Source organism: Flavobacterium sp. Sr18 (assembly GCF_011064265.1).
GTDB classification, from domain to species: domain Bacteria; phylum Bacteroidota; class Bacteroidia; order Flavobacteriales; family Flavobacteriaceae; genus Flavobacterium; species Flavobacterium petrolei.
This window is the reverse complement of the sequence record NZ_CP049329.1, coordinates 3,633,299-3,748,641: the sequence shown is the minus strand read 5'-3', so window position 1 is coordinate 3,748,641 and position 115,343 is coordinate 3,633,299. Positions and strand designations below refer to the sequence as shown.

At 34.2% G+C, this 115,343-nt stretch carries 76 protein-coding genes and 3 pseudogenes (1 of these 79 cut by a window edge); 47 read left to right on the top strand and 32 right to left on the bottom strand.

Annotated features, from left to right (window positions below):
• Nucleotides 1-174 precede the first annotated feature (174 nt).
• From G7A72_RS16300 to G7A72_RS16280, 4 genes and pseudogenes are all read left to right on the top strand, one after another.
• A complete protein-coding gene (locus tag G7A72_RS16300; protein WP_241258547.1) occupies nt 175-1,104 on the top strand; it encodes an alpha/beta hydrolase in 930 nt (309 codons plus the stop codon).
• Nucleotides 1,105-1,435: 331 nt separating this feature from the next.
• A pseudogene (gene xseA, locus G7A72_RS16295) lies at nt 1,436-2,827 on the top strand (exodeoxyribonuclease VII large subunit).
• 1 nt (nt 2,828) lies between these two features.
• Nucleotides 2,829-3,026: an exodeoxyribonuclease VII small subunit gene (xseB, locus tag G7A72_RS16285; protein WP_113637178.1), complete on the top strand. Its 198-nt coding sequence runs from the start codon at nt 2,829-2,831 to the stop codon at nt 3,024-3,026.
• A gap of 17 nt (nt 3,027-3,043) precedes the next feature.
• Entirely contained in the window at nt 3,044-3,661 is a 618-nt protein-coding gene (locus tag G7A72_RS16280) for an SOS response-associated peptidase (RefSeq protein WP_165153492.1), read from the top strand.
• Here G7A72_RS16280 and G7A72_RS16275 read toward each other — a convergent pair.
• Both G7A72_RS16275 and istB read right to left on the bottom strand, forming a co-directional pair.
• Complete coding sequence (locus tag G7A72_RS16275; protein WP_165153490.1) at nt 3,656-4,045, bottom strand: hypothetical protein; 390 nt, start codon at nt 4,043-4,045, stop codon at nt 3,656-3,658. The two genes, G7A72_RS16280 and G7A72_RS16275, sit on opposite strands and share 6 nt — an antisense overlap.
• A gap of 161 nt (nt 4,046-4,206) precedes the next feature.
• Nucleotides 4,207-4,881: an IS21-like element helper ATPase IstB gene (gene istB / locus G7A72_RS16270; protein ID WP_241258546.1), complete on the bottom strand. Its 675-nt coding sequence runs from the start codon at nt 4,879-4,881 to the stop codon at nt 4,207-4,209.
• Nucleotides 4,882-5,638: 757 nt separating this feature from the next.
• Here istB and G7A72_RS16265 point away from each other — a divergent pair.
• The 8 genes from G7A72_RS16265 (at nt 5,639) to G7A72_RS16230 (ending at nt 17,164) form a co-directional block, all read left to right on the top strand.
• A complete protein-coding gene (locus G7A72_RS16265) occupies nt 5,639-6,472 on the top strand; it encodes a helix-turn-helix domain-containing protein (RefSeq protein WP_165153488.1) in 834 nt (277 codons plus the stop codon).
• 91 nt (nt 6,473-6,563) lie between these two features.
• Entirely contained in the window at nt 6,564-7,874 is a 1,311-nt protein-coding gene (locus tag G7A72_RS16260; RefSeq protein ID WP_165153486.1) for a TolC family protein, read from the top strand.
• Nucleotides 7,875-7,891: 17 nt separating this feature from the next.
• Nucleotides 7,892-9,046 carry an HlyD family secretion protein gene (locus G7A72_RS16255; protein WP_206531512.1) on the top strand — a complete coding sequence of 385 codons (1,155 nt, stop codon included), beginning with the start codon at nt 7,892-7,894 and terminating at the stop codon, nt 9,044-9,046.
• Entirely contained in the window at nt 9,046-10,650 is a 1,605-nt protein-coding gene (locus tag G7A72_RS16250) for an MFS transporter (protein WP_206531511.1), read from the top strand. Before G7A72_RS16255 ends, G7A72_RS16250 begins: the two co-directional genes overlap by 1 nt.
• 1,014 nt (nt 10,651-11,664) lie before the next feature.
• Complete coding sequence (locus G7A72_RS16245) at nt 11,665-12,561, top strand: 3-hydroxyacyl-CoA dehydrogenase (RefSeq protein ID WP_165153484.1); 897 nt, start codon at nt 11,665-11,667, stop codon at nt 12,559-12,561.
• Nucleotides 12,562-14,004: 1,443 nt separating this feature from the next.
• On the top strand, nt 14,005-15,039 hold the full coding sequence (locus G7A72_RS16240; RefSeq protein ID WP_165153482.1) for a DUF932 domain-containing protein: 1,035 nt from the start codon (nt 14,005-14,007) through the stop codon (nt 15,037-15,039).
• 1,007 nt (nt 15,040-16,046) lie between these two features.
• Nucleotides 16,047-16,325, top strand: a complete 279-nt coding sequence (locus G7A72_RS16235; protein ID WP_165151468.1) for a transposase — start codon at nt 16,047-16,049, stop codon at nt 16,323-16,325.
• A 23-nt stretch (nt 16,326-16,348) separates the two neighbouring features.
• Nucleotides 16,349-17,164 carry an IS3 family transposase gene (locus G7A72_RS16230; protein ID WP_241258508.1) on the top strand — a complete coding sequence of 272 codons (816 nt, stop codon included), beginning with the start codon at nt 16,349-16,351 and terminating at the stop codon, nt 17,162-17,164.
• 676 nt (nt 17,165-17,840) lie between these two features.
• On the opposite strand, the gene G7A72_RS16225 is transcribed toward G7A72_RS16230, so the two are convergent.
• The 6 genes from G7A72_RS16225 to G7A72_RS16200 all read right to left on the bottom strand — a co-directional run bounded on the left by G7A72_RS16225 (nt 17,841) and on the right by G7A72_RS16200 (nt 27,912).
• On the bottom strand, nt 17,841-19,910 hold the full coding sequence (locus tag G7A72_RS16225; protein ID WP_165153480.1) for a glycoside hydrolase domain-containing protein: 2,070 nt from the start codon (nt 19,908-19,910) through the stop codon (nt 17,841-17,843).
• Nucleotides 19,911-19,919: 9 nt separating this feature from the next.
• On the bottom strand, nt 19,920-21,182 hold the full coding sequence (locus tag G7A72_RS16220) for an ElyC/SanA/YdcF family protein (RefSeq protein ID WP_165153478.1): 1,263 nt from the start codon (nt 21,180-21,182) through the stop codon (nt 19,920-19,922).
• A gap of 54 nt (nt 21,183-21,236) precedes the next feature.
• Nucleotides 21,237-22,904: a RagB/SusD family nutrient uptake outer membrane protein gene (locus tag G7A72_RS16215; protein WP_165153476.1), complete on the bottom strand. Its 1,668-nt coding sequence runs from the start codon at nt 22,902-22,904 to the stop codon at nt 21,237-21,239.
• 8 nt (nt 22,905-22,912) lie between these two features.
• A complete protein-coding gene (locus G7A72_RS16210) occupies nt 22,913-26,314 on the bottom strand; it encodes a TonB-dependent receptor (RefSeq protein ID WP_165153474.1) in 3,402 nt (1,133 codons plus the stop codon).
• A gap of 76 nt (nt 26,315-26,390) precedes the next feature.
• The gene (locus tag G7A72_RS16205; protein ID WP_165153472.1) at nt 26,391-26,999 is read right to left on the bottom strand and encodes a sigma-70 family RNA polymerase sigma factor; all 609 of its coding nucleotides are present in this window, start codon (nt 26,997-26,999) and stop codon (nt 26,391-26,393) included.
• On the bottom strand, nt 26,989-27,912 hold the full coding sequence (locus G7A72_RS16200) for a FecR family protein (protein WP_165153470.1): 924 nt from the start codon (nt 27,910-27,912) through the stop codon (nt 26,989-26,991). Before G7A72_RS16200 ends, G7A72_RS16205 begins: the two co-directional genes overlap by 11 nt.
• A gap of 1,167 nt (nt 27,913-29,079) precedes the next feature.
• Here G7A72_RS16200 and G7A72_RS16195 point away from each other — a divergent pair.
• From G7A72_RS16195 to G7A72_RS16175, 5 genes are all read left to right on the top strand, one after another.
• The gene (locus tag G7A72_RS16195; RefSeq protein WP_165153468.1) at nt 29,080-29,664 is read left to right on the top strand and encodes an RNA polymerase sigma factor; all 585 of its coding nucleotides are present in this window, start codon (nt 29,080-29,082) and stop codon (nt 29,662-29,664) included.
• A 92-nt stretch (nt 29,665-29,756) separates the two neighbouring features.
• Nucleotides 29,757-30,701: a FecR family protein gene (locus G7A72_RS16190; RefSeq protein WP_165153466.1), complete on the top strand. Its 945-nt coding sequence runs from the start codon at nt 29,757-29,759 to the stop codon at nt 30,699-30,701.
• Nucleotides 30,702-30,795: 94 nt separating this feature from the next.
• On the top strand, nt 30,796-34,245 hold the full coding sequence (locus tag G7A72_RS16185) for a SusC/RagA family TonB-linked outer membrane protein (RefSeq protein WP_165153464.1): 3,450 nt from the start codon (nt 30,796-30,798) through the stop codon (nt 34,243-34,245).
• 14 nt (nt 34,246-34,259) lie between these two features.
• On the top strand, nt 34,260-35,690 hold the full coding sequence (locus G7A72_RS16180) for a SusD/RagB family nutrient-binding outer membrane lipoprotein (RefSeq protein ID WP_165153462.1): 1,431 nt from the start codon (nt 34,260-34,262) through the stop codon (nt 35,688-35,690).
• Between the two features lie 21 nt (nt 35,691-35,711).
• Nucleotides 35,712-37,286, top strand: coding sequence for a calcineurin-like phosphoesterase family protein (locus G7A72_RS16175; RefSeq protein ID WP_165153460.1), 1,575 nt, complete (start codon nt 35,712-35,714; stop codon nt 37,284-37,286).
• A 173-nt stretch (nt 37,287-37,459) separates the two neighbouring features.
• On the opposite strand, the gene G7A72_RS16170 is transcribed toward G7A72_RS16175, so the two are convergent.
• The 3 genes and pseudogenes from G7A72_RS16170 to G7A72_RS16165 form a co-directional block, all read right to left on the bottom strand.
• Nucleotides 37,460-38,512, bottom strand: a complete 1,053-nt coding sequence (locus G7A72_RS16170; protein WP_256371172.1) for a cell wall metabolism sensor histidine kinase WalK — start codon at nt 38,510-38,512, stop codon at nt 37,460-37,462.
• Between the two features lie 54 nt (nt 38,513-38,566).
• Nucleotides 38,567-38,809 (bottom strand): HAMP domain-containing protein, encoded by a 243-nt coding sequence (locus G7A72_RS16660; RefSeq protein WP_241258544.1) that lies wholly within the window; start codon nt 38,807-38,809, stop codon nt 38,567-38,569.
• Nucleotides 38,810-38,964: 155 nt separating this feature from the next.
• A pseudogene (locus G7A72_RS16165) lies at nt 38,965-40,306 on the bottom strand (sigma-54-dependent transcriptional regulator).
• A 190-nt stretch (nt 40,307-40,496) separates the two neighbouring features.
• On the opposite strand from G7A72_RS16165, the gene G7A72_RS16160 reads away from it, so the two are divergent.
• From G7A72_RS16160 to G7A72_RS16135, 6 genes are all read left to right on the top strand, one after another.
• Nucleotides 40,497-41,267, top strand: coding sequence for a sensor histidine kinase (locus G7A72_RS16160; protein WP_165153458.1), 771 nt, complete (start codon nt 40,497-40,499; stop codon nt 41,265-41,267).
• Nucleotides 41,230-41,949 (top strand): LytTR family DNA-binding domain-containing protein, encoded by a 720-nt coding sequence (locus G7A72_RS16155; protein WP_165153456.1) that lies wholly within the window; start codon nt 41,230-41,232, stop codon nt 41,947-41,949. The genes G7A72_RS16160 and G7A72_RS16155 overlap by 38 nt, the downstream gene beginning before the upstream one ends.
• Nucleotides 41,950-42,071: 122 nt before the next feature.
• Nucleotides 42,072-44,342 carry a cation:proton antiporter gene (locus G7A72_RS16150; RefSeq protein ID WP_165153454.1) on the top strand — a complete coding sequence of 757 codons (2,271 nt, stop codon included), beginning with the start codon at nt 42,072-42,074 and terminating at the stop codon, nt 44,340-44,342.
• Between the two features lie 1,328 nt (nt 44,343-45,670).
• Entirely contained in the window at nt 45,671-46,189 is a 519-nt protein-coding gene (locus G7A72_RS16145) for a DUF4402 domain-containing protein (RefSeq protein WP_165153452.1), read from the top strand.
• A gap of 93 nt (nt 46,190-46,282) precedes the next feature.
• Nucleotides 46,283-47,137 (top strand): molecular chaperone, encoded by an 855-nt coding sequence (locus G7A72_RS16140; protein WP_165153440.1) that lies wholly within the window; start codon nt 46,283-46,285, stop codon nt 47,135-47,137.
• A 267-nt stretch (nt 47,138-47,404) separates the two neighbouring features.
• Nucleotides 47,405-49,873 carry a hypothetical protein gene (locus G7A72_RS16135; RefSeq protein ID WP_165153438.1) on the top strand — a complete coding sequence of 823 codons (2,469 nt, stop codon included), beginning with the start codon at nt 47,405-47,407 and terminating at the stop codon, nt 49,871-49,873.
• Between the two features lie 794 nt (nt 49,874-50,667).
• Here G7A72_RS16135 and G7A72_RS16130 read toward each other — a convergent pair.
• Both G7A72_RS16130 and G7A72_RS16125 read right to left on the bottom strand, forming a co-directional pair.
• Nucleotides 50,668-51,081, bottom strand: a complete 414-nt coding sequence (locus tag G7A72_RS16130; RefSeq protein ID WP_165153436.1) for a response regulator — start codon at nt 51,079-51,081, stop codon at nt 50,668-50,670.
• A complete protein-coding gene (locus G7A72_RS16125; RefSeq protein ID WP_165153434.1) occupies nt 51,075-54,134 on the bottom strand; it encodes a PAS domain S-box protein in 3,060 nt (1,019 codons plus the stop codon). The genes G7A72_RS16130 and G7A72_RS16125 overlap by 7 nt, the downstream gene beginning before the upstream one ends.
• A gap of 915 nt (nt 54,135-55,049) precedes the next feature.
• Here G7A72_RS16125 and G7A72_RS16120 point away from each other — a divergent pair.
• Nucleotides 55,050-55,340, top strand: coding sequence for a hypothetical protein (locus tag G7A72_RS16120; RefSeq protein WP_165153432.1), 291 nt, complete (start codon nt 55,050-55,052; stop codon nt 55,338-55,340).
• Nucleotides 55,341-55,653: 313 nt separating this feature from the next.
• On the opposite strand, the gene G7A72_RS16115 is transcribed toward G7A72_RS16120, so the two are convergent.
• The 7 genes from G7A72_RS16115 to G7A72_RS16090 all read right to left on the bottom strand — a co-directional run bounded on the left by G7A72_RS16115 (nt 55,654) and on the right by G7A72_RS16090 (nt 66,084).
• Complete coding sequence (locus G7A72_RS16115; RefSeq protein WP_165153430.1) at nt 55,654-55,887, bottom strand: DUF1343 domain-containing protein; 234 nt, start codon at nt 55,885-55,887, stop codon at nt 55,654-55,656.
• A 44-nt stretch (nt 55,888-55,931) separates the two neighbouring features.
• Nucleotides 55,932-57,236, bottom strand: coding sequence for a serine hydrolase (locus G7A72_RS16110; protein ID WP_165153428.1), 1,305 nt, complete (start codon nt 57,234-57,236; stop codon nt 55,932-55,934).
• Nucleotides 57,237-57,240: 4 nt separating this feature from the next.
• A complete protein-coding gene (locus G7A72_RS16105) occupies nt 57,241-59,604 on the bottom strand; it encodes a beta-N-acetylhexosaminidase (protein ID WP_305793609.1) in 2,364 nt (787 codons plus the stop codon).
• 3 nt (nt 59,605-59,607) lie between these two features.
• Entirely contained in the window at nt 59,608-59,745 is a 138-nt protein-coding gene (locus G7A72_RS16655) for a hypothetical protein (protein ID WP_241258543.1), read from the bottom strand.
• Nucleotides 59,746-60,188: 443 nt separating this feature from the next.
• On the bottom strand, nt 60,189-63,104 hold the full coding sequence (locus tag G7A72_RS16100) for an FAD-binding and (Fe-S)-binding domain-containing protein (RefSeq protein ID WP_165153426.1): 2,916 nt from the start codon (nt 63,102-63,104) through the stop codon (nt 60,189-60,191).
• A 171-nt stretch (nt 63,105-63,275) separates the two neighbouring features.
• Nucleotides 63,276-65,201, bottom strand: coding sequence for a glucosamine-6-phosphate deaminase (gene nagB / locus G7A72_RS16095; RefSeq protein WP_165153424.1), 1,926 nt, complete (start codon nt 65,199-65,201; stop codon nt 63,276-63,278).
• Nucleotides 65,202-65,334: 133 nt separating this feature from the next.
• Nucleotides 65,335-66,084 (bottom strand): DeoR/GlpR family DNA-binding transcription regulator, encoded by a 750-nt coding sequence (locus G7A72_RS16090; protein WP_165153422.1) that lies wholly within the window; start codon nt 66,082-66,084, stop codon nt 65,335-65,337.
• A 244-nt stretch (nt 66,085-66,328) separates the two neighbouring features.
• On the opposite strand from G7A72_RS16090, the gene G7A72_RS16085 reads away from it, so the two are divergent.
• The 12 genes from G7A72_RS16085 to G7A72_RS16030 all read left to right on the top strand — a co-directional run bounded on the left by G7A72_RS16085 (nt 66,329) and on the right by G7A72_RS16030 (nt 88,453).
• A complete protein-coding gene (locus tag G7A72_RS16085) occupies nt 66,329-69,397 on the top strand; it encodes a SusC/RagA family TonB-linked outer membrane protein (protein WP_165153420.1) in 3,069 nt (1,022 codons plus the stop codon).
• Between the two features lie 12 nt (nt 69,398-69,409).
• Nucleotides 69,410-71,008, top strand: coding sequence for a SusD/RagB family nutrient-binding outer membrane lipoprotein (locus G7A72_RS16080; protein WP_113666588.1), 1,599 nt, complete (start codon nt 69,410-69,412; stop codon nt 71,006-71,008).
• A gap of 26 nt (nt 71,009-71,034) precedes the next feature.
• Nucleotides 71,035-71,970, top strand: coding sequence for a DUF4397 domain-containing protein (locus G7A72_RS16075; protein ID WP_165153418.1), 936 nt, complete (start codon nt 71,035-71,037; stop codon nt 71,968-71,970).
• 202 nt (nt 71,971-72,172) lie between these two features.
• Nucleotides 72,173-73,369 (top strand): exo-beta-N-acetylmuramidase NamZ domain-containing protein, encoded by a 1,197-nt coding sequence (locus tag G7A72_RS16070; protein ID WP_165153416.1) that lies wholly within the window; start codon nt 72,173-72,175, stop codon nt 73,367-73,369.
• Nucleotides 73,370-73,481: 112 nt separating this feature from the next.
• Nucleotides 73,482-74,309, top strand: a complete 828-nt coding sequence (gene murQ / locus G7A72_RS16065; RefSeq protein ID WP_113666590.1) for an N-acetylmuramic acid 6-phosphate etherase — start codon at nt 73,482-73,484, stop codon at nt 74,307-74,309.
• A 64-nt stretch (nt 74,310-74,373) separates the two neighbouring features.
• Nucleotides 74,374-75,882 (top strand): sodium:solute symporter, encoded by a 1,509-nt coding sequence (locus G7A72_RS16060; protein WP_165153415.1) that lies wholly within the window; start codon nt 74,374-74,376, stop codon nt 75,880-75,882.
• 54 nt (nt 75,883-75,936) lie between these two features.
• On the top strand, nt 75,937-78,936 hold the full coding sequence (locus G7A72_RS16055; RefSeq protein ID WP_165153414.1) for a glycoside hydrolase family 3 N-terminal domain-containing protein: 3,000 nt from the start codon (nt 75,937-75,939) through the stop codon (nt 78,934-78,936).
• 80 nt (nt 78,937-79,016) lie between these two features.
• Nucleotides 79,017-80,288 carry an acyltransferase family protein gene (locus G7A72_RS16050; protein WP_165153413.1) on the top strand — a complete coding sequence of 424 codons (1,272 nt, stop codon included), beginning with the start codon at nt 79,017-79,019 and terminating at the stop codon, nt 80,286-80,288.
• 705 nt (nt 80,289-80,993) lie between these two features.
• On the top strand, nt 80,994-84,344 hold the full coding sequence (locus G7A72_RS16045; RefSeq protein ID WP_165153412.1) for a SusC/RagA family TonB-linked outer membrane protein: 3,351 nt from the start codon (nt 80,994-80,996) through the stop codon (nt 84,342-84,344).
• Nucleotides 84,345-84,348: 4 nt separating this feature from the next.
• Nucleotides 84,349-85,827 (top strand): RagB/SusD family nutrient uptake outer membrane protein, encoded by a 1,479-nt coding sequence (locus G7A72_RS16040; protein ID WP_241258542.1) that lies wholly within the window; start codon nt 84,349-84,351, stop codon nt 85,825-85,827.
• A complete protein-coding gene (locus tag G7A72_RS16035; RefSeq protein ID WP_165153408.1) occupies nt 85,814-87,283 on the top strand; it encodes a hypothetical protein in 1,470 nt (489 codons plus the stop codon). Before G7A72_RS16040 ends, G7A72_RS16035 begins: the two co-directional genes overlap by 14 nt.
• Before the next feature lie 21 nt (nt 87,284-87,304).
• The gene (locus G7A72_RS16030) at nt 87,305-88,453 is read left to right on the top strand and encodes a cytochrome-c peroxidase (protein WP_165153406.1); all 1,149 of its coding nucleotides are present in this window, start codon (nt 87,305-87,307) and stop codon (nt 88,451-88,453) included.
• Nucleotides 88,454-89,159: 706 nt separating this feature from the next.
• Here the strand turns inward: G7A72_RS16030 and G7A72_RS16025 are convergent.
• The 4 genes from G7A72_RS16025 to G7A72_RS16010 all read right to left on the bottom strand — a co-directional run bounded on the left by G7A72_RS16025 (nt 89,160) and on the right by G7A72_RS16010 (nt 93,994).
• Nucleotides 89,160-91,892: an HAD-IC family P-type ATPase gene (locus tag G7A72_RS16025; protein ID WP_165153404.1), complete on the bottom strand. Its 2,733-nt coding sequence runs from the start codon at nt 91,890-91,892 to the stop codon at nt 89,160-89,162.
• Between the two features lie 74 nt (nt 91,893-91,966).
• A complete protein-coding gene (locus G7A72_RS16020; protein WP_113666601.1) occupies nt 91,967-92,401 on the bottom strand; it encodes a phosphate-starvation-inducible PsiE family protein in 435 nt (144 codons plus the stop codon).
• A gap of 475 nt (nt 92,402-92,876) precedes the next feature.
• A complete protein-coding gene (locus G7A72_RS16015; protein WP_241258508.1) occupies nt 92,877-93,692 on the bottom strand; it encodes an IS3 family transposase in 816 nt (271 codons plus the stop codon).
• Between the two features lie 23 nt (nt 93,693-93,715).
• Nucleotides 93,716-93,994, bottom strand: coding sequence for a transposase (locus G7A72_RS16010; RefSeq protein ID WP_165151468.1), 279 nt, complete (start codon nt 93,992-93,994; stop codon nt 93,716-93,718).
• 103 nt (nt 93,995-94,097) lie between these two features.
• Between G7A72_RS16010 and G7A72_RS16005 the strand changes: the two genes are divergently transcribed.
• Nucleotides 94,098-94,544 (top strand): hypothetical protein, encoded by a 447-nt coding sequence (locus G7A72_RS16005; RefSeq protein ID WP_165153402.1) that lies wholly within the window; start codon nt 94,098-94,100, stop codon nt 94,542-94,544.
• On the opposite strand, the gene G7A72_RS16000 is transcribed toward G7A72_RS16005, so the two are convergent.
• From G7A72_RS16000 to G7A72_RS15990, 3 genes are all read right to left on the bottom strand, one after another.
• The gene (locus G7A72_RS16000) at nt 94,541-95,299 is read right to left on the bottom strand and encodes a response regulator transcription factor (RefSeq protein ID WP_113666603.1); all 759 of its coding nucleotides are present in this window, start codon (nt 95,297-95,299) and stop codon (nt 94,541-94,543) included. The genes G7A72_RS16005 and G7A72_RS16000 overlap by 4 nt on opposite strands.
• A 328-nt stretch (nt 95,300-95,627) precedes the next feature.
• The gene (locus tag G7A72_RS15995) at nt 95,628-96,443 is read right to left on the bottom strand and encodes an IS3 family transposase (protein ID WP_241258541.1); all 816 of its coding nucleotides are present in this window, start codon (nt 96,441-96,443) and stop codon (nt 95,628-95,630) included.
• A 23-nt stretch (nt 96,444-96,466) separates the two neighbouring features.
• On the bottom strand, nt 96,467-96,745 hold the full coding sequence (locus G7A72_RS15990; protein ID WP_165151468.1) for a transposase: 279 nt from the start codon (nt 96,743-96,745) through the stop codon (nt 96,467-96,469).
• A gap of 267 nt (nt 96,746-97,012) precedes the next feature.
• Here G7A72_RS15990 and G7A72_RS15985 point away from each other — a divergent pair, with 267 nt between their 5' ends.
• From G7A72_RS15985 to G7A72_RS15940, 9 genes and pseudogenes are all read left to right on the top strand, one after another.
• Nucleotides 97,013-97,432, top strand: a complete 420-nt coding sequence (locus G7A72_RS15985; RefSeq protein WP_165153400.1) for a hypothetical protein — start codon at nt 97,013-97,015, stop codon at nt 97,430-97,432.
• Nucleotides 97,433-97,626: 194 nt separating this feature from the next.
• Nucleotides 97,627-98,880 (top strand): ETX/MTX2 family pore-forming toxin, encoded by a 1,254-nt coding sequence (locus G7A72_RS15980; RefSeq protein ID WP_165153398.1) that lies wholly within the window; start codon nt 97,627-97,629, stop codon nt 98,878-98,880.
• A gap of 52 nt (nt 98,881-98,932) precedes the next feature.
• Nucleotides 98,933-99,265, top strand: coding sequence for a hypothetical protein (locus G7A72_RS15975; RefSeq protein WP_165153396.1), 333 nt, complete (start codon nt 98,933-98,935; stop codon nt 99,263-99,265).
• Nucleotides 99,266-99,429: 164 nt separating this feature from the next.
• The gene (locus tag G7A72_RS15970; protein WP_165153394.1) at nt 99,430-100,362 is read left to right on the top strand and encodes a hypothetical protein; all 933 of its coding nucleotides are present in this window, start codon (nt 99,430-99,432) and stop codon (nt 100,360-100,362) included.
• Between the two features lie 174 nt (nt 100,363-100,536).
• A pseudogene (locus G7A72_RS16800) lies at nt 100,537-100,934 on the top strand (hypothetical protein).
• Nucleotides 100,935-101,119: 185 nt separating this feature from the next.
• Entirely contained in the window at nt 101,120-101,725 is a 606-nt protein-coding gene (locus tag G7A72_RS15955) for a hypothetical protein (RefSeq protein WP_165153392.1), read from the top strand.
• Nucleotides 101,726-102,540: 815 nt separating this feature from the next.
• Nucleotides 102,541-103,299, top strand: coding sequence for a metallophosphoesterase (locus tag G7A72_RS15950; RefSeq protein WP_165153390.1), 759 nt, complete (start codon nt 102,541-102,543; stop codon nt 103,297-103,299).
• 100 nt (nt 103,300-103,399) lie between these two features.
• The gene (locus G7A72_RS15945) at nt 103,400-104,392 is read left to right on the top strand and encodes a MarR family transcriptional regulator (protein WP_165153388.1); all 993 of its coding nucleotides are present in this window, start codon (nt 103,400-103,402) and stop codon (nt 104,390-104,392) included.
• Complete coding sequence (locus G7A72_RS15940; RefSeq protein ID WP_165153386.1) at nt 104,386-105,156, top strand: hypothetical protein; 771 nt, start codon at nt 104,386-104,388, stop codon at nt 105,154-105,156. Before G7A72_RS15945 ends, G7A72_RS15940 begins: the two co-directional genes overlap by 7 nt.
• 604 nt (nt 105,157-105,760) lie before the next feature.
• Here G7A72_RS15940 and G7A72_RS15935 read toward each other — a convergent pair.
• The 4 genes from G7A72_RS15935 to G7A72_RS15920 form a co-directional block, all read right to left on the bottom strand.
• Nucleotides 105,761-107,140: a Gfo/Idh/MocA family protein gene (locus G7A72_RS15935; protein WP_165153384.1), complete on the bottom strand. Its 1,380-nt coding sequence runs from the start codon at nt 107,138-107,140 to the stop codon at nt 105,761-105,763.
• A 99-nt stretch (nt 107,141-107,239) separates the two neighbouring features.
• Complete coding sequence (locus tag G7A72_RS15930; RefSeq protein ID WP_241258540.1) at nt 107,240-108,580, bottom strand: DUF3472 domain-containing protein; 1,341 nt, start codon at nt 108,578-108,580, stop codon at nt 107,240-107,242.
• Nucleotides 108,581-108,681: 101 nt separating this feature from the next.
• A complete protein-coding gene (locus G7A72_RS15925; protein WP_165153382.1) occupies nt 108,682-110,379 on the bottom strand; it encodes a RagB/SusD family nutrient uptake outer membrane protein in 1,698 nt (565 codons plus the stop codon).
• Nucleotides 110,380-110,390: 11 nt separating this feature from the next.
• Nucleotides 110,391-113,453 (bottom strand): TonB-dependent receptor, encoded by a 3,063-nt coding sequence (locus G7A72_RS15920; protein ID WP_165153380.1) that lies wholly within the window; start codon nt 113,451-113,453, stop codon nt 110,391-110,393.
• A 689-nt stretch (nt 113,454-114,142) separates the two neighbouring features.
• Here G7A72_RS15920 and G7A72_RS15915 point away from each other — a divergent pair.
• Complete coding sequence (locus G7A72_RS15915) at nt 114,143-114,793, top strand: sugar-binding protein (protein WP_241258539.1); 651 nt, start codon at nt 114,143-114,145, stop codon at nt 114,791-114,793.
• A gap of 7 nt (nt 114,794-114,800) precedes the next feature.
• Here G7A72_RS15915 and G7A72_RS15910 read toward each other — a convergent pair whose 3' ends face one another.
• On the bottom strand, nt 114,801-115,343 hold the 3' portion of the coding sequence (locus G7A72_RS15910) for a LacI family DNA-binding transcriptional regulator (protein ID WP_165153378.1). The gene runs 498 nt beyond the window's last position; the window shows 543 of its 1,041 coding nt (coding positions 499-1,041); the start codon falls outside the window, past its right edge; it ends in the stop codon at nt 114,801-114,803.

Below are 115,343 nucleotides of genomic sequence, written 5' to 3'. Positions count from 1 at the left end.
AATGAGATTATCTCCATCCAATCACGCTAGTGTAATAAAGTCATATATTTGAGATATACTAAAGTTAAACAACCCTTCAATAAGCTAACCATTTTGGCTGCTTAGAAAAAGGTTTGTTTAGCTTTTAAACTAATTTCCAGCAAGAGTAGAACAACATCTAAAGAACAAGATAAAATGACAAAAATTTTAATTATGCTTTTAGCTTTTGCTTTTTCTACAATTAGTAGCCATGCACAAACTAAGACCAAAATAGAGAAAGTTTTCCTCGACAAAACAGACACAACAAAAAATTGTTATACAATAATTTATCCTTCAAAACTTCCTTGGACAGGATATTTATTTTTAATTCCAGGTTTCGGAGAAACGGCAGAAAAAGTTTTACAACAAACCGACTTACCAAATAAATTAGCTGAAAATGGAATATTGACTATTATTCCAACTTTCCAAGATGGAGTTTTATCATTTGGTGTAGACAGTTTAAGCCAAAAAAATTTTAAGAGAATTTTAAAAGATATAACTTCTAAACACAAATTAACTGACCTAAAATTTTATGTCGGCGGTTTTTCAATTGGTGGCAGTTGTGCTATAAAATATGCTGAAAATCCAATAATAAAACCAACAGCCGTTTTTGCTATTGATCCACCACTTGACTTTGAAAGATTTTATAATTCAGCAAAACGAGATATTAGACTTTCAAAAGAAAACGAAGCTAATCCAGAGAACATTTATATGATAGAAAGACTTGAAAAAGAAACTGGGGGAAATCCCATAAATAATCTTGCCGCATATTACAATCTTTCCCCTTACTCATTTTCAGACACTACTCAAAACGCTATTAAAATGTTGACAAATATACCTTTGAGAATTTATACAGAACCTGATTTTGATTGGTGGTTAAAAGAACGAAATGCTGATTTTACAAACATGAACGCATCGGAATGTTCCGCAATGATTAATGAACTAAACAGACTTGGAAATGAAAAAGCTAAATTGATAACAACACAAAATAAAGGTTTCAGAAAACCTGATAATAAAAGACATCCGCATTCTTGGAGTATTGTGGACAATGATGAATTAATAGTATGGCTACTAAATCAGAAATAACGTCAGATGTAAAGGCGGTTTTGCGCAACTACTGTTTTTGCGTTTGCAGGAACGCACTTTTTAATAACTTCATTCATTTCCGCCGATAGTACTCAATTCCAATTTCCGCAACTGTCGCAATGCCACAAAACTTTCGCTCCGTATAACATTCTGTATTCATTATAATTAATATATAGTGCCGATTTTCCTCTTATTCCTAATCTCTATATTCTATTTTACGTCTTTCAAACCAAACTAATAATCACCATCCAATAAAAAAAATGATAAAACTGCTTTATCTTTGAAGCAAAATATAAAGATAACCTCTTATATACATAAATCTAAAAACAGTATGCCTGAGAAAATCAATGACAAAACTATTTTTTCGCTGCTGGAGGTAACGAACAGTATTAAAAAAACGTTAGAAGATAGGTATAAAAGCGCATTTTGGATTAAAGCTGAAATGAACAAACTGAATCATTACAGTCAATCCGGTCATTGCTTTCCCGAAATAATAGAAAAAGTAAACGGTAAAATAATTGCGCAAATAAAAGCAACGTTATGGCGTGATGATTACCAAAACATAAATCGCAATTTTCTACGAATACTAAAAGAACCACTCAAAGATGGAATCAAAATTCTATTCCTTGCTAAAATATCTTTTGATCCGGCTTTTGGACTTTCACTTCAAATAATTGATATTGATCCCCAATACACGTTAGGAGATTTAGAAAATGAAAAGCGGGAAACAATCAAAAAGCTACAACTGGAGGGTATTTATGATAAAAACAAAAAGTTAGAACTCTCTTTTTTACCCCAACGAATTGCAATAATTTCGGTAGAAACCAGCAAAGGCTTTGGTGATTTTATAGATGTAATTGATAAAAATTCGTGGAATTATAAATTCTTTTATCTTTTGTTTCCATCCATACTGCAAGGAGACAAAGCAGTACCCGGCATTATTTCACAATTAGAAAAAATTAGAAAAGTAATCCATCATTTCGATGCAGTCGCCATTATCAGAGGTGGCGGTGGTGATGTGGGCTTATCCTGTTACAACAATTACGAATTGGCTAAAGCAATTACCCTATTTCCACTCCCTGTAATCACCGGCATTGGCCATGTCACAAATGAAACGGTATGCGAAATGATTGCACATACCAATGCCATAACACCAACAAAACTAGCGGAATTCCTATTACAAAAATTCCATAATTTTTCGGTTCCTATTCAAAAAGCCAAAGAAAAAATAGCAGACAAATCCAGACGATTACTTAGCGAGGAAAATACAAAACTAGAATCCGAACTTAAATTATTTCGCTCTATAACGGTTTCTATTCTCAACAATGATGAAAATCGAATTAAAAATGCCAGTTATGCCATTCAGCAGCAATCACAATTTATAGTAAAAAACAACTACGGAAAGTTAAATGTACTACAAGCCAAAACACGCATTGCAACTAAATTCAATCTGAATCAATTAAAAGTAGCGGTAATTCAATTGCAGGAAAAATTAGAATTGCACCCCATACTGTAACTTAAAAATTCCGAACTTGCATTGGAAAATATTGAAAAAAATATTCAAATTATGGATCCTATAAATGTTTTAAAAAGAGGTTTTAGCATCACATATTTAAATGGAAAAGCTGTCAAAGATGTTTCCCAATTGGAAGAAGGCGCAGCAATAAATACAATGCTATTTAGCGGTACAATAGACAGTACAATCACAAAAATCAAAGAATAAAATGGAAGAACAATTGAACTATACAAATGCTTTTGAGGAGCTACAACAAATTGTGACAGAAATAGAGCATGGAGAAATCTCTGTTGATGAACTATCTGCAAAAGTAAAAAGAGCAACAGCATTAATTAAATTTTGCAAATTAAAATTAACCACAACTGAAGAGGATGTGAATGCAATTTTAAAAGAACTCGAAAATTAATTATCATAGAAAATAGTATGTGTTTTCACACCAAACAAACCAAACTAGCGTTAGAAGTACAAAGCAGGTTCAATGCAACTATTGACAATCCAATGGAATTCAAGCCAAGTGCTACTATCGATGGTTTTGCATATCCTAAAACTCCTGTAATTATTTATGAAAAACCAAACGTCATCACCCATTACAATTGGGGTTTAATTCCACCATGGACTATGGACGAGGAAATTAAAAAATACACGCTAAACGCAAAAATAGAAACAGTTCACCAAAAACCGTCCTTCAAAAATTCAGTGGATAAAAGATGCTTGGTGATTGCTAATGGCTATTACGAATGGCAATGGTTGGATCCAAAGGGGAAAGCAAAACAAAAATACGAATTGTGTTTACCTAACGAAGAATTGTTTGCTTTTGCGGGTTTATATTCCCATTGGATAGATAAAGAAACCGGAGAAATCAAAAATACCTACACGATACTCACCACAGAAGCCAATCCACTTTTAGCTGAAATACACAATCATAAAAAAAGAATGCCGGTAGTTTTAAAAAGAGAAGAAGAATCCAAATGGTTAAATCATGAGCCAATAGAACACTTTGCTTTTCCTTATTCAGTAGATTTAGTGGCTATTAAATTATAGTCCGCCAAAATCAAATACGATTGTTTTTTCATTTTTAAAGTCTCCTTGCTCTTCTAATAGGACACTATAAACAGGTATGGTATTTTGAATAAGGGTCAAAAAAGCTTGTTTAACGGCTAGAGGTTCAGCATCCTGAAGAAAACCCAAAATAATCTGAGGTACATCAAATCGGAATAAAACGCCATCAAACAACAAATCATCAATTCCATCTGAACCATTATCCGGAACAAGACCAAAATGATTGATTATAGTCGAATCCTGTTGCAACAAGGCAATAGCTTCCGGTAGAAAATGGGGAAATAATTCATCATCTGTTAAGCCACTAGGAATAGCAAAAACAGAAGTTTCTATTATCAGGGAGAGCATTAAAGAGTCATTGTCCATTGTTATATTTTTTATAAAATTACAAAAAAATATTTTACAGGTAATTGGTTTTTAATAAAGTATAGGTGCAAATTCCAGTGATATTGACCTCCTAATTCCAATTTAAAGCGATCAACCCATTTTTTATTAAAAAATACTTTTTTTCATCTGTTAATTAGTATTCAAATATACTTAAATAGTAGCTTTTGTTTATGCCTTTTTTTTCTCATAGATTCACCATGTAATTCGAGTCGGTGGGATTGATGAATCAGTCTATCCAAAATGGCATCAGCTATGGTTTCTTCTCCGATTATGTCGTACCAACCTTGCACTGGGATTTGTGAGGTTACAATAATAGAACCATTGTTATGACGGTCTTCAATGATCTCTAAAAGGGTAATTCGGTTACTGCTATCTAAAGCTTGGAGTCCAAAATCGTCTAATATAATAACATCTTGCCGTTCTATTTTGGCCAATTCTCGCAGGTAAGAGCCATCTGCTTTAGCCATTTTTAATTTAGTAAACAGCTTAGAAGTATTAAAATAACTTACTTTAAAACCTTGGATACAGGCTTGATAACCTAATGCGGTGCCTAAATAACTTTTGCCTACACCAGTGCTTCCTGTGATTAAAATGTTTTCATTTTTTTCTATAAATTCGCATTCTGCCAGACGCAGTATGGTGTTTCGATCCAGATTACGGGTTTGGTCAAAATTGATATTTTCAATATTTGACTTGTAATGGAATCGGGCGTTGGTGATACTGCGGGCAATACGCCGATTGTGCCTTTCATCCCATTCGGCATCAATAAGCATTGATACAAACTGATCGAGCGTGTAATGGTCTGTTTTTTCCACTTTCAATGGCTGTTTTAAAGGCATTGTGCATGCCGTAAAGCTTCATTTGTTTCATTTTTGTTACTGTGCTTTCATTCATATTTACTGTGTTTTAATTATAATACTGTTTTCCTCTGATGTTTCCGTGAATTGGAAGTTCCTGCTCAGGTTCTTGTTCATATTCGATATGATCTAAGTTGTTTTCTAAAATATTTTGAATGGTCTTAAAATTGTAAATTTTAAAATAAAATACTCGTTTACAAGCATTTATTAATTACTCTTTCCCTACCTTTTTTTCGAAGTTTAATAATGCCAAACATCTTTTATAAGCCTGCTCAGGGTGATTTCTACTTTCAAATATTTGCAAAATATATGCTGCTACTGACTTGTCAATACTACTAGCCCAATCAATGAATCGGGTAGCACTCCACTGGGCTACAAATTGATGATAACTTTAAAACTTAATCCTAGCACTTCAAAGAAAGAAATATACTTCTTTACCGCATTTCAATAAAGGGATAAACACTTGTTTATGATTAACTTACTTTTTTTATTTACAGCAGAATTTAATTGCTTTTCTAATTTTACTCATGTCTGTTATTTTGTTTGTAATAATCCTTGTTTTTTTTAACGAATGTATGGTGCTAATAACATGAAAAAGTTAGTAGTTTTAATGGTCAATTGTACCCCAAAATCAGGTGGTAAATTTGAACTGGAAAGTGGTGGTCAGTTTGACCGGTTTTTCAAGTAAATAATTAACTTTGCTAAAAATGTAACTTTGGAAAAGCCTATCCAGATTTTTGATGCTCACAATATTTTTGATTTTATCGAAATCAATCACCCGTATCATACAGAGAATCCCGCATTTTTAATTCTGAAGAAAGGGAAACTAATTTTTACCGAAAACCTAAACAGAATAGAGCTTGAAGAAAATTATGTTGCGCTAGTCGATTCACGTGAAGTTTATGAAATTCTTGAAATTAGTGACGATCTGGAAATATTTCTGGTTGCTTTTAACCGCGAATACACAGAAAAACTTCCACTGAAGATCAACCGACTTAATGCCTACGTTTACTTCCAGAATGAATTGGTGCGTAATTTTAAGCTACCAACATCGCAGTTTGAAAAAATTTGGAAAAATGTAGACCTTCTGAAAAATATTTTGGAGAGTGAAGACTTTACCACACATCATGACGAGATCGTCCGGCATGTTTTTTCGTCTTTAGTCTATCAGTTCGGAGATACCGTTTCTAAAAATTCAGATTTTTCAAAGCAAAAAATTTCCAGAAAACAAGAACTCGTCCTTCATTTCCTAAAAAACGTAGGGGAACATTTTCTGAAAGAAAAGGAGGTTACCTTTTATGCCGAACAACAATTCATTACTTCCAGACATCTTTCAGCTGTATTGAAAGAAGTAACAGGTAACACGGCAGGACAGCTTATTGCTGCTTTTGTCCTGAAGGAAGCCAAAGCGCAGCTATCTTCCTCTGATAAATCGATCTATCAGATTTCGATGGATCTTAAGTTTAGTGATCAATATTCCTTTGGTCATTTTTTCAAGAAGCATTCCGGTGAAAGCCCACAAGTTTATCGCAAGCGCTTCAAAAGCTAATTCTTACTTTTGAACATTTTATTCATCGTTTCGGTCATTTCCTATGGGATAGGATATTTTATATCTTTGTATAATCAAAACAACGGAAAATATGAAACTGAAAAACAGAATGACTCTTTTATTGCTGAGTCTGTTTATTTTCACTGCCAATGCTCAAATTTCGGAACGTAAAATGTCACTGGATGAAGTGCTGCAAATAGCTTTAGAAAATCACCCACAGCTCAAACTTTCAAAAGAAAATATTCAGATCACAAGACAGCAAACAAGAATTGTCGAACTGCAGAAACTGCCCACAATCAATGCCTCGGCCAATGCATTTTATCTTGGAGATGCGTTAATACTTGATAAGAACTTCTCGAAAGTAGCTACTTTAAGTATGCCTCATTTCGGAAATACTTATGGCGTTCAGGCTTCGGAACTGATTTTTAAAGGTGGAATTGTAAAAAAATCCATAGAAATATCGGAACTTAGAGAGCAGCTTTCGGAACTGGATTTAGAGAAGGATCAACAAAATATAAAGTTTCTGGTCACTTCGAATTATCTGGATATCTACAAAATGATCAACCAAAAAAATGTATTCCTTAACAATCAGAAACTGGCTACAGAACGTCTTGAAAACGTAAAGAAATTTTACAAACAAGGTATGGTGACCAGAAATGAAATCATCCGTGGGGAACTTTTACTGAAGAATCTTCAGCAGGGAATCTTGGTTCTGGATAACAACCGTGCGAGCATAAATTATCAGTTAACAACCGCGATGGGAATCTCAACAGATATCCTTATTGAGCCAACTGATTCTTTCACTGATATCCCGGAAGCAAAGGGTCTGCAGTTTTATCTGGAATTGGCTCATCAAAATCACCCTATTTTGAAATCAGCTCAAACGGGAATCAAGATGGCTGGTAAAAATATTGAAATAATTAAGACGGACAGAATGCCAACGATTGCAGCGTTTGGCGGATACAATATGGCTAGACCGATTACGGCTGTAATACCAGCTCAGGATTTTTACACCAATTCCTGGCAGACGGGAATTTCTGTAAGCTACAGCATTGATAATCTTTATAAGACCAAAGAGAAAGTACGCTTAGGTAAGTTTCAGCTCAATCAGGCCAACATCGTGCTTGACTTGCAGCTACAGCAACTTGATGTACAGACTAACGCTGCTTACCTGAAATGGCAGGAAGCGGTGAAACAAGCTCAACTTTATAAGGAAAGTGAAGCACTTGCCAATGAAAACTATAAAATCGTCGAAGCTAAGTATCTTAATCAGCTCGCTTTGCAGGCTGACATGACCGATGCGATAAACGCTAAATTGGAAGCGGAGTTGTTATTTGCTAACAGTGAGATCAACGTGCACTATCAGTATTATAATTTAATGAAAACAACAGGAACCTTATAAAAACTAAATCAATAGATATGTCAGAACAAACTCCAAATACCGCAAATACAATTCCGACTGAAACCGAAGCAAATGCTTCAGGGCAAATGGTTGAAGCAAAAGAGGCGGTGGCTCCTAAAAAACCTAAGAAAAAAAACAATAACGTTAAAACAACTGTCATCAACTTAATCGTTTTTGCGATTGCGGTTATCGGATTTTATTGGCTTGTCACCGAGTACTTTCATTTGAATGACGATAATTTTACTAATTCCGCACAGGTAGAAGAATTTATAAATCCGTTGAACACAAGAGTTCCGGGTTATATCAAAGAGATTAAATACAAAGAACATGCGGCGGTAAAAAAAGGGGACACTTTGGTGATTCTGGATGAACGTGAACTTCTAACCCAATTGGCACAGGCAGAAGCGGCGTATCAAAATGCGGTGGCCTCTAGAAATGTTACCTCTTCGGCAGTCAATACGGTTTCGAATAACGTAAATGTGGCCAATGCTAACATAGCGGGTGCGAAAGCGAGACTTTGGAATGCTGAACAGAATATGAACCGCTATAAAAATCTTCTAGCTTCTGAAGCCGTAACCAGACAACAATACGACCAGGTAAAAACGGAGTATGATGCGACCAAAGCCATGTATCAAACCTTGATCAGCCAAAAAAACACAGCGAGTCTCGCTACCGGTGAAACCAGAAGCCGACTAGGTATAAACGATGCTGAAATTAAGAGAACAGCAGCCATGTTGGATATGGCTAAAATTAATGTTTCATACACAGTGATTACAGCTCCCTATGACGGAATCATGGGCAGGAGGCTTATTAATGAAGGTCAACTGCTGCAAGCCGGTCAGCAATTAGGTACCATTGTATTGAATGGTCAAAAGTGGATTACTGCTAACTTTCTGGAAAGCCAGATGCATCGTGTTAAAGTTGGTGAAAAGTTGAATGTGACTGTGGACGCTTTAGGCGGAAAAAAATTAGTAGGTCAGGTGACTGCCATCTCTGCCGCCACAGGATCAAAATATTCGAATGTTCCCGTTGATAATTCCACAGGAAACTTTGTGAAAGTGCAACAGAGAATCCCAGTAAGGATTGAATTCACCTCAGAAAACAAAGAAGAAGATTTGAACCAGCTCCGTGCCGGTATGAATGTAAATGTGACTTTAAACAAACCGCAATAATGGCTGATTATAATCAAGGGCTTTACAAAAGCTGGGTGCCCAAGCCCGTACAGCTTTTGCTCATTGTGGTATTTACTTTTTTTATTTTATCCATGAATCCTATAAACGCAGGGAACATTGGGTTGATGGTAGGCGATTTAGGAACCATGCAGGAATACTTGGTTATGGCCAATTTTGCCACATTTATCGGAATGGGAGCGTCTATACCTCTAATTTTGAGGGCGAAGTTGAGATTCCGTTCTAAAGAGATTATGGTATTTTCACTTGCTGTAACTGCGTTGCTTTCATTTGTTATTGGCACCACTAATTCCCCGGAACTCATTATAGCCAGTTCATTCCTGATGGGATTTCTCAAGATGTTGATGTTGATGGAATTCATCCTGCCACTGATGTTTATTTTAACTCCTGACGGGAAAAGAGGAAAATTTTATTCTGTCTTTTACCCTTTTTCGATTGTTACGGGAAATATTTCGGGTTATTATTTCGCAAAACTAGCCTACGAGACGACATGGCAATATCCGCATTTACTTACGGCGGGGCTCTGTTTGTTGTTAATCATGATTTCATTGCTATTCCAGCATAATCAACGTTTCGCGCGCAAAATGCCCTTGTTCCAGATTGACTGGTTGAGTGTCGTTTTTTTTGCTGGCACCTTTCTTTTTATGTCTTACTTTCTGTCTTTTGGAAAAACGCTAAATTGGTTTGATGCTCGAAATATCCGCATTTCCTTTTGGGGTTCTTTGATTAGTTTTGTGCTACTTACTTTGCGACAGTTGCAGTTAAAGAGGAGTTACATTTCCTTTGGTATTTTTACTAAAAGTAATGTAAAGAGCGGCTTAATTATGTTGCTTTTTATGGGGGTTTTCCTGGGTTCAAGTTCTTTGCAGAATACCTTTACGGTCGGAATTTTGGGATACGATATAGTGACCAATGCATCGTTGAACCTGATGATGATTCCGGGTGTGATTTTGGCGGGAGTGATTGCCTATTTTTGGTTTAAAAATGAGTGGCCGATAAAGATGTTCATTTTCTCGGGTTTCGCGGCTTTCTTCCTTAATTCAGTAATGATGTATTTCATGATGGTTAATGAGTTTAATTACGAAGGTTGGCTTATGCCCATGTTTTTTAAAGGTTATGGATTAAGTGCAATATATATTGCGGTTTGGTTTTATATTCTCGATAAACTTGAATTGGAGCCAATGCTTCAGGCGATTGGACTTGTTTTGGTATTCCGGAGTTTTGTGGCCACTGCTGTATTTTCGTCCTTTTTCTCCTGGCTGCAGTATCAGTTTCAGTGGGAGAGTGTGAATAATCTTGCAGTGTATCTCGATGGTAATTTGATGCCGTCGCAAGTTGCATTATCTGGCTACAAGAACATTCAGCTCAATGCAATTTTAGCCGCTAACAAAAAAATATACGGCCTTATCTGTATCGCTGCCATCGGGATGATGATTTATGTACTACAGCATCATTTCGGGAAGCTCAGGTTTTCAAGGTTTCGATGGACAAAAGCCAGGTTTAACGGTGCTTTAAGAGAGAGAAAAACAAAATTACTGCGTGAAACATTGGAAAAAATAGAAGATGCGGCAGGAGCACCGTTATAATGGTGAGGCAAACTCCACTTCATGTATTGCTGAATCTGTTCTATGATTGTTCTCCCACGTTCCACTTTCCATATACCTTTCCCGAATGGGTTGAATCATTGCCAAGATGGTTCAGGTCGATTTGCTTTTGTATTCCAGAATCGAACCTCATAAAGGAAATAAAAAGTATATTATGTAGATGTAAATTTAGAAACAGGCTTACCAAATTTGGTTAACAAACCATTTATTGATAACATTCAAGGTCGAGCTTGGACAAAATTGGGACAAAGATAATCGTGGTTCTTATTTTGTGATGTTTGCAGTCGAAGTATTGTAATCGCACGCTTCTCACTTCCATGCTGCGCAGGCTGCAGCCTTAGAGCAAACCGATGGGAATTTTGTGCTTGAGAAATGTGGCTTTTTGGGGCAGGTTGAGTATTTTAAGGTCATTCAAAAATAAACATTCAACAAGATTTCTTCTGTGCTATTTTTAGTAGCAATCTGCAATAAATTATTGTCAATGATCTGCAAGAGGAATTGAAAATTAAAAATAAAGACAAAAAATAAGATCAAAAGATAAATATTAATTTGTCTTATGGTTTCTGAAAAATAGAATTCTAGAATTGCTTTTTAAAGAAGCTCGTTTGGAACAGTTTTTTAGTGATTTAGAATCTTTGTTTCTAAAAAACACTATTCCTATTCGACCAAATCGAAAATAGATAAGGTCTTTAGTGTTTGAAAATCAAAAAAATAAAATATGAAAAACCCTTACCTTAATGACATTGAGCTCGCACAAGTCTTTAGATTTACAAAGTAGTATTTTAGAAATTTTAAAGAAGACACTGTTCTGTAAGAAAAGAGCTAAAAATAAAAACACCTTTCATTACAATTGAAAAACCTATCAATAATACCTGAAATATTTAAAAATAAATCCAAATTCATTTGAAAATTATATCCTAAATTTGAGTAAAAATTAAATCAATTCACATCAACAACGTTGTGAAACTCGACAAGTAACTTTAAAACTAAAATATTATGAGCTTTAAAAATATAACTGTAGCCGGAAGCGGTGTTTTGGGTTATCAAATTGCCTTTCAAACTGCTTTTCATGGGTACAATGTTACCATCTATGATGTTAATGACGAAGTTTTGGCCAAAGCCAAAACAAAATTCACCGTTTTAAGTGAAGCCTACAAAAGCGATTTGCAGGCAACAAAAGAACAATTAGAGGTAGCTTATGCTAATTTAAGTTATTCCTCAGATTTAGCAGAAGCCTTAAAAGATGCTGATCTATTGATCGAAGCCGTTCCTGAAAACCCAAAAATCAAAATTGACTTTTATGAAAAATTAGCGGCAGTTTCTCCGGTTAAAACTATATTTGCAACTAATTCTTCTACAATGTTACCCAGTCAATTTGCAGCGTTTACCAAACGTCCTGAAAAATTTTTAGCATTGCACTTTGCAAATGAAATATGGAAGCACAACACAGCAGAAATAATGGGACATCCCGGAACTGCGACCGAAGTATTTGATGCTGTTGTAGCCTTTACAAAAACTATAGGAATGGTGGCCTTACCATTACATAAAGAGCAACCTGGATACATTGTGAATTCCCTACTGGTGCCATTATTAACTGCTGCAACCAACTTATTGGTAAACGGAGTTTCTGATGTAGAAACAATTGATAAAACATGGATGGTTGCAACAGGAGCGCCTGTTGGTCCTTTTGGAATTTTAGATGTTGTAGGCATCACAACTGCCTACAATATCAACAAAATGGCCGCGGATGCTACACAAGATCCAATTAAAATTAAAACTGTAGAATATTTAAAAGAAAACTTTATTGACAAAGGTAAACTAGGAGTGGACACAGGCGAAGGATTTTATAAATACCCTAATCCAGCATATAAGAAAGATGGTTTTTTGAAATAAAAAATCATCTTTCTTTTTATTTTTTTAATAATATATTGCAATTCTTTTCCCCACTGTGATTTTCTCTTATTCTAACCCGTTGGTGTGATTATTAAAAATACCCCACTGGCGCTCATTTGCAAAGTGAAATCAACCCCATCGCAAAGTGTTCCTCGAGAATGCTGCACAATAGTCTCTTACTTTGCGCCCACAAAAATGAGTCTTTATAATGATAAAAACAGAAAGCCACTCAAAGGAGTGGTTTTTGTTTATTGCAACCTTGAAGCAAAGGCAGTAAACTATGTAGAGTGCAAGAAAAATCATTCAAAAAATAAAAAATCTATTTTCAAATTTTTACTTACATTTAAATAAAAATTCATGAAAGAAGGGTATGTAATTCGTGATCAGACGCTTCCACATTTTATTACAGCGACAGTAGTAGATTGAGTTGATGTTTTCACAAGAAAAGCATAAAGGGATAACATTATAGAGCTAGTACGTTTATATTTAACAAACCAATTTTATTTAATATTCCCGTTTAACATCACGCGCAAACAAGCGGTCTCTCTTCGGTCGTTCTCTTTGTTCCGCTCGGCAGCTCCAGTCAGTCAACCTTACCTTTTCGTAAATACACTTTTGATTAATAAGCAATTCATTACTTCAGTTCGTTAGTTAGGTTTCCCTCCATCCCGCAGACACTTCACAGCACTAAAAAAAACAGCACTCCCGCTAAAAAAAGCGGGAAAGCTACTTTTTTTCACACTATTAATTCCCTCATCTTTATATACTTAATTTCTCCTGTCGATAGGGCTATTACATCCACAATTCCGCTTCATTCCGTTACACTCCGCAAGCTACGTTTCTCTGTATTCCAGCAGTATCATTTCTGTTACTCTATATTTCTTTTGAACATGCCGAAATGCCTTTAAAATGGATCTTTCAATTCCTACAGCGCTATCTAAAGAGGATTGCTTAACTTTTTTAATCTCTTATTAAACGGAGCTTGTTTACTTGCATGACTGTAGTGGTACCTGTCAGCAGTGCCGATTCTCCGTTTCAATTGAATTTGTCTAACTGTTTTTGATCCAATACCAAAGTAACTTTCAGCCTGCCCTAACAGGAGAATATTATGCCAAGAATACACTAGCCTTTCTATTAAACATAGATCCTCTCTTCTTACTGCATGTACTGCTAAATTTTTAGTCTGTAAGGTTTGCTGTTGCATGCTGTTTTCATTCCAAACGTACTAAAAGGCAGCTAAGATAGTGTCTCATGGTTGTTGCGAGCACATAATGGCTGCGTTGCACTGGCCACCCTTCGGGACTTATTGCTCTCCACATCCATAAGCCCCTTATTTCTTGCTTTCTTTTTTCCCGTTTTTTCTTTTGAAAACATTTATTGGAATGTGACGGATACAGAGGAAGGAATTCAAAAATTAATAGTACGAATCTAAATTAAAACATCATGGCACACAATCTTAATTTCAACGAGCAGACAGCAAAAGACAGCTTTTTCAGTGTTAAAGAAAAAGCATGGCACAATTTAGGGCAAATTATTCAAGACTATCCCACAAGTGCCGAGGCGATACTCCACGCGGGCTTAGACTATGAAGTGGAAAAAAGAAAACTTTTCACTCCAAGTCTACTAAACGGTACAATCGAAGTACCAAATTATTTCAGTACCGTACGCACCGATACTGATGCCATTTTAGGCGTAGTCGGTAAAGACTATCAAATTGTACAAAACAGGGATGCCTTTTCATTCTTTGATGCTATCGTAGATGGTGACGGTATGCTATACGAAACCGCAGGGGCGTTGGGCAAAGGGGAACGCATTTTTATAACTGCTAAACTGCCTAACTACATCCGCGTTGGTAAAGACGACCTTATCGAAAAGTATCTATTTCTAACGACTTCGCACGATGGAAGCGGAAGCATTACAGCTGCTTTTACCCCTATACGTATTGTATGTGCCAACACCCTGAACGCTGCCCTGCGCAACCAAAGCAATACCGTACGTATTCGCCATACTGCCAACGCCAAACAACGCTTGGAGCAGGCGCACAAAGTAATGGGAATTACCGATGTTTTATCAGAACAAATGGAAGCCATTTTCAACAATTGGTCTAAAGTGCGTATCGCAGACAATGACGTAAAAAAACTCATTCAGTCTGCTCTTGCTCCCAGCAAGGAGGTGCTTAAAAACCTGCAAGATGGCAGAGTGGACGAACTTTCGTCCTGTTTTGTCAATATGGTAGACAGTGCGTTTGAGTACGCCATGAGCGACCCTACTCAATTAATGAATACTACAAAAGGAACCGTTTTCGGGGCGTATAATGCCATTACTGGCTACTTTCAAAATGTTCGGTCCTATAAGGATCAACAAGCCAAACTGGCTTCTCTCTTAATGGGTGGTACAGGACAAATTCGAGTACAATCGGCATTTAATCTTTGTACCGATTTTGCAACTAATGGCGCCGATGCACTACTTCTTAATTAAACGATCAGGATAGGCAGTTTATACTGCCTGTCCTCATTTTTATCAAAGTGCTTTTAATTATTATCTCATATTGCATGCTATTTTTCTACCGCTGCATTGCTAATAACCACCAACCAAGACAATATCATCCTAGAAGAGACCGCTGGATGGCTCCCACTTCCGTATAACCCTGCACAAATGGTAGTACAGTAAGTAGTGTTTTTATGGTTCTTCCAAAACCTTCAAAAGACTTCATTCATCGAGGTGCTAAATGATAACGCCTTTGGAAGAACAGATTTTATATAGTAGGCAGATACTAGCCACTATAGAAGCATAACTATTAACGGATGTATTGCTTAAAATAGCAACCGCCGATATAGCACCGCCGCCCCGAAATCGCACCTTACTGCGTCGGACTCTTTTCGGGGCGCTTTGGATTGAATCAATTTCTATTATAGCGTAGAAAATTGTAAAATAATCCGCAGACTGCCACAATATACCGTCTTCTAATTATCAGTATTTTTTACGAACTATTTACCTTTTATATTTACAATAATTAATAGTGCGTCTGAAGCTTTAAAGTGAAGACCATCCAAAAGTTAGACCGTCCAAAAGATTGCTATCGAATTTTCTATATAGATCTGAGAACTGCTATAATGTTATTCGTATTTATTTTTTATTTGACAAACTAAAAGCGCTCATAATAATAATAATAATAATAGTAAATAACACCTCGCAAATAGTTCCTGATAAACCTCAAGAATAAAAAGTTTGAAATCAAGTAACTACACACCGATAATTGAATAAATTTTCCAAAATTAAGTTCCAAAATTCGTATACCTATTGTAGAATCAAAAATTTAAACATAGTCTCAAAAAAACTAGACTAGTTAATTCAACTGCTTAGCTCACAAAATTACTCTTGCTTCTTTTAATGAAGGTGTGGCTTCTGTTATGCTGACCCCCAAAATTCGGACAATATATCCCGACTAATTTAGATAGGAATAAAAACCTTAAATTAGCACTAATATGTCAAGAACAAGAAGAACCTTCGGAAAAGACTTCAAAGCCAAAGTTGTTTTGGAAGCCTTAAAAGAGAAAGATACCATCGAGGTATTAGCAAAAAAATACGAGTTGCTGCCCAACCAAATTTCAATGTGGAAGTCCGAAGCGATACGGAATCTTTCTGCGGTTTTTTCTGCAGAAAAAACGCTCGTTGCCAAAGATGAAATTCCAACAGAGAAACTCTATGCTCGAATAGGTCAGCTGACTTTGGAGAATGACTTTTTAAAAAAAAGTCTGGGTTAGTATCGATCAGTGAGCGAGTGAAAATGGTCGATACCCAAAATAAATTGAGCATTGTCAAACAATGTCGCTTATTAGAAATTCATCGTGGCGGTCTTTATTATAAAGCAAAACAGGAAAGTTTAGAGAACTTAAAAATAATGCAATTATTAGACCAACAGTATTTTAATACTCCATTTTATGGCTGCAGGAAACTGACGTTTTGGCTCAAGGATTTAGGTTTTAAAGTGAATCGCAAACGGGTAAAACGATTGATGCAAATCATCAATTGGCAAACCATTTATAGAGAACCTACAACAACAGTGAGTACTAAAGAACATAAGAAATACCCTTATTTACTCAAAGGTTTGAAGATTACCCATAAAAATCAGGTTTGGGCAACAGATATCACCTATATTCCTATGGCAAAAGGATTTATGTACTTGACTGCGATTATTGATTTGCATACAAGATTTGTTTTGAACTGGAGTGTAAGCAATACAATGAGTGCCGATTGGTGTGCCGATATTTTGCAAGAAACTATACAAAAGTATGGTGTGCCTGAAATTTTCAATACAGATCAAGGAAGTCAATACACCAGTGAGGTTCACACCAATGTACTATTAAACAATGAAATAAAAATTTCTATGGACGGTAAAGGAAGAGCTATTGACAACATTTTTATAGAAAGATTATGGAGGACAGTCAAATACGAGAATGTATATTTACAAGCATATACTGATGGAATCAGCCTTTATAGAGGACTCAAAGATTATTTTGAATTTTATAATACACGGCGAATTCATCAGTCACTAGATTATGGAACGCCTTATAATAATTATTACAAAAAAGAAGTGGCATAAAATCAGAATAACTTTTTTTGGCTTCTTAAAACAGCCAAAAGTTATCTCCGATTTTAACCAAGATAATAGAATATAAAACTAAAAACCTATCTTAAATCGTTGAGATTTCTGTCTGAAAAATGGGTACAGCATACTGTAAAACCATAAAAAAATTTGTGGTACAATAATCATACTAAAAAATAGTATTGACTATTTACTTAAACCTCTTAATATAAATAAATTTTCGCCTCTGAATCAAAGATCTTATTTAATACCTATATGCCTTGCACGAACTCGAGTTATAAGGATTTAAAGTTATAAAAGTCAAAAAAAATCTATTAATAGAGTATGAAAACCCAAAACGAGAGATTGTATATCTACCCTAAAGATGTAAAATGTATAACCGGGAAGAGTTATCGTCAAAGCATTAGACTACTCCAAAAAATAAGAAAGGACCTAGATAAGCTGCAAAATGAGTTTGTGTAAATCGAGGAGTTTTGTCAATACACTAGCCTAAAAATTGAACAGGTTGATCCGTTGATAATTGGATGAAATTTGTTTTATGCCAGTGAAAATAATTAGTCTTAATAGCTATTGCAACTAATCAGTTAAAGCGAGAAGCCTGTCTTTAAACTAAGCTTCTCGCCTTAGGGCTAGAGAATCTTTAAAGAAACTGACAACAATTTATTAATCCATTTTATTGCTCAGTTTCTGAAATCCACTGATTCTCTATTCCCCACTTTTCATTTGGTAATGCTCCCGTTTCAATGATTAGGGTTCCACCATTGCTGATTTCTTCCTGCGTCAACCAATTTCTATTTAAAGACTGACCGTTTAATTGAACCGATTGAACATAGAAATGCTCTTTATTGTAATTGCTCACTCGAATTTGAAATGATTTTCCGTTCTCCCAATTTAATTTTACAGACTCAAAGATTGGAGCTGTCAAATAGTAAATCGGACTTCCAATGTTTGCCGGAGACAGCCCTATACTTCGCATTACAAACCAAGAGGACATGGTTCCAGCATCATCATCCATGGTGCGGACATAAGCTTGAGGCTCATTCTTATAGACCCTTCCAATATAGGAATCAATGCCTTTGCTGTTGTCATTAAAATAAGCTTGAACCACGGTATCCAACATAATATTACGAAATAATTTTTGTGATTTCCAAGGTTGGGAACTCGCATTATACAATCCCGGAACTTGCAAATCTGGCTGATTCGCATGGTTGTAATTGTCCTCGGCAAAAAATTGATCCAATTGCTTTAAAAAAGAAACTTCACCGCCTGTTAATTTTTTCAGTCCTAATACATCAAAAGGTACAAACCAGCGATACTGCCAAACCGTGCCTTGATACATCCCGCGAGCAGGCATTTTATCAATATCTTTCTGCGATAAATCGGCAAAATCTTTTTTCCAATAGCGCTTATAGTCTTTTGCTTTATTCAAATATTTGGTACTCAATACAGAGTCTTTGGTAATTTTCAGGATTTCCGAAAGTGCCCAACTGTCATACGAAGACTCCAAAGCCTTATCAGGTGAGGTGTATTCTAATCGGTCCACTTCTGCTATTAAGGAATCTTTGATGGCATTAAAATCTACAGGATATCCTTTTTTATAGCCGTCCAATAATACGACAATCGCATGTTCGGTTCTTACTGTGGGTGCCGATTCGTATTTTGTGGCCCAATTATTTTTCCCATAAGGATACAAATTAGCGATCGATTTTATAATCGGTCCAAAACGCTCTGGATAAGCAAGAGAAAGCATGGGTAATTGCTCGCGATAATTATCCCAAATGGCCCAGCCGCTGTATATAGGACTAGTAGTTTTTTCAATGGAACCATCAATGGCTTTGTAAGTTCCGTCAGTTTCCGAAACTAAAAACGGAGCTTGTAATCCTCGATATAAGAGCGAATAGAATAAATCTTCCCGATCTTTTTCACCATTAACTTCAATTCTGTTTAAATGATGATTCCATGCTGCAGTGGTTTGCACAGACAAGTCGTTTATGGATATCGTTTCTATTTTTGCTTTGGCGAAAGCCGTACTCACGGATGAAAAACCAACACGAACTTCTATTTCAGTTGCATCGTCAAGGGCTGCAATACGATACTGATGATCTGCAGTTTTTGTTATTGTAGCCAAATTAGAGAATTCCAACTCGTAATAGATACGGTAAATTCCCTTATCACAAGTAGTTTGGGTATCAATCCAACCGCTGATGCTTTTGGTTCCAATTTCATGCGCTTCGGCAACAAATCGATTGACGAAAGCGTGGGATAAATCAATATGAAGCCCTGCTCCTTTCCTTGGAAATTTGTACTGATGTATTCCAAAATTATGTTTGACACTCATTTGAGCCTGAATTCCATTTTCGAAAGCTACTTTATAAACACCCGGGCTAGCTGACTCTTGTTTTTTGAGCAATAGCGTTTCGGCATCGCCGTCCAAAATAGGTTTGATTAAAAGATTTCCTCCACTTCCTAAACAGCCCACTCCTTCTATACGGCTGTGGGTAAACCCCAAAAAATTCTTTGCCAGATACTCGTAACCCGAATGAATATGAGGATAGGTTTGTGGCCCAATACTCATCATATTGAAGGGTGAAGATGCAGATGGAGACATCTGGCCATGATCGCCAGAAGTACCCAAAAAGACATTTACTTTTTCTACTGCCGACCTTTCATCAGCAACATTATTTTTTAAAGGCTGGCAGGCTGCAGCTAAGATTGCAAGTCCTAAAATAAATATTTTTTTCATGGTATAGATTTATGGATCTAAGGGATCAATTGGATTTTGATGTAAGGATTCTACATTGGGAAGGAATTCTAATGCTGTCGAATTTAGTCTTTTTAAAATAATTGCGGGCAAATAACCCAATTCTTCCACACAACGCGTATTAAAATTTGGATTTCCTACATAATCGCTATGTCTCACATTCGTAACAACGATACTTTTTTTATCAAGTGGCATTTGATATGCAATCATCAATCTGGTTGCATTGCGCAAATTGGTTGTGGTGTGCCGGGCAAAAGGATCAATAAGAATATTTTCTTCGGGAATATTGTAGATGTTCATTAATTCTTTTTTCATTTCAATAGCCTCACAATAGGCCGCTCTAAAAGGATGAGCATGACCTCCGGAAACAATAATTAACGGAGCCTTCTTGGATCCATATTCCAATACTCCCAATTGCAAGTTTAATTTTCCAATGGCGGACAATCGGTCTTGATAATTTTCCGGTCCGTTACCCAAAATTAGAACAGAAGCATATTCAAAAGCATTAAAATTGATTTTTTTTATGTGAGCGATTGTTTTCTTATTCTCCTTTTCCTCCAAAGGTTCGTAACGAGTCACCTCATCACGATGGTTCATGTACAAAAGCGATAAACTGAAATCCAGGCTTTCCTGAAAAAACAACGCATTCGTTCTAGGCTTTTTATTGTGAAGAAAATCCGACCACATAAAAACCGAACCTTTATAAAATTGAGACTGAACATCGTAAGAAACAGAATCTATTGTTGCATATTGGGCCCTTTCGCCAAGACCATAAACCTTCATAATGCGATTCATTCCTTGAGCACAAAGTTGCCATGCTTTTACGAGCAATTCTGTATCGGTACTGTTTTTAAAATTCTCGTATTTGCCAGAAGGGCGCAAATTATTTTTTACAAAATTTTGCAGTTCCTTTTTGTCTTTCATCAAAATCCGAAGTTCCTCTTCAACACTAACGAGTTCATTTTTATTAAATTGATACCCATTAACCAAACAGGAAAGACTGTCTTTGCAAGACTTTAGTTTGGAACTAATCTCTTGTTGCTGATTTTTAAAAATGGTTTTGAAAACAACATTGTTCTCCATTAATTGACTGACAGCTTTTTCATTTTGAATAGCCGTCAACAAGTAAAAATTCTTGTCTTGAATCAGCGAACCTGATTTGGAAGAAGAATAATCCAGTTCAAACCCTTTCCCTTCTTGGCTATAGCTAGAAACAAATACAAGCGCAATTAGTACGTAAATTATTCTTTTCATCTTTTTTTAATAAAAAATTGGGCAACCATTTCGATTGCCCAATTTAGTTTAATTTTAAAAGCCACTGTTTTGGGTTACTGTACCCGCCGGCAAAGCATCAATATACCGTTGTGGTATTGGAAAATATTCGTTTTTGCCTTTGGTAAATACGGCATTTGTCAAATGTGTTCTTCTTGTTTTTTCTATGGTAAGATAAGTATTGATGACAGTATCTGCTTCACCCCATCGAACTAAATTAAAGAAACGGTGACCTTCCATAGCCAATTCTAAACGCGTTTCTAAATGCACCGCTGCTCTTGCAGCAGTTTTATCAGTCCAAATAGTACTATACGGTTTAACATTGTAATTCGCGGCATTTGCGCTACCATCTAACGTTTTTACATAAGCAGAGTTAGCGGCACGATTCCGAATTTGATTTACTAAAATTCGAGCTTCATCGATTTTTCCTATCTCTACAGCAGCCTCTGCTCTCCATAAAACAACCTCAGCATATCGAATAATGTAATAATTTAGAGCATTTACATACGGCCAAACGGTAACATGGAAAGCAGATTTAGCCGAAACAATTCGCTTTTTAGGAGCAAAGGCACCATAAGTTGCCAAATCTCGCGCCCAGCTGTCTTGGTACAAAACGCCCAAATCCTTGTAAGGTATTCCGGGGCGTCCTATCGTGATATCAATACGTGGATCTACGTTATCAGTGGATACGATATTGACGTTATTTTCTAACGGCAAACCGTTTACATCCGTTTTAAAGGCATTTACAAGATTCTGCGTAGGACGGTGAAAACCATATTGGGAATAAAATGGACCTCCTGGTGCTGACAAACGATCCCCTATACTTCCATTGTAAGAACTAGGTTGGCCATCTTTTACTGAGTGTTGTATTGCAAAAATAACTTCTTTATTATTATCATTTTCCGGTAAAAATATTTGCTGAAAATCAGCCAATAAGCCATAATTACTGTTCATTATTTCAGTCGTAGCATCATAAGCCAATTGCCACTTATTTTGAAAAACATAACATTTAGCCAAATATGATTTAGCTGCAATCTTGGTTGGTCGTCCTAATTCTGATTGTGTAGCTGGCAGATCGGCATAAGCCAATTGAAAATCAGCTTCGATTTTTGTCCATAATTCTTCTGAGCTTAAAGTCGTATTTGATTTAGCATAATCAGCCACTGTAGTTGCCGTTTCATCAATATACGGAATACGATTGTATATTTTTTTCAACTCAAAATAAAAATGACCTCTCAAAAATCGTAATTCTGCCATTCGTTTGGATTTTAAACTGGCTTCAAAATCTGCAGAAGCATTTAACAATCGCATGGCTTCATTTGCTCGTTTTACCCCTTCATACAATGCCACCCACTTGCGTTCTATATCCAGAGTGGTTGAATTTTCATTGTAAATCTCCATTTGGTGAATGTTGTTCTGATCTCCAGTTCCGCCTCCACCTTTGTAACTATCGTCCGAGGTGACATCTCCAAAACTCCAATTTGAACTTGGAGAATTAAGGGCATTCGTTGCTCCATCAATTTGTCCGTTTAAAACACTATAAGCGGATATAATGGCGCGTTCTACATTAGCTGGCTTTGTCATCTCAGATGGAGCCACCTCGCCATAGGTAACTTCCTCTAGAAATGTATCAGAACAGGAACTTATTTGAAGTCCTAAAGCTAAAAAAGCTACTATTTTTATTGTATTTTTTATTTGCATCATTTTTAAGTTTAAAAGTTTAAATTACAACCAAAAGTAAATGTTCTTGAAGTGGGATAAATTCCTCTATCGATACCTATGTCAAGATTTCGGTTGCTTGAAGTGTAACTCTGTAATCCTATTTGGGGTGTTAAACCACTATATTTAGTAATAGTGAATACATTACTCGCTTGTCCATACAAACGCAATTTCATTCCAGCAAGAATATCTGTATTAAAAGTATACCCCAACTGTAAATTATTTAATTTAAAATAAGAACCATCTTCAACATAATAGGATGAAGGTCGAATATTATTATTTCTATCATCTAAGGATAATCTTGGAATAGAAGAATTAGGATTATCAACCGTCCAAGCGCCTAATAATGCACTGTCTTTATTGTAAGCCGCTTGATTGAAGAAATTAGTTTTGTATTTTGTCAGATTGTAAATATCGTTCCCAAAACTTCCATTAAAAAACATTCCCATATCAAACTGTTTGTATTTCAAATTGATATTAAAACCTAACATGATATCTGGATGCGGAGAACCTATAAAGGTTCTGTCACTACTATTAATTACTCCGTCACCGTTAATGTCTTTAAATTTGAGATCTCCAGCTTGCGCACTGGGCTGCATTCCATAATCCGTAACTTCTTGTTGACTGCGAAACAGACCTTCGGAAACAAATCCATAAAAAGATCCAATAGGCTGTCCAACGGCACTTCTGGATATTTCCTGACCAAAATTCACTGTATGCAAGGACGAACTAGGAATTCCTAAATAAGCCACACTATTCAAAGCAGTCAATTCATTTTTGTATCCTGTCAAATTCAAAGCAAGATCATAGGAGAAATCACTGATTTTATCAGCATAATTTAAATCCAATTCAAAACCACGGTTTTTCATTTGGCCATCATTAATCCACTGTCCGTCATTTGTACCTCCATAGGTTAATGGAATAACATTATAGACCAGAATATCATTGGTCTCTTTGTTGTAATATTCTGCCGTAACATTTAATTTATTATTGAAAAAACCAAGATCCAAGCCAATTGTTTGTTGAGTAGTAGTCTCCCAAGATAAATTTGCATTTGAAACTCGCGTTTGTGTTAATCCTGTTGCAATCACATTTTGACCTCCAATGGCATAATCTGAATAATTATTGTTGTTGGAATAACTATCAACCGTAGAATACGAAGGTAATTGTTGGTTCCCTGTTTGTCCCCAACTAGCACGAAGTAAAAAGGAAGTAAACGTATTTCCAAAATCAAAAAATTCTTCCTTATCTACTCTCCATCCCGCAGAAACTGCTGGAAAAGTGCCCCAGTTATTATTGGCTAATCTTGAAGTTCCATCTCTTCTAACCGTAGCACTTAGAATATATTTCTGATTGAAATTGTAATTTACTCTACCAAAATAGGAGTTTAAAGCCCATTCATTTGCAGTCCCCGTGTTTAATTGATTTTCAGTTCCGTAACTTAAATATCTGAAATTGGGATCTTCATAAAGGAAATTTTGGCGAGAAGCACCAAAGCCTTCGTAGTAATATTTAATGGCTTCTTGTCCTAAAAGTAGATCCAGATTGTGTTGACCTAATTGCTTTTGATAATTTAAAGTATTAGAGATCGTAAGTTGATAATTAAAATTGTTACTAGTCGTTAACGCATTTTTTACGTTTTGCGAAAGAATCTCATTATAAACAGGTGAGAAATCTCTGAAATTAAAACTTTGAAAGTCCAATCCTAAAGAAGTTTTAAAAGTAAAATCACTAATTTTTGCACTGGCAAATACATTTCCTAAAGCCTGAATGCGTTTTTGTATATTGTCTTTGGCACGCGTTAAACTTCCTAATGGATTCGAAATATCATTGATTGGGTTTCCCGCAAAATTTCCGTTTATATCATACACCGGAACAATCGAAGGAAATTGTAGGGCATTGTAAACAATACTTCCCAGAGAGCTATTAGTTCCAGTAGCAACTTGCTCCGAATAAGAAGCCGTAAAGTTTTCGCCAATAGTCAGAAAATCTTTTATCTTGTAGCTAGAATTAAATCGTGCCGAATAACGCTCAAATCCAGTGTGTTTTATAATTCCTTCCTGATTAAAATAGCCAAGTGTAAAAGCATGTTGACTATTTTCATCTCCTTTTGACAAGGACAAATTATAAGAATGAACCGCCGCAGGTCGCATAATTTCATCAATCCATTTTACATCACCGCTAGGAATTGTATTGGCAGCATTAAGAAACGCTGGAATTGTAGGGGAATCAGGATTATTGCCATAAATACCACTCGATGGAACTTTACCATCATTCTTAGTGGCTTGCCAAAGTAAATCTCCATATTGCTGTGCATTCAACATTGTAGGCAAATTAAAAGCTGATTGAACACCGGAATACCCATCAAATTGCACTTCAGTTTTACCACTTTTGCCTCCTTTTTTAGTAGTTATAACAACAACTCCATTTGCGGCTCGTGAACCATAAATTGAAGACGAAGCTGCATCCTTTAACACTTGAAGAGTTTCTATGTCAGATGGATTGATCCCATTTAAACCATTCGACGCAGGAACTCCATCAATAATCACTAAGGGATCATTGTTGTTAATTGTACTAAAACCACGTACACGAATTGAAGATCCTCCTCCCGGGCTGTTATCACTCATGATTTGAACCCCCGGCAAACGACCTTCCAGCATTTCGGTCACATTTGCTTTAGGTTGTGATACAATCTCTTTCATTTTTACCGACGATACAGAACCGGTAACATTTCGTCTTTGCTCAGTTCCATAACCCACAACTACAACTTCGTCTAATTGAGAAGCGGATTCAGAAAGCATTACTTTAATTTCAGTCTGGTTTTCAATGTTTATTATTTTAGTCTCAAATCCGATATAACTCACTGATAAAACCATTGTATTTTCAGGAACATTAATCGTAAATTTTCCTTCAAAATCAGTTGTTGCAGCTATCGTGGTACCTGCTACAAAAACGGAAGCCCCAGGAATAGGCAAATTAGATTCATCTAAAACTACACCAGTGATTTTTCGATTTTGTTGATCCTTTTTAACACTGCTATTTGTAGTTACCCCAATCAGTTCTTTTACTAGAACTCCATTTTTAGTAATCTTAAAATCAAGACTCACTTTAGTTTTCAAAACGGCTAGTACTTGATTTAAGTCTTGGTTATTTATTATAATAGAAATTTTCTTTTGAAGAAAATTTTGATCCGACCTATAGATAAATTTGCTGTTTATTTGTCGTTCTATAAGCGTAAAGGTTTGCTTAATGGAAACGTCTTTTAGGTTTAAATTGATTTTCTCTTTTTTAGCAACATTTACTTCAACAGCAGTCATTATTGAGGGATTCGAATACGATATCCCATTACCTAACAGGAGTAAGAGGGACGCCGTTAACATGATTTTTTGTTTCATTTTATCTGTGTTTATTTATTGATTGTTTTAACAAACTAAAGCTGATATTAAAAAAGTTATTTTTTTCTACAACTATTTAAATAGAGTTAAGAACTCCTTCTTTTTTATAGGATTCCAGAGCTTTACTAATATATTTGAGTGCGAGTGCTATGTGGTTTTCCACTGTTTTGGGAGTGACGTTTAAAATTTCTGCAATTTCTTTGTATTTTAATCCGTCAATTCTGCTGAGTTCAAAAGCTTGACGTGATTTTTTAGGAATAATATCTAATATTTCATGGATCAAATTAGTTTTCATTTCTTTTTGTTCATTTTCAATAATTTCTTGTTCTCGACTCGGCGAAAACATAGAATTTATAGGTTTAGTTTCATCAATTTGTTGGTAAAACTGTTCTGATTTACGTGCTGTTTTTAAACTGTTTTTCACGATTACATAGATATAAGATTTAGGGTTTTTAATTTTATCAAGAATATTTCTATTGGTCCACAACTGAATGAAAATATCAGCCACTTTTTCTTCAACAAGACAAGAATTCGATTCATAACTCATTCCAAAACGACACAAAGGCATATAATACCTATTAAAGAAAAGTTCCATTGCCTCGTATTGACCATTTCGAATTTGCTGAAATAAATAATCGTCTGAAAAGCAATCACTACTGCCCATTTTTGTTTGGTTAATTTTCATGATACTTGGTTATTTCGATGTTATTTCGAATGGTTTTTCTTATACTTACATCTGAAATAAACTCTAAAGAAGTTATAAATTCATCAATTGTCTGGCTTTTAAAAGCACCTTTTATATGCTGATTAGCAATGGTAGAATCTTTAATAATAAAATTCACTCCATAGAATTGATTAATCTTTGGAAGTACATCTTGAAATTTCTCATCATCTAAAAGGAGAATATTATCTTTCCATGCAGATACCTTATTCACATCAAAATTTCGCTTGATTACTAAATTGGTTTTAGAATTCCATACTAACTCTTCATTTGGCACCAGATTTATTTCATCCTTACTCTCTTTAAGCAATACATTTACTTTTCCTTTCGCTAAAGAAACAGTTTGATTGATAGTAGTGCTATTAACATTAAATTCTGTTCCTAATACCTTTACATCAAAATCATTAGTCTGAACAATAAAAGGAGAATTGATATTTTTCGTAACTTTAAAAAAAGCTTCTCCTTTCAACCAAATACTTCTTTGTTCTCCAAAATCACTTGAATATTTAACTTCGCTGCCCGCATTTAAAATAACAGTACTACTATCCGGTAAAATGAAAGTAAGCCGCTGTCCTTTTGGTGCAATTCTATGATTGGTGTATTCAGATTGAGTGTTTCCGATAAAATAGAAACCTAAACAAAAAACAACTAGGAATGCTGTCGAAAGAACTGCCTTTCTTTTTATGGAAAATTTTACAGATTTAACTCTCTCTGATTTGCTGGATCTAGCAAGAATTTCTTCAAAACAAATAGTTTGCTTTGGTAATTTATTCTTGGGATAACTAATCCAAATTGTTTGAAAATTTTCAAAAACAACAAGTAAATTATCGTCTAAAGACAATTCGATTTCAAATACAGATCGCTCTGCTTTTGTCATTTCATTGGCAAGATACCGCACACATTTTTTTTCCTTCTGACTTACATTCAACATAAAAATTCTCTTTACTAATAGGAGTCAAAATAAGAGAAATACCCCTAGTTTTCAATACCATCAAATCGACACGATATTGTTATAGAATTGTTAATAGACATTTTTTTGGAAATTGAATAAGCTAAGTTAAAGTGGATCTTGGGTTAAGAATAAACTTAATTGGATAGTTAGTTTGAATCAACAAATGATAACATTCTTAAAAGCTTCAAATCTTCTAAAAAGTAGTTCGAAAATTGTCCCACCAGGGTCACAAAAAAAAGAAAAAGCCTGAAAAGTACTAATTTTACAAGCTTTTTTTGGTTTGACAAAATCGTCGATAGTTTTAATTGATTAAGAACCTCTTGTGTTTACTGAGTTTACGGTTCAAATCCTTTAAAGTATTAAATAAATTATATGTTAAATTCTAAAAAGATAGTGAGTCTAATCATATTGGTGACAAACAGAAAAATATTTAGCTTACGTCACGATTTTTCTTAACTTTCTGTTCTAATTTTCTTAGGATATTCACATTGGCGGTACTGCGGATTTTTAACCTTAATTATAAGTAATAAAAGTAGTTTTTATCAAAAAATGGAGATGGTCATTTTAAATTGGAATTGGATAGGAATTTTCACAGTGATAGCGAAATTAAACCCAATTGCTGTGCGAAATTTGTTAACAAGAATAATTAGAGTAGGAATATTGATTTTTTTTTCATCTTCATCTCCTTTTATTTTTCTTTATGAATTAGATATTTCTTTCTTACTATTGAAGTTTTGTAAACCTTCTTTCCAACTTTTTCTAATCTCTTCTTCACAAAATCCTACCTCAAATTACGATAATATTTTTTTCGTTTCCAGCTCGTATTGAAAACTTTCTTTTATCGAAAAATTTTGATTTATCCGAGGTTGATTTATGGAGCGAGTAAAGCGATCCTTAAAAGTCGGGATTCCTATTCGATGGTCTCCCGACCTCACAAACTGAAGTGCTACAGAAATTCGATAAATCGGAAGCCACTAAACATTTTTAAACCACCAGATTGGCACAAATCATCGACATTCGTTAACCATAGCTTAAACTCAATTCGAATTTCAACAATCTAAAATAGATTTCATTTGTAGCAACTACAAAAGAATGAAAACAACACTAGTGCTATTATCAGACACGGAACTGCAAAAAAGACTGCAGCGCCAGGATCAGCTTGCCTTTGAAGTCTTATTTGACCGTTATTGGAAAAGATTGTATTCCTTTGCTTTTAAAATCTATAAAGAAGAAGCCATTTGCGAAGACATTGTTCAGGAAATCTTTATCAGTCTCTGGGAAAAATCTGCCACAACTTCTATCGATAATTTAGAAGGCTACTTACTTCGAGCCGTCAAATACAAAATTGCTAATCACATTCGGGATTTAAAATTTGATTCCGGACATCTTGAAATACTCCAAAACATTCCGCATCCTTCTAGAACCGACAAACATTTAGTATATCAAGAATTTGAAGCCGGAATTTTTAATGAAATCAAAAAATTACTTCCCAGAAGTCAGGAAGTATTAATTCTTAGCCGATTGGAGCATTACACCAATATTGAAATAGCCCAAAAATTAGGCTTATCAGTCCGCACAGTAGAAAAACATATAAGTGATGCATTGAAACTACTTAAAATGAAGATCGACCCCTATCAATTCTCAGTTTTTATTACGGGAATGTTGCTGCAATGTTAATCCGCCTCCACTTCTGTTAACAAATCTTTAAGACTAAATTTTCTACTACGTAAAAAGAATAGAAGCGGGTACTTATAGTAAAAAGACCCATTTTGCAAAAAGAAGACTTCATCGCATTAGCCCAAAAATATGCCCACAATAAATGCTCTCCATCTGAAAAAGAAGCTGTAGAAACCTTCTTCTTAAAACAAATGGAGAAAGAGCAAAACAGTGTAATCCTTTCTTTAACCGAGGAAAAAAGGAATGCTATACTGCGTAAGATTAATACTGAAATTAATACACCAAAAGGCAAACTTCGGTCTCTGTATTTTAAAACAGCTACAATCGCAGCAATTGCCATTCTGTTACTTGGAATTCCTTTTTTGATAACCCAATCAACAAGTAAAAGCCTCCTAACACAATCCGCTGCCAAAGGAGAAATAAAAACACTCTTTTTACCTGATGGGAGTCAGCTAATACTAAATGCCAATAGCAGCATCACCTACTCGACCGACTTCAAAGACAACCGAAAGCTTGTCCTCAAAGGAGAAGCATATTTTAAGGTGGTACGAAATCCAAAAAGTCCTTTTACAATAGAAACTTCCCAATTCAAAACTAAAGTTTTAGGTACTTCTTTTACCATTAGAGCGTATGAGAATTATACCAACACCATCAGTGTTCTTTCGGGAAAAGTGGAAGTAAATTCAAAAGAAAATCCGAGTCAAAAGATTTACCTAATCAAAAATCAACAATTACGTTTTCAAAAATCACAAGTCCCTCAGCTTTCAAACAATTCCCGGCAAGACTTCTTGGCTTGGACCAAAAACATTGTGATACTCGAAAATACAAGCCTTGGCGAAACTGCTGAAATTTTGAGAAATAAATTTGACGTTACCATCCTTTTTGACAATCCGGAATTAGAACAACTCCGCATCTCAGGAAAATTTAAAGAGGAGAACATTACTACTATCCTCAAAAGTATCGCTGAAGTGAAGCAACTAGAAATCGATTTTGAAACCCCAAATAAAATTTTTATACGAGAAAACCGAAAGAAGTAATTGTTGGAATTCGCTATTGAAATCAATAATTGAGTTGCATTCGCATGGAGATCCTATAAAAACAAAATAATTAAATACTTAAAAAATCATTACAATGAATTTGAAAATCCAATTTCTTTTTTGCATGAAATTAAAAAAATACCTGTATCTGTTAAGTTTCCTCTTCCTGTTTTCTCAGACGCATGCAATGCCTTTTACTATGGTAAATAACGAGGATGAAAATCTCTCTATCGACATAAAAGAAGCTCAAGTTATAGAAGTATTTGATATCTTGGAAAAAAAGACCCGCTATACCTTTGTCTTTGACGAAACAATCTCTTCTTCAAAACAACGTTTAACTTTAGTAGTAAATAAGAAAAGTATACATACTATTTTAAATAAAATCACTGCCCAGACAGGCTTTCAATTTCACCGCATCAACAATACCATTTCGGTTACCAAATCTCTTTCAATCCAGCAGCTCGTCCGTGGAAAAGTGAATGATGCCAAAGGGATGCCATTACCGGGTGCAACCGTTTTAGAAAAAGGAACTACAAACAACACCACAACTGATTTTGATGGAAATTTTAGTCTAAAAACATCAAATACTAACTCAGTCTTGGTAATTTCCTACATCGGATTTGATGACAAAGAAGTACCTGCAAATAATTCAACCTCATTAGTAATCCGATTGATAGAGAGCACCAATACGCTTAACGAGGTAGTGATAACCGCATTAGGAATTAAAAGGCAGGAAAAACAACTGGGTTTTTCGCAGCAAACTATTAGTGCCGATAACCTAGCACAAACCGCTCCGAACAATTGGTCCTCTGGTTTAAAAGGAAAAGTGGCCGGTTTGAATATTGTTTCATCAGGATCGGGTCCTTTAAATTCTCAACAAATTACCTTGAGAGGAAATAATTCGCTGAATCCCAATGGTAATAATGCCTTAATTGTTGTAGATGGCGTTCCCATCAACAGTAAGATAACCAGTTCAGGATCAGATAGTGCCTATATGGGTAGCGATTCTCCTGTTGATTTTGGAAACGGTATTTCAGATCTTAATATGGATGATATCGAAAATGTAACAGTCTTAAAAGGGCCTGGAGCGACTGCACTTTATGGAAGTCGTGCGGCAAATGGGGCGCTAATCATTACGACTAAATCCGGTAAAAAGAATAAAGGCCTTGGAATTAGCTACAACACAGGAATCACTTTTGACGTCATCCAACGTTGGCCAGATTACCAATATGAATACGGTCAGGGTACCGGAAAATCATTTGACAAAAGTGGAAATCCGTATTATTCCTATTTAAGTTCTGCCGATGGAAACAATACAGGTTCTACCAGTAGCGCCTGGGGACCAAAATTCGACGGACAATCTTATTTTCAATACGATCCACAAACCCAGGGGCAGGGAGCCGAAAGAACCCCTTGGATTCCTTATAAGAATAATATTAAAGATTTCTGGCGTACCGGAACTACTATAAACAATAGTATTACGCTTCAGGGAGGGGACAAAAATGGATCCATGAGAATGTCTATTGGTCATTCAAAAAATGAATGGATTATGCCCAATACTGGATTTGAAAGAATAACGGCTTCTGTAAATGCTGATTATAAAATCTCCGATAAGATTAAAATTGCTTCGGTAATCAATTACAACAACAGAGACAGTGAGAATTTACCAAGTACCGGTTATAATAATGGCTCAATCGGCTACTTTACAATTTTCCAAAATCCAAATGTAGATCTCGATTGGTACAAACCCATTTGGAAACAAGGCCAGAATCAAATCCAACAGCTGCAACCCTTCAGTAGTTTTATTGATAATCCCTTCCTGATTGCCAATCAAGCTACAAACTCTTTAGCGAGTAACCAAATCGTAGGTAATTTGAATGCTACAATCCAGTTAGCACCTAATTTAGATCTTTTACTGAGAACCGCTTTAAACACCTATCATCAGGATCGGGAACAAAAAAGACCCTATAGCATCAATCGCTATGCAAAAGGATTCTTTAAAACTCAGGATGTTTTTATGCAAGAAGTAAATTCTGATTTTTTATTGACTTACAAAAATAAACTGTCTACAGATTTCTCCTTTTCTGCTTCAGCTGGAGGAAATGCCATGAGCTATAAATACCAAAGAATGGATGCTGCTGTTGAAGGCTTGGTCGTTCCTAATGTTTACAAATTGGCCAACGGTGTCAGCAATCCTATCATCAGCGTAAATGACAGTTATAAAAAAGTCAACAGTTTATATGGACTGTTTTCCTTCTCATTTAAAGATCAGATTTTCTTGGATCTAACAGGCAGAAACGACTGGTCCAGTACGTTACCGGAGCAAAATAATTCTTTCTTTTACCCATCTGTAAATACCAGTTTTATTCTTTCTGATATTTTCAACTTCCCTAAATCTTTAGAGTATTTCAAATACCGATTGTCCCTTGCTCAAGTAGGTAATGATACTGATCCGTACAGAACCAGTAAATACTACGATCAATCTGCCTTTGCAAGTTCCGCAGTAGCGCCGTCAACGTTGTACAATGCCAATTTTAAACCGGAAATCACCACTAGTTTTGAAACTGGTTTTGAAGGACGGTTATTCAAAAATAGAATCAATTTTGATACAACGGTGTATCAGACAACGACTAAAAACCAAATCATTTCTGTTCCCTTGGACATCACAACGGGATTCAGTTCCGGGATCATGAATTCAGGCGAAGTTCGAAATCGAGGTATCGAACTCACCCTAACTGGAAAAATCGTCAATATGGATCAATTTAAGTGGTCTACAACCCTAACCTGGTCTAAAAACTGGAATCGCGTTATGGAACTTGCCGATGGTATTCAGGGCCAACAGACCACTGGATCAGGAGGTACAGCAACCTTAATTGCCAAAGAAGGTGGTACAACAACCGCTATTTACGGCTATGGTTTCGTACGATCTCCTGACGGACAGATTGTATATGACAATGCGGGCTTGCCAGCTTATCCGGATGAAATACAATACATAGGCGATGCAACACCCGATTGGAAAGCAGGATTGTACAACAGCTTTAAATTTGGAAATATCGGTTTAAATGTTATGCTGGATGGTCAACTTGGCGGTATAATTTATTCTCAAACGCATCATAAACTATCTGAAATGGGAAAACTAATGTCCACCATGAAAGGACGTGAAGAAGGAGTGATTGTAGGAGAAGGAGTTATTTTAAATGCAGACCGTACGTATTCTCAAAATACTACTGAAGCACTGACTCCAGACTGGTACGCCCGGTATTACCGCAGAGCCAATATTGAATCTAATTCTTTTGAAGCTTCGTACGTAAAATTAAGAGAAGTAAGTCTGCAATACACCATCTCATCTGCTTGGCTTAAAAATACAGGCATCACAAGCTTAAATCTCTCTGTTTTCGGTAGAGACTTAGCGGTTCTTTCTGACTTTCCTATTTTCGATCCGGAAACGGCAGCCTTAAATGGAGATACTATTTTACCGGGTATCGAAATGGGGCAAATGCCCACACCGGCTACCTATGGTTTTAACTTAAAAGTGAATTTCTAAACTAATATTTAAAGATGAATAAGATAAAAATTTTTACGGGAACTTTAGCCTTAATACTGCTAAGCGTAGCTTGCACAGGTGATTTTAGTGAACTCAATGAAGATCCAAATCGGATTGCCCAAATAAGTCCGGGAACTTTAATAAACCCCATCATTTATGGCCTGGCTACACACAATGCCAATAGAAGTGCCAGTGTCACTTTCGATTTAATGCAGGTATCGCTACCCTTTCCTAGCGTTTCCGGAGGGCTTCACCGCTACGATTTAAGCCAGGAAATAGGCTATTCGTCTTGGGCAAATTATTACAAATGGCTCAATAATATTAAGGAAATGAAGACCGCTGCCATACAAGCAGAAGATCGTAATTATGAAGCTATTGCACTGACGTTAAATGCTTGGGTGTATGCGAACCTTACGGATATTTTTGGACCAGTTCCCATGACCGAAGCCGTAAACGGTGAGGAAGGCAATCTCTATCCTGCATTTGATTCTCAAGAATTGATTTACACAACCATTTTAGCTGATTTAGAGCGGGCCAATACCCTGTATAATACCACTACTCCAATGATTTATGCCAGTGACATACTCTTCCAGAACAATGTCACGAAATGGAGAAAGTTTACTAATTCCCTTCAAATGCGTTTGTTATTGAGAATCTCCAACCGTACGGAAACCAATGCTTTTCAAAAATTGGCTACGATGATTCAAAATCCAGTCCAATACCCTGTTTTTGAAAATACTTCCGAATCTGCCATCTTAAAAGTCACTGGAGTAACCCCTAACGTTTCCCCTTGGGGAAGACCGCAGGATTTTAACTTAAACGTAAAAATAGCCTCCTTTTTTATTGATAATCTTAACACCATGGCCGATCCCCGAAGACCTGTTATTGCAGGTGTTGCAAGAGACTTGAACAATGTTTCCATAGGCTACAAAGGAATTCCCAGCGCCTATTCAGGTGCTGAATCTCAGTTTACCTACAATGCTTCTACTTTTAATCCAGCGCAGATTACCAATCCGATGAATATTTTCCTAATGACCTATGCCGAAGTAGCCTTTATAAAAGCCGAAATGGCACAAAGAGGATTTACTGCGGATGCCGAATTGCATTATAAAAAAGGAGTTCAGGCAGCCATGGAGCAATTAGGAGCCCAAATACCCACTGCTTATTTCCAAAATTCATTGGCAGCTTATGATGGTACTTTAGAAAAAATAATGCTTCAAAAGTATTATGCGCTCTATTTTATCGATTACCAACAGTGGTTTGAATACCGTAGAACAGGATTTCCTATTCTTCCAAAAACGACTGCCTTGGAGAATAACGGACTTATGCCTTCCCGTTTTTCCTATCCGACGAGCATTCAAATCAACAACCAGCAAAATTACCTTAAAGCAGTTCAAATGTTAGGTACGGATGATATCAACACTAAAGTTTGGTGGGACAAATAAAATCTTAATTAAAAATAAATGATGAAAAAATCAATATTATCAACTTGTGCCTTGCTATTTTCAATAGGAATTATGGCACAAACAAACGTTCAGGGTTTTGTTTTTGAAGACCACAATCAGAACGGCAAAAAAGATCGAAATGAAAAAGGAATTGCCAATGTTTCCGTAACTAACGGACTCGAAGTGGTCCTCACCGATAAAAAAGGAAAATACAACTTGCCTATTAGCGATGATGCAATCATAGCCGTAATAAAACCCGCCAACTATGCAGTAGGCGTGGATGAAAATAATCTGCCTCAATTTTTTTATAATCACAAACCCAAGGGTTCTCCTCAGTTAAAATTCAAGGGAGTAGATCCTAGCGGAAAACTGCCTAAATCAGTCGATTTTGGTTTAGTTCCCCAAGAAGAAAAGGAACAGTTTACAGCCCTTATTTTTGGAGATCCACAACCCTACACCCAGGCTGAAGTCGACTTTTTTGCCAAAGGGATTGTAGCGGAGGTGGAAGGCATTAAAAATGTCCCTTTCGGATTAAGTCTGGGCGATTTGGTGGGTAATGACCTTGCTCTTTTTAATCCATACATAAAAGCGGTAAAAAAAGCTGGAATTACGTGGTATAATTTACTGGGAAATCATGATCTTAATTTTGATGCCACCACGGATGAAAAGGCCGATGAAACCTATGAAGCCCATTTTGGTCCTGCCAATTATGCCTTCAATTATGGGAAAGTCCATTTTATCGTAATGGATAATGTACTTTATCCTGACCCCCGAAATCAAAAAGGATATTGGGGTGGTTTTACAGCAAATCAATTGAATTTCATCGCTAATGATTTAAAACTGGTTCCAAAAGAGCATTTAATAGTATTGGCTTTTCATATTCCGATAAGTGAACCTGCCGATGAAGATACTTTCAGAGATGCAGATCGGGATCAGTTATTTGAACTTTTAAAAGATTTTCCAAACACCCTTTCTCTTTCGGCCCATACCCACATTCAACGCCAAGATTACTTTGGAAAAACCGAAGGTTGGTTGCAGGAAAAACCGCATCATCATTACAATGTTGGAACCACTTCCGGAGATTGGTATTCCGGAAAACTGAATTCCGAAGGAGTTCCGGTTTCGACCATGCGCGATGGAACTCCAAAAGGGTATGCATTTATTAATTTTAACGGAAATCAATACAGTCTGGATTATAAAGTTGCGGGTAAATCCAAAACCTACCAAATGGACATTTTCGCCCCCAAAGTAGTTGAAAAAGGACGTCCTACCCGATCTGGAATTTATGTGAATTTCTTTATGGGAAGTAAAAATGACAAACTCGAATACCGAGTAGATCAAGGCGACTGGAAAGCAATGGACTATGTTGAAGAAATAGATCCATCTTATGCGACGGAGGTTTATGAATGGGATCTAACCGAAGAATTAATTCCCGGAAGACGCTCGTCTAATCCTATCGAAAGCAAGCACCTTTGGAGAGGAAAAATTCCAACGAATCTTGAAATAGGTGCACATAAAATCGAGATTAAAGCAACTGATCAATTTGGAAAAACCTACACCGAAACAACTTCTTACCGCTTAGAGAATCAGAAATAAGTTTGTTTTTTTTTTAAGGCTCGCTAAAGATTTTAATCCAGGCGAGCCTTTTTTTATACCCAATTAAGAGTAGTTTCACACCTACTAATCCAAGCCAAAAAGAAAATGTACTGCTTTTAATCCGAAGACCATTATTACTAACTTTTATAGTTTATCTAAATTTAAATACTTAATCATACAGTACCCAATTTAAAATAAAAAGTACTGCCCAGACCCAATTCACTTTCAACTCCAATAGTTCCGTTTTGTGCTTCTATAAATTCTTTGCTTATAGCTAAACCAAGTCCTGTTCCCGATTTTTGGCTACTAGGAACTTGAAAATATTTATCAAAAATTTTAGTTTTATAACGGGAATCAATTCCTTTTCCAGTATCACTTACTTGAAAAACTACCTGATTGTTTTCATTTTTAAGTTTTACAATTATCGTACTGTTTTCTGTTGAATACGCAATTGCATTGGTTAAAAAATTAATCAAAACCCAAGCAGTTTTCTCGCTATCCGCTTTTATATCCGGTAAATTTTGTTCCCTTTCAATAACTAGTTCTATTTGCTTTTGCTCTGCTTGCACTTTTACGGCTTCGGTAGCGTAGTTAATAATTTCATAGGGATTACTCTTCTCCATATTCAGTTTAATATTTCCTGTTTCTAACTGCGACAATTCCAATAGTTCGCCAGTAATTTTTAATAACCGCTGACTACCGTCTTTTATACTTTCGATTATTTGCTTTTGGTCTTCATTAATGTTTCCTGTTTCTACTTTTTCAAGTAATTGTAAACTTAATTTTATGGATGAAATTGAGGTTTTCAATTCGTGTGAAACAGTAGCAATAAAATTGGTTTTAGCAAAATCCAGTTCTTTGAAAACAGTAATATTTCTCAAAATAATAACATCGCCAACGTCAATAGTTTGATCTTCTCCTGTTGGTTTTATCGTAATATTTACTATTTCTTTTTCGAAATAACTTTCTTTTCCATCAGCAAAAATTTTCATGGGAAGCGATTTCTGTTTTTCGTTAGACAAATCATTTATTATTAGCGATTTCATCAAATCATTTGTCAGAGCAAGAGTTGTTGCCAATTTTCCAATTACTTCTTCCGTTTTTAATCCAATGATTTTCAATGCTTCATCATTGGCAAATAAAACCAATCCTTGATTATTCAACCCAATGATTGGATCCTGCATATTATTGATTAAGGTTTCTAGTCTTTTCTTTTCAAATGACAGTTTATAGAGATTACTATTATTGTATTCCTGCAGTTATTCTGCCATGGTATTGAATTATTTGGCCAAATCCCCAAATTCATTGTGATTCATAAAATTCACACGTTGCGAATAGTTTTTGTTGGCTATTTGTTTGATACTGTCCCTGAGTTCTTTTATTGGATTAGCGATATTGTTGGGCAAATTCACTAATAAATTGAACGCAATCAAAAAGCAAAGTGTTCCTGTTACTGCTATCCAAAAATTAGCGGTCTCTGCCGTGTGTTTTGCAATATCACTTTTTTCTTTTATCGCATTCATATTCAATTTTTACTCCTGCTTCATCATCCGGAGAATTATCATCCAAAATACTTATAGTCATAGCTTTATGAATTAAGGCTTTGTGGTGTTCATGCCAAAAAATAGCATAAAAAAAGCCAGTCAAAATGATAAGCTTTTCTCAAAATAATATGATTTTAATGAATGTTGTATTCGTCTAATTTCCGATAAAGTGCTGCAATTCCTATTTCTAATAAGCGTGCCGTTTCTGCTTTATTCCCATTAGTATAATTTAATACTTTTTGAATGTGCAATTTCTAGACACTACCCATGGAAAAAGCGGATACTATTTTATCGACTTTGTCGGTTTGGTGTTGCATTTCGTAAGGTAGCAAGTCTTGTATTAAAGGTTCCCCATTAACCAAAATAACGGAACGTTCAATCACATTTTTAAGTTCCCGAACATTTCTAGGCTAGTGATAGGTTTCTAGTTTACGAAGAAATTCAATATCGATACTCAACGTTTTTTTATTTGTTTTAGCCGAAAATTACGATGCAAAACTATGAGCCAATGGCGCAATATCTTTTATCCTTTCTCGCAAAGGTGGAATTTTAATTTCGAAAATATTCAACCTAAAATACAGATCCAAACGGAATCAGTGTTCTTCGCTTTCGGTTTTTAAATCGCGATTGGTTGCTGCAATTAATCTAAAAATGGACTTTTTTGGAGTGGTATCACCTATCTGAATATAATCGCTAGTTTCTAAAACCCGTAATAATTTAGCCTGCAATTCTATAGGTATTTCACCAATTTCGTCCAAAAATAAGGTTCCTCCATTGGCTTCTTCAATAAATCCTTTTTTAACTTTTAAGGCACCTGTGAAAGCCCCTTGTTTGTGTCCGAATACTTCACTTTCCAAAATTTATTTACTAAAAATACTATAATTCAATACCACAAAGGACTTCCCTACCCGATTGCGATTTTCATGTATGGCTTGTGCAAAAACTTCCTTTCCAGTTCCGATTTCACCCATTAAAAGTATGGTGGAATCTGTTTTGGATACCTCTTTTAGCCAAATCAATTACCTGTTCCAATCCTTTTGATTTTCCGATAATAGAATCAAATGAATATTTATCAGAAATTCGTTTTTCTAATTGTTGGACTTTCTTTTGCAACTGCACTTTTTCTAATGCCTTATATAACAACGGAATAATTTTGTCATTATCATCCCCTTTGACTATATAATCAAAAGCCCCGTTTTTCATGGCTTGAACACCATCGGAAATTTTGCCGAAAGCGGTTAATAATATGACCTCATCCAAAGGAAATACTAGTTTAATTTTTTGTACAAAATCAACGCCGTTGCCATCCGGAAGTTTGACATCTCACAAAACCACATCAATATCATTGTGTTCCAATTTCTTGAAACCTGATTTTAAATCCGATGCTTCAAAAACTTCAAATCCTTTTGATTTAACAATTCTTGCGAGAAGTCCGCGAAGGTTTTCTTCATCCTCGAAAATAAGGCTGTTTTTCAAAATAGTAGAAATTATTAATTTACACAAAATTAAATATTATTTTTAGATGTTTAAGTTTAAACTGTATAAGCCCTAGTCTTCTATTTTAATTTCTGTCACACCAACTAATGAAAAATCAAAATTCAACTCTTAAAAGAAATAAAAATAGTGTGAAGATTATTTTTTAGTATTTTTGAATCAAATCTAAAAGATGAATAAAATTAAAGAAAGTAATGTTGTGATTTATCTTTTTCTAACGATTATTCTGATCCTCGTCCTATTGTTATGCTATCTTGGGTATCGATTAATTCAGTCGGGAAAGAGTAAAAAGAATGTTGAAGAAAAATTTCATCTGCTAGAAATGAAAGTAAATAATTTGCAGTTGGAAACATTGGAATCCAAACTGAATCCACATCTTTTCAAAAACATTCTCAATTCAATTCAGTCACACGCGTACCAAACGTATTTTGCGTTGGACAAATTGGCGAATGTGCTGGATTACATTTTATATGAAAGCCAAAAAAAGTTTGTTTCTCCAAAAGAAGAAATCGAGTTTGCGCTGAACCTGATAGAAATCAATAAAATAAAAGTCAGCCCACTTTTTGAATTGAAAGTGAAAACCAAAATCAACGAAGGTGAAATGCTTTATGAACAACCACTTTTGGCACCTTTGATTTCGATAGATTTAATAGAAAATGCTTTTAAACATGCTGATTTGCAAAGTGCCGAAGCTTTTATCTCAGTTTTATTTGAATTCAAAGAGAACTGTTTTTATTTGACGGTTTCGAACAAAATCTCAGATAAAAAAGCATTAAAAAAAGAACGAAGCGGTATAGGAGCAACCACATTGGAACAACGTTTGAAAATTATCTATAAAAATCAGTTCAAACTGGATAAATTTGTCGAAAATGACATTTATATTGCGCACTTAAAAATCAATCTTCTTGAATACAAAACTCAAATGCTTGCTGCTGGACGATGAATTGCTGGGATTGACATACCTGAAAATGCTATGTGAGCAAATTCCGGAATTAGAAATCGTAAAAGTATTTAATAACCCTGAAAAATTACTGGCTGAATTTCCGGAACTCGATTTTGATTTGTGCATTTCAGATATCGAAATGCCGGGAATCGACGGGTTGACTCTTGCGAGTTTATTGCAAAACAAATTGGTTATTTTTACCACTGCATACAAGGATTATGCTGCTAAAGCATTTGATATAAACGCTGTCGATTACATCACAAAACCGGTTACAAAAGAGCGTTTGCAAAAAGCTGTTACAAAGGCTTTGGAGCGGTTCAATACAGTTGCACCCGCAAAAAAATTCATTCATTTGAACACTGATAAAGGAAAAGCTTTATTGTATTTTAACCAAATTCAATACATTAAAACCGCCGTGGCAGACAGCAGAGACAAAGAAGTATTTCTGGTTGATGGCAGTTCGCTAATTTTAAAAAATATTAATTTTGATTCGATTTTAAGCCAACTTCCTAATGTTGATTTTTGCAGGGTGAACAAAAAAGAAATCATCGCAATAACAGCGGTAAAATTTTTCAACCACAATGAAATTACACTTAGTCATCAAGAAAAGGATGGTAAATTCACGATATTAATTTTGAGCGAAACCTATCGATCTGATTTTTTGATAAAAGTGAAAATCTAACTTATTACAAAGTTTTCCCATCTTGTTACATTCGACGAAAATTAGCATGTGTTTCTCTTTATTTCCAAAAATTCACTTCCCATATTTGCATCATAAAGCATTGATAATTTAAAAAAAATTGCATGAGAAGTTTTAAAAATTCGTTTTTTTATTTAATAATTATAGGGGTATCGTCGGCTTTAATGTATTGGATTATTCTAAAAGGAAAAATGTTGGAAGTAGGACAAAATATTGTTTCTCACCAAAAAGAAAACGGACATTGGAATGATTTTATAACGGCGATGAACAATAATTTGCAGCACCCATTGGCCATTCTTTTGGCGCAAATTGTAACTATTATTTTAGTCGCTCGATTTTTTGGATGGGTTTGCAGGAGAATTGGGCAACCTACAGTAATTGGGGAAATGATTGCGGGGATTGTGTTAGGTCCTTCTTTAATCGGGATGTATTTTCCTGAATTTTCAGTAATGTTGTTTCCAAAAGATTCGTTAGGCAATTTGCAGTTTTTGAGCCAAATTGGGTTGATCTTTTTCATGTTTGTCATTGGAATGGAACTCGATTTAAAAGTACTGAAAAACAAAGCGCATGATGCAGTGGTTATTAGTCACGCCAGTATTATTATTCCGTTTACCCTAGGTTTAGGACTTGCTTATTTTATATATCATTCTTTTGCGCCTCCTGGTGTTGAGTTTCTTTCTTTTGGATTATTTCTGGGAATTGCTATGAGCATTACGGCATTTCCGGTTTTGGCTGGAATCGTTAGGGAACGCGGAATTCATAAAACGAAATTAGGCGCAATTGTAATTACCTGCGCCGCCGCTGATGATATCACGGCATGGTGCATTCTGGCAGCAGTAATTGCCATTGTAAAAGCTGGTTCATTCACCAGTTCCCTGTATGTTATGGCATTGGCAGTATTTTATGTAATTCTGATGCTAAAATTGGTTCGGCCTTTTCTAAAAAGAGTTGGTGATTTGAATGCTACCAAAGAAAGTCTGAACAAACCAGTTGTGGCTATTTTCTTTTTGACATTATTATTGTCTTCTTATGCTTCTGAATTAATTGGGATTCATGCTTTATTTGGCGCATTTTTGGCTGGAGCAATCATGCCGGAAAACAATAAATTCCGTACTATTTTTATCGAAAAGGTTGAAGATGTTTCAGTGGTAATTTTGCTTCCTTTGTTCTTTGTTTTTACGGGTTTAAGAACCCAAATCGGATTGATTGATGATCCACATTTATGGAAAATTACCGGTTTGATTATTTTAGTTGCTGTAGTAGGTAAATTTTTTGGTAGCGCACTTGCGGCAAAGTTCGTAGGACACAACTGGAAAGACAGTCTGTCCATTGGAACACTTATGAACACAAGAGGTTTGATGGAATTAGTCGTGCTGAATATTGGATACGATTTAGGAGTTTTGTCCACAGAAATTTTTACTATGATGGTTATTATGGCGTTGGCGACGACCTTTATGACGGGTCCAGCTTTGGATTTGATCAATTATCTTTTCAAAACTAAAGACAGTAGTGTCCCGGAAGAAATTAGTAATAAAAGTAAGTATAAGGTGCTGATTTCTTTTAACACTGCCGAAAAAGGAAAAACCTTATTGAAAGTTGCCAATAGTTTAGTCAAAAAACAAAGTGGAAATACGGTTGTTACTGCAATGCATTTATCCTTAAGTTCAGAGTTGCACTCTTTTAATGTTAAAGATTATGAACGTGAAATATTTTTACCGGTTATTTCGGAATCAAAAAATTTAAATCAAAAAATAACTACCCTTTTCAAAGCGTCAAATGATATTGATTCGGATATTACGGATAGAGCAAACCATGGCGAATATGACTTGTTATTAGTAGGCTTGGGACAATCTATTTTTGAAGGAACTTTATTGGGGAAAGTGCTTGGTTTTACAACAAGAATTATCAATCCGGATCGATTGATTGATAAGTTTACAGGTAAAGAGGGTTTGTTTGAAAACTCCCCATTTGATGAGAGGACAAGACAAATCATTGCCAAAAGCAAAATGACAGTAGGTATTCTTATTGACAAAAAATTTGAAGAAATCAATCGGGTTTTCATGCCTATTTTTGGCACAGAAGATGCCTTTTTGATTGAGTTTGCCCAAAAACTAATTCACAATAATGGTTCCCAAATTACGGTTTTGGATGCCGTTGGAGAGATAACAAACAATCGAGAAATTCAAGAAGCAGTTCGTTCCATAGAACAAATAGCACCCAACCATATTATGATGATGAATGAAAGAATAATCAAAAAAGAATTTTTAGAACAACAAGATTTAATGATTATTAGTTTAGAAAGTTGGAAAAAACTGATTGACTCCCACAGTATTTGGCTCAATAACACACCGTCTATATTGATTATTAAACCTTAGAATCAGCCTTAAAAACCTTAGGTACCTTGCCGGATAGCGCTTCGCCCGAAATTCCAACCCATGACCCTCATTTTAAAATTCTATCGCAAATAAATATTTTAGCGTTAAAATTTGGTACAACAGAAAAAGGAGGCATTCTGGATTGAATTATGCAACTATTGAAGAACTTAACGATCAAATTAATTACAAAAATGTAGCGTAACTTAATGTGCAGCTTTTATTTGCATATCCAAGTGTAATATGTTTAACTATTTGAAGTTTCTTTCCATATTTATTTAAAATATGGAAATCTTCAATTGTACGTGTTTGGTTAACTAAAAGGTGGTCTCATTACAACTAAAAAAACTTGACACTCATTCCCTTTGATTCCTATAAGCATTACTATTATCTCTTTACTTTATGACAATCTCTAGCCACAACAATAACGCTTGAAACTATTATTGATTTTCATGATTTAAAAGTAACTAATTGCGTATTCATAAGGCTTATTTATTTTCAACTACTAGATACCCTAAAAAAATTCAGAAATTTATAGGTTAAATACCATTCTTTCACATAAATAGTACCTTCTGAAACTTCACTATATTCTAAATCACCTTTTCCAGGATCATTATTTGGTGGTGTTATTAATGCAATCTGTTAATCAATTTTTCCGTCGCCACCAGTAACTTCACAATGTAAAAATGTACCATCATCAAAACTTTTATTTATTTCAAAAATCTGCTTGATAAAAAAAATTAAAGATAAAGGGCAATTTTCCTCACGTAATAAAAATTCTAAGCACTGATAAACAGTAAGTTGGTGTTTTATATTTACAATTTATCCCCACAATCATTATTGTTTATTTTTATGTAAAAATAGAAATCATGAAAAATCCAATATCTCTAAAGCTTATTGTAATTGATTAATCTCCATCAAAGAACAACTTTCCGACCTTTTTAAGCACCAAGAGCATTAGATTTTTTTTCGAATTGTATATAATTTGAAATGTAAATTGTAGTTCTTCAGTGTTCGCCTTGCATAGAGTGACTCTCGAGATTTTCTCAGGAGGATACTTTTTTGGTATCGCTATTTTTTAATAGAATAACACGATACGGATTTTTTCGATAAAGAAAAAATTATGTATAAAGACACCTTTTTTCACAATTAAAATATATTAATAGACAAAACAAAATATACAAGGTAATTTTCTTATTAAAAAAATAAAAATATGTATTTTGTCGATTATAATTTACTTTAATCGATTTTTTTTAAATTAAACAATATACCTTTGGTCCATAATTAGATTGCTATAAATATCATTTTTTTAACCTAAATTATTTTCTATTATGAGAAAAATTACCTCTATTGTTACGCTAATCACGGCCGTAGTTGCCGTTTCAACAACTGCTAATGCACAAGCAACTGCAACCGCAGCATCTGGAGCAACGATTGTAACACCAATTTCAATTACTAAACAAGTTGACTTGAATTTTGGTAATGTAGCTGTTACTACAACTGCTGGAACTGTAATTATGACTCCTGGTGGAGTTCGATCTACAACTGGTGGAGTAACATTACCAACAACAACTGGTACAGTTGCAGCAGCAAGTTTTACAGTAGGTGGTCAAGCTGATTATACGTACAATGTTACGTTGCCAACAGCTGATATTACACTTGCTGGACTTACGCCGGCAAACACAATGTCTTTGGGATCGTTTACTAGTTCGCCAAGCGATACTGCAGGGGCACTGTTATCTGGTACTCAAACTTTGACTGTCGGCGGTACGTTAACGGTAAAAGCGAGTCAAGAAGCAGACACCTATGCAAATGCAGCAGATTTAACAGTGACCGTAAATTACAACTAATTTATTGTACTAAAGAGTGCTCCCTAGGAGCACTCTTTTTTTTATAAAGCTACTATAGCTATCTCCTAAAAGTTGCAATAAGCATACCTACTCATGAACAAAAAAATTATTTTAGCATTTTCCTTCCTTTTATGTTTTTCCTGTCCCACAATCGCACAAGGTGATTTAGTAGTATTTCCAAAACGCATCACTTTTGACGGAATTAAAAAAAAAGTTGAAACGGTCAATTTAAGCAACGTAGGCAAAGATACCGCGACCTATACCTTGTCTTACAGTGAAATTAGAATGGGAAAAGATGGTAGTTTCAATGTAACTGAAATACCCGAGGACGGTCAAAATTTCGCTTCACCTTATCTTCGTTATTATCCCAGAACCATCACTTTAGCGCCCAATGAATCCCAAAATATTAAAATACAACTTATTAAAACTAGTGAATTAAAGCAGGGAGAATACCGCTCCCATCTCTATTTTAGAGCTGTCCCAAAATCAAGTCCGTTACAACAAGAAGCAATTGACACAACCGATCATAAAGTAAAAGAACTACATTTTAATCTAGTTCCTGTATTTGGTCTTTCCATAGCAAATATTATTACCATTGGAGAAAGTAGCACGACAGTGCAGTTGACAAATCTAAGAATTAACGAATCAAAAGATGGGCACACCACTACACTATCTTTAGATTTTAATAGGCAAGGAAACCGTTCAGCATACGGCACAATAGAAGTGAATCATATTTCGCTAGAAGGAACGAGACAAAAAGTAGCTACAATTAAAGGATTTGCTATTTATAGTCCTGGAAACCTGCGAAAATCTAAAATAGAATTGGACAAAAGCCAAAACATAGATTATTCTAAAGGAAAACTAGAAGTTCATTTTACCACAATAAGCGAAAACACGCTTTACGCAGAAGCTACTTTAGATTTAAATCAAGCATCGATAGTCAATTAATAAAATATAGTATTATGATAAATCTAAAGTAAATCAACCACAGTATTTTATTTATTTTCCGCTTTACAAAATCATCAAAAAAAATAAACTTTTTAATCTATAATGCGTATCTGTGATACTAAAAAACCAGTTCAATCTTTACTAGAGTTCGCTCTCGATTGTTGGTTATTAATCAAAAATAGAACCTTTTTTCTGTTATTACACCTTCTTTTGTTATTTGGATATTTGGTTCCGTCATTCGCACAAAAATCTCAATTCGAAGAAGTTATGATAGCTCTTAAGGTGCAAAACGTTGGAAGTATCGAAATTTCTACACTAATCAATGAGAGGCAAGAAGTCTATTTGTCAGTACCTGAAGTGTTTGATTTTTTGAAAATTAAAAACGAACATAATGAGAGTTACAGTGTTATAGATGGTTTTTTTATTAATGAAAATAATGTTTTCCATATTGATGAAACTGTACATACAATCTGTTACAAAGGGAAATTTATCCAACTGCAACCAGGAGATTTAATTCATATTACTAACAATTTATTTTTAAAAGCAAACCATTTTAATTCCATCTTCGAATTGGAGAATACATTTTCATTTAGAGACTTAACTATTTCTATGTCTTCATCCTATGAGCTGCCGTCGGTAAGAGAAGCTCGGTTACGCCATATGCGCGCAACTATTAAAAACATCAAATACGGGTTTATAGCGGACACTACTATCAGAAGAGATAAACCCTTATTTCATTTTAATAATGCGGATTGGGTGTTAAACACGACCCAGCGCTCTAATGGAATAAATCAAGAACAACTTCGTCTGGGTCTTGGAGGGATAATTGCTGGGGGTGAGTTCGAAAGTTCATTCAACTACATTAATAATCAAGCTATTTTATCAAGAAACCAATACTACCGATGGCGTTATGTGAACAATGATGACCAATACTTAACGCAAATTTCAGTGGGGAAAATAGCAAATTCATTAACAACTACGATAATTAATCCTATCATTGGTGCCCATATCACAAATGCAAAGACGACCGCTAGAAGATCTTTTGGCACCTATGTTTTGAGTGATTATACAAAACCAGAATGGACGGTAGAACTTTATATCAATAATATATTAATTGATTACACTAAAGCGGATGCAACCGGTTTTTTCTCCTTTACTGTACCGCTTCTCTATGGAAAAACAGACGTTTTAGTTCGTTATTACGGACTTTGGGGAGAAGAAGAATTGTCCACCAAACAATTGGTCATTCCTTTTTACTTCCTTCCACAAAATAAATTAGAGTACAACCTCAGTTCCGGAATCATAGAAGAGGATAAAAAAAGTTTATTTGCAAATGCAAAAGCAAGTTATGGTCTTTCAGATTACATCACTATTGAAGGAGGACTTGAATATGTTTCATCGATCGAAAAAAACAACTTCATTCCTTATTTTGGCTCTTCCATTCGGTTAGCAAGTCAATTGTTTGTTTCAGGAGGTTATTATTCCAAAGTAAAATATACGGGAAACCTAAACTTTTCTTCGCCAAAAAACATACGTGTGGATTTGGATTATACAAAATATGATAAAGATCAAGAGGCCGTTCGGTTTAATTATTCAGAGGTGCGCAAAGCCAGTTTAAGTGTTCCCATGCATACCTCTCTTATTTCGGGAGTTTCGCGATTCACCATTCAACAAAATTTTTATCCTACAGGTAAATATACAATATCAGAATTAGCATTCTCCGGAATGGTTTACAAGCAAAATTTTAATCTCATCACCAGCTCCTATTTTACAGGGGCCACAAAACCTTTCGTCTTTAGTAATTTATCTAGCTCGTTGCGACTCCCAAAAGGATTTGTTTTTACTCCCAATATTAAATATGAATACCGTGCAGCGGAAATTACTTCCCTAAGTGCTCAACTAAGAAAAAAGGTTTTCAAAAAAGGATTCCTTCAAGCTTCCTTTGACCGTGATTTTAAATATAACACTAGTTCCATGCAAATAAGTTTTCAGTATAATTTCAAGTTCTCAAATACGGGATTTTCTAGCAATATTAGTAAGGACGTAGTATCTTTTTCACAATTAGCCAACGGAAGTTTGATTTTTGAACCCAGTGCCGATTTTGTGGAATTTAGTGGTAATACTACCATTGGCAGAGCGAGTGTAAAATTTGAACCATTTTTAGATATAAATGGCGACGGCAAGAGAGACATTGATGAACAGCCAGTAAAGGGGGTAGAAGTTACTGTTAATGGCGGTACGAAAACTCTAAATCCAAAAGAAGGGATTACGATTATTACTGGATTGGAACCCTATGTAAAAAATTTAGTTACCTTCAGTACTGCTAAAATAAATAATATTGCTTGGCAACTAAAAGACAAAACTTTAAATATTACCCTAAACGCGAATCAATTAAGAGTAATTGAAATTCCTATTTCTGTTGTGGGAGAAGTTGCCGGTATGGTTCAACGTAGAAAAAATGGGCAGATTACAGGAACAAGTGGTTTAAAAATCAATATTTACAGAGAAGATGGCGGTTTTGTTACCTCTGTCCTTTCTGAAGCAGATGGTTATTTTGGATATCTAGGTTTGATATCAGGCCACTATTCTGTCAGAATAGATTCCATTCAATTGCAAAAATTACATCTTAGGGTCGAATCTAAAAACACACATTTTGTAATTAATAATGGCAATGAAGGAGCTATTGTTGATAATGTTGAATTTATTCTTTATCAAGACGATACAGAAAGAAACTAGTGATAGAGCCATTTCCAAGGAAACCAAAGTTTAATAGCAAATCCGATTCGTTTTAAAAGAAGCCAATGAACAAGCCGTTTAGAAAGTAGACCTCATAGTTTTTAGAAGAAGAAAGATGCTACGTCGTTTATTTTCTAAAATTACAATAAGATAGCGCCATCCCAACACTACATTCGGAGATACAGAAGAACAGTATAAAAGCCATTCCAAGGAAGTTTTTATTAGCGCGATTCAACTCTTAGTTACAAAAAGAAAACCTCCCTGTTTTTTTTTAAGAATTTTGGAAACTACTAAAGCTTATTTGTATGAGAGAATCCACAAATGCACAAGTGACGAAAGTAAGTCAATAAGATCATCTTAAAAAAAATTAGTCTACATTGTCGAGGATTATGCGGCGCTCCTTCAGTAGTTTTTAGTATTATAGCAGCAGCGTACAGGCACTCCCATCAAACAAAGGACAAAAAGAATGCACCAACGCCGTTATAAGCTAATTCTTAAAATTCGTCAAAAGAAATTGTGGTTAATCCTATTTCCTTTACTATTAATTATCGAGAAGGGCCTTACGAAAATAGGGTTCGTCAAGAATCGATTTTAAAGATTCCAATATTAGCTGCAAGACAGAAACTTTCTGTTTAAAAAAATATAGTATTCTTTACTATTTTATTAAACGTTTTAATTTTTAATTAAGGCATCGATTTGAATCGTGTTTTTGTGATTGTTTTTGATAAAGAATACTATTGAGAACTATACTTGCACGATAAAGTTTTCTTGTATTCGAAATGAAAATCAGGAATTTATTTTTGTTCAGACGAGATACTTTCAAGAAAATCTTTTGTAATCGTTTTAACTTGGAAAGCGACAATATTTAAATCGTCGTTTGCTCGTTTAATATCATTTTTATCTATTGAAGACGAGATAATATAAACTTTACAATATTTTTTTAAATCGGCAGATAGCTTGTCGTATTCCAACATAAATTCAAATCCTGACATTTGAGGCATATAAATATCTACAAAAATTATTTGAGGCAATTCATTAAAATTAACCTGATTTTCATTTAAAAACGTCAGTGCTTTGATGGCTGACGTATACTTGTCAATTTTGTCTCCAAAATTATTTTTTGTTATGATTTTAGAAGTAATATAGAGGTCAATAGTATTGTCATCAATAAGCATTACTCTTTGAAATTTTGATTTTAGGTCTAACATATTTTAAAATTTTTAAGCTTTATTTCGAAAGTTGTACCACTTCTTACTACTGAAAAGAAGTGGATGGATCCCTCTAATTTTTCGATTGTATCTTTTACAATATACAAACCAATTCCCGATCCTTCTGATCTACTTGAAATACGAAAAAACATGTCAAATATTTTATCTTGATGCTTTGTTGCAATTCCAATTCCGTTATCAGCTATTTTAAGTTGAAGCATTTCGTTTGTTACATTTCCTGTCACTTTAATAAATCTTTCAGTGTTGAAAGATTTATGATATTTAATTGCATTGGAAATAATGTTTTCAACTATTGTATTGAAGCCGAGCTTATCAGTAAAAAAAGTAAAATCCTCCTGAATATCAATTTCAAAATGAATGCCCTTAGCGTTGTCCATGTTTTGAAGAGAATCGACAATAGTCAAAATAGTTTTTTTTACTAGTATTTGTTCCGCATGTAAGCCTGTCCTTTTATTTTGTGAATAACTTAAAATTTTTCTGATAAATTCATCGAGACGGTTGATACTGCTCTTTATCATTTTAACATGTTCCAGTGTTTCAGGTTCTTTACTTTCGTCTTCAATGATTGAGATAAGTCCTTGAATTGAGGTTAGAGGGCTGCGCAAATCATGAGAAACGCTGTAGACAAAACGATCTAATTCTTTGTTCGTTTTGAGCAGTTCATTATTTTGTTTTTCAAGATTAATTTCTGCATTCTTACGTTCTGTGATATCGAATTTGGTAGCAACATATTGAAAAGGTGTCCCTTGTTCATTTAAAAAGGGTGTAATCGTTGTATCAAGCCAATGAAAGGTCCCATCCTTTGCTTTATTCTTTATTTCTCCTTTCCAAGTCTTACCATGACCTATAGTTGTCCACATATTGCTAAGGAATTCTTCCGAATGGTAACCGGCGCCAATAATTTCGCAATCTTGTCCGATTAATTCTTCTAGACTGTACTTAGTAATTTTGCAGAAATTTTCATTTGCATGTATGATTTTTCCTTTGTCATCTATAATTTCAACAATACTTGATTGATCTATTGCATATTTATAATCAGCTAACTCTTTGTTGCGCATCTCCAATGACTTGTGGGCCGCTTTGCTTTCAGTAAGATCCGTAAGCACATTCACGGCGCCTGTAACTTTCCCTAATTTATCAATGTAAGGAACGACATGAGGAACGACATGACGTTTTTCTCCATTAGCGCGCACGATAATACTTGCTAAGCCAGAAACTGTTCTGCCTTCTCTCAAGGCTATAGCCATGGAGGACGATTGTAAAGGTATTGAATTACCATCATGGTCTAAAATTTTCAAAAAGCCGCACAATAAATCATTTCCTACTTCAGGTTCTCTACCCCATAATGTAGCTGCTGCCTTATTGAAAAATGTTATTTTTCCGTCTGCATCGCAAGAGTAGGCTGCCACAGGCAACTCCCTTATTAGCTGCCCATAGAGTTTTTCGCTCTCTTCGATTTTTATACGTGACATTACCTGTTCAGTTACGTCTATTGCAAAAAATAAAATGCCATCAATTTTGTTGTCATTGTCACGATGCGCTTGATATAGAAAATTAAGATATTTATCCTCTAGGTTTCCGTCGCCCTTCGAATCGAATCTAAACAGTCTTTCATTAGCAGCGTAAGGATGCCCTGAAGTATAAACGGCATCTAAAACTTTAAAAACTCCCTGAAACTTTAATTCAGGCAACACCTCCATTACCGTCTTACCAATAATGTTTTGTTTGTTAATTAATTTTAAATATAATGGGTTTGCCAATTCAAATATATGATTGGGGCCTTTTAAGATTCCCATGCAGGAAGGGGCCTGATCGTAAATATCCAAAAATAGCTGCCTCTCTACTAGAAATGCCATTTCTAGCTTTTTTTTATGGGAGACGTCCTTCGCGGTACAATAAATTAATTTGTCATTTTCATCCCATTGCGCACTCAATATGATGTGTATAATGCTTCCATTTTTATGGATAATTCTGGTTTCGAATATCTTCACTGGATTACCATTCCTGACATCTTGCTCCATTGTAAAGGTACTTTCTTGATCTTCAATATGCAATAAATCGCTATATTTTTCACCAATTAGTTCATGGGATTCGTATCCTGTAATGCTTTTACAAGCGGAATTGATCCAAACAATTCTTTTTTCTTTATCAATAGAACATATTACATCCAATGATGCATCCAATATTTTTTGGAGTCCATTTAGTGCCTCTCCAATTTCTTTGGCAGTCTTTGATAATTCGTCGTTTTTTTTTTCCCAATCAGATAGATCACAAATTGTCAGTAAAATTCTTTTTCTTCCACAAGGATCTGCATAGACTATCGAATGCACTGTAGCAAGAAATTTACTGCCGTCTTTTCTCAATAAATGGAATTCACCTTTATACCTTTCTTTTTTTTGAATTTCTTTTCTATGTATCTCTAAATTAGCATTTGTGCCATTAATAAAACAAAATATATCTAACTTAGTAATTTCCGCTTCTGACAATTGAAACATTTTAGAGGCTGTATAATTGGTCGAAATAATAGTGCCATTCTTATCTGCAAGAATAATAGCTTCATAGGAGTTGTCAAGTTGGGCCTGAGAAAGCCCTTCTTCGTTATCTGATATAAGATTATTTGATTCTTTTTCTTTCGTTTTTTCAGAATTTTCTTTATAGATTCCCTGGCTTTCTTTTAGGGCTCTAGAAATTTTACGCGATAAACTTGAGATATTTTGTTTTAATACAATATCCGTGACGCCTTGTTTAATCAGTTCAATACAATCCTCTAATTCTATATTGTCTGTAATAAGAATAAAAGGAATTGTGGGATGTAATTTATTTCTTATTTGTAACGCCTCCTTTCCACAACTAAGCAGCAAAGAATATTCAGAGATAATAAGATCGGGAGTAGACTTTTGCAACGCGCTTTCAAACTCATCAATTAATTTGAAGCTTTCAATGCTGTAGTTGAAATTCAAATCGTTTATTTCTAGGGGAAACAAATCCATTTCAATTGAATTGTATTCTAGTAGTAATATTTTTATCATCATTTATTGAGAATGCTTTTGTGGTATTTAATTTTTATAAAAGTATGTTTATAAATGGCTAGATTATTATTTATAAAACTTTAATTAAAAATGTATTGTAAAAATTAATTCTAGATCTTGTAAATTTACCTTATTCTTTTCACATTAGAACCTTCATAGGTAAAAAGTCCAGTTATTGTAAAATAAACAAGTTAGTAGGAATAGATAAGTTGAAACTAAAATGAAAGGGAAAGAATTTTGTAACGAGAAAAGGATCTAGATTTATAAAATATAAAACAACAACACTAATAAATAGGTTATTCAGTGATTATAGATAAATTATTAAAAAAAACTATTTTTTTAAACGGTACTACCACAAATTTATACATAACGTAATCTTTGGGTATTTAGCGTTCTTTAATATAGGTGAACCAAAGTTTTTCTTGGTCAATAAAGATCTACCCTATTTCAAGATCCTTTTTTCATGAACAGTGGACATACTAACTTATCCCGGAGATTGAGTTAAGAATAGTGGAGGTAATTTTAATTTTTGAAACAGAGGCGCAAGATTTATAAACGAACTTTTAAAGAGAAAGTGGTACAATTGAGTTATGAAGAACATAACATTTCATAATTAGCTCGTGAGCTTGGTAGTAGTGCGCCAAAGCTATATAAATAGAAAAAAGAGGTCTAAGAGCATGGTCTACGCAGTTTTTCGGGTAACGGCACGATAAAGCAAACACCAGAGCAGGAATACATGGCTGAAATTGAAAGAAAACTCAAGGATGCAAAATTAGAACGCCGACATATTAAAAAAAGAAGTAGGCATTTTTTCCAAGAACGTTCGATGATTTATACTTTCTTCAAAAATATTGAAAAGATATTTCCGATTGAAAAGATGCTATTTCGGAATAGAAAATATTAAAAAAACCCATTCCAATGAAAACAATTAATGATGCCTTGGAGATGAGAAATTATATTCTAAAACAGCTCGAAAAAGCTACTAATTTTATTTCTGACCTGGAAAAGTTAAAAAAAACATTGAATATGGTAGTTGCTGGTGGTGGACCAACAGGTGTTGAAATTTCAGGGATGTCAGCTGAAATGCAAATGATAGTCTTTAGAAAAGATTATCCAGAATTTTATCAGGTACCGCTAAAAAGTCTTATTTATCTTGTAGACGGAAGCTCAAAATTATTGTCTCCAATGAGTCAAAAAGTCAAAGGATAATACCTATAACGCTTTGGAAAAGTTGGGCATAAAAATCATTTTAAATACTCAGGTTACAGATTACATAGAAAATCAGGTAATATTAAGTAATGGTCAAACTATATAAAGTGAAAATTTAATATGGACAGCAGGTGTTGCTTCTCAGATATTTGAAGGAATTAGCAAAGAATATTATGGAAGAGGCCGAAGATTAAAAGTTGATGCACATAACAACGTTGAACGACTTGAAAATGTATATGCGATTGGAGACACATGTATCCAAACATCAGATATGTATTATCCAGAGGGACATCCGCAGGTAGCACAAGTGGCATTACATCAAAGTGCAAATTTGGTCAAAAACTTTATTTATCTTTATTTTTTTTTCGACCAAAAAATCAACCAAATGGGTTTTATTGTCAAAAATCCCAGTTTGATTGGCTACAACAGCAATGTTTTTACCTTTCAAAAAAGACAAATATTCAGTATAATTCTCTACACCTGCTTTTATTTTTTGTGCAAAAGAAAATGTTGTAATTAATACGCAAATCAACATTAGTTTTTTCATAAAGTCAATCCTTTTTTTTGTTTATTCCCACTTATTTTGCTTTTTCAATTGTTTATTTGTTTCCAAATTTTTGAAGAAAAATCATCTTTATACATTAGTCTGTTGGTTCGAGAAGGATTTACACGATTGGTAAGAATAATCAAAAATTTATTGTTATTGGGATTCAAAAAGAAAAAAGTCCCTGTATAACCCGTATGCCCAAAATCACTTTTTTTATAAAAGGCATTAGGTTTCCGTTTATCAAAACCAAGCCCACGATAAATTCCTTTTTTGGTAAGAGGTGATTTTGTAAACATTGCAACAACCTTTGCTTTTAGAATTTGGTTTCCCTGATACTTCCCATAGTTTAGTAACATCTGACAAATTACCGAGATGGATGCGGCGTTTGCAAATAAGCCTGCGTTTCCAGAAACTCCTCCTAAAATGGCAGCAGCCTCATCGTGTACAAATCCCTTAATGGTATCTTTCCTAAAAAAATTGTCAATTTCGGTGGGTATTACATTTTCCTCAGAAGTCCATTTCAATGGATTGTATCCAATTTTTGAAATACCTAATTCGCTATAAATTTCTTTAGCCAGTTGATCCAGTGTTATACCCGTTTTTGCCTCCATCATTTGTTGTACAAGAATCAAATTCAAATCACTATACAAGTAGTTGCCACGAGGATTGGTATTAGCCAAAGCTACTCTTCCAAAAACCGTTTTATAAAACTCAGGATTTAACCACATATTTTTATAAATCTGAACATAATTCTCCTTTGGTTCAAAAGCAAGGTATTTTGTATCGTAAACTATGTTTTTATTTACATACATAACATCAAATGAATTAGGATAACCAGCCGATTGTTGATTGCTTAACAAAGGTGACCCATCGGTTGTAGACAGCAAGCTTTGATAAAAAGTAATCCCAGATTTTAGTCCACTAGTATGGGTTAGTAATTCAAAAAGGGTTAAATCGGCAATAGCCGTATTTTTGTAAACAGTAACTACCTCTCCTAATTTATCTTTCAAATTTATTTTATCCTCTCCAACCAAACGCATTGCTACAAGGGTGGCTCCTAAAACTTTAGACATAGAAGCCAAATCATATACATTATCTGTTTTTACTAATTGCTTTTTTGAGGTGTCATGGTAGCCATAGTTTTTTAATATAAAAACAGAATCTTTACTCCCCACAACAATCTGAGCTCCCGGAAAAAATCCTTTTTCCAGCGCGTTATTCATCATTGAATCGATGTAAACTTCCTTTTGTTTGGTATCGAAATATTTTTTTGAATTCTTTAGGGAGCGACAACCGATTCCCAAAGAAATCAAAAAAACAAGTGTGAGTCTAACTGTTATCTTTTTCATTTTTTTAAGGATTAATTCTCAAATCTTGGGCAGCCATAAGAGATTCGTTGTTTGTCCCTGTGATCATGATCCTAACTGCCTTTACTGGTTGTTTTGGATAAATTGATGCGTTTCCGTAATCAAAAACATTTCCTTTTTCAAAATCTACGCCGTTATATGAATATTCAACATAACCATCATTAACAATAAATCTTGGGTGGTGGGGAATTCCAGTTAACACATCAATTTTAGAAGAAGCAACAGGTTTTATGAAAGTGTATAAAATCCAGTCACCACTTACACATGGAACATCGGTACGCAAATAAGTCTCTATGTTATAATCCTCTAATTTTGAAAGTGGAAATTTAGGGTTTTCAGCCATTGAGGAAGTAACTTTTACCTCTGGTTCCTGATACGGTGAACAATTGAAATTTACCTTAGCAGAAGATTCTTTTGCTTCTTTATTATCAACAATAAAATCCAAACGATAATTGTTTTTTTCGTTGTAATTTTCAATCAAAAACCGCAGACGTGGTTTTGATTTCAGTGTTTTTTCTTCTGGATATGTTTGTATCAATTTATCATTTTCAAAAAGTGAAACTGTTCTAACGATCCCGCTAGTAGCTGCATCAGTTGTAGGATTGAAAGTTAGGTACCAAATCCCATTTTTATCAACATTTTCGGAAATATTCTCCGAAATAGTTAAAGTTTCTACTTGAGCCGTATTCCAGCTTGCAACTGGTAGTTTCTCTACTTTTACAGCTGGACTTGCTGAATCTTCATTAAAAAAAGTACAAAACCGGTATTTCTCGTAACTCTTTGTTTTAATTGGGTTTGTATATAAAGGCGAAAGTATTGTAGGTTCATTTCCTTGCGCATCATAGCGTACAACAGCCCCTTCATAAGGCTGTGTCACTGTAATGATCCCGCTTTTATAAGTTGCGGAAGGTGGAAAATCCCTAAAAGCAATTCCCATATTAACCAAACGCTGTAAATGACTATTTGTTAATCTTCCATAAAAATCATCCCAATTTTTATCTTCTTTTTTAGACCAAGCAATTTCTGATAAGGCACTAATTCTTGGATAACTTTGGTATTCCATAAATCGTGTCGGACGGTCAAGATACTCGCTCCATAAAGCACCTTGAACTCCTTTTATCAATTTTTGCTGCTCCGATGTTAGATCGCTTTCAGGAATGGGTTCAAACGAATAAACTCTTTTTGTATCTGTAATGGCGGCCCAGCGATGACCACGTTCATTTTCAGATTGCGCCATATCAAAATAAGTATATTGCCCCGGAATCATAACTGTTGGATGTCCTTTTTTAGCAGATTCTATTCCATAACCTATGCCTTGCCATGCAAAAATTTCTATATTCGGATTCATCTCTCCTCCTTTAAGTATTTCGTTCCAACCCGCAGTTTTTCTGTTATATTTTTCTACGATTTTTTCAACACGCTTAAAGAAATAATTCTGAAGTTGAAAAGTATCTGTATACCCTTCTTTTTCCATCAAAGCTCTACATTTTGCGCATTGTTCCCAATTAGCTCTATTAACTTCGTCTCCTGCAACATGGATGTATTCAAAAGGAAACATTTCCGTAAATTCTCTAATAATAGAATCTAAAATTTGATAATTTTCTTCACGACCTACACACCATACATTTTTCACTTCTCCTTGAACACTTTTTGTTTCCTGAGTTGTAACACAACCAATTTCTGGATAAGCAGCCGTAGCAGCACGAGAATGTCCCGGGATTTCAATTTCGGGCATAATAGAAACTCCACGATCTGAGGCATAGGCCACCATTTCTTTGATGTCGTCTTGAGTATAATAACCACCATACCGCTTATTTCCGGAACCGTATGATGGTAACAATACTTCTCCTGGGCCTCTCCAAGCTCCTTTTAAAGTCAAATCTGGCATTGATTTGATTTCGGCTCTCCAACCATTATCATCTGTAAGATGCCAATGAAAAATATTCATTTTATGTGCTGCCAGCCAATCAATATAATTTTTGACCGTTTGTTTATCAAAAAACTGTCTTGAAACGTCAAGCATCATTCCACGCCATTCAAAACGAGGATAATCTTCTATTTTTACGACTGGAATTGTTCCTTTTTGCACCTCTTTTGCGGAGCAGATTTGTAATAAGGTTTGAAAACCATTCAGAACTCCGTTTGGAGATTTTCCTTTTACACGAACTCCTTTTTTAGTTACGATCAATTCATAACCATCATTTGGAAGATCTATTTTTTCATCTACCAGAAATACTATTGCATTTTTTTTATGCTTGTTTCCAATAGAGACTATCGGAACAATACTTGTATTTTTTAAAAAATTGCTTACTATATAATCGGTACTTTTCTGTAATTTTTTATCAACAATAATTTACAACGATGAAGGAATTACAAACACTTCTTCTTTTTGTTCTATTTTTACGGGCTTTGGAATTATATCTAGTTTCTGAGCTTGTAACGCATTCAAGGAACTCAAGAAAACTGCAAGTAGTAGCATACTTTTTTTCATCTTTTTATCTTTACTATTTTATTATAAATTCTAATGGGATGCTTTCGGTTTGTGTTTGCCTCAAAGCTGTAATGTCATAAATGCTATTTTTAAATTTGCCTGTAAAAGAAACTAATTCATCGATTGTATACCTTTCATATTTAAAATTCGCATCGATTATACTAACAAATTACGAACCTGTATAATTTCTGTCAATACTACTCTCTGTAAAACTATATTTATCAACCAGTCCTCAAACCCCTTTAAAAATTTTTATCCCAGTTGCATAATTTCCGCTAGAACCATGAATGAAATAAACAACTAATGTTTTTTTGCCTTGTATATTTATCGGAAACTATTAAACATTCTTATATTTTTTTATAGAAACGTAGCATGGCTCACGTAAAACACTTAAAAAAACCACACAAAATAGGCAAGACAAAATCAAATTAAATTCGAAAAACTTATTTCAAAAAACTCCTTAAAATGGTCACCGGATGCAACGCTTTTCTGCTCGTTCCATCAAAAATCTGGTGGCGACAACTCGTGCCGGCTGCTGCAATAGCTGTCGTTGGTTCAGTGGCTCTAATTTTTGGAAACAACGTATCTTCTCCCATTTGCATGCTGATTTCATAATGTTCTTTTTCATATCCAAAAGAACCTGCCATACCGCAACATCCTGAATTATAAATAGTAACCGAACTGTTTTTGGGTACATTCAACATCGCAAAAGTCGCTTCCATCGTACTCAATGACTTTTGATGGCAATGTCCGTGAATTTTTATTGTTTTCTCTTCTTCAGAAAATTGCTCTGCATGAATTTTACCTTTAGTAATTTCATTTTTGAAAAACTCTTCAATCGTAAATACATTTTTGGCTAATTTTTCGGCACCTTCTTTATCGTCAGCCAATCGAATGTATTCGTCCCTAAAGGTCAATATTGCCGAAGGTTCTATTCCTATCAAAGGAAAATCAGCAGTACTATAATTCGAGAAAATTTCAACATTTATATTCGCAATTGCTTTTGCTTCTTCAAGAAACCCTTTCGAGATAAAAGCTCTTCCGCTTTCTTCATGATCCACCAGAATTACTTCGTATCCTAATGCTGTCAATAATTCATATGCATCAATTCCAACCGAAACGTCATAATAATTAGTGAATTCATCACAAAACAAACATACTTTTCCGTTGACAAAAGAATCACTTGGCGCCTGATTCCAATTTTTCTCGTACCATTTTCTAAACGTCTTTGGGGCCAAAAGCGGTACTTCTCTTTTTGGAGCAATTCCCATGCTTTTTTTCACCAAAGGCAAATTCACCATGAAATTCGTAAACTTTGGAGTGATACTTCCCAATCCATTCAGTTTAGCATTAAAAGCAAATATTTTATTGCGCCATGAAAATCCATTTGCTTTTTGATATTGGTACAAAAACTCCGATTTCAAAGCCGCTACATCCACATTACTGGGACATTCGCTGGCACAAGCTTTACAACTCACACACAACTCAAATACTTTATACAATTCTTCATGGTCGAATTTGTTGTCTTTCTCTGAATGTGTAAGGTATTCCCGCAGCGCATTAGCTCTGGCGCGAGTCGTATCTTTTTCATTTCGGGTAGCGCGATAACTGGGACACAAAGTTCCGCCAGCCGAAGGTAATTTTCTGCAATCACCGGAGCCATTGCATTTTTCCGCGGCACGCAAAATTCCCATACTATCCGAAAAATTCTGAATTGTTTGTATTTCCGGTTCCAATCTTCCTGCTTCCACCCGGAGGTTTTCATCCATTTTGAAAGCGTTTACAATTTTCCCTACATTCAAAATGGTATTAGGATCAAAGGCATGTTTGATTCTTTTTAATAATTCATAATTCTTATCCCCAATCATAAAGGGCAAAAACTCGCCTCGTACAATTCCATCTCCGTGCTCCCCACTCAGCGAACCTCTATACTTTTTTACCAAAATAGCGACTTCGGTTGCGATGTTTCTAAATTGGTGTAATCCATCTGTTGTTTTTAAGTTTAAAACTGGTCGCAAATGCAATTCTCCGGCACCTGCATGCGCATAATAAATCGCGCTCTGACCATGGCGTTCCATCATGGCGGAGAATTCGGCAATATAATTGGGTAAATCACTCAACTCAACTGCGGTATCTTCAATAGAATCTGCCGCTTTATTATCACCAACAATACTTCCTAAAAGTCCGAGACCTGCTTTTCGCAACTCATTTATTTTATCAATATCTGCTCCGTAAATTTTGGGCAAAGCATACCCAAAATTGTTTCTTTCCAAATCGGCTATTAAATCATTAGCTTGTCTTTCGGCATCCTCCATACTATGATGCGAAGCAACTTCGAGCATGATAACTGCTTTTGGTTCGCCTTGAATAAAAAATCTATTTTTGGCTTGTTCCCGGTTGGTTTTGGTACAATTCAATATTGTATCATCCATCATTTCGCAGCTATACAAATGATGTTTCATCGCGGTTACAACGGCTTCTAAACTTTCCTGAATCGTATGAAAATGCGCTACCACCATAACATTATATGTTGGCGGTACATGATCTGCTTTTAACGTAATTTCCGTGGTAAAAGCTAGCGTTCCTTCGCTTCCGCAAAGGAGTTTCCCTAAATTTATAGTATTTTCGGTTCCTCCAAAAAGTTCCGATTTCAATAATAAATCAATTGCGTATCCCGTATTTCGTCTGTGGATTTCAGGTTTTGGAAATTCTTTTATAATCTCTTTTTGGTTTTCTGTATTCGAAAGTTCCTCATAAATGGTTTTGTAAATAGAACTTTCAAGCGTGTTTCCTTTTGTTTTTTCAATGAATTCCGCCGAAGTCAGTTCTTTAAATACTGCCAAAGTCCCATCACTCAAAATCGCTTTGATTTCCACTATTTTATCGCGGGTCACTCCGTACCTAATAGAAGTAGTTCCCGACGAATTATTGCCTACCATCCCTCCTATCATACAGCGATTTGAGGTTGAAGTATTGGGGCCAAAAAATAATCCGTGTTCTTTTAAATACAAATTCAGTTCATCCCGAATTACTCCCGGCTGCACGGTAACCGTTTTTTTTGCAGAATCAAAAGCGACAATCTTAGTAAAATGTTTTGAAACGTCTACAATTATTCCATTACCTACTGTTTGACCAGCTAAGGAAGTTCCAACAGTTCTGGGCGTAATTGAAATTTTATTTTTTGCTGCAAAGCGAATAATTTTAACAATATCATCCTCTGATTTTGGAATCGCTACAGTAACTGGCATAATTCGATACGCGGAAGCATCTGTAGCGTACAATGTTTTATGGAGATCATCATAAAAAAGTGTTCCTTCTAATGACTGGGATAATTCTTGTAATTGAGGAGATATTGACATGTATTGGAGTAAATTGCTGTTATTTCTAAAAATATAAAATATCTCACATTCTGATTGATACTTTTCGCAAAAAACTTAGTCCACTATTAATTTCAAACAGCTGACGGCTCTTGCGAAAAGTAATATCTAAATTTAAATTCATCCTTTAAACATTTAGGACTTTTAATTTTTCTAATAATTAAAACGTTTGAAAGCCTCAATCGCCTCATATTCTGCAAGACCTAAATCATCATATAGTTTTGCTGTATTTTTATTACGCTCCTCAGCTCTTACCCAGAATTCTCTAGAATCGTTTCCTTGAAACATCACTCTATCTTTTTGAGATTGATGGTACAAAATGGCATGTCTTTTAATCGTTACTTCGTCTGGACTCAAAGGTACAGCCATATCTATCTCGTGAATATCCCATTCATGCCAAGCACCTCTGTACAACCACAACCAACAATCATTCATGTAAGATTCTGATTTTAACTGTTTCATTGCCTCGAATATAGCATTCAAACATACTTCATGAGTGCCGTGCGGATCTGCCAAATCTCCAGCAGCAAAAACTTGATGAGGCTTTATTTTGGTAATAATATCTTTCACGATAGCAATATCATCCAAACCTAAAGGGTTTTTCTTTATTTGCCCCGTTTCGTAAAAAGGTAGGTCTAAAAAATGCGTTTTTTCATCTTTTAAACCTATGTATCTGGTAGCAGCATACGATTCACGTCGTCTTATAAGCCCTTTTAATTTTCGAACTTCCAAAGAATCAACTTGGTTTTCGGTCTTATTATTTAGAAAATTAATAACAGATGAAAAATTAATTTCACTGTTCTCCTTACCGATAAAATCACGACATACTTCAGCAAATTTTAATGCTTCATCATCCGTAACTGCTATGTTTCCGGAAGTTTGATACACAACATGTACGTCATGTCCTTGTTTTATTAATTTAGAAAATGTTCCTCCCATAGAAATTACATCATCATCTGGATGTGGACTAAAAAGAATAACTCTTTTTTTGGCAGGATTAGCTCTTTCGGGTCTGTGAGAATCATCAGTATTGGGTTTTCCTCCCGGCCAGCCCGTTATGGTATGCTGTAAAACATTAAACATATTAATATTCAAATCATAAGCAGAACCTTCTTGTGCTAAAAGATCTGACATACCATTATTATTGTAATCCCTGTCGGTAAGTTTTAATATGGATTGTTTGGTTTCTTTGCAAAGCCAAATAATCGCTTTACTTTTTAATTCTTGTGTCCAAACACATTGACCAACGAGCCATGGTGTTTCAAATCTTGTTAATTCAGAAGCCGCAAATTGATCTAAAACAAAGGTAGCATTAGAATGATTCTGTAAAAAAGTCGCAGGAACTTCTGACGATATTTCGCCTTGAATTGTTCTTTTAATAACAGCCGCTTTATTTTGACCCCAAGCCATCAAAACAATTCTTTTAGACTTAAGAATCGTTGAAACTCCCATGGTAATCGCTCTTTTAGGAACGTTATCAATACCATTAAAATCCGAAGAAGCATCGACTCTGGTAATGTGGTCTAATGTTATAATTCTGGTTCCGGAGTTAATGTGAGAACCAGGCTCATTGAAACCTACGTGTCCGGTACGACCAATTCCTAAGAGCTGAAAATCAATTCCTCCTGCATTTTTTATTTTTGTTTCGTAATCAATGCAATATTGATTCAACTGTTCTAATACAACTGTTCCATCTGGAATATTGATATTTTCCGGTTTAATATCAATATAATTAAACAGATGCTGATGCATAAAGTAATGATAACTTTGGCGGTTTTCTTTTGTCATCGGATAATATTCATCCAGATTGAAAGTGATAACATTATTAAAACTAAGTCCATCCTCTTTATACATTCGAACCAATTCCTCATATACTTTTATAGGTGAAGAACCTGTCGCCAAGCCAAGTACACATGGTTGATTTTCGGCTTGTTTCGATTTAACTAATGCTGCAATTTCTTGAGCAACGACCTTTGAAGCTTCTACAGAACTTTTAAAAATCACATTATGATTTTTTTCAAATCGAGTTTCTTCAAATTTTCCAGGTATGTCGTAAGTCAAAGAAGTATTTGTTTTCATACTATATTTTTTGGTTAAATAATAAGTTTAACAAATATAAACAAAAAACAAAACGAATATTTTATTTTGCGTTATTTAACAAAAAACAAAATTCAATAACGCAAAATAATGCAATTTATGATTAAAATGTAAATTATAAGATAAGAACTCCTAACTTTCTATATTCTTCCAATCTTGAATCTGCTGGATCCAAATCCGTAACAATACAATCTAACTGATTGATATCACATACAATATGTGGCATTTTAGTATTTAATTTATTAGAAGAGAACATAGAAATCACTTTGTCAGAGGAGTCAATCATTGCTTTTTTGACGATAGAAACTTCATAGCCCACTTCTGTCAAACCCTGTTTCACATTAATACTACTGGCACCAATAAAGCAAATATCTGCTTTTATCTTTGACAAAACTTGAATCACATCCATTCCTATGGTAACCATTGCATTTTTTTGCATTTTTCCACCAATAAATATTAAATCTATATTGGGATGCTGCGATAATTGCATCGCTATAGGCAAACTATACGTATAGATAGTAGCTTTTAAATCCGAAGGAATCAATTTTGCAAAAACCAAATTCGTACTTCCTCCACTCATTATAATTACCTGTTCATCATGTAACAAAGACAATGCTTTAGAGACAATTTTTCTCTTTTCTTCCTCAGCCGTTATGACAATATCGAAAACATCACTAGGTTTTTCGACTGTCAATATCGCCCCTCCATAAACCTTCTTGAGTAAATTCTTGTCATCTAAATCATTTAAATCTCTTCGTATGGTATCTTCTGACAAATCAAGATCTAAAGCCAAATCAGCCGTAATGACCTTCTGATCTTCAATAAGTTTAGTCATTATATATTTATGTCGTTCGGCTTTCAGCATCTTTATAAATTAAAAATTCAGGACAAATATATCAAATAATTCCATTTAAAAGTAGAGCAATACGACCAACTGTAATAGAGCACCTCGTCAAAATCATTAATTTACAAACATAAAGCCTGTTTTTAAAACAAATATGCATTTTTTTGCGTTATTTAGTTTATTTTTAAAAAAAATATGACTAAATATTGCATTTATATGCATTAAATAAATATATTTGTTCAACAACCATAAAACCAAAATAATTATGAAGAAATTATTCCTTATTTCATTATTGGTTTTGTTCGTTCAAGTTACATTTGGACAAACGAAAACAATTACAGGAACTGTTAAAAACAAAGCGGACGGAATTCCTATACCCGGAGCTACTGTACTCATTAAAGGTACTACTAAAAGTAGCACGACTGACTTTGATGGTAATTACAGCATTGCTGCATTATCAGGACAAATACTGAGCTTCAGTTATATTGGTTTTGAAACCAAAGAAATACAAGTTACAGGCTCCTCAATGAATGTAACTTTAACTGAAAGTGTTGAAAGCTTAAAAGAAGTTGTTATCATAGGATCGATGGGTAGAACTTTAGACAAATCCTCCTTAGGATATTCCGCACAAGCGGTTAAAGGACAAGAAATCGCAGATACACAACGTGCGAATTTTGCCAACGCGCTGCAAGGTCGTATTGCTGGTCTTACAGTGACTAGTACTACTGGAGCCCCTGGAGCTTCTGCAGCTATACAATTAAGAGGTGTAAACTCTTTGAGTGGAAACAATTCACCTTTATATATTGTGGACGGTTTGCCGGTAAGTAATGAAACTCTGGACCAAGGTTTGATGATCTCAAATGCTCCCAATAGAAATCAAGACTATACTAATAGAGGTGCTGATATCAACCCTGAAGATATTGAATCGATAACGATTCTTAAAGGTCCGGAAGCTGCTGCGCTTTATGGTATGCAAGCAGGTAACGGAGCTATAGTAATTACAACTAAAAAAGGAAAAAAAGGAGTGGGAAGAGTTACTTACTCTACCAATACAAGACTAGATCAAGTCTACCGTTTCCCTGAAACTCAATCCGTATATCAAAGAGGTGCTGACGGAATAACTAATACTGATTACAGAAGACAATTAGGAGAAGCTTTTGCTCCAGGTACAAAATTCTATGACAATGTTAATAATTTTTTCAAAGTAGGAACATCTACAACACACAACTTGTCGCTTGAAGCAGGCACAGAAACGACTTCATATAGATTGTCGTTAAGTAATTTAGATCAAGAAGGCGTTACACCTAATACATCATATAACCGATTAAACGCTAGCTTAAATGCAACAGCAAAAATTTCACCTAAATTTAAATCAGAAGGGACCTTTAGTTTTACTAAATCGGAAAATCAAAAAGCATCAAAAGGTGGATCAGGTTCACTAACTGGTAGTAATGGGTATTTATTAACACTATTGGGCTGGCCTCAAAATGATGATGTACGTAATTATTTGAATACTGATGGATCAAGAAGGAAAATTACTTCCGGAGCGCTGGATACTGAAACTGACAACCCATTTTGGGATGTAAACAAGAACTTATCTGAGGATTTCAACAACCGTTTTGTTACCAATGTTGGATTAATATATGATCCAACAGAATGGTTAAATTTTACAGCTCGTGCAGGTTGGGATGTAAATTCAGGTCAAGGATATAGAGCAATTCATCCAGAATCAGCTGGTGGAATAGCAACAGGAGGTTTCATAGAAACGTACTATAACAGCACTAGTAACTTGAATACGACTTTCTTGGCAACTGCCCAAAAATCTTTCGGAAAATTCAATACTAAAATTTTGCTTGGTAATGCAATTAATGACAACTATTTTAGAATTTTATCTACATCCGGAAACAAGTATTTTGATCCAAATTTTAATTCTATTAATAATACCGAAGCTACAACACAAAGATCACAAGAAAGAATCATTCAAAGTAGAATCGTAGGTTTCTTTACAGAGGTAAATTTTGATTATGACAAGATTGTTTATTTATCGTTGACAGGACGTAAAGACTGGGTTTCAGTATTGCCTGATCCTTTCTTTTATCCTTCTGCCTCAACCAGTTTTATGTTCTCTAATTTACCGGGCTTGAAAGACCAAGGAATATTGTCTTATGGAAAAATAAGAGCCTCTTACGCTGAGGCAGCTAACATCCCTTCTCCTTATTCCGCAGTACCTATTTATCAACCACAGTTAACGACAAATGGCGGATATGCATACGGAGTAACAGGTGCCAATCCAAATTTAGTTCCTGAGTTTCGCAAGTCTGTTGAATTTGGTACAGAAATTAAATTTTTTGACGATCGTATAGGGCTAGACGTAACCGTATATAGCACCAAAACAGTTGATCCTATCTTAAAAAATATGCGTTTAAGTTACGGTACTGGATTCGTTTTAACATCTGCTAATTTTGGAGACTTAAGAAATGAAGGTTTAGAAATCACCTTGAACGCCACTCCAGTAAAAACATCCAATTTTTCTTGGGATTTGAATGCCAATTTTAATAAAACACGATCAGAACTACTGAATCTTCCACCAGTAGTGACAGAATATTATTTATCTGATACTTGGCTTTATGGAAATGTTCGAGGTGGTGTAAAAGTAGGCGGGCCACTAACTACGATAACAGCTGTAGATTATTTAAGAAATAATGCAGGACAAATACTAATAGATCCAAGCACAGGTTATCCTCTTAAAAATCCAAACTTTGTTATCGCGGGTGATAGAAATCCAGATTTTGTACTTGGTTTTCAAAACACTTTCAAATACAAGAATTTAAGTTTGTCAATGTTACTAGACCTTCGTAAAGGAGGAGATATTTTCAATGGAACCGAATTTTGGATGTACCAAAATGGAATCTCCACAAGAACTTTAGACAGAGAACAACCTCGTGTTGTACAAGGCATATTAAGAGATGGACTAGAGAACTCAGCCACTCCTACACAGAATAACGTAATGGTGACGCCATATTATCAAAATGAATATTACCGATCTGGTGCAGTTGATGCTGACTTTATTGAAAAAGATATTAATTGGTTGCGAATGAGAGACATTACCATTAGTTACAGAATGTCTCCTGAAAAATTAGAAAAAACAGCTATAAAATCGCTGTCGTTAAACCTAACCTTAACCGATGCTTTTATGATAACTAATTATACAGGCGCAGATCCTGCAGTTAATGGATTAAATGCATCTTCTGGAGGAGCTGGAGGAGCTGGTTTTGACTTTGGGACGGTTTCCACACCACGAGGTTTGAACATGGGAGTAAAATTAGGATTTTAATACTTATAGAAAATGAAAAATATAAAAAAATATATAGCTGCAATAGGACTGTTGACCACTGTAGTTTCGTGTGACAACTTGCAAGATTTGAATGAAAACCCAAGTTTTCCAGTTGATGTTTCTGCCCAAGCTTTAATGCCGCCAATTGAGCAACAAATGGCTGTGGGTTTACAGTTTGACAATCGCTATTTAGGAAGGTACGTGCAATATTTCAGTAATGCGACCACTGGAAACGATTGGGATAGATACGGCTACACAGCAAATAATGATGCAGGTGGTGAAATTTGGAAAATGGCCTATTTTTCTATAGGCTTAAATTTGACCCGAATGCAAGAAAAAGCAGTTGCAGAAGAACGTCATGATATTACCGGTATATCAAAAGTGATTAGAGCTTGGTCCTGGCAAGTTGCCACAGATTATCATTCAGAATTAATTGATTTTGATCAAGCTTTTACGCAACGTATGTCTTTTGACTATGTAGGACAAGAACAAGTGTATGCTGAAGTGCTGCGTTTGATAAACGAAGGTGTTGTTGACTTAGCGCGTACGGATGGTAAAGTCTCTAGTACTTACACAGCTGTAGGGGATAAAATGTATAACGGCGATAGAGCTAAATGGACCAAATTTGCTTGGGGCGTAGTAGCGCGTAATTTGAATAACCAAATAAATAAAGCTAGTTACAACCCAACAGCTGTGATTGAAGCCTGCGACAAATCTTTGGCATCAAATGCAGATAATGCCTTAATTAGTTACAACGGTTCCGTGTCAGCTGATAGCAATTTCAATGGACCGGGTAGAAACAACATTGCAACATTCCGTCAAACTGATTTTATGGTTAGAGTTATGAATGGAGATGTTTTTACCGGCGCAATTGACCCTCGCATGTCAAGAATTTTAGCGCCATCTATTGGAACATCTGAAACAGCTCCGGCATCGGCGGCAAATCCAGACCCAACCAAATATACTTTTATTGGCAATCCATTGAATACTACGGCTTCCTCAACTACGGGACCAAGTAGAATTCCTAATCTTTGGGGAACATTCTTGGCTGGAAGTATTACGACACCTGGTCGGTATATTTTTAGAGATAAAGCATCGTTTCCTATCATGACTTATGCTGAAATTCAATTCATCAAGGCAGAGGCTGCTTTCAAAAAAGGAGATAAAGTTATGGCTTTGGCAGCATACAAAAAAGGAATTGAAGCGAGTATCGATTTTGTAAATGCAAATACTATTAGTAGTACAACTTATCCAATCACAACTGCTATATCTGCATCAGAAAAATCAACTTTTCTTGCTAATATAAATGTGGTTCCGGCTGAAGCTAACTTAACAATGAGTCACATCATCCTGCAAAAATACATTTCTCTTTTTGGTTTTGGAAATTTAGAAGCTTGGACAGATATGCGAAAATACCGCTACGACAACGTAAATATTTACAAAACAATGGCTTTCCCAACTAGCTTATTTGTTGATAATAATGGAAAATTACCATACCGAGTTCGTCCAAGATTCAACTCAGAATATGTATGGAATTTTGCGGCTTTACAAGCAATTGGCGCAGATAAAGTGGATTATCATACAATAGAAATGTGGTTTTCTAAACCGTAATTTATCAAAACTATAAAACGTATTACATGAAAAATATACTTAACATTATTAAAAAATCCATTGTACCACTTTTAGGAGCGGCACTGGTTGTATCTTGTGGAGAGGAACACGATTTCACTCCTTACGCAGTAAGTGCGTCTGATAACACTTCTAACGTAAAATTTATTCACGCAGCGATTGGTGCAAATGGAACTAATCTTCAGGTGAATTATTTTATTGGAGCAGAGAAAATATCCTCTGTTGGCGTTACCGTTGGTCTTCCCGTTGGAACATCTTACGGATCGCAATATCCAGCATCGACGAGTTACAGTATGGTAAAATCAGGAGAACAGCCCTTGAGTGCTATATCTCCACTAATTGCTGCTACTGCAACTGTTCCTCAAACTGCGGAAGTCGAACGTTTTGTTGGCAAACTAGTAACCGACAAAGGCAAATTCTACACCAATTTCTTAATTGGGTCACTACCAACAGTTACGCCGGTTAGCTATTCAATGTTTCAAGTCAATGATGATTTATCTGTCGCTAATTTGGACAAAACCAAAGCGTATATTCGCTTTATAAATGTCATAAACAATACTCCTGTAGCGGGTTATGATTTGGGAATTATAAAAACAACTTCAATTAATGGCGTTACTCCTTTAGTTACAAAAGAGATTCAAACCTATAAGAATATAACTTTCAAAGGCGGAGACGAAAAATTCATTGCCATAGAGCCACAAGATCCTACTGATACGAGAGGCTACCAATTACAATTGCGCGTTGCTGGATCCGCATCAAACAACCCAACGCTAACCGCTCCAGCTCTTGTAGCGAATCAAGCTAATTCAGGAACTAATATTTTTGTTCCAAGAGCAGGTAGAATTTATACCGTCTACTGCAGGGGTTATGCTGGAGGAATATCCGCAGGAGTGCCTAGTGCAACTATCAACATTCCGGTAATAACATTTTATACCAATAAATAAGATTTACAAAAAACCACTTCAGAAAATTCTAAAGTGGTTTTTGTTTACCAATTTCAGTCAGCCCATAGTGCAAATATGTTTTTCTAAGTAAATAATAGATTTTTCTATTTAAACTAAAAAGCTATTGCATTTATGGCAGACTTCCTTATGTACTTAAATCAATAGCAATTTTATTAATTCGTCACTTTTAAAAAACACTACAATGTATTTTATTTTAAAAAAAAATATTTATTTTTTTATCCTAATGGTTACTATCAGTTGCTATTCTCATTCAGAAGATAACAGTGTAAAGAATAGAATCTCAATTGATTCTGTAAAAATTAAAACAGGCGCTGATAATTATGAAAAATACCTGCCTTTATTACAAAACAAAAAGGTTGGAATTGTTACCAATCAGACTGGGATTCTGACAAACAAAATACATCTGGTAGATTTTTTATTAGAAAAAAAAATAGCCATCCAAACCATTTTTGCTCCTGAACACGGGTTTAGAGGAACTGCTGATGCCGGTGAACATGTCGTTGATGGAAAAGATGCCAAAACCGGACTCTCAATTATTTCTCTTTATGGTGATAACAAAAAACCAAAAGCAATACAATTAGTTGGAATTGACATTATGTTGTTTGATTTACAAGATGTTGGAGCACGTTTCTACACCTACATTTCATCTTTGCATTATGTCATGGAAGCCTGCGCAGAAAACGGAATTCCTCTTGTAATTCTAGACAGACCAAATCCTAATGGAAGTATCATAGATGGTCCACTTTTAGAAAAAGAATTTACCAGTTTTGTAGGCATGCACCCTATTCCACTCCTTCACGGAATGACAATCGGTGAATATGCGCAAATGATAAATGGAGAAAAATGGCTTAAAAACGGGGCACAATGTAAATTGACCGTTATTCCTTGTCTTGATTATAATCGAAAAATGGAATATAGTTTACCCCAAAAACCATCTCCAAATTTACCAAATGACCAATCCATAAATCTGTACGCGAGTTTGTGCTTGTTTGAAGGGACTAATGTAAGTGTGGGCCGCGGAACCGAAAAACAATTTCAAATTTATGGCTCTCCTTTTTTAACGAAAAGCACTTTTAATTTTACTCCAAAACCAAATTTCGGAGCCAAAGACCCACTTTATAATGGAAAAGAGTGTTTTGGTGAAGATTTAACGGCTTACCCTAAACTAACTCGATTAGAACTAAAATGGTTAATTAAAGCCTATCAAAATACCAGTGACAAAACGAAATTCTTCAATCCTTTTTTCACAAAACTTGCTGGGACAAAAAAATTACAGCAGCAAATTGAAAGCGGAATTTCAGAAAATAAAATAAGAAAAAGTTGGAAAAATGGATTAACAGCATTTAAAAAAATGCGCATGAACTATGTAATCTATTAAATAAATCCTTGTTAATTGTCACATAAAACCAGGACACTGTTGTTAATAAAATACAGAAATTGAATCTGGCCTATAAAAAAATAAAAAATCCCTAATCAGTAAAAAATAAGAAATGGTAAAAATTAATCCCGATACAGAACAAGAATCGCTCTATTCGAACTTAGATAAAATGAGTACTAATGAACTACTCTCTAACATAAATAATGAAGATAAAAAAGTAGCAGATATAATAGGAAAACAAATTCCAAATATTGAAAAATTGGTTGATATAATTGTATCTAAAATGAAACTTGGTGGAAGGCTTTTTTACATCGGTGCCGGTACATCAGGAAGAATCGGTATTCTTGATGCTTCAGAATGTCCGCCAACTTTTGGAGTTCCGGACAATTGGATTATTGGCATCATTGCAGGTGGCGACTCAGCTATTAGAAAAGCAGTAGAAAATGCCGAGGACGACATTGATCAAGCCTGGAGAGATTTATCAGCCTATGACATTTCGAGTTTAGATGTGGTTGTAGGAATTGCAGCTTCAGGAAATACTCCTTATGTTATTGGCGGATTAAAAAAAGCAAAAGAAAACAATATCGCAACTGGAAGTATTTCCTGTAATAGTGATAGTCTAATTTCGAAACAGGCTGATTATCCTATTGAATTGATAGTAGGTCCAGAATTCCTTACCGGAAGTACGAGGATGAAAGCTGGAACATCTCAAAAATTAGTATTAAACATGATATCAACATCTGTTATGATTAAACTAGGGCGTATTTATGGCAACAAAATGATTGACATGCAATTGTCTAATAAAAAACTAGTACAAAGAGGTGTTGAAATGATTGTAGAAGAACTGCACATTGACGAGAAATTAGCTTCTGAATTACTAAAAAAACACAAAAGTGTCAGAGCTGTTTTACTGGCTGAAAATAAAAATCTAGAAATTTAACAAACAAACTATTTTAAAGTCTGTTACAGATTCATAAAGAACAATAAACCTATAAAGATACAAAATGACTCCAAGTGCAATCCTAATCCTTATCATCGTTTATTTCGCTACATTATTCTACATCTCACATAGAGTCAGCAAAAAGGATGATGGGAATGATGCTTTTTTCACCGCCAATAAAAATTCAAAATGGTATTTAGTTGCTTTTGGGATGATAGGAACCGCTCTTTCGGGAGTAACTTTTATATCTGTTCCGGGAGAAGTAGGCGCCGCGAGTGGCGAACAATTCAAATATTTTCAGTTTGTGTTGGGTAATGCTATCGGATTTATAATAATTACAAAGTTATTATTACCACTGTATTACAGAATGAATCTAACCTCTATTTATGGCTATATAGAACAGAGAATGGGGCTTTACAGCTACAAAACAGCAGCCACTATTTTCTTGATTAGCAGAACGGTAAGCTCTGCATTCAGACTCTATTTAGTGGTAATAGTATTACAGCGTTTTGTATTTGATTATTATAATATTCCGTTTGCATTAACTGTATTAATCTCCTTGCTGCTCATTTTTTCTTACACCTACAGAGGTGGATTGAAAACAATTATTATTACGGATACCTTACAGACTTTTTTCCTTGTAACATCGGTTTTCCTTACGATCTATTTTATTTGCGACAGTATGAATTTAAGTGCCGTTAGTGCTTTCAATGAAGTTAAAAACAGTAATTATTCACAAATATTTTTCTTTGATGATTTCCTAGGAAGTAAATTTCATTTTGTAAAACAAATAGTAGGAGGAATGTTTGTAACTATAGCCATGACTGGGCTGGATCAAGATTTAATGCAAAAAAATCTGAGCTGCAAAAACATTGGTGATGCACAAAAAAACATGTTTACCTTTACGGGAATCTTCGTTATTATCAATATTTTCTTTTTAAGTGTTGGTGCCTTACTATATATTTATGCTGATAAAAACGGAATTGCAATCCCTGTCGATTTAATTACAGGCAAACCAAGAACCGATTTACTTTTTCCTGAAATCGCATTGAATCATTTATCAACAATTCCGGCAATTGTATTTTTATTGGGAATTATTGCTGCCACTTTCGCTACTACCGATTCAGCTCTGACGGCTTTAACCACCTCTTTTTGCGTCGATTTTTTAGGAATGGGCAAAGCCGAAAATAGCCATAAACAAAATACCGTCCGTAAAAGGCATATCGTTCATATCAGTTTTTCAGCATTAATCTTCTTAGTAATACTCATTTTTAATTCAATCAATGATAGTTCTGTTGTTGGGATGATATTCAAGGTTGCTTCATATACTTATGGCCCATTATTAGGATTATATGCTTTTGGTCTGTTTCAAAAATCAAGAAACGTAAATGATAAATTAGTCCCCTTTATCTGTCTATTAGCTCCTTTCTTAACGTATATAATAAATGAAAACTCTAAAATATTGTTTTCGGGTTATGTATTTGATAATGAATTAATAGTACTAAACGGACTCTTAACTTACTTAGGATTGTTCCTGACAAGTTCCCATAGCAGTAAAAAAATTAGTTTTTAAATCACATTAAAAACACAAATAATTGACCAATCAATTGCTCCAAAAAATAATTAGATGAAAAATTGCTTTATAAAGATTAGCCTCTACGCCGCATTTATATTTTTGATTACCAATTGTGCTGTTTCTAAAAAAACCAATACAATTACCGCTTTAAAAAAAGCTTCCTTTTCAGAAGAAATAGACATTTATGTTCCTAAAAGTAAATCAGAAAGAAAGACTTTTTTCAAAAATTCTGATAGAGAAAAGAATTGGGTTGACAGTATTTACAACAAAATGTCGAGTCGAGAAAAAATAGGCCAATTGTATATGATTTCAGCTTATTCTAATAAAGATTCTGTTCACGAAAATGAAGTTAACGCCATAATCGAAGAATATAAAGTTGGTGGAATCCTTTTTTTTCAAGGTGGACCAATGCGTCAAGCGAAATTAACTAATGTATATCAGTCTAAATCTGATGTCCCATTATTTATTGCAATAGATGCCGAATGGGGATTGAGTATGCGATTAGATTCTACCTATCGGTATCCTTGGAACATGACTTTGGGAGCGATCGAAGATCTAAGTTTAATTGAGAAAGTTGGTAAAAACATGGGGAATGAGAACAAGCGAATGGGAATCCATTTTAATTTTGCTCCAGTTCTTGACATCAACACCAATCCAAAAAACCCAATTATTGGCAACCGTTCTTTTGGTGAAGATAAAACTAATGTTAGTGACAAAGCCATCGCCTACATGAAAGGCGTTCAAGGTCAAGGTGTTTTCAGTACCGGAAAACATTTTCCAGGACACGGAGATACGGCTGCAGATTCGCATCATACATTGCCTTTGGTTGATTTTTCAAAAGAACGAATCGATTTGGTGGAACTGTATCCTTACAAAAGAATATTCGATGAAGGTTTGGTCTCCGTTATGGTTGGACACCTTGAAATTCCTAGCTTAGATCCTAGAAAAAATCTTCCTTCTTCCGCTTCGTATAATGTAGTAACCAACTTGCTTCAAAAGCAACTGGGCTTTGATGGATTGATTTTTACAGATGGTTTAGCCATGAAAGGCGCCACAGATTTCCTAGGTCCTGGTGATCTTGAATTAGCTGTAATTCATGCTGGAAATGACATTTTACTTGGTCCAGTAGACGTAAAGGCAGGTTTCGAAAAACTAGAAACAGCCTACAAAAATGGAATTCTTACCGAAGAACGTTTGGCTCATTCGGTAAAAAAAATATTGCGTTATAAGTACAAAGCGGGATTGAATAAATACAAGCCTATTGCTTTAGAAAACTTAGTTCAAGACATCAATCCTTCAGAAAATGATGCTTTACATTATAAATTGTATGAAAATGCGATCTCTGTTTTAAAAAATGAAAAGAAAATACTTCCTATCAAAAATTTAGATCAGAAAATTGCATACGTAAAACTGGGAGATGATGTCAACAGCACTTTTGTCACTACATTAAAAAAATATACCGAAGTGACGGAAATATCTAACCCCAATATTGATAGTCTAAACACCGAATTAAAAAAATACAATACTGTTATCATTGGTTTCCATAAATTAAACAAAACGTGGGAAAAACAGAATTTTACGGAAACTGAATTGCTTTGGTTACAAAAAATTGCAAAGCACAACAAAGTGATTTTGGATATTTTTACAAAGCCTTATTCCCTATTGCCAATCAATAATTTTGATGATATTGAAGGATTAGTAGTTTCCTACCAAAACTCTGATATAAGTCAGGTGGTTTCAGCAGAATTACTATTTGGAGCTATCGAAGCCAAAGGAAAATTACCCGTCTCCATTAACTCATCCTTCCATATAAATGAGGGCTTATCAACCAAAAAATTAAACCGTTTGGGTTTTACAACTCCAGAAAATGAAGGAATGAATCCATTGATTTTATCTAAAATCGATGCTATAGCCCAAAAAGCAATTGATGGTAAAATGGCTCCTGGAATGCAGGTGCTTGTCGCTCGAAAAGGAAATGTCATTCTCCAGAAATCCTATGGTTACCATACCTATGATAATACTACAAAAGTTTCCAATTCAGACTTATATGATGTTGCCTCGATTTCAAAAATGATTTCAACTCTGCCTAACGTGATGCAATTATACGATCAAAATAAAGTGAATCTGGATACCAAATTAAAAAAAATGGTTCCCCTTTTTTCTAAAACAAATAAAGAGAACATCAACTTCAAGGATTTACTGACACACTATGCTGGGCTTCAGGCTTGGATTCCATTTTACAAAGCAACTTTGGACACCGAAAACAAACCTTTGGAAAAATACTATCATAAAATAGCTGACTCCCAATTTTCCACAAAAGTAGCCGACGGTCTTTTTATTAGAAAAGATTATCACGATACCATAATGAAAATCATTGCAAATAGTCCATTGTCAATTAAAAGAGAATACAAATACAGCGATTTCACCTTCATTATCCTGAAAGAATACCTCGAAAGAAAAACTAAAAAGAAATTAGAAGTTTTAAGCCAGAAAAATTTTTACAGCTCACTTGGAATGAATAATACTCTGTACAATCCCTTAGAAAAATTTGATAAAAATGGAATTGCACCGACTGAAGTTGATAATTATTTTAGACGCCAGGTTGTTCAGGGATACGTTCATGATATGGCAGCGGCAATGGAAGGCGGAATAGCCGGTCATGCCGGAATTTTTTCTAACGCTATGGATGTTGCCAAAATGATGCAACTGTTTTTACAAAAAGGAAATTACGGCAATAAGCAATATTTTTCCGAAAAAACATTCGATGCCTTCAATACTTCCTATTACAGTTCTGAAGGAGTTCATAGAGGTTTAGGTTTTGATAAAAGAATTGGAAAAGACGGATCAACGTGCGCCTGCGTTTCTGAATCCAGTTTTGGTCATACCGGCTTCACAGGAAACATAGCTTGGGTCGATCCAGAAACAGAGATTGTTTATGTATTTTTATCCAATAGAACCTATCCCGAAGTTTCCAGTGAAGGAAATAAATTATCTAAAGAAAAAATTCGAGAAGACATTCAGCAAATAATTCAGGAAGCTATCGTCAAATAAAATTGTTAACACCATTTTAGTAAACCTGAATGAAGTAGGTTTTCAATCATTAAATTAACCAAATAATTTAAATTAAAACAATGACAAAAGAGCGTTTAATTTCACTAGATGTATTCAGAGGATTTACCATTTTATTAATGACTATTGTCAACAACCCGGGAAGTTGGGCCGCTATTTATCCGCCTTTGGCTCACGCAGAATGGCATGGCTGTACTCCGACCGATTTAGTTTTTCCCTTTTTTATTTTTATAATGGGTAGCGCAATCCCTTTTGCAATGCCAACGAAACAATTTGACTCAGTAGTTTTTAATAAAATTATTGTTCGATCCTTACGAATTTTCTGTTTAGGATTATTTTTAAATTATTTCAGTAGAATAGAATTATTGGGCTTAGAGGGGATTTCCTTATTACTACTCAGGCTGATGATAACTTTTGCAGTAGCTTATGCACTTTTAGGAAACTTTAGTTTAAAAATCAAAACCTATCTCGTTTTTGGAATTTTTGCAATATTAATAATCTTAGCATACAGCCAAATTGAAGCATTTCAGGAGGTACGAATCCCAGGAGTTTTACAGAGAATAGGAATTGTATATTTTTTTGTCTCTCTTTTATATTTAAAAACAAATCTGAAAACACAACTTTTGGTTGCTGCATCAATTTTACTAGGTTACTGGATTGTAATGGCTTTTGTTCCAGTTCCGGGATTTGGTCCCGCAAATTTTGAAAAAGGGACAAACTTAGCTGCGTGGTTGGATAATTTAGTATTAAAAGGACATCTATGGAGTTATTCCAAAACTTGGGATCCAGAAGGAATTTTGAGCACTCTTCCGGCTGTAGCCACAGGAATTCTTGGAATGTTCATAGGCCAAATATTAAATTTAAAAATCCAACAAACTGAAATTTTAAAAAAAATAGCAGCAGTTGGATTTGCATTGCTAATTGCAGGCTTGCTTTGGAGTCTACTGTTTCCGTTAAACAAATCACTTTGGACAAGCTCCTATGTACTATATACTGCGGGAATTGCCACCTTATGTCTAACAGTATTATACTTCCTGATAGATGTTGCAAACTATAAAAAATGGACAAAATTATTTTTAATTTGGGGTGTAAATCCTATGATTGTGTTTTTCTTTTCGGGAATAATACCAAGAGTTTTGAGCACCATTACAATTCAAAACCCAAAAATAGCTTCGGAACAAATCAATCTTCAAAGTTATTTCTATAAATTTTGTATAGTTCCTATTTTCAGCAATCCTATGAATGCTTCATTAACTTTTGCATTAATGTATGCTGTTTTTTGGTCTCTAATCTTGTGGGTGTTTTATAAAAATAAATTAATTTTAAAAGTATAACCCCTAAAAATTATCGTAATAAGTTTTTTTTCCATTTGATTTTTAAAACTGTAATTTAAAATTTACTTATTTTAAAATCATCATTAAAACTAACAATTTTATATTAATCTGCAAGAAATTCGATAGACTTTTCAAGTTTACTCGGTATTAATAATGCCTCATCAACATTTTGATGGGGCATCGATTTTTACTACTTCCTAAACCCCTACAAAAACTCAGATTAGCTCAAAAATCCCATTCTCTTTTTTGGTTAAATACTCCCTGTTTTTTGCCCTAATTGACAAACCTTCTGGAAATACTGAGTTTTTAATTTTTTGTAATCATAGTGATAAAGTTAATGTTTTGTTAATAATATTTTTGTTATTTATATTTAGTCTTAATAATCATAAGTTTGTACCTTCATTTAGTAACAACAATATAAATAAATCTCTATTAGATATTCTAAAAAGCTATTTTAGAAAAAAGTATGTGGATTTATATTTTTTTAGTTCTAATACTACAACTCTATTATTAAATTAAATCATTTTAATTATGATGCTAAATTCAAGATGGCATAATAAAAGATATTATATACTTTAAAGAAATATAAATTTGATACAGTAATCAAATTTTAATTAACCTTTTGTAAGATGCGCCACCAAGTGCGTGATTCGACATTATTAATTGTAATGTTATCCGATTACTACCAACCAAAAACCAAATTAAATGACGTTTACAGAACACTCCTATTGGCAAAAACTCCTTCTAACTTTTGGGATAGTCTTACTAAGTATTAATACATTTTCCCAGTCGAAAGATAAAACCATTACTTTAAATTTTAAAGAACAACCGCTAAGTCAGGTTATAAGATTTATTGAACAACAAACGAATTACCGAATCATTTACAACGTTAGTAAAATTGATTTAAATCAAAAAGTAACTGTATCTGTTAAAAATAGTACACTGGAAAACGCTTTAACCAAACTCTTTAAAGACAGGAAAATATCATTTTTTATACAAAAAGAACAAATATTATTACTGGAAATTTCAGATAAAGCAGCTTCACAAGAAAAAGAGCGTTTTATAAAAGGTATTGTCTTGGACAGCAAAGACAAAAACCCTGTTCCTGGTGCCACTATTTTGATTAAAGGAACCTCAACTGGAGCTATCAGTGACAGTAATGGAAAATTTGTTTATTTACTGAAAGGCAACGACATACAAAATACGGTCTTAGAAGTGTCTTATTTAGGGACGAAAACGCAATCCGTTCGTGTGGGAAACTCATTTAATTTTGTTTTCAATATGGAGCAAGTCACAGATGAATTAGACCAAGTTGTGATTACTTCCTCCTACGGCACCAAAAAATTGAAAGAGGAAATCGTAGGGAGCATATCTACTTTGAATGCCCAAGATATTGCTGTGGAGCAAGCTTCCGAAAGTATTGATAAAATTGTGGGAGGGCAAATTGCAGGGGTATTGATTGAAAATACTTCCGGGATTGGAGGTCCTGTTAAAATTAATATCCGTGGACAAGGAAGTCTGAGCTCGCTGACCAATTCTAATTTAGGAACTTCTACACAGCCTTTAATCATTGTTGATGGAGTAATAATGAGCGAAGAAGTAGGTATTGATAGTCAGTTTTTTGATGCAAACGGTACCTTTTCTGAAAATTTATCGAATCCTCTTGCCCAAATTTCACCCGAAAATATTGAAAGTTTTACTGTACTGAAAGATGCTGCGGCAGTAAGTATTTATGGCGCTGACGGTGCAAATGGTGTCATTCTTATCACAACCAAAAAAGGAAAAAAAGGAAAAGCAAAATTCGGATTTTCTAACCAACTTGGAATTTCCTCAGCCATTAATCCAATCAAATATCTAAGTGGTTCCCAATACAATGATTTGAGGAATGAATACTTAAAAAACCGTCAAACAAATTACACGCCGGTTCCTTATAATGGTATTAATACGGATTGGTTTGATTTGCTGAATGTTACAGGAATTTATAACAAATATAATTTTAATGTTTCAGGAGCAAATTCTAAGTTTTCGTATCGCAGCAGTTTGAGTTATCTTGCAATAGATGAATCTCAAAAAGGGAATAGAACAAAACAACTTAACGCTGGAATAAATCTGGGTTACCGCTTGGATAAATTTGATTTTGGTCTGTCATTGAACCCTAGTTACATTCAGAAGGATGCACCAAATATTTATTACAGTTATGCTTTTGTTCCAACTATTTCGCCCTATAATGCGGATGGAACTTTTGCAACTGTCGGGGTTTTAGGTTTAGGAAATCCATTGGCAGCCATCGAACAAAATAAAAATATTACCAATAGTTACGGTCTTCTGGGAAGTTTAAATGCCTCTTATGAATTCAGCGATTTTTTAAGTTTTTCAACGCTTTTTGGAATAGATTACAAAGACAAAACGCAAGACAGATACTTTTCCGGTGCCAATGAAAGCGGACAATATAACGGTTCATTTACCTTAGGAGGAATGCAATACCCAAACTGGGGAAGACGCCTTTTGAACGAAAGAAACTCTACTAAATGGAACTGGCAAGGACAAGCTTTATTCAATAAAACATTAAATTTAAACCATAACATTGATGGGATTTTGGGTTTCGAATTGTCCAATGACAAAGCTAATTTCAGTTATTCCTCCGGTAGAGGTTTTGTCAATCCAAATGGGATAAATAATGTTCAAGATGCAATTCGAGATGATGATCCGTTGACAACCGTTGATGAAACATTAGCTAATCAGACGTTTGGCGATGATATCAGTTATAGTTCAAGAGTCTCTTTCTTTTCACAGTTTAACTATAATTACAAAAAGAGATATTACTTTTTAGGGAATTTCAGGAGAGATGAAAGTTCCGTTTTTGGTGATGATACTAATGTCGCTTTAAATGGTGGAGCGGGATTGAGCTGGATTGTCAGTAATGAAGATTTTATGAAATCGAGCACAGGTATTGATTTATTAAAATTTAAAATCAGTTATGGAACAACCGGAAATTCAAGAATAGGATCGTATCGTTCAAAAGGGCTTTACATTTTGAGCCAAAATGGGTATAATGGTGCTGAAGGTTCCTTTCCAAGTGAAGCGCCAAACGGGCAATTGAGTTGGGAGAAAAATACAAAGTTTAACGCAGGTGTCGATTTTAATTTCTTAGGAAGAGTAGAATTGTCCTTGGAATATTTTTATGATGATTTAAAAGATTTGATAACCAGCAGAGATATCCCAACCGAAACCGGTTATAGTTCCATTCAATTAAATGCAGCCAGTATGTACAATAAAGGAGTGGAATTTTCAACTCGTATTAAATGGTTGCAGAGCGATAGTTTTAAATGGACAACATCGTTTAATATTTCTACCGTTGAAAATAAAGTAACGCAACTTATAGGTTTAGGCAGTGAATTTTCTACTTCAGAAGTTGCTCTTGCTCAAAAAGTAGGATATAGCACCTCAACAATTTGGGGGATAAAATGGGCAGGTGTTGATCCAGCAACCGGTAGAGATTTGGTAGAGAAAGATGGGCAAATATATGATGCGGCTACCTATACAAGCTTATTTACTGCGGCTGATTGGGTGCCTATTGGAAATAACCAACCTAAAGCTTACGGCGGTTTTAATAATAATTTCACCATCAATAATGCAATTGTTTTATCTATAAGAGGAGCCTTTCAATTGGGGGGAGATTATTTAGTGGATAACAGTCTGATCTCAAAATATAACATTACCTCTAATAGAAACCTTTCGGTAAATGCGTATGATTATTGGAGAAATCAAGGAGATGTAGTTTCACAGCCTTTGGTAATCAGCAATACAACGCTGATTCCTAATTTGAGCAAATTTTTATATGACGCTACTTATTTAAAGATTAGCAACATTAATTTAAGCTATAATGTTCCTATCAAAAAGACTTTTTTAGACGCATTATCTGTTTTTGTCGATGTTTCGAATGTGGTATATTGGTACAAAGACAAAAGTCCGGTCGGAAGGAACGGTATACGTGAATTTAACTTTACCTACCCACAAGCACGAACAATTTCTTTAGGGTTTAACACTAAATTTTAACATGATGAACTACTATAAAACAACATATAAGTATAAACTAGTAATGATTTTATTTGTTCTTTTTGCATTGCAGAGTTGCAGTGATTTTTTAGAACAAGAACCTGGTTCCCAAACCTCGATTACCGAACAGTTATCCACAAAAAAAGGGATGTTAAACGCTTTAAATGGTACTTATGGATCGCTTGAAGCAAATGTAAGAGGTGAACGATTTGCGGTTTATGCTGATTTACAAGGTGGGAATCTCAAGTTTACACCTACGATAACTGGTAACAGCAGAGGCCAGATTACTGTACCAATAAATCTTGAAAATGTGTATTCGTTCCAAGACCAGGCGCTAGATAGTGATTTCACTATTTTTTATGACGAAAGTTATGATGTAATAAATCAAACCAATTTAATCTTAGAATACGTTGATGCTTTACCAGACGCAACTGATGTTGAAAAAAAACAAATCAAGGCCGAAGCTTTAGCAATACGAGCCTATTCCCATTATTTGTTAAGTTTAATTTACAGTCAGGCTGTAGGAAATTCTTCCTCAGATACGCAATTGGGAATTGTCTACAACAAAACAAGTTTATCGGGTGGCATTACGTATCCCAAAAGAGAAACTTTGACAACCACTTATTCTCTAATTATTGAGGATATCAATGCGGCTTTGGATAATTTTTCGGACAAATCGCTGTTAACAGGACCATCATATTCCTTTTTCAACAGTACAAATGCGAAAGCATTATTGGCGCGAGTATATCTATCTAAAAACGATTGGCAGAATGCTTTTGCAACTGCAAACGATGTTATTTTAAATTCGGGAGTTTCATTAACGCCAACTGAAAATTATATCTCACAATGGGAACAAACTAATGCTCCAATTGCTGAAAATCTGTTGGAGTTTTCTATTCCCAGAGATAGCGGTGGAGAAGTTGGAGGTTCTTTATCGAGTTATTTTGGGTATTTCTCCAATACAAATTACAATAAATACGTGGCTTCCCAAGATTTGTTGGGACTTTACGAATCAACTGATATTAGAAAGCAATTGTTTTTAGAAAAAGCACTTCCTACGTTGATCAATGGAGTATTTGTAAATGTCAATTATTCTTTTACCAAAAAACTGCAGGATAATCCGGGATATTCCGCCTTTAGATTAAGTGAACTCTATTTAATTCGTGCTGAAGCAGCCTTTGAACTTGGAAATTTAGAAACTGCCAAAAACGATATCAATACTATTAGAGCTAGAGCAAAAGCGACTCTGTTAACCATAACTGATAATTTAGAACAAGCCCTGTTATTGGAACGAAGAAAAGAACTTTGCTTTGAAGGACATTTATTTTTTGATTTGGCCAGAAGAAATAAGTCCGTATCAAGAAACGACGGATGTTTGTCCCTAAACTGTAGTTTGGATTATCAGTCTCCAAAATTTGTATTGCCAATTCCAAGAAAGAATATTAATCTTAATTCAAACTTACAGCAAAATGAATCCTATTAAAATTATATCGATAGCAGTTTTGATCCTAAACCTGTTTACTGCTTGCTCAAAGGATGATTATCAATTAAGTTCAAATGCTGTAGATCCATTTATACGGTTCAATGTATTGGTGAGTAGCAATAATGTTCCTTTAGAATATCCTGCATTGAACAGCGCATTAGTTCCGGTGAGCAGTTACAAGAATACATCCGTGAAAACATTGAAAATTCCGGTAACATTAACGTCGCCTGCATTGAAAAAACCTGTTTTTGTGACCTATAGTATAACAGGAACTGGAGATAGCGATAGCTTTAGTGTTAAGCCATTGGACCAAATCTCATTTATGGGAAATCAACTTACGGATACTATATATTTGTCTTTCGACAAAAGATGGAATACAAAACAAAAGATTACTTTAAAACTTGAAGAAAGTTCAGATCCCGCGATTACTCTTGGAAATTTGAATACTGTAGCTCCTAATAATAGTTTCGAAGTGAATCTGGATGAGGTAAAAACAACCTACACTTTTCCGATAAACAGGTTTGAAATAAAAGGCGAAATAGGCGAAGAAATTGTTTTTAAAGTTGATTTTCCAAATGGTTTTATACCTTCGGAAATTAATGATAATACAATGTTTGAGTTTTTAAATGGTTTTAATTATTCGTTAACGCACGATGATTTTGGAGATAATAGAAACAGCGTTACCTATCGTTTGAAACTATTGGAAAATATAAAAAAGGATGATGTTTTTTATCAAACCAATATTGCATTAGTCAATTCGAATGCGTATTCGACAACAGGAAATTCAGTGCTCCAAATCGTGAAACCTATTAAATCAATCCGAGATATTACTGCCAATACAGCTAGAAATTTCTATGATTTATCTAGTCCTTTTTACCTAACTTATGGGGAGAATTGGTTTGATAGAAGTGGTGTTTGCGCGTGGCAGACTTTTAACGCATTTACATTTCCTGTGGTTGTTCCTGCTGGTTCAGAGAATGCTATTTTATATAGCGATAAAGGAACCCCAAGTACGGCAGATGATGTGTATCATCATGCTTTTAAAATTGGATTTAATGTTAGTACGGGAACCAATACCACAAATTCTTTCGGTTTGAAAAGATGGTTCTCGAATGAAAGTATTTCGGCCTTAAATTCTCCAGGGTTCAATATTAGTTCGGCACTTGAATTTTTTCCTGAAAATGGAAATAGTAAAACCAAAGGTGCCGTTTTAGTAGTTCCGCAATACATTACTATTGCAGGAACAAACGGTAAAAGTTACAGCATAGGAATTTCCGGCGGTGGAACGTACAGGGAAATTAGTGCTGGTTTATTTGAAATTTCATTCGAATTAAAAGCAAGTAATACGGCACTGTTTGGTGGCGCTGTTTCTTCACAATATAAGATTTTCAATAACAGAATATATCCAAAACCGGCTCCAATAACTCAAAGTTGTCTCAAAGAAATTAGTTTATAAAATTATTAATAGTAGTTACAAATGAAAATAAAACACATCATACTTCCGATCGCCTTGTTGATTTTTTTATCCGCCTACAAAACAGACGATGAAAATGAATATATTGACATACAGGATTTAAGGCAACTTTATTCCAGCGGGAATCCAGCGTCATGGCCAAAACCTACTTTGGACAAGAATGTAGACAAAACCACTTTTCAAGATATTGGACCACTGCCGGAAATGACTTATCCGGAGCACAATAAATACTCAAAAGAAAAAGCTTTTTTGGGTAAAACATTATTCTTTGACCCCCGATTATCTGTTAGCGGACAAATCGCATGTGCTTCCTGCCACAATCCTGAATTGGGCTGGACGGATAATTTGACGCGCTCTTTTGGTCACAATAGACAAAACGGAAAAAGAAACTCCATGACCATCTTAAATTCAGGTTATGCCAAAACATTATTTTGGGATGGGCGTGCTTCCAGCTTAGAAGATCAAGCGCAGTTTCCTATTGCAGATCCTTTAGAAATGAATGAAAAGTTGACCATTGCTGTAGATAAAATTGTTGCTGTAAAAGGTTATGGCAAATTGTTTACAGAAGCTTTTGGTGACGAAAAAGTTACTTTACAAAGAATTCAATACGCGATTGCTACTTTTGAACGCACTATAAAAAGCCCGAAAAGTAAATTTGACAATTTTGTCAGCGGAAAATCGGAGGCGTTTACGGATCAACAAGTAACGGGACTGCATTTGTTTAGAACCAAAGCGCAATGCATTAACTGTCACAATACACCTTATTTTAGCGACAATCAATTCCACAATGACGGACAATCATTGTTCGGGACTAAGGATGAAGATTTTGGTCGATACAATGTTACTGGAGACAAAAAAGATCTTGGAAAATTTAGAACGCCAACCTTAAGAGAGGTCGCCAATACAAGACCTTGGATGCATCACGGACATTTTCCAAGTATATTGGATGTGGTTGAATTTTATAATTTAGGAAATCCTGCTGCTATTCAAAAAAAATATCTAGGAACTGCGCGCGATTCTTTGATTCCTGTAACTTCTCCAATTCTTAAAAAATTGGATTTGAACAGAGCCGAAATCAATGCACTTTTAGCTTTTATTGAAACACTAAGCACTCCAAACGGCCGAATAGCAACACCAAAAATGCCCGAATAAGATTTTATAAAAGTATATTTCAATAATCATCATTAACATTAACAATATTATAATAATCTTCAATAAAATTTGCTAGGCTTTTCAAGACTGCTCATTATGAAGAAGGCTAATCCATATTTTGATAAGTCTTCACATTTTTGATATCTTTATTAAGTTGGACATAAATAAGTTAAAATGGATATCTGCTGACGAATAAATTTAATGTTGTCATTGGCTAAATTAAATGGATGAAAGCATACTCAAATGCTTTGAATCTTGCAGAAAATAATTCGAGAATTTTCCCGAAATGGTCCCAAATAAAAAAGAAAAGCCTACAAAATACTAATTTTGCAGGCTTTTTTTGGTTCGACAAAATCGTCGATAGTTTTAATTGATTAAGAACACTTTATATTTGATGGGTTTACGGTTCAAATCCTTTACAGCATTAAATAAATCATATGTTAAATTTTTAAAAAATATTGAGTGATATCATATCTGTGATAAAGAAAAAAGTACTTAACTCAAGTAACAATTTTTCTTAACTTGCTGTTCTAATTTTCTTAAGATATTCATGATTGCGGCATACCTTGATGAAAAATTATAATGTATTTGTCTTGGAACAAAATAAAGTAGTATGCATAAACCATATATTCTTCATCCTTAAAATAAACTCTTGTTGATTAAAAATTTATCTTTTAATATAAAAACATACCTTTCTCCACAAGTACTACATTTTAATATTATTAAAAAATTTTCTGCGGATCCATTTTTCAATGCTAATAATTATTAGAATGGAAAATGCTACCACAGCAGAAACTCCCCAAGCCTCCGCTTTTAATGGGGATGAATGAAACCAACGATTCATAAATGGAAAATAAACAAAAGCGGTATGAACAAATAGTACTGCTGCAATTCCGATATAAATAGATGGATTGGAGAAAAGCCCAATTTTATTGGCAGAGAAATGAAGAGATCTGCAATCAATAAGATAAAACACCTGAAATAGAACCATTGCTGTAACAGCCATTGTTTGAGCTTCCGAAATTGCTTGTGAATGTCCAATTCCCCTGGTCATTTCAATGTTATATTCCCAAAGAAATAGTCCTATGGTGCCACCTGCCATTACTAGAGAAACCAGTACCATTCTAAAGATTATCAAGGAACTTAACAGTGGTATGTTGGGCTTACGTGGCAGACGATTCATTACATTAGGCTCCATTGCTTCAAGTGCAAGCGGCAATGACAAGGCAACGGCTGTTATTAGATTGATCCATAATACCTGAACAGGCTGCATAGGGATAAGTAGAATTCCCCCTTCTGTGGGAAAGAATAGCACGGCAGTAAAAATAACCAATCCCAATCCTATGCTTGTTGGCAGAAGAAATACAATAGATTTCAAAAGGTTATCAAATACTCTGCGGCCTTCTTCAACAGCGGCCTTGATACTTTCAAAATTATCATCTGCCAAGATCATGTCTGCCGCCTCTTTGGCAACAGCAGTACCACTGATACCCATAGCTATGCCAATATCTGCACGTTTAAGTGCCGGAGCATCATTTACACCGTCTCCTGTCATGGCTACCACTTCCCCGTTGGCCTGAAGGGCTTTTACTAGATTTAATTTATCTTCGGGAGAAACCCGTGCGAAAATATTTGTTTTTTTTACGACCTCCTGAAATTCCTCGGCATTTAAATTCTGAAGTTCCTTTCCCGTGATAACTCTTTCCGCATTTTTAAACCCAAGTTGCAAGCCTATTGCCGTGGCTGTTGACGGATGGTCACCGGTAATCATTTTCACAGTAATACCTGCATTATGGCAGGTTTCTATCGCTTCTTTTACTTCCATCCTTGGAGGGTCACTCATGGCCTGTATCCCTAAAAAATAAAAATCACAAAGATCATCTTCAGTAATGTGCGAAGAATGTTCGGTATCCAATGTTTTGGAAGCGAAAGCTAAGACTCTCATTCCTGTTTCTGCTATTTGTAAAGCCTCCCCTCGTACCAGTTCTGTGTTAAATACAATAGATGAATTATCGCTATTTAATAAAAGGGGAATAACTGATTCAGGTGCGCCTTTAAGATAAATTACTTTTTCACCGGAAGGGGATAAATGAAGAGTAGCCATTATTTTTTTTTCAGAATCAAAGGGTAATTCATCAAGTCTTTGCCATTTGCTTCTTAATTCGTCCTCGCTTATTTCAAATTTCCCCGCTACCGCTATAAGAGCAACCTCGGTCGGATCGCCAACTGCTTTCCAATGTCCTTCTTTAAGCTGAAGTGTTGCGTCATTGCATAGTGCAGCAGCCCGCAGAAGTTCCCCAATTTCGTCATCAGTTGCTTCCTCATCGGAATCGTTTTTTAAAATTTTACCTTTTGTCTTAATACCTACGCCTGTAACATTGAATTTTTGCGCTCCGTTCCAAAGTACCTGCACGGTCATTTCGTTAAGGGTAAGTGTTCCTGTTTTGTCTGAGCAAATAACAGTGGTACTACCCAAGGTTTCTACCGCAGATAAGTGCCTGATAATAGACTGTCTATTTGCCATGCGCTTAACACCGATAGCTGAAGCGATAGTGATAACAGCAGGCAATCCTTCAGGGATAGCTGCTACGGCAAGAATAATGGCAGAAAAAATCGCATCTATCAAAGAATAATTACGAGATATTCCTATAAGAAAAACTAAAATTCCAATAGAGATGATAGATAACGTAATTCCCCTTGCAATTTTTTCAAGAGATTTTGTGAGTGGAGACTTTACAGAGGCTGTGGTTTTTAGCAGTGCGGAAATTTTACCAATCTCGGTTTTGATACCTGTTAAAACAACTACGCCTTCCGCTTTTCCGGAAGTAATCAATGTCCCGCTAAAAACCATATTCCTACGGTCAGCAATTCCAATGTTAGTGGCAATAATATCCGTATTTTTTTCTACCGGTAAAGATTCTCCAGTAAGGACAGATTCATTACACTGCATATTTTTTACGAAAGTAAGCCGCATATCTGCAGATACCTTGTCTCCAGCCTGAAGCAATACATAATCCCCTGGAACAAGATCAGCAGCCGGGATGTTTTTTTGCTTTCCATCTCTCATCACCGTAGCATTTTCAGGCATTAATTGAAGAAGACCCTGAATGGTTTTCCCTGCCTGATATTCTTGAATAAACCCAATAACACCATTGATGATTATTACACTAAACACTACTATTCCATCGGTTATTTTGCCCATGGCTATAGCTAGGATAGTAGCAGCAAGAAGAACATATATTAGCGGGTTCATAAATTGCCGTAACAAAATTTTAAAGGCACTTTCTCTTGTTTGCCTGTACAGTATATTTGAACCAGCTATTTTCATTCGCTTCTCGGCATCTGTTGTACTAATACCTTCAGAAGAAGCATTAAGGCTCTCTAATACATCATTATAAGAAACGGAATGCCATTCATTATTTTGTAGTATATTATCCATAACAACTTCAATTTATAGTTACTTCATTTTTTGAATACAATTGAATCATTCAAATACGTTGTCACTAATTTTGTTTAGGCTTTGTTTTGCGATGCCTTACAAAATTTCAACAAAAAATAACTAAGTCCTAAGGCAGCAATTAATAAAGCTAAACTTATAATAACATTACTATTTGTTTGCTTTATATCCAGTGTGATTATTTTTGTCGAGATAGCGATAATTGAGATCTCTATAATTGGAACAGTAGGAATTGTATTAGATGAAATAATTAATAGCAATGCTTTTATAAGCTCATATCCTACTGCAATAATCAATATTAAATTAAATACCTCGACTAAAGTGGAAACTTCTATCAATAAATAAGGGGGATTAGTAATTTTTTTAAATTCTAAAAAGATAAGTTGTATTGTACCCAGTATTAACATTACAGTCATAATGCTAATTAGAATACGAATTATGTTTTTATTGATACCTATAATTATTCTTGAAAATTGTTCATCACTTTTCATATTATTTCTTTTTAGCAGATTAGAGCTATATATAAATGCTAGGGTTCATCTTAAACATAACTATTTGATTTATTGAAATATAGAAAACTAATTTAGCGATTTAATCTTAAAAAAACAACAAAAATTTTAAAGAGAATGGCAACATATAACTTGGATAATTATGGGTCAGCAGAGAAAGAGTTTACTATAATTTTTTATGAAACAGAATAAAGTAGTCCCATTCCAATTAGAGATACAAAAGGAGAAACGAATTGAAAACATTGAGGTTACTGATAGCGACACCCTTTAATAAATAATTATGGTGGATTTGTCTTGGAACAAAATAAAGTACTTATGAAGTAATATGCTGTACCCATTTTTCAGACAGAAATCTCAACGATTTAAGATAGGTTTTTAGTTTTATATTCTATTATCTTGGTTAAAATCGGAGATAACTTTTGGCTGTTTTAAGAAGCCAAAAAAAGTTATTCTGATTTTATGCCACTTCTTTTTTGTAATAATTATTATAAGGCGTTCCATAATCTAGTGACTGATGAATTCGCCGTGTATTATAAAATTCAAAATAATCTTTGAGTCCTCTATAAAGGCTGATTCCATCAGTATATGCTTGTAAATATACATTCTCGTATTTGACTGTCCTCCATAATCTTTCTATAAAAATGTTGTCAATAGCTCTTCCTTTACCGTCCATAGAAATTTTTATTTCATTGTTTAATAGTACATTGGTGTGAACCTCACTGGTGTATTGACTTCCTTGATCTGTATTGAAAATTTCAGGCACACCATACTTTTGTATAGTTTCTTGCAAAATATCGGCACACCAATCGGCACTCATTGTATTGCTTACACTCCAGTTCAAAACAAATCTTGTATGCAAATCAATAATCGCAGTCAAGTACATAAATCCTTTTGCCATAGGAATATAGGTGATATCTGTTGCCCAAACCTGATTTTTATGGGTAATCTTCAAACCTTTGAGTAAATAAGGGTATTTCTTATGTTCTTTAGTACTCACTGTTGTTGTAGGTTCTCTATAAATGGTTTGCCAATTGATGATTTGCATCAATCGTTTTACCCGTTTGCGATTCACTTTAAAACCTAAATCCTTGAGCCAAAACGTCAGTTTCCTGCAGCCATAAAATGGAGTATTAAAATACTGTTGGTCTAATAATTGCATTATTTTTAAGTTCTCTAAACTTTCCTGTTTTGCTTTATAATAAAGACCGCCACGATGAATTTCTAATAAGCGACATTGTTTGACAATGCTCAATTTATTTTGGGTATCGACCATTTTCACTCGCTCACTGATCGATACTAACCCAGACTTTTTTTTAAAAAGTCATTCTCCAAAGTCAGCTGACCTATTCGAGCATAGAGTTTCTCTGTTGGAATTTCATCTTTGGCAACGAGCGTTTTTTCTGCAGAAAAAACCGCAGAAAGATTCCGTATCGCTTCGGACTTCCACATTGAAATTTGGTTGGGCAGCAACTCGTATTTTTTTGCTAATACCTCGATGGTATCTTTCTCTTTTAAGGCTTCCAAAACAACTTTGGCTTTGAAGTCTTTTCCGAAGGTTCTTCTTGTTCTTGACATATTAGTGCTAATTTAAGCTTTTTATTCCTATCTAAATTAGTCGGGATATATTGTCCGAATTTTGGGGGTCAGCATACACAACAACTTTTTAACCTCTGAAAATGTGGAATCTTATATTCAGGGTCATAAGGTTGCAATTAATGCACTAGACTTTTCTACAGATATCCCACTTGTATTTGATAGAATATGCCAGAAGCATAATATAATGGTATTACATCCGTATAATTTAGGCTGGGGAGGTTTAGTTACTGTTATAGCACCAGATAGTTTATCATTAGATAGTCTAATAAAACCGAACGAAGAATTTAATGAAATAAAAATTGTTAAATATTTTTCTAACTATTTGAAATTTTGGGGGCACCCTCAAAAATGGATAGATGAAATCCTAGAAGAATATTGTAATGAAAAAGAAAAACTATCTCCTCCACAGCTATCTGTAGGTTCATGGATTGTTGCAGGCATGTGCACCCACTTATTATTTAAAATAGCAACAAAAAGAGAGATTAAAAAATTTCCGGAATTCTATTTTTCTTCAATCAATACTGATTAAAAAAGTTTATTATTTATTGCAAAAAAAATAGCTTCAGAAATATTTGAAACCTCAAGTTTGTTTAATATTTTTCTTCTATGAAATTTTACTGTTTCGGGTGATATAAATATATTCTCTGCAATTTCATTAATAGTAGACCCTCTAATAGAAAGCCGTAAAATTTCTTTCTCCCTGTCTGTCAATTTTACTTTTTCTTTAGTTTTCCAAAAATCACCTTTTAAATTATAACTATAAATTTTATTCTCTCCATCCTTATAAATTTTGATATTCCCAGAATCTTGTTCGTTAGATAGGGATATAACACATAATGCTTTCCATATTTTCCCATCATTTGTCAAAAACAACGGTGTTAATGTTTGATTGATTAAGATAGTTTTACCCTCTTGATTGTTTAAATGATAATCATAAGATATGGTGTATAGTTTTCTCTCTTCTAGTGGAATTTTTTCATAAAAATCAAACCCTATTGTATTTATTCTCAAAAGCAAATCTAAATCTTTTTCAACAACATATTTAAAATAAAAAAGGTAACCCATTTCTTTTACTTCTCCTGATGTATGCCCGCATAAAAAAAGAGGATTTTCAGAAACATATTCAAAACCCTTTTCTTGGTAATCGATTAAATATATGCTTTTATAGGTGGTTTTTGCAAAAGCTTTTATTGGCTCTAAATAATCAGCAGTTTTATTTCGATCTTCATTTGAAATGCTATTAATAGTATTTCTTGACGAAAAGAAATCATTTATGTCTCCCATTTTTAAATGTTCTAATTCCAAATTTAGCTTTTTAAAGAAGGATTATACGCTCATACTTATAGTTTAACATATAAAAAAATAGTACAACTACTCTTTTGTGTAATGATTGGGCGACCTAAACTATTTATTTTTGAAAATAAATATATTATATGATACTTAAAAGCACTTATTTAGAAAAACTAAAAACAGAAGAACTATGCTGTACCCATTTTTCAGACAGAAATCTCAACGATTTAAGATAGGTTTTTAGTTTTATATTCTATTATCTTGGTTAAAATCGGAGATAACTTTTGGCTGTTTTAAGAAGCCAAAAAAAGTTATTCTGATTTTATGCCACTTCTTTTTTGTAATAATTATTATAAGGCGTTCCATAATCTAGTGACTGATGAATTCGCCGTGTATTATAAAATTCAAAATAATCTTTGAGTCCTCTATAAAGGCTGATTCCATCAGTATATGCTTGTAAATATACATTCTCGTATTTGACTGTCCTCCATAATCTTTCTATAAAAATGTTGTCAATAGCTCTTCCTTTACCGTCCATAGAAATTTTTATTTCATTGTTTAATAGTACATTGGTGTGAACCTCACTGGTGTATTGACTTCCTTGATCTGTATTGAAAATTTCAGGCACACCATACTTTTGTATAGTTTCTTGCAAAATATCGGCACACCAATCGGCACTCATTGTATTGCTTACACTCCAGTTCAAAACAAATCTTGTATGCAAATCAATAATCGCAGTCAAATACATAAATCCTTTTGCCATAGGAATATAGGTGATATCTGTTGCCCAAACCTGATTTTTATGGGTAATCTTCAAACCTTTGAGTAAATAAGGATATTTCTTATGTTCTTTATTACTCACTGTTGTTTTAGGTTCTCTATAAATGGTTTGCCAATTGATGATTTGCATCAATCGTTTTACCCGTTTGCGATTCACTTTAAAACCTAAATCCTTGAGCCAAAACGTCAGTTTCCTGCAGCCATAAAATGGAGTATTAAAATACTGTTGGTCTAATAATTGCATTATTTTTAAGTTCTCTAAACTTTCCTGTTTTGCTTTATAATAAAGACCGCCACGATGAATTTCTAATAAGCGACATTGTTTGACAATGCTCAATTTATTTTGGGTATCGACCATTTTCACTCGCTCACTGATCGATACTAACCCAGACTTTTTTTTAAAAAGTCATTCTCCAAAGTCAGCTGACCTATTCGAGCATAGAGTTTCTCTGTTGGAATTTCATCTTTGGCAACGAGCGTTTTTTCTGCAGAAAAAACCGCAGAAAGATTCCGTATCGCTTCGGACTTCCACATTGAAATTTGGTTGGGCAGCAACTCGTATTTTTTTGCTAATACCTCGATGGTATCTTTCTCTTTTAAGGCTTCCAAAACAACTTTGGCTTTGAAGTCTTTTCCGAAGGTTCTTCTTGTTCTTGACATATTAGTGCTAATTTAAGCTTTTTATTCCTATCTAAATTAGTCGGGATATATTGTCCGAATTTTGGGGGTCAGCATAGAACTATTAACCTTATCAAATTTTATTGTTAAAGAAAATTTCAAACATCATCTAGGTGCTATCCTTCCTTCTAAATATGAAGAGGAGATCATTTTAATATTCGAAGAGGAGATTAGTTTCAATAAAAATGCAGAAATTTTTGTTTACAAGGACTATTTAGGAAGCATCATAGGTTCTATTCGCATTTTAAAATGGGATTATATAGATGTATTGCCAATTCAAAAAACTTTAACATCAATCCGTTTTCAGTAATTGGTGACATTTCATTAAAAAATGTTTGGCATATAGGGCGATTTGCAATTAAGAAAGAAGTAAGTGATATTAGTTTATTCAAGAAATTAATAATTTGCGCCATTACTCCTGTTTGTCAACACAAGGACAATATAGCCTTTGCTGAATGCGATAGTAAATTACTCCGAATGCTGAAATTATTAGGTATAAAAACTACTATTATAGGAAAATCTATAAATTATTTAGGCTCGGAAACTATACCAATAAGCATGAATTATGATGGCCTTATTAGTTTTTATGAAAAAAATAAAAACTTGATCTCAAACGATATTTTAATTTCTAAAATTAGTAAAATTAACAAAAACTACTCTTTTGTGTAGTATAAAAATTCATAAACAGCAATAGGTTTGTAATTCACAAATATAAATTTTAAGACTTAAACAAAGTACGCTAATGAAAATATTAGATACTAAATAATTGAGTAGCTAAAAAAATCACAAAATCGCAGCTTCAAATCTCTATGTGTTAGTTCAAAAATTAAATAATCAAATATGAATCCTAATGCCTATACTTTATGAAAAAATTCTTTTACCTAATCTTACTTTCAATTTTAATATTTTCCTGCGAAAGGGATGCAATCATTCAGGAAAATATTTCAGGATCTGACATTGATGCTTCTATAAAATCCATGAAGGTCAAATTTAATCTACCTGGAGACACAATTATTCAACTTGATTCAACTAAATTTCCAAAAAAACCAAATAACTTAAGAAGTTTAGCATCAGGCGATACCTATTCGGACTTGTACGAACTAAATGGCATTAACTTTTTTATTCAAACTAAAGATACTTATTTCAGCAAAAATACGTTTCAATCGCAAGGAAAAGGTCAAGAAGTTATATTAGCTCCTTATTCTTCGACTAACCCAAATCAACTTTTCTATTTAAAGTTTCTTCCGCCATCAACTGGTATTTCTTATTTGATTTATTCTACTAATGATGAAGCACCTATCGGAGCAGGTTCATATGCTAATAATCCAAGTAACTATGTTCTTTACACGCAAGCAACAAATAGCAATAGTTTATTCGGTTTTTCATGGGATTTCTCAGCGAATACGACAAACGATGCATTGTATTTTATTAACCAGGATTTGCTTGGTTCTGGTGGTGGCAGCTCATGGGATGTTTATAATTATTATCTAGATGCTACTAATGGTGCAATCGTCTTTGCAAAATCTAACAACTCTTTTGCTCAACAATTTAATATCGTTCCGAATGATATTTTCAAGTTAGAAAGTATTGAGTATGTAAATGATGCTAGCGCTGTATTAAGCAAAATTCCTGACTTTACAACTACCTGGTCATACACAAATGGAACATCTGTGCAGCAAAGCATAACTACAAGTTTTGGACAAAAGGCAGCAAAGACTTCTAATCACACAAACCAAAGCACAATTACAACAAAACTCTCGACAGAAATAGAAGTCAACATACCATTTATAGCAGGTGGTAAAATCAGTACAGAAATTGGAGGTTCATTGCAATATAACTATGGACAGAGTGAAACAACAGAAGATACACGTAATTATGATATTCCCCTTTTAATTCCAGCAAATTCAAGAGTTACTGCCTCTGCTACAGTAACCAGATATAATATGAACGTAAATTACATTGCTACTTTGAGAGGACAAAACACTGAGAAAGTTATTACAGTTAGAGGCATCTGGAGTGGTGTTGATTGTACCGATATAATTGTCAACACTCAACAAACAAATTTGAGAACGAACGTCGTAACAAAAGGTGCTTCTGTTAAGGTAAATAATCACTAATTTACCAAACCTCAAAACCAGTTTATGATTAGAAACCGATTATAAAAATAATATGAATAAAATAAAATACTTCTTCCTGTTAACACTGACACTAATTTCAATTGGCTGCGCCGTACAACGGCAAAGCAAATTTACATCTAAGCCCATAAAACTAGGCATGACCAAAGAAGCGGTTATTACTTTATATGGTAGACCCTATAAGGAAAGTTCATCTATAGATAACAGTCAAAACATGTTGGAAACCTTATATTATAAAGAGCATATATTCCTTCGTCGATGGTATGAGGTAAATAGCATTTTATATTTAGAAAACTCGGTATTAAAATCATTAGAACAAGGTAAAGAACAATTACTTGATAAAAATCGCCAAGTTATAGTTAGATAGTTTTACCAGCGCTATAGTAGCTAGACTACTTTAGCGCTATATTATAAATGCGTTTAAAAGCAAGATGTAGAGCGATAATTCCCTTATTTTATAACCTCTATCGTTTCAAGTATCTGCAAATTGGTATTCATTGTGAAAAATTAGCTGAAAATTATTAAAAAAAAATGAAATTTAAGATAATATTTATCGGAATATTTTTGTCTATTGGATGTATTTCTTGCAGTAATGACAAGGTTGAAATGACTTCAATCCAACCATCAACTAATTTGGTAGAAATGGAAGCCGAAGGAGGTGAAACTGAAATAACGTTCACCAATGTAGATTGGAGCATTACAAAAGTTATCAATAAAGAAGGAAATGTGAATATAGTTGGTGATATATATGCGCAAAATGGAGAAATAATTCAAAATAATAAAATTTTAGTTTTAGAAGACTTAGGAAAAATAGTAGCAAATTGGGAAAATAAAGGATTCACTATTACACGAGAAACTTCATCATCGCTAAAAATCAAATTAAATGAAAATAGTACAGGAGAATCTTTTAATTTCACTTTAGTACTAAATTCTGGTCAAGAAATTAATGTAACTCAAAAAAAATCACAAGGCTACGAATTTAGCAATATCAAATTCAACACAAATGAAGAAGATACAGACTCCCTTTTTGTTCAAAAAGGGGTAACATATAAATTTAATATAAATGAACCTCAATCATTTCGATTTTTACCTTATGATGGGCTAACTATTCAAAATCAATCTCGTTTTGAAAGTCTAGAAAATGATGCTTTTGCATGGCTAGAAAGGGATTCTCTAATGATAAAAGTACCAACTAGCATCTATAACGACGAAATATATTTTGGTGGAGAAAAAAGACTTTATAGCAATATTTGGTCCATTAATCCACACGGTTTTGAAGAAATGGAAACAGTTGCTATTCCTAAGGGGCAATCTGCATTTTCAACTGAAATTGAATTGCTAAAGCGTCAAGTCTCTTATAGGCTTCGTTTAATTAATAACAGAACATTAGAGGAAAAAATCATCGAAGGTAAATGGATCGAAATTGCGCCGACAGGAAAATATTCTATAAATTGGCAAGAATAAAAAAACAAGATAATAAAGATAGCTAAATTGCATTCCATACCCATAAATATAAGCTTGTCCTGTTAGTTGACATAATAAGTTAAAGTGGATATGGGCTTACGAATAAATTTAATGTTTTCATTGGCTTTATTAAATGGATGACGGCATACTCAAATGCTTTAAATCTTGCAGAAAATGGTTCGAGAATTGTCCCGACAGGGTCAGAACCGTGAAATTAACCATTGGAGAGAATTTTACGAAGAACTTATAGAAGGCAAGGCCGAGTTATTATCAAAAGAGGACTTCCCATATGTCAACTACAATCTACTTGGTAGAGCTACGACACCCGTAAAAGAACAGCTGGTTGGAATTGTCCCGAAATATTGCAGTATGATATTTTAGAACTTTTACCAAACGTAGAACAACGCAAAGAACTTTTGGCACTGAAGAATCAAGGAGATACAGAGTACATAAAATGGGCAGATAGAGAACTAATTGACTGTTTAGGACACGATAAAAGAACTAAGAAGAAACTCTATGATATTCGTCAACATACAAAGTGGGCTTTAAACATGAAATGGAGTAAAGAATAATATAATTTATCATTTATAAATTGAATGTTTTTATAATATACTAAAATACAACACAGTAAACCAAAATATACATAATAAACCAATCAAGTTTATTATGCATATTTTGGTTTATTAAATAGGAATTATTTGCATATTCATTATATTATAAATTTAATAATTGAAATATATTATTAAATTTGAATTTTATGAAAAGCTATATGACACAGTGGAATCAGATCTTTAATTATTGGAAAGGCTTAAATGTGCCTGAAGTGCAAATTAGGGATTTTATAATAGGAGAAAATACAATCAATTCACCTTTGTATGATCTAAAAGAAAATCGTCAGCAATATTTTCAGGAAACACCTTTAAAAGAGACTGCAAGGCATTTGTCAGTTACACTTAAATACAAAGACCAAGAATTAAATGCAGCCTATAAAATTCTTGCTTATATGAAATACCATCAATCTCAAGCACTTTTTCATCCTCTAAAAGAGGTATTAGATAAATTTTATGTGAATCCCTTTCACGGATGGTGGCATTCACAGGCTCGAATAGTATTACCACATTCGGTTGACTACGATTACACAATACAAAGAAATTCCGATGAGGATTGGAGAAATACAATCGCAAATGCAGCCAAAACTTGGAAAGATATTGCAAAAGACTGGGCAATAATAAAAATCCCAGATTTCATGAATTATGATTCCCCGGAATACGAAGCATTTGAAACATTTTCCCATAGGAAGCGCAAGGAAAAAGAATATAGAGAATTTCTCCGCCTAAAAGAAAAATTTGAAAATAATAATTAGAAATAACAAAAGTCTGTTATTTAAAGTCCCTAAATATTCCCGTTAGAAATCAAACCTTAATTAGAATAAAACAGGCAACCTCAATTATACTTATTTATGTTCACAAAAAAAACACTGTTCACGTAAACGTGAACATACAAACAAAGTGAACAAAAAAACACTCAATTTTTCAAACACTAGAATCAAATCATATTTTCGTATTACGAAATGAGCGTAAAGGAAATTTCATAAAGACGCAAATGATGATACATGCAAAACAAAATTCGCTAGCATAAAAAAAAAGTATTATCAGTATGATAATTTCAGTAATTTCTGTCTGTATTTATTTAATACATATAACTGAATAACAATACCTTAAACCTATATTTCAACAATAACCAATTAGATTTATTATCTATTTTTCGCTTTATTAAAAACCATAAAATGAAGTTTAAGTAAATCGCTAATAACGGCTATAATCGCCGTTATTAGAATAATTTGCAAATTAAACAATCTATATATTCTTCTAAGTTTTCTGAATCATATCGCATATTGCGATATGCAATATATCTAATTTTATACCCGATAAGGTATAAATATTGTGATGATACTTAATTTTTAATATTTCTTTTTGTAATGGAAAATATTTTCTTAAAATAGTCTTTTACTGGAAAATAATAACGCTTAATGCTTTTGAAATTCATTTTAGTGGAAAAAAGTAATCATTTTCAAATTTCACAGTTTACCTATACTGGAAAATATTTTCCCAAAAATACCTTTTTAGTGAAAAATTAAATCCATTTATTTAACTTAGATCACCACTAATGGAAAATAATATGAAAATTCAATACTGTTCAGATCTACATCTTGAATTCCCTGACAACAAAAAGTATATTCTTCAAAACCCAATAAAGCCAGAAGGAGAAATTCTAATATTGGCTGGGGATATTGTGCCTTTTACAATAATGGATAAACATCAAGATTTCTTCGACTATATTTCTGAGCATTTCAAATTAACTTTTTGGATACCCGGAAATCATGAATATTACTACTATAATATTGCCGAGAAAAGTGGTGTTTTGGATGAACAAATCAGAGACAATGTATTTTTGGTAAACAATTGTGCCAAAGAAATTTCTGGAGTGAAATTTGTATTCTCTACCTTGTGGTCGAATATTCCTCCTGCCAAATATTGGTTAATTAAAGAAAGTTTATCTGACTTTAAAGTCATAAAATGTAATGAGCATCTTTTAAATCCGGATGATTACAATAAGTTACATCAAGACAGTATAGAGTTTCTCCATAAGGCATTGGAAAATGACACATCTAAAAAAACGATTGTTATCACGCATCATGCGCCTACATTTATCAATTACCCTGAAAAACATGCCGATAGTAAAATCAATGAGGCTTTCGCTTCTGAATTGACTGATTTTATTGAAGATAACAACGTAGCATATTGGATTTATGGACATCATCACACCAACGTCAATGATTTCATAGTTGGAAATACAAAATTATTAACAAACCAATTAGGATATGTCAAGTACAATGAGAATATAGGATATAGTAACAGAGCTATTATTTCAATATAAATAATCAATATTAATAATATAATAAATTGATATTTAAAATAATAAACCTATATTTGCACAATAAACCAATCTAGTTTATTATAACAATTATTAGTTTATTATGGAAAAATTAAAAGAATACATCCATCAAATACTAGGAAAAGACCTTGAAATAAAAGAGTTATCAAAAGATTACACCAATAAATTACCGTTCCTTTTCAAAAACAATTTTAATTTTTATGTCACTCATTTACACAATCACGAATTAATTTTAGTACAGGTTAATAAAGAAGATGCCTTCAATGCTGCACAATTAAGACAACAAGTTTTAGCAATCCAAAAAGTATTAGACAAAAGAATTATTATTGTTACTGAAGACATCACGGCTATAAACCGGAAAAGACTTATTGACCAAAAAATTAGTTTCATAGTTCCGGGAAAACAAATGTTTCTTGCTGAATTACTTATTGATATTCAAGATTTTAATAAGGACAAAGCATTTCAAAAAGAATTCCTGCTGTTACCTTCCTCTCAATTAATTTTGCTATATCAAATACTGCACAGAGAAGATAATTTAAGTCAATATACCTTCAAAGAACTGGCAGAAAAATTCCAATACACACAAATGGGAATAACAAAAGCAATTGAAAATTTGAAAAGATTAGCTATTGTTGAGGTTGTTGGAACTAAAGAAAAAAATATTGTGTTTGAAACTGATATACAAAAACTTTGGAAAAGTATTGAAAAACATCTTGTAAATCCAGTGCTAAAAACACTTTATGTAGATGAAAAACCAACAATAAAAATGTATTGCTCTAACGCTACGGCATTGGAAGAATACAGTGATATGAATCCAAGTAGATTGGAGTATTTTGCCATAGAAAAAAGCAAATTCTATGAGTTAGAAAAAACAAACCAATTAGTAAATCTAAATAATGAAAGCGGAAACTATGCTTTAGAAGTTTGGAAATATAATCCGGAATTAATCACAAAAGGAATCACCAAGAAAAATAATGTAGATCCATTGTCTTTATACATTAGCTTGAAAAATGGGTTTATTGACGAAAGAACAGATATGGCATTAGACCAAATAATAGAAAAATACACATGGTAAGAGGTTTAGAAATTTTCAGACAACATTTTAAAGATTTCACAGATAATTATATAATCATCGGAGGAACTGCTTGTGACATAATCATTGACAATATTGGTTTAACACCAAGAGCAACAAAAGACATTGATATAATTTTAGTTATTGAAGCATTAAGCCCGGAATTTGTAGCTCATTTTTGGGAATTCATAAAACAAGGAAATTATGAAGTCAAAGAGAAAAGCGAAGACGACAGAAAATATTATCGTTTTCAAAAACCACAACTGGAACACTTCCCTTTTCAAATTGAATTATTCTCAAGAATACCCGATTTATTAGATTTGGACGAAGGAACACACCTAACTCCAATTCCAGTTGACACGGAGATTTCAAGTTTATCAGCAATACTAATGGATGATGATTATTACAATTTCACAATCCAACACAGTCAATTAGACAACAGTATACATTTGGCAAATACAGAAGCCTTGATAGGATTAAAAGCCAAAGCATTTCTAGATTATAAAATCCGAAAAGAAAACGGAGAAAAAATTGATGAAAAGCAATTGAAAAAACATAAAATGGATATTTTTAGATTACTTCTATTATTAACATCTAAAGATAATTTTACCATTGTCGGAAGCATTAAATCTGATATAGCAAATTTCGCTGAAATCGTAAAAAATGATTTGCCAGATAAACAAATTTTTAAAGAAATGGGAGCTGGAAACGTGGATGTACAAGACTTATTTGGACAATTAATTAGAGCTTTTAATTTGTACATTTAAACTGAATTTCCCATGGATAGTTTTCTCATATCATTTAAAAAATGGTTCGAAAATTGTCCCGACAGGGTCACACTGTCAAGTAATTATTAAAAAGACCATAATGCTATTCGAACCAATGCTAATTTAAAATCAATAATTTAATATCTCACTAAATTTCTTCAAAAGAAATCTCTACAAGGTTGTAGTTTTATTATAGAAAATTTTGACAAATAAGATATTCAAATCAAAAATTTTCACTTTACAATTTTATCCGTCCAAAGATCGTCATAAACAGAAATTTTCTTATAATAATCTTCTAGAAATTCATTAGACTTTTAAGCTTGCTCGATCTTTAATTTATAAACATAATAATTTGCTTCAAAAGATGACTTTAAAAAACAAAAGTTTCAATAAATACATTCTTAACTTTGTCTTCAATATTAGTTGGTACATCCAAAGTGATAAAATAGTATAGTAGTGAAAGAATCAAATCAATTTTAAAAGGAATGAGCCCGATAAATCATCGAGCTCATTTTACACAAATTAGTTATAAGATCATCCCACTTTTTGGATTCCGTCTATCAATGTAGAAACCCTCTTTTTTAAATGACATTATATTTATTTTTTATTTAGAGAACTCTAAACCTTTTAATTTTTGCCATCCTCCACGAGTGAAATCAGGAATCTCAACTGGTGCTGAATTATTATCAAGAGATTTTTCTGTTAACGGACCAAGACAAGACCATTCTGCCAAATCGTAAACATCCATATCTAATGGAAGTCCGTTTTGTAAACAATAAATCAAACGGTAATCCATTATAAAGTCCATCCCGCCATGACCGCCAACTTTTTTGGCTTTTTCTTCAATTCCAGCTACAATTGGGTGTTTGTATTTTTCCATTAAAGCTTTTTTCACGTCAGCAGGAACGTAGCTGTGAGCGTTCAATTTTTCATGATTTGGAGCAACATCAGAACCTACTACTTTTGAATCCAAAGCATATCCTTCAACAGGATATTTATTGGCAAACCCTTTTGTTCCGCTAAGTTGATACATACGGCTGTACGGACGTGGCGAAGTTACATCATGTTGAATTTGGATGGTTTTTCCTTTTTCGGTACGAATCATAGTCATGGTATGATCTCCATTTCTAAAGTCAGTAACTTCTATTCCTGATTTTTCTTTAATATAAGCAGGATTACCAACGGCTTTAGTATCCATAGAAACTAAAAAATTCATTTTGTCACCACGGTGAATATTCAATGCTTGACACGCTGGTCCCATTCCATGGGTTGCGTAAATATCGCCACGGTGTTTTCTATTGTAATCCATACGCCAGTTATTCCAATATTCGCCCCAGAAAGGCTGAAGTCCGTGAATATAAGCCCCTTCAGCATGCATGATTTCTCCAAACAATCCTTGTTGAGCCATATTTAATGTCGTCAATTCGAAAAAGTCATACACACAATTTTCCAATTGCATGCAGTGCTTACGTGTTTTTTCAGAAGTATTGATTAGGTCCCAAATTTCTTCCATCGTCATGGCTCCTGGAACTTCAATGGCTACGTTTTTACCATCTTTCATGGCTTGAACGCCAATTTTTGCATGGTTCTTCCAATCGGTTGCTACGTATACAAGATCTACATTAGGAAGTGCAGTTACTTTTCTCCAAGCATTTTCATCTCCAAAAAATTCTTTCGCTTTAGGAAGTCCCGCTTTAGTAAGAATTTCATTTGCGGATTTGGTGTTGGTTTCTAGCATATCGCATAATGCTATAATCTCAACACCCGGAATATGGGTCATACGTTCTACAGCACCCGGACCACGCATTCCTAAACCGATGAAGGCGATACGAACCGTAGGAATGGGAGCTGTAGCAAGACGCAAAACATCCGTTTGCCCTTTAGCACGTTTTGGAGCTGGGGTTTTAATCATTTGAGCCGATACATTTGCCCATCCTACAAAGAGAAAGGAAATAAGCAGCACTTTAAAAATACTAGTTTTCATAATTTTATTTATTTATTAAAAAAAGGAAGATAATCAAGCTGTAGATTACCCATTCTGCAATACTCTATTATTATTTTTAGCTTAAACCGTGAGTACTCTTTACGGTAATGCATTAAAATCAATATCAGGACTTTTTTGATGTAATGGTCTTGTAAAAACGCTTTGTGCTTTGGTAAAATTATTAAAAAAGCCTCCGTTCTTCAAATAGAATGATTCGTTATTTAGCAGACCACCGGAATAATCCATACGGTATCCTATAGTGCCCGTGTTGTCTGTTGTAAATTTTGCGGAGTTTATCTCTGTCCAATTTCCGTTTGCGTCACAATACCATTGATTACCGAATAATACTTCGCGAGATTTATTCCCTTGTTCCGGAGAAAAATTTTCTAAGAACGAATGAAATCGTTTTAAATAAGTATTAGTTTCCGGACGATTAAAGCTGGCTATTAATTGCCAATGGTTTAATTCGGGTGCAAAAAAGTAAGCGGTATAGGTCGTTGAATTATCGTTTTGAGGAATTCCACGGAGTAAAAATTTATACGTGCTTCCAGCGATCCAATTGTACTTCAAATAACTTTGTCCACCGGAACCCTCATTGCCAAATTCTCCTGTTGTTACTCCTGCTCCTTTTTTAAGAAGTTTAATTTTTTTAGAATCTGGAATAGTTGCCGGATCATCCGTTACAAATGGGCTCCAAACAGAGAATAATACTCTTCGCTCTGTATCCGAATTAACTTGAATACCAAAATAGCCTTCTGCAAATCCATTTGCCATATAATAAGAACCTATAATATCTTGGCCTGTTGGTACCGTAACTTCGTTGTAATACCATTCAATAGTTGCATCTGTTGACACTTGATAATTTAAGTGTACGGAAGGTCCTCTTCTTCCCCAATGATAAAAACTACCTTCGTCATTTTGAACAAATGCAATTTTGTCTTTAGCTATCGAACTGTTAATTGTTACGCTTGAAATAGAAGGAAAATTACTTTTATTCTTGCTGATTCCTTTTATTTTTAAAGCAACATAACCGGGTTCAGTAATTTCCCAACGTCCTATTTGGTACGAATCTTTTTTGGTGTCGTTGAATTCAACTCTCTTGGATTCATTGTTAATGGTGAATTCTAAAGTTGATTTCCCAAGAACTACCAATGACGCCTTATCTATTGAGAATTGGAATACTCCCGGTTCAGCAATTCGAAAGTATGCGGTAAAATATTCTTCAGAATTGGTCCAATACTCAACTCCATTTTTTGTAATGGTTTCAACTTCTCCAAATGGGATTGAACTAAAAGCATTTCCACCAAGAGGTAAAGAAAATTCAGTTATCATTTTAGAATCGTCCTCACCAATAACTCCAGTTCTTTCACTACTGCTGCAAGAAGTAAATGGAATCAATAATATGATTGCTGCTAGTTTTGTAAAGAATCTTTTTTTCATCTTTAATTTTTTATACTTATTTCTATTCAGGAATTTACCTTTTCTGACACCTTTTATACTTAACTAAATGGACGTTTTAACAACATCATTCTAACCTTCTATTATTGATTTTGGGTTAGCGTTCCGGGATAAGCATTTATTTCTGATTGAGGAATGTATTGTATTACACGTAAACTTGATGCAGGAATATCTTCCATTGCTCGGTGTGGTCCTGGATAATGACGTTTCATTGTTTGTCCGTTTCTATATACATCATAGCCTCTATGTGCTTCGAAGGCTAATTCTAATTGACGTTCTTCATCAATAAGTTGAATAGCATTAGCACTAGTTAATGTAGTGTATCCAGCACCAGGAATTGATCTTTCTCTTACTATATTTAGATTGATGCGAGCATTTGTGTAATCTCCTTTTTTCGCATACGCTTCTGCCATATTCAAATACATTTCAGACAATCTTGAAATGATTGGAGAATGAAGATGCGAATCATTATCCTGTAGAGAACATTTAGTGATATAATACATTGGATATACACGGTTAAGCAACATCATAAAATCTTTTTCACCAACATACGTTTTTCCTTTATAAACAATTGAATAGCTATTCTCCGTAGCATCAACTTCTGTCAGATCGTATTTTTCTGTTCCAATATTGATATAGAATGTATCATCAGCATTACGTTTCAAAGGTTGTTGCAAATAGTTATAACCCGTTTGTACTCCACTGGCATTATAAGAATCATGTACAAAACGGAATGCTTCTGTTTTATTATTTGATGCATCAACTGAATATTGTGGCTCAATAAATGCCCAGCGAGCATCATTTTTCTTCCCTGACTTATGTAGTAAATCTAAATATTTAGCACTAGCATACATTTCGCCCCAACCTTGGCCTTGAATATTGGCATACATACCACCAATACCATAATAATGATCGAAACCGGAGAACTCTGAAGCCACACGTTTAACAGCGAAAATTGTTTCAGTCTGTCCGGTAGCATCAGGAGCAAAGGTGTTGTATTTCATAAAATCACCTCTGCTAAGCAAATTATAATTTCCACTTGAAATTACTTTATTTGCATACTCTATGGCAAGAGAAGCATATTCTTGATTTGGATTTTGGTAGGTACCACTCATATACAAATATATTCTTGATAGCATTGCTTGCGCAGCTTCCTTGGTTGCATAAGTCGCACTGCGTTTTACGGTCATTAACGTTTCTGCTTTTTTCAAATCATTTATTGCTTGTTGATAACTATCTTTAATTGTGGATCTGTCTGGTAGACGTAAATTATCGATGTCAGCAGGCATTCCGTTTACAATAGGTACTCCCAAATTAGACTCAGGGGATTGTGAATAAGGTCTGCCGTAGGTACGAGATAAATAAAAGTAAATCATTCCTCTTAAATAATAAGCCTCACCCAATTGTTGGTCAATTTGAGCATTTTCCCCTTCTGAAATAATTTTGATTAAGTCACTTGATTGCGAAATAATTTTATAACTGTTATTCCAAAAAACGGATAATCTTCCATTATCTGGTATGTGTTGATACGAAATAAAGGAATAGAATGAATCCGTAGATGTTCCACGTATCATAATATTATCACTCGGATATTCGCCTACTCTGTGCATAACGTCAGACCATCCCTTAAGTTGTGCATAACAACCATTCAAAAGCACTTCGACTGCCGCTTCTTTATCAGCAAGAATTTTATCCTCGGTGTACGAATTAAATGGCTCTCTCTCTAGCTCACAAGAGTATAAGAAACTAATAGTAATGAATAATATAAATATCTTTTTCATAATTTATTTTTTTAAAGAGTAAGATTAAGACCTAATACAAATTTGCGTGTCTGAGGATATACTGATGTTGCAACTCCTGTAATTTGACCATTACTAGGTGGTATCTCAGGATCAACTCCAGAGAAGTGAGAAATTGTAAATAAGTTTTCTGCAGAGACAAATAATCTAAGATTAGAAATATTCAAACGCTCCACATTTAAGTTATATCCTAAAGAAAGACTTCTCATTTTTAGATAGGTTCCAGTTTCTAAGAAACGAGAAGAAGCTTTATTTGAGTTACTTTGATTGTTATAACTCGCTTGAGGATGAGTCGCATTATCTCCCGGTTTTTCCCATCGGCTCCATCCGCTGTGAAGATTCATTTGGTTACGATCCGTATATGCTCCATCTGAATCAAATTCGGCTCTGGCATAATTATAAATTTCACCTCCTACAGAATAGGTAAATATGGCTGATAAATCAAAACTCTTATAATCTAAATTTGTTGAAAATCCACCAAAAAACGAAGGAGTATAAGCTCCCATAGCAATTGGTGTTTTTGAAGCATTACTATAACTAAACGTTTTTACGCGTTCCCCGTTTGCATTGGTTTCAAACCATTGAGGTCTTCCGGTCTCTGGATCTACACCAGCCCATTCGGTAAGGTACCACGTATCAACATCTTTTCCTGGCTTCAATAATTTAGAAGCTGAACCGGCAATTCCAGAACCATCGCCCACGATGATTTGCTTTCTTTCACCATAAAGACTGGTTACTTTGTTTTTATTCACGCCAATATTAGCATCAACAGCCCATCTCCAATCTTCGTTTTTAACGATTTCAACATTAACTGCAGCTTCAAAACCTTTGTTGCTTACTGCCCCAACGTTTTTCCAAATGCTGGTAACTCCAATAACTCCTGGCAAGGGAACTTGATACAATAAACCCGAAGTGTCTTTATCATAATAATCTAAAGTAAGATTGAATCGTTTTAAGAAACTTATATCTAAACCAAGTCCAGCTGTATATGTTTTTTCCCAACTTAAATCAGGATTTGCAATTTGAGAAATTATAGCACCTGGATTTTCATTGTAACCTGTTGTTAAAGAATATAAGGCATAATGTGGATAAAGACTATTTGGTCTATTTCCTACTGATCCGTAACTGGCTCTAAGTTTTAAATTTGTAATATAATCAGCTTTAAAAAAGTCTTCTTTATGAATATTCCATCCACCACTTACTGAGAAAAAATTTCCATATTGTGAATTAACCCCAAAATTTGAAGCTCCGTCACGTCTTAGCGAAACTTGCGCTAAGTATTTATTATCATAGGTATAATTTACATTCGATAGTAAAGATTGAACAGCCCATTGTGCTCTACTTCCTTTTACTTTTTCAGGAATCGAAGCTACATCACCCACTATAAATCCCGGGGCAAATCCAGTAGCAATTCCTACCGTACTTTTTGAGTTAAACTCATTCCATTCATATCCAGCAATCGCATTAAAGTCATGCTTTCCGTATGATTTATTGAATTTAAATAATTGATTAGTATACACTCTATTATATGAACTCATGTAATCCTCAATTCTACCTTTTACTGCTAATCCGCTGGAAGATCGTGGATCTGAATAAGCCATGGAATTTGAATTTGAAAAAATATAGTTGTTTACTGATGCAAATGTTAACCAATCCGTAAGTTTTATATCAAAATCAAAATTACTTCTAACATCGTATGCTTCAGATTCGCTATAGTCCCATTGTAAATCATACAAATAGTTAGATCCAGTTGTATTTACCCAAGTAGGATTTGGTTGATTCCCCACCAAAGTACCATCTGCTAGATAAGGGTTATCCCAAGGCATATTACCATACATTGCTCCTACAGAATGTTGTCTGTCTAACACATCTCTGCGTGTAGCATTAATTTGTGGACGGACTGTCAACCAATTATTTACTTTGTAACTAAATTTCAAAAGGGCATTATAACGCGTGTAGTCATATCCTCTTATAGCAGCAGTTTCATCATAAACACCAAGAGAAATGTAGCTTTTTAAACTTTCATTACCACCACTTATAGAAAGATTATGATCTGTAGCTAAACCTGTTCTGGTAGCATTATCCCACCAATCAAAATTTTTATTTCTTAATTCAGGAGTCCACCACCATGCATTTGAAAAGTCCTGTTTATTTGAAAAAGAATCATACAAGTCATATAATTCGGCTCCATTCATCAAGTTGAAATTACCGGTATTTAAAGTTGTAGCAGCCATTTTAGTGGAGAAATTAATGGTTGCTTTACCTGATTTTCCACTTTTTGTGGTAACAACAATAACTCCGTTTGCACCCTGTGAACCATATACTGCAGTTGAAGCTGCGTCTTTTAGTATTGTCATAGTTTCAATATCCGAAGGATTAATGCTACCGGCACTACTTCCTACTATAACTCCATCAACTACCCATAAAGGATCAGTGCTTCCGTTTACAGTTGTTTTTCCTCTAATAATTATTTTTCCGGCTTCACCTGGTTGTCCAGATCCAGAGTTTACATAAACTCCTGTAGCTTTTCCTGCTAATAAATTTTCAACAGAAGGAGTTGTCGCATCTGTAAGCTTCTTGTTATTAATTGTTTGTAATGAACCGGTAAGACTCTCTTTTTTAATCGTACTGTACCCTACAATAACTACTTCATTTAATTTTTGACCTGTTTCTTTTAAAACAATTTTTAATGGGCCAACACCAATAGTAACTTCTTGCTCTTCCATTCCAATAAACGAAATGACCAAAGTGTTGTTATTTCCTAATACTTCGATAGAAAAATTACCATCAGTATCTGTCTGAACTCCTATCGTAGTTCCTTTGATAAGTACATTAGCCCCAGGAAGAGGCGCGCCACTTTCATCGGTTACTTGTCCTTTAACAACTTTCTGAACTAGTGATAAATTAATATCGTATGATGCAACCGTTTTTATTGTCGAAGCTGTGGAAACTTGAAAAGTTAAAGCTAACAAAGAAAGAAGTGTTAGTTTAATTTCTTTATGGGACAGATTGTTAATCACTAAATCCCTTGGTTTTTTTTGGGTTAATAATTTCATACTCTTGAAATGGTTTTAGTTAATAATTTTTGTTGGTTTATTCTGAATTATGTGTTGTATGTATGTTTTTTAATAAAAAAAATGAGCTCTAAAAATTTGGTTTTCAATTTCTTAACGGAGCTAATTTTAATCTAAATCCATCATTTTTTTTAATGTACTTTTCTAAATTAAACCTCTTATATAATCTTCAAAAACATCAAATTTTGACCTAATAAAAGAGATGTTATTTTTTAATACGTGACGAAACTATAGATTATATTTTTATTAAACAAGGAAAAATACAAAAAATGTGCTCGAACACACAATATTTATGTTCTCGAGCACATAAATATTGCACGAAACGTTTTTTTAATAATAAAATTCTAATTTTTTAATAATAGAGTGCAGCTCAATTCCATCTCTTTTTTTTAAGTAAATCAAGACATACTAATTAAATTATAAGAAATTCGGAATTTTTAATTCTAAAAATTAAAAATTCAACAGTGGTTCTATATAATTGAATTTACTTTCAATCTTCATTTCCTGCTATTTGGTTTTGAAATCTACACAAAATAGATATATCTAAGTCTTCTATTTAAGTTACGAGAAAAGAAAAAAATGACAAAGAGATTCATTAAAATTTCTTTTAACTATATTTCGAAAAAATTTGTTCAAATACAGTTTTATAGAAACACTAAATGCTGCATAAAATGATTCCAGTAATGAAAGAATATGAAGTACATTTAATCGAAAATAAACAACTGACTGTCTCCGGAAATGGAGATGATATAGCATGGGAGAATGCCCAGATATTGACTGATTTTTGTTCCCCATGGAATAACAAAAAAGGAACGGAAATAACATTTAAAGCACTTTGGGATCGAGAAAATTTATTTTTTAATTTTACTGTTTTAGATACCGAAATCCATATAGAAAAAAAGGATGACAGTTTTGAGAGTATTGGAAACTCCGATAGAGTTGAACTCTTTTTTAGAACTGACGATGCACTGAATCCCTATTATTGTTTAGAGATAGACAATACTGGTCGAATAATGGATTTTATAGCGTATCCTAATAAGAATTTTGATTTCGATTGGAACTGGCCCAAAAATGATTTAGTAGTAAAATCATCTGTAAATACTGGCTCTTTTATCGTTGAGGGATCAATTAGCATTGAATCTTTAAAAAGTTTTAATCTAGTAAAAAACAACAGGATAGAAACCGGTGTTTTTCGAGCTAAGTATGTAAAGACCAAAAATGAATTTTTTGAACCTAATTGGATTACTTGGATAAACCCAAATACAGAAACTCCAAATTTCCATCTTGCTTCTTCCTTTGGTGTTTTTGTTTTAAAAGAGTAAAATTTTTTTATTCAATATAATACTTCGCATTCTCTGCGTTTACAATATCAATCGGCAAAAGAATCATTTCTGGAATTTCTTTCTGAAAGAGAAAATGTTCCACTAAAGAAGTTATTCCCAAGTACGCTTGTCTTTTCTGATTTTGATGAATCATAAAATCGATGACGCCTTGATTCAAATAAGTAACATTTTCATCAATCAAATCATAACCGACTACTCCAATTTTTTTACGTTTAAATGCACTAATTACCTTAGCAATTTGATACGCTTTAGAGGTGGTAATAAAGATACCTGACAAATCATGGTTTTCATTCAGGAAAGTATTGAAATTAAGTTCAACATTTGGATTTTTTAATTTTAGAGTGTTAATCGTGTAATCAGAATTTTCTTTCTCATCAAAATAATTTCTAAAACCCCGTTCCTTTTCCTGCATGTGAATTGCATTTTTGTAGGTTTCATCAATATGAATAATAGCAATTTGACCGGTACTGGTAATCGAATCTAATAATTTTGCCGCCACTCGCCCACTTCTGAATAAATCCTGACCAAC

Bases quoted from the DNA above. Each gene is read 5' to 3' on its own strand.
- G7A72_RS16300 (WP_241258547.1), top strand. From the start codon at position 175: ATGACAAAAATTTTAATTATGCTTTTAGCTTTTGCTTTTTCTACAATT.
- xseB (WP_113637178.1), top strand. From the start codon at position 2,829: ATGGAAGAACAATTGAACTATACAAATGCTTTTGAGGAGCTACAACAA.
- G7A72_RS16280 (WP_165153492.1), top strand. From the start codon at position 3,044: ATGTGTTTTCACACCAAACAAACCAAACTAGCGTTAGAAGTACAAAGC.
- G7A72_RS16275 (WP_165153490.1), bottom strand. From the start codon at position 4,045: ATGGACAATGACTCTTTAATGCTCTCCCTGATAATAGAAACTTCTGTT.
- G7A72_RS16260 (WP_165153486.1), top strand. From the start codon at position 6,564: ATGAAACTGAAAAACAGAATGACTCTTTTATTGCTGAGTCTGTTTATT.
- G7A72_RS16255 (WP_206531512.1), top strand. From the start codon at position 7,892: ATGTCAGAACAAACTCCAAATACCGCAAATACAATTCCGACTGAAACC.
- G7A72_RS16250 (WP_206531511.1), top strand. From the start codon at position 9,046: ATGGCTGATTATAATCAAGGGCTTTACAAAAGCTGGGTGCCCAAGCCC.
- G7A72_RS16245 (WP_165153484.1), top strand. From the start codon at position 11,665: ATGAGCTTTAAAAATATAACTGTAGCCGGAAGCGGTGTTTTGGGTTAT.
- G7A72_RS16240 (WP_165153482.1), top strand. From the start codon at position 14,005: ATGGCACACAATCTTAATTTCAACGAGCAGACAGCAAAAGACAGCTTT.
- G7A72_RS16235 (WP_165151468.1), top strand. From the start codon at position 16,047: ATGTCAAGAACAAGAAGAACCTTCGGAAAAGACTTCAAAGCCAAAGTT.
- G7A72_RS16230 (WP_241258508.1), top strand. From the start codon at position 16,349: ATGGTCGATACCCAAAATAAATTGAGCATTGTCAAACAATGTCGCTTA.
- G7A72_RS16225 (WP_165153480.1), bottom strand. From the start codon at position 19,910: ATGAAAAAAATATTTATTTTAGGACTTGCAATCTTAGCTGCAGCCTGC.
- G7A72_RS16220 (WP_165153478.1), bottom strand. From the start codon at position 21,182: ATGAAAAGAATAATTTACGTACTAATTGCGCTTGTATTTGTTTCTAGC.
- G7A72_RS16215 (WP_165153476.1), bottom strand. From the start codon at position 22,904: ATGATGCAAATAAAAAATACAATAAAAATAGTAGCTTTTTTAGCTTTA.
- G7A72_RS16210 (WP_165153474.1), bottom strand. From the start codon at position 26,314: ATGAAACAAAAAATCATGTTAACGGCGTCCCTCTTACTCCTGTTAGGT.
- G7A72_RS16205 (WP_165153472.1), bottom strand. From the start codon at position 26,999: ATGAAAATTAACCAAACAAAAATGGGCAGTAGTGATTGCTTTTCAGAC.
- G7A72_RS16200 (WP_165153470.1), bottom strand. From the start codon at position 27,912: ATGACAAAAGCAGAGCGATCTGTATTTGAAATCGAATTGTCTTTAGAC.
- G7A72_RS16195 (WP_165153468.1), top strand. From the start codon at position 29,080: ATGAAAACAACACTAGTGCTATTATCAGACACGGAACTGCAAAAAAGA.
- G7A72_RS16185 (WP_165153464.1), top strand. From the start codon at position 30,796: ATGAATTTGAAAATCCAATTTCTTTTTTGCATGAAATTAAAAAAATAC.
- G7A72_RS16180 (WP_165153462.1), top strand. From the start codon at position 34,260: ATGAATAAGATAAAAATTTTTACGGGAACTTTAGCCTTAATACTGCTA.
- G7A72_RS16175 (WP_165153460.1), top strand. From the start codon at position 35,712: ATGAAAAAATCAATATTATCAACTTGTGCCTTGCTATTTTCAATAGGA.
- G7A72_RS16660 (WP_241258544.1), bottom strand. From the start codon at position 38,809: ATGAATGCGATAAAAGAAAAAAGTGATATTGCAAAACACACGGCAGAG.
- G7A72_RS16160 (WP_165153458.1), top strand. From the start codon at position 40,497: ATGAATAAAATTAAAGAAAGTAATGTTGTGATTTATCTTTTTCTAACG.
- G7A72_RS16150 (WP_165153454.1), top strand. From the start codon at position 42,072: ATGAGAAGTTTTAAAAATTCGTTTTTTTATTTAATAATTATAGGGGTA.
- G7A72_RS16145 (WP_165153452.1), top strand. From the start codon at position 45,671: ATGAGAAAAATTACCTCTATTGTTACGCTAATCACGGCCGTAGTTGCC.
- G7A72_RS16140 (WP_165153440.1), top strand. From the start codon at position 46,283: ATGAACAAAAAAATTATTTTAGCATTTTCCTTCCTTTTATGTTTTTCC.
- G7A72_RS16135 (WP_165153438.1), top strand. From the start codon at position 47,405: ATGATAGCTCTTAAGGTGCAAAACGTTGGAAGTATCGAAATTTCTACA.
- G7A72_RS16130 (WP_165153436.1), bottom strand. From the start codon at position 51,081: ATGTTAGACCTAAAATCAAAATTTCAAAGAGTAATGCTTATTGATGAC.
- G7A72_RS16125 (WP_165153434.1), bottom strand. From the start codon at position 54,134: ATGATGATAAAAATATTACTACTAGAATACAATTCAATTGAAATGGAT.
- G7A72_RS16120 (WP_165153432.1), top strand. From the start codon at position 55,050: ATGAAAACAATTAATGATGCCTTGGAGATGAGAAATTATATTCTAAAA.
- G7A72_RS16115 (WP_165153430.1), bottom strand. From the start codon at position 55,887: ATGAAAAAACTAATGTTGATTTGCGTATTAATTACAACATTTTCTTTT.
- G7A72_RS16110 (WP_165153428.1), bottom strand. From the start codon at position 57,236: ATGAAAAAGATAACAGTTAGACTCACACTTGTTTTTTTGATTTCTTTG.
- G7A72_RS16655 (WP_241258543.1), bottom strand. From the start codon at position 59,745: ATGAAAAAAAGTATGCTACTACTTGCAGTTTTCTTGAGTTCCTTGAAT.
- G7A72_RS16100 (WP_165153426.1), bottom strand. From the start codon at position 63,104: ATGTCAATATCTCCTCAATTACAAGAATTATCCCAGTCATTAGAAGGA.
- nagB (WP_165153424.1), bottom strand. From the start codon at position 65,201: ATGAAAACAAATACTTCTTTGACTTACGACATACCTGGAAAATTTGAA.
- G7A72_RS16090 (WP_165153422.1), bottom strand. From the start codon at position 66,084: ATGCTGAAAGCCGAACGACATAAATATATAATGACTAAACTTATTGAA.
- G7A72_RS16085 (WP_165153420.1), top strand. From the start codon at position 66,329: ATGAAGAAATTATTCCTTATTTCATTATTGGTTTTGTTCGTTCAAGTT.
- G7A72_RS16080 (WP_113666588.1), top strand. From the start codon at position 69,410: ATGAAAAATATAAAAAAATATATAGCTGCAATAGGACTGTTGACCACT.
- G7A72_RS16075 (WP_165153418.1), top strand. From the start codon at position 71,035: ATGAAAAATATACTTAACATTATTAAAAAATCCATTGTACCACTTTTA.
- G7A72_RS16070 (WP_165153416.1), top strand. From the start codon at position 72,173: ATGTATTTTATTTTAAAAAAAAATATTTATTTTTTTATCCTAATGGTT.
- murQ (WP_113666590.1), top strand. From the start codon at position 73,482: ATGGTAAAAATTAATCCCGATACAGAACAAGAATCGCTCTATTCGAAC.
- G7A72_RS16060 (WP_165153415.1), top strand. From the start codon at position 74,374: ATGACTCCAAGTGCAATCCTAATCCTTATCATCGTTTATTTCGCTACA.
- G7A72_RS16055 (WP_165153414.1), top strand. From the start codon at position 75,937: ATGAAAAATTGCTTTATAAAGATTAGCCTCTACGCCGCATTTATATTT.
- G7A72_RS16050 (WP_165153413.1), top strand. From the start codon at position 79,017: ATGACAAAAGAGCGTTTAATTTCACTAGATGTATTCAGAGGATTTACC.
- G7A72_RS16045 (WP_165153412.1), top strand. From the start codon at position 80,994: ATGACGTTTACAGAACACTCCTATTGGCAAAAACTCCTTCTAACTTTT.
- G7A72_RS16040 (WP_241258542.1), top strand. From the start codon at position 84,349: ATGAACTACTATAAAACAACATATAAGTATAAACTAGTAATGATTTTA.
- G7A72_RS16035 (WP_165153408.1), top strand. From the start codon at position 85,814: ATGAATCCTATTAAAATTATATCGATAGCAGTTTTGATCCTAAACCTG.
- G7A72_RS16030 (WP_165153406.1), top strand. From the start codon at position 87,305: ATGAAAATAAAACACATCATACTTCCGATCGCCTTGTTGATTTTTTTA.
- G7A72_RS16025 (WP_165153404.1), bottom strand. From the start codon at position 91,892: ATGGATAATATACTACAAAATAATGAATGGCATTCCGTTTCTTATAAT.
- G7A72_RS16020 (WP_113666601.1), bottom strand. From the start codon at position 92,401: ATGAAAAGTGATGAACAATTTTCAAGAATAATTATAGGTATCAATAAA.
- G7A72_RS16015 (WP_241258508.1), bottom strand. From the start codon at position 93,692: ATGGTCGATACCCAAAATAAATTGAGCATTGTCAAACAATGTCGCTTA.
- G7A72_RS16010 (WP_165151468.1), bottom strand. From the start codon at position 93,994: ATGTCAAGAACAAGAAGAACCTTCGGAAAAGACTTCAAAGCCAAAGTT.
- G7A72_RS16000 (WP_113666603.1), bottom strand. From the start codon at position 95,299: ATGGGAGACATAAATGATTTCTTTTCGTCAAGAAATACTATTAATAGC.
- G7A72_RS15995 (WP_241258541.1), bottom strand. From the start codon at position 96,443: ATGGTCGATACCCAAAATAAATTGAGCATTGTCAAACAATGTCGCTTA.
- G7A72_RS15990 (WP_165151468.1), bottom strand. From the start codon at position 96,745: ATGTCAAGAACAAGAAGAACCTTCGGAAAAGACTTCAAAGCCAAAGTT.
- G7A72_RS15985 (WP_165153400.1), top strand. From the start codon at position 97,013: ATGGGATTATATAGATGTATTGCCAATTCAAAAAACTTTAACATCAAT.
- G7A72_RS15980 (WP_165153398.1), top strand. From the start codon at position 97,627: ATGAAAAAATTCTTTTACCTAATCTTACTTTCAATTTTAATATTTTCC.
- G7A72_RS15975 (WP_165153396.1), top strand. From the start codon at position 98,933: ATGAATAAAATAAAATACTTCTTCCTGTTAACACTGACACTAATTTCA.
- G7A72_RS15970 (WP_165153394.1), top strand. From the start codon at position 99,430: ATGAAATTTAAGATAATATTTATCGGAATATTTTTGTCTATTGGATGT.
- G7A72_RS15955 (WP_165153392.1), top strand. From the start codon at position 101,120: ATGAAAAGCTATATGACACAGTGGAATCAGATCTTTAATTATTGGAAA.
- G7A72_RS15950 (WP_165153390.1), top strand. From the start codon at position 102,541: ATGAAAATTCAATACTGTTCAGATCTACATCTTGAATTCCCTGACAAC.
- G7A72_RS15945 (WP_165153388.1), top strand. From the start codon at position 103,400: ATGGAAAAATTAAAAGAATACATCCATCAAATACTAGGAAAAGACCTT.
- G7A72_RS15940 (WP_165153386.1), top strand. From the start codon at position 104,386: ATGGTAAGAGGTTTAGAAATTTTCAGACAACATTTTAAAGATTTCACA.
- G7A72_RS15935 (WP_165153384.1), bottom strand. From the start codon at position 107,140: ATGAAAACTAGTATTTTTAAAGTGCTGCTTATTTCCTTTCTCTTTGTA.
- G7A72_RS15930 (WP_241258540.1), bottom strand. From the start codon at position 108,580: ATGAAAAAAAGATTCTTTACAAAACTAGCAGCAATCATATTATTGATT.
- G7A72_RS15925 (WP_165153382.1), bottom strand. From the start codon at position 110,379: ATGAAAAAGATATTTATATTATTCATTACTATTAGTTTCTTATACTCT.
- G7A72_RS15920 (WP_165153380.1), bottom strand. From the start codon at position 113,453: ATGAAATTATTAACCCAAAAAAAACCAAGGGATTTAGTGATTAACAAT.
- G7A72_RS15915 (WP_241258539.1), top strand. From the start codon at position 114,143: ATGATTCCAGTAATGAAAGAATATGAAGTACATTTAATCGAAAATAAA.